This window comes from Pantoea sp. OVA07A, from assembly GCF_019969975.1.
Classification (GTDB): domain Bacteria; phylum Pseudomonadota; class Gammaproteobacteria; order Enterobacterales; family Enterobacteriaceae; genus Pantoea; species Pantoea agglomerans.
This window is the reverse complement of record NZ_JAHXYM010000003.1, coordinates 287952-403294: the sequence shown is the minus strand read 5'-3', so window position 1 is coordinate 403294 and position 115343 is coordinate 287952. Positions and strand designations below refer to the sequence as shown.

Sequence of the window (115343 nt, the reverse complement as noted above, 5' to 3'; positions counted from 1 at the left end):
AGGACTTTACCTGGCATCCTGTTACAGCCAAAGTCGGCAACATCCACAATCAGGGTGAAGCGCTTATTAAAGAGATCAAGCCTGACTGAACAGACTGATGAGGTGAGAGATTTACATAGTTTCCCGCACCGTTTCCCGTTATAAAAACAGGATCACTCGTTTCTTAATCTGAGAGCGTTTATTTTGCAGCCAAACACTATGCGGTTGTTTCTTCGGCCAGTCACCCCATCAGATGCCGATGATCTTTACAGGATCTACGGCGACCCTGCGACGAATACGTTTAATCCCGCGGGCCCTCATCCGGATATCCATCATTCACGGGAAGTGCTATCGCGCTCTATCCGTCACTGGGAATTGAATGGCTTCGGCAGTTGGGCTATCTCGCTTCAGGATAATCCAGAAAGAATCATCGGTTTTGGGGGATTGAGCATCAGAAGCTTTGCCGATATCACGATCAATAATCTGGGATATCGTTTCTCTCCGGAATCCTGGGGGAAAGGACTGGCGACGGAATTTGCGAACTATGCAGTTAGTTATGGGTTCGAAGAGATAAAACTGGCTGAAATTTCTGCAGTCGTAAGAGCGAATCATCTGGCTTCACAAAAGGTTCTGATTAAGGCCGGACTCCGTCATACCCGGGATATTTATGATTTGGAAAATGCGCCCGCAAGCATGCTGTTTACCCTGAGTCAGGATGAATGGAATCAAAAACGGGGGTGAGGAGGATATATCCTGTCCTGTCAGTACCTATCGTTTCAGGTCAATCAGTGCGAGCTGTAGATGATGCGCTATAAAGTTCGCTTTGAGCGCGCTGTAGCGTTGAGCATCGTTGTTACAGAGTGATGCTGCTTACACGTGCAGGCGTCGCTATTGTGGAAGGGATTGGCTCCCGGGTTGCGTCTGCTGAGTTAACCTGGCTGTTGATCATGGCATCCAGAAGAAACTTAGTCTCGTCGGAGAATGCAATGGCTCAGGGACGATGGCAAAGAGAACCAGGCTCTGCTGTTCATAATCAGGACATCGGCTTTCTGGGCTATGGGAAAATTGTTAAACGTCTTGCTTCATGTGCAGCCATTTTGGATGCAGGATCAGGCATGGGGAAGTTCACTTGCCAGGGAATAAGCGCGAGCTGGCGGATGGAAGGTTCCTGAGAGTCGCGAGCAATTCTTTAAAACGCGCAGTGTGTTAACGGTACATCAAAGGAAAAAATCGCCTTGCCGCGGCAGCATAAATAGACCGGAAATGGGTGTCAGGTAGCCGCTGCTGATGAGTGAAAAGCGTGCCACGGCGCCGTTATTTCTCTGCCAGTGATTTTCAGTGACGATGATTATCAATTGTCAGAGTGACGCGGTTTGCCCGGCAGAAGAGCTCTGAATAGTGCACCGGTTTATCGTTCTGATCGTAAGCGATCTTACTGATGCGAAACAGCGGTTCGCCCAGCTCGCACTGCAACCTGAGCGCTTCCGCTTTTGTGGCGGTAAAAATATCGATGGTTTTTTTGTCGCTGACGACGCGACTGTCATATTTTTGCTGGAAAAGTTTATAAGTTGAAGCACCTGCGTGATAAACCTGATCAAAGCCGGGATAACGTGAGAGAGGGATCCACGAACAGTCGATGAACAGCGGCTCGTTATCAAGATACATCACCCGCAGCAGGCGAAACATTTCGCCGTTGCCAGCAATATTAAGCCTTTCGCAGAAGGGATCACTACTGACTCGCTCCTGTTCAATCACTTCTTCACGCGTCGGCTTTCCCTGCGAAACACCAAAATCAGTAAAACCACTCACCGTTAGCAGCGCATTTTCAACCTTGTTGCTCTGCACAAAAGTTCCTTTTCCCTGCCAGCGGATCAACACGCCATCTTTAACCAGTTCCGTTATCGCCTTGCGAATCGTAATGCGGCTGACGTTATATAACGTGCATAAGTCGCTTTCGGTCGGGATCTGTTGGCCCGGCAGGTAAATGCCCTGTGCAATTTCATCCAGCAGGCGCTGACGTACTGTGGCATAGAGCAGTTGATGTGAATATCGCGCCGTCGCTGGCATGAGTCGACCCTGACAGTTGAAAATAGTGAAAGTGATTATAGGAGGCTTTATAGCGGAGTCATAGGGGCTGGCGCGCGGAGTGTCACGCCAACCCAGGTTTTACCAGGCGCCATGATAACTCAATGTCCAGGCGGCACAGTGCGATCCCTGCTTCATGGCCTGTGCGGTTGTCTCACCGGCAGCAACTGCGCAGAGAAAGCCTGCAATGTAAGAGTCGCCCGCCCCCATCGTATCTACCACATCCACTGGTTCAGGCGGCATACGCCAGAACTGTTTTCCATCCCAGGCCAGGCTGCCATTTTCGCCCAGCGTGGCAATTGCGACGCCCGCGCCGCACTCCACCACGGTTTGCAGCCGGTCACGCAGCCAGGCCGATTCGACTTGAGCCGACGCAAACAGGTAATCAAGATACGGCGGTAAGCTCTGCCACAGTGGGTTTTCCCATTTGTCGGCAAAGTCGAACGAGACGATCTTTCCCGACGCTTTTAGCACCGGCAGCGCCGCCTCAGCGTGTCCCCAGACCGCGGAATGGATCATATCAAAGCCGTTGAGCCATGCTATGTCTTCATGACTCAACGTAAAATCCGCCATAACACCTTCGGTGTAATCGCCCAAAATGCGATCGTTGTTGCGCAGATCAACCTGGGTTTGCGCGGTCATGCCAGCTTTCGTGTGCAGATGAGAAATATCCACCCCTTGTTGCAGCAGGTCACGCTTCAGTATTGCACCATACGCATCATCACCCACCCAACTCACGCAAGCAGACTGCATGGCATAACGCCTACTGTAGACTGCGACATTCACGGCATTGCCGCCGGAAAAGGCTTTGTTGAGTTGAGGATAGATATCCACGCAGTTATCGCCCACCGTCGCCAGCCGCATCATTCCGTCAGGTTGCGTTGCTTCACCTGCTGCTGCATCGTCCTTTTTCATTTCGCGTCTCCTTGTAGAAACGCCTGGTCTTCTTCAGACCAGGCAAAAGGATTAATACTCAACTAATCCGCCGTAATAACGGCGATCGTCTGGGTTGTGATCTTTATAAATAGAGAGGTAATAGCAGAGCCACTCCATTGGGACGAACATCAGGAAAGGTGCCAGCCACGGATGCAGTCCCTGAGAAATTTCTGCGTAATCAATAACAATCACGTTGTCGGTACGCTCACGCACGAAGCGGATAGCCCGTTCGGTGGTATGGCGACTTTCATCGCTGCCAAGCAAAAACAGGAAAGGCACGCCAGGCTCGACGACCTCCAGTGGCCCGTGACGAAACTCGCCACTCTCAATCACGGAACCGTGTGTCCAGGTAAATTCCATTAAGGTAACAATGCCCTCTTTGTAGCCCAGCGGACGCAGCGGACCGGCCGATACGGTATAGATCATTGGCCACTGACTCGCCTGTTCGCCCAGCTGACGGCCTTTATCTTCCCATGTGCGCACCAGATGCCCCAGCGCTTGCGGCAACTTGCGCAGATCGTTTTTGATTTTGCCGATCTCGGTATGCGGTGAGAGACGGGTAATCATCCCGATCACTACGCTGTAGCAGAGCAGCAGGTGAATCTCCCAGATGCAGTCCGCTTCATAGGCCAGTACATGGTCAGCGGCCTGGGTAATCGGGCTGTCGTGATATTTGGTGAAGGCAGCCGTCAGCGCGCCGCAGGCCGCACCCAGCTCCAGCGCTTTAATTACCTCCTCCGTTTTACCGTAATCAGAAACGCCAATGACCGCGCAACGCGCATCAAGACGATGCGGTGTGTTGTCACAAAATTCCCAGCCGGAAAGCGCATAAACCTGCAGGCTCGAGAAGCGATCGGCAAGGTGTTTTGCCGTTTGGGCCGCATTGAGCGGTGACCCGCAGGCGACGAAGTAGATGCGATCGATACCGCGTTGCACCATCTCATCAACGATGGCGTTAACGCGCGGTACATCCCGTTCCAGAATTTTTTCAACTTCCGGCACCATGTTTTCAGTGACCAGAAAATCCACACTGCGTTTATCAATATTCAACATGAAACAACTCTCCAGACAGGGTTAAGAAACGTGAGCCAGACGGCGATTGCGCTTTTCCCAGAAGGCGTAAGCGGGCAGACCGGTAGCGATGACAATCAGGGCACAAATAAGTCCAGGAACAGGCGCCCATACGAACGTGGACGCCACAAGAATCAGGCTGGAGGCGATAGCGGCGAAGGTCATCAGACCGAAGGCGGGCGTGCGCCACAGCGGTTTGTAATCTTCGCGTTTACGACACCAGATGATGGAACTGAAGGTGAGGGTGTTCTTAAAACACATCACCAGCGTGAAGTAGCCGAGCAGGCTGGTCAGATCGGAGACGAAGATAAAGAAAATGCCGAGCGCACACTGCAAAATGATTGAGACATCCGGCGTGTTGTACCGGGGATGAACGTGAGCAAAGCTTTTGAAAAAGAGCTTGTCTTTGGCCATCGCATATTCCAGCCGGGGTTGGTACATCACACAGCTGGAGAGCGATCCGAGGATGACAATAATGGCCGTCACCGCAACAAAAATACCCGCTACGCTGCCGAGCGCCGGAATATAGGTGAGGGCATCGGAGAGGGGCGTTTCGGATGCAGCCAGCCTGTCGAACGGCATCAGACCTGAAATCACCAGCGCTAACAGCGAGTAGAGCACCAGAACCAGCAGACAGGAGCCAATCAATGCGCGCGGCATCGTTTTGCCCGGATTTTTGATTTCGCCTGTCATATAACAGATCGACGCCATGCCGGTATAGGACCAGCTTGTGGCTGAAATCCCCGCCAGCAGCGCCATAAAGCCTGCTGCAGCACTGGTAGTCGCCGCACTCTCCACTACGACAAAGTTGTCACCTTTGAGCCAGAAGATGCCGATGCCGATCACGATGACAAAAGGAATGATTTTGGCGATGGTGATCAGTGTCTGAAAGGTGGCCCCGCCTTCTACCGAACGCAGATGCAGCAGCATAAAAGCCAGTATCAGCCCGGTCGCTACCAGCTTGCCGCTCAGCGGATCGAGGGGTATCAGAAAGCCCAGATTACTGACAATGGCGAGCGCCATGATTGAGAGTGAAGGGGCATCATTCGCCCAAAAGCTGGCCCAGCCGGAAAGAAAGGCCAGCGGACGGCTGCCGGCGTTTTTCAGGTAAATATAATCGGCACCGTTTTCAGGATAGGCTGTGGAGAGTTCTGCATAGACACACATCTGCGGAATGACGATAAGACCGCCAATGACAAATGCCAGCACAGTAAGCCACGGCGTACCTGCCGCTTTTGCTACTTCACCAACCGAAACGAAGATACCGGAACCGACGGTGGTGCCGATGGAAATTGCCAGCACGGCCCAGAAGCCGAGCTTGCGTTGCAGATCCTGGCTTTCCATATCGTTACCTTTTTTAATTTTCAGGGTTGTAGGGTTAAGAGCAGCTCGTCGAAATAACGCCAGCAGAAAGCCGCATCCCCCTCAACGGCCCGGGGGATGGAAAATCCGCCAAATGATGTAATAACGAGATGACTCATAACCAATATAACAACACATGATGAATATAGATGGCGAGGGAGATCACAAATTCATCACAAGAAGAAACAGCGAGCGTTGGTTATTGATCAGGTGATTGATTTATATGAATATAATTTTCAGGCGGGTTAAAAGGATGAGAGAGCGAAGCAGGTGTAAGCGCAGAGGCGCAGCTGACATGTGCGCCATAACATGGCAGACAGAGCAGCAAGAAAAAATGAGTAGGGGCAGGAGACCGCCCCTGTTGTTTTAATTCAAATTAACGTTAAGCGCTGGTGCACCGAAGCTTATAACTTCAGCATTCGAGGCGGCAAAATAACCCCGCCAGAACGCTTCCAGTTGCTGAAGCATTTTGCCCGATCGATAGTTATTCTTTGCCTCCGTATCGATGAGTCCCGCGCCGGCGACAAAGACTTTTGCTCCCCTGAAATCAGTCAACAGGTTTTGCTGCTTTACCAGTTGCAAAACCTTATCAGGGGAGATCAGCCGCATCGTATTATTGCGATAGAAACTGTCGAAGGCGCTGTTTTCCAGCATGTCGGAGATGAGAAAAATCGTACGCGATGCTGCTTTATCCTGTGCCAGATCGTCACTGATGCGTTTCAGGCTGTCCAGAATTTCACTCTTCGCGATGTTGTCCCCTTGCTCAGCAAAACTCTTTGCCATCAGGCCACCAATGGTTTTGCCAAAATAGACTTTTTGCTGACCGAGACACTGATCAAGGCTCTTCAGGCTCTCCATACCCAGGCTGTCGCGAATCTTTTTATCTGCCAGCAAGGGATCGAGCTGCCCATCGAATAGCCGCTGCATAAAATTATTCTGAAGCAGCGCAGAGAACTGATAGAGCACCACCCGATCGCCCGGCTGGGTAAAACGGAGGATCTGTTGCCAGCTGGCATTTTTGATTTCCCGCGGTACTTTTACCGTTTGATCAATAATAATTACCAGTTCGCGTCCGCTATCTGCCGGACGATAGTGACTTAACTTCGCGAAGTCATAACAGGCGGGAATATCATTACGGCTGGCAGCCTGAGCCAGGGCGGTCGCCCCGACTAACAGCAACAAACACCATTTGTTGATTTTCACTGCTTAGCCCCGTGCTTTATTGAGAAGCGACTGCACCTTGCGCCTGCTCAGCAGAGCAGAGAGCGGCAGTTCAAGATCGTCCGCGACCAGGCGTAACTCTTCGTCATCCAGCAGCGTAAGATCGCCCAGGGCCGCGACCCGCGCTTTATCGTCAGCATGGTGTGAGGCCAGCGTCGGCGCGTTCGCAGATTTCAGTGCGGCCATTGCTGGCGCTGTCGCGACGAAATCATGAACCATAACAGTTTCTGGCTGAGGCTGAGCATTGTCGGTCGCAGTGGCCCTGCTGGCGGAAAACTGTTGATGTTCATCATCCGCCAACGCCTTATCACGCTGCTTACCCCGCACGTAATCATCAAATGTGCGTACATCATTCTGAGCGTTACTGGCGCTGCTGGCACGCTGCATCGCCATGCGGTTCTGCAGGCTGGCGAGCTTATCCTGAGCATCTCGCTCAACGCGCTCACGCTGCATAGCGTACCAGGCCGCAAACTCATCTGAACTGCTGAAATTACCGATATACTTTGCTGCCAGTCGCGATTCAATTCCCACCAGCGAACGGGAATAACCAATCAGAATACCAATAATCTGCACGCCAATAAAAATCACCGACAGAATAATAAAGGTCAGTTTCGAAGCGAATACACGATTTTCACGGACTTCGCTGGCTGCCTTCTTATCCGCCTGCTGATTATCTTCTACAGCCTGTTGCGGCAGATCGAAGGGCGACGACGCATTAACAGATGCGTTCTGGCTGAATGGTGTTCCATTTACCGCTTCCGTCTCAGCGGCATTGATGGTCGCAGCACGAATAAAATAGGCTCCCACCGCGAAGGTCATAATCAGTAATAGTGTCACCACCGTCTGCACATACTGGGGTTTAGCCCCAATCCCGTGCTGCACGCGATTCAACATCTGCAGATAGCTGGGTGCATCATCATCAATGCGGCTATTTTCCAGCGAAACTTCCGTGTTTTTCACCAACGCCTGTGCATTACCTTCGAGTCTGGCCTCTTTATGCCAGTAACGAATTTTACTTAGCAGCGTATTTTTATGCAGTTGGGTCCCCATTAAATGCGTTGCAGGAACCAGGATTACACCAATTAGCACTGAGACCACGATTGCAGAAAGTTCAGCCTGGTTCGCCGAAATATTGTTGGCAATAAACGGGGAGAGGACTAACGCGAAAATGAATGCTTCCAGAATTACTAAGGCAATGCTGCAAAGCCATAGCACCACACTGGTCGGCTTGCGCCCGCGTTCATCCACTTTGTTCAGATAATTTACACAGCGCTTATAAAAATCGGCATCCCGGTTTGAGGTACTGTGATGTTGATAATATTTCCCACACAGTGCTTCTTCGGCCGGATGCCATATTAATCCCCCTGTGCTTTTACGTCGGGCTTCATGGCTGTGAGAAAGACGCGCGACATGTCCTATCAGCGGTAATGAACAAAAAAAGTTGAGGAAGAAATAACGCACTTCATCCCACCATTTTATGACTGCAAGCGTCAGTGCCAGCAAACCAAACAGTGGCCAGAAGATGTAGCGATAGGTCGCGATGGCCTGCATCAAACTATTGAAAATTTCCATTGATATTATCCGTTATCCGCGCTGAGGAGCATATTCGGCCAGCCATGGCTGACGGTGATGGGTGTAAAACAGTTGGCCTTGTTGCGCTTTAGATCCACTTTTAGGCAACAGCAGATCCACGCAGGAGAGAGGCTCATCGGCCGCGTTCTCAATGTATATCCGGTAAAGAATGCTCTCTTCGCCCTCCCAGCTATTGGCAATCCCCGCCATTGCTTTAACGGACGTGCGATTGCCTTGCGCATAGTTGGGGGTAATGATCACCTGTGGGTTGCGGGTGATTTCAGCGCCATTCTTCAGAACATAAACCGGCGTCAGCGTGACCAGATTGCCATTAACAAGGCCCGCCCACGCCCGGCCATTCATACCAGGCAGATAATCACTTGTGTCATGACTTTCAATCGGTTTTCCGCTGGCCAGGTTTTTCGCCATCCCACTAACGCGTGGCAGATCACTCATACAACTGCCTGTGACACTGCTGGCCTGCGCCTGATTAATCAGGCTAAAGCCTTGTGACACAGGTTTAAGATTGCTGGCGAGGCCCAGTGTATTGAGTGACGCGGGTTTGCCACCAAAATCGATAAAGTTTGATGGATTACTCTCCACTGATGACAGCGGTTTAGTGGGTTTTCGGGGATGCGCGCTGGCAGATTCCGTTATTGACGGCGCTGGGCGACTTTTCAGGCGACCAGAAGATGCTTTTTTACTCGCGTCAGTTCGTGATGATGATGCTTTAGCCAGACTGCTGTCAGCAGCGGAACTGTGGCGTAAATAGAGCGGATTATTATTTTCCTGCGCCAGACGCTGACGCAGTAACGCTTCGTTTGCTAAAGCAACGATCTCTACGCGACGATTCTGGGCACGGCCACCAACGGAGTCATTGTCTGCAAGCGGACGGGCAGAACCGACACCCTGAAAGTAGAGCTGGCTGGCTTTAATGCCGCTCTGCTTCAGGACCAACCCTACATTATGCGCTCGTGCTTCTGACAGCTGTTGATTGTATTCCGCGCTGCCTGTGGCATCGGTGTGACCGACAACCAGCAGTACGCCCGCATCATTCTGCTGGCCGCTGTTCATCGCCGCTGCAATCTTTTGTACCTGGCGGAAGCCGCTATCGGTCAATTCCGCGCTGCCCGTGCTGAACATCGTACTGTCTTCAACCTGAGCGACAATGCCCACCTGCGCCGCCTGACTTTTTTCCTGTGCGTTAAGCGCCTGCGTTGAAATCCGTATCTGCTCTTCCTGCGCGACTTTCGCCAGCGCTTGTTCACGGTTCTGCCAGACATTGCCGACCACGCAGCCCGCCATGCCGCCAGCTAATCCTCCCACTAATGCTTTTTTAGCGTCATGAGTGACAAGATAAGTAATGCCACCGCCTAAGGCCGCACCACCAATACAGCCAGCAGCGGTGCCATAGTCACGGGCAAAATCGTGCATTGTTGAGCAACTTGACGTAAGTGAAACAGCCACTGCTATGCAAGCAGCTTTCCTGAGAAAGGGTAAATTCACATCTGTTCCTTGATAAAATAATCTGTACGGCTAATGAATTTTTAGAATTGAAATGAGAATTAAAAAGCTCAGGGTTTTATCGGCAGGTAGAAGATTAACTTTAGTTTTTCTTTATCTGGTGATGATCTGCTATTGAAAAACAGGAATAAAAGATGTGAGCGGTTTTTTTACGCATTTATCGTATCCACATTAATGGCTAAGGATAACTGATGAGTGTAGATAAGAAGCCGGAGAGGATGTGAGGATTGCAGAGGACCCTGGAGAGAAGATGAGCGGATGACGAATATATTACCTGTCCCTGCCCCGGAAAAATCAGAAGCGAACCCGTCACGGGAAGAACCGAAGTTGAGAATAACTATCTGAGTAATCAACAGCGCTCAGGCCGGGTTAAAGAGTCTGATGCTTGTAAGAAATGGTTCTACGGAATCATCACTTCTTACCCCTTTCATTACTGTAATTTCTTTCCCCGCTGCCGATAACAGATCCAGTACCAGCGAGCCATAGAAGCGGAACGTCGGTGATAACCTATTAATTCAAACATCGGGGTCTCCTATGTATCGGAACAAAAAAATAAAATTAAGCGTCATGCTCACTGCAGCATTCCTCACAGTCATTTTAACGGGCGTTTTTGTGACAGGATTTGCCGGGTTTAAACTCAATACGGCCAGCGATCAGCAGGAATTGACGCGCGCGCGGCTGGGCGATCTCCAGGCCTTGCAGACGCTAAAAGATAATTTAACTCAGCAAACTGTCCTTTTACTGTCCGTGGCTTCAGACACTCAGCCTCAGGCAGAGGCCACTATAAAAACCCAGTTCTCTGCGTTGCAGACCAACAGTGATAATACCACTGCGCATTTCCGGGAACTGATCAACGGTGCCAAAAGCATTCCGGGGATCAATCTTGCTGAAGTAGAAGAGGCTTCCACGCAATTAAATAAAATTGAAGTGGCAGCGGGTCCGCTTCATCAGGCAGAGCAAAACCTGTTTAAGCAGAACGCCACTCCGTTCCCGGAAAAACTCCGTGGTGAACTGATCCCTGCGTTTTCGCACTACCGCAATGCAGTGGATGGGATGGTTGATTATCAGGCGAGGGTAACGAGTAAAACGGCCGAAACGTCCACGCAGGCGCTCTCCGGTGTTTATATGACGCTGGCAGGCCTGACCACCCTGTTTGTTGTGATGGGATTTGTGATGAGTGGGCTGATCACCCGCTGGATCAAGACTCAGCTGGGTGGAGAACCTTCGCATGCGCAGGGCCTGGCCGCTGCGATTGCGGCGGGCGATCTGACGACAAAAGTGACCCTGCGTCAGGGGGATACCGTCAGCATGATGGCTTCTCTGGATAGCATGCAGAGCAATCTGCGTGACCTGGTCTCGCAGATTAAAGATTCTTCCGCTTCGGTCGCCATGGCAGCTGATGAAATTTCCCAGGGCAATACTGAACTCTCTTCCCGTACAGAGCAGCAGGCCGCCGCTTTGCAGGAAACCGCCGCCAGTATTGAGCAGCTTACGGTCACGGTAAAAAGTAATGCAGCGGGCGCACAGCAGACCGCGGATTCAGCCCGTGAAACCGCTGCGCTGGCGCGTTCGGGTGAACACGATATGCAGCGCATGTCAGAGACGATGAATGATATTTCAAAAAGCGCGGTGAAAGTCCGGGATATCACGTCCGTTATCGAAGGAATTGCATTTCAGACCAACATTCTGGCGCTTAACGCGGCAGTCGAAGCCGCGCGAGCGGGCGAACAGGGTCGAGGTTTCGCCGTCGTCGCGGGTGAAGTCAGGACGCTGGCTCAGCGCAGTGCAACGGCAGCCAGAGATATTAAACATCTGATAGAAGAGGCTGTGGCACAGGTTGAAAGTGGTGTTGTCGTGGCAACCGGGACCGGCAAGAGCATTCTTGATATCAATGCGATGGTTGGAAAACTCGCCGTCGCGATGGATAACATCTCACTCGCCTCAGCTGAACAGATGCAGGGCATTTCACAGGTCAGCATCGCAGTGAACGAGATGGATGGCGTCACGCAGAATAACGCCGCGCTGGTTGAGGAGTCCTCTTCGGCATCACAGTCGCTTTCAGCCCAGGCACACGCTTTACGTGAAGCAGTGAATGCTTTTCGCATTTAAGTTCATGCGCATAACTCACGGCGAAAGACGTGGGTGGAGAGCATCTGAGCTGTCCGGGTCATAGGTTTTTACATTACTGAAATGTATGACCGGGAGCTATTTCTTGCCAGTAATGATGTCTGTCTGCTGTGCGTGAAAAGCAGACGTTGACGCAGTATGGACTCGTTATGATAAGCCCACCTCTGGTGGGCTTATTGCATATCGCCTCAGCCTGAACCCCCTCAGATTAAAAAAATTTAAATTTTTTTTGCATCCGTTTTCGCTGCTCATTCGTATTAACAGATAAGGGCGCTCTCGCCCTGTCCGTTAACTCAATGAGGGAAGTGAAAATGAAACCATTCCTGCCAACTCTGATTTTTTCTGCATTAGTCTTCAGCGGCGCCACTTATGCGGCGAGCATGGACAGCGACACGGTGATGGTCGGCGGTGCCGCCATGTACCCATCGAAAAATATTGTTGAGAATGCTGTTAACTCGAAAGACCACACCACGCTAGTGGCGGCTGTTAAAGCCGCCGGTCTGGTCCCGACACTTGAAGGGAAGGGGCCGTTTACCGTTTTCGCGCCCACCAATGCCGCATTTGAAAAACTGCCTAAGGGCACCGTCGACTCCCTGCTTAAGCCAGAAAATAAACAAAAACTCACCAGCATCCTGACCTATCACGTGGTTGCAGGAAAACTGGACATGAAAGCGCTGGAGAAAAAAATCAAAGCGGGTGGCGGTAAAGCCGAGCTGAAAACGGTGAATGGCGAATCACTGTGGGTGATGGCAAATGGCCCGCACAATATTCAGCTTAAGGATGCTCAGGGCAATATTGCCAGTATCACCACGTATGATGTGAATCAGAGTAACGGTGTGATTGACGTTATTGATACCGTGCTGATGCCGTAAAGCGTTACCTATACTGTGTGTAGCCACTTATCGCGTGGCTACACCTTTCACAGGGAAGCCGATGACAAAAAATGTGCCCCATATTCAGGCCGGTTTAATGAACCAGATAGCCGTCGGTGATAAAGCTGCTCTTGAGCAGCTTTACCGCGTTCTGTCGCCCCGACTCTATGGGATCATCCTGCGGATGGTGAGACGCCGGGACTGGGCAGAAGAGATCCTGCACGATACGTTTATTCAAATCTGGCAGTCGGCTAACTATTACGACGATAAGCGCAGTGAGCCGCATATCTGGCTCAGTCACATCGCCAGAAATCGGGCGATTGATTTCCTACGTAAACATGAAAACAGAAGCTGTTCCGTGGATGAGATCAGCGAAGCGGAAGCGGGTTTCCAGACGCCACTTCCTGCCGATGCGAGTCATGCGGAGGCGCGTCGCCTTCAGCACTGCATGGCGCACTTACCCTCTGAGCAGCGACAAAGCATTTCGCTCGCCTATTATCGTGGCCTGTCACAGAGTGAGATTGCGCTCTCTATGAGTCAGCCTGAAGGGACGGTGAAAAGCTGGATCCGTCGCGCGTTAACCCATCTTCGGGAGTGCATAGGCTTATGACTGGTCAGGAACAACATGATCTCACTGCGGCCGAATATGTGCTTGGCCTTACCGACGATGTGACACGTCATCGGCTGGATAAACGCCTCAATGACGATTCATTATTTGCTGCAGAGGTGCTGCACTGGCAGAAAGCGTTCAGCGGCATTGACCTGCTCACACACGCCGTTATCCCGTCTTCTGCGGTCTGGCAGCAGATTGAGCAGGATCTTGGCCGGAATGCAGGCGTCTCTGGCACGACATCAATCCGCAGGCATCCTGGCTTCTGGCTCGGCTGGGGCCTGGCGGCGGCAATGGCTGGCATCCTCATTTTCACCCATTTAAGCAAGCCTGATGCCCCACAATCCCTGCAGCCGATTGCGGTACTCAGCGGCGCACAGCCCGATGCACAGTTTGTGGTGAATCTGGATAAGTCAGCTTCACTCCTTCAGGTTTCGGCGCTGAACATCACGCTGCCAGAGAATAAAAACCTGCAGCTCTGGCTGATCAGGGGCAGTGCTGCGCCACAATCTCTGGGGCTGATCAATCACCGCGACAGTAATGTTTTCCGGTTACCGCCTGGCGAGTTAGATAATCAGACGGTACTGGCGGTAAGTCTGGAGCCGGTGGGAGGTTCCAGGCTCAGCGGGCCGTCCGGTCCGGTGATTTTCCAGGGCAAAGTCACGTTGCTTTAATCTTCAGGACGCGGGTTCTCGGGCCGGGATTCAGCGGAAAAGGGGAGTGGATGGCTTTTCGAATGGCAGGCCTCCATGCCCTTGCCTTAACCTAATCAGGGGGAATGACAAAAGAATGGAAATCAGAACGGCGTTGGAGTCTGATGCGGCAGGCATCAGTGAGCTGATACAGCTTGTGTCTGTGCAATGTAATTTTTCAGAGACAGAGCCCTGTCCGCAATGGTTCATCGACAGCACAAAGCCCGATGTGCTTCAGCCGTTGATTGTTTCAGATGACTATCTCTGGCTGATTGCCGTGGAAAGAGGTGAGGTGACAGGCGTACTCACCCTTTTCGAAGGCAATTTAGTTAAATACCTTTTTGTACATCCGAAATTTCAGCGAAAAGGGGTAGCGAGGGTACTCTGGCAGCGGGCGATTCCCGAACTGCGTTCAGAAATCAGCGTACGGTCTTCACTCCTTGCCGTCCCTTTTTATGAGAAAAGGGGATTTAAAAAAGTCGGGGAGGTCAAATTTTTTAACGGCGTATCATTCCAGACAATGATCGCTCAGCTCTGAATTAACAAAGAGATTTTTAAGTTCTCTGTTTCCGAAATAAAACGGCCCGGCCACGCATTTATCAAACCAGCTTTGAGGGTGAGCGGAACCGGGCCAACCCGCCTTATTTATACCCGCGTATATTCACTGTCTTCAACTCACTGACTTTTTGCGCCATCGCTGCCCGCTAATGCTATATCGGGCGCGTGATTTGCAGCGTTTTTACACTTCATCAGACTCTTTTTACGCCTTTTTTACAGGCCGTTCGGTTTAATTAACGGCACCGGGCATTTACGTGACAACGTTACACGATGGCGGTCACAACCCGATTTTGCAAAAAGCGTCTGCAGGCATTAAGTGGACAGGGTGCACATTCATGAGTGGTTTTCTCCAGTTTATTCTCCGACCTCCTATTAATAGCGGCTCGCTGCCAGGCACTGGTGCCTCTCCGCAGCGGGTTCTTAAGGAATACAGCATGTCAGGCCTTATTCTTGTTTCGCATAATCAATGTCAACGTTCGACGCTTACTGCAATTTATGACGGCATCCTTTCCCGTCAGGGAGGCGTCTGGATTAGCTGGGATGGTGAAAGCAGGGTGATGCCTCCGGATGCGCCAAGACCCTACGCCGTGCAGCAGATGGGTCAGTATGAAACCGTGACCTTCCCGTATACGCCTGGCGAGCTTAATGAGGGGTACCACAATTATATTCATAAAGGGCTCTGGCCTGTTTTTCATCAGCGTCCGGACATGGCTCGTTTTTCCGCCAGCGGCTATCAGGAATATAAAAACATCAATAAAGCCTATGCGCGCGCCATCTGCGAAAACGCCGCACCCGACGATGTTATCTGGATTCAGGATTACCATCTGCTAGGCTGTGCCACCTATATCCGTGAAGAAGGATTGACCAACTTAGTGGGTATTTTTCTGCATCAACCTTTCCCGGCTGGCAGAATGTTTGAAACCATACCCGAATGGCGCTGGTTCACTGACTCTCTGTTATGTTGTGATCTGATTGGCTTTCAGACCGTGCAGGATATGAATAACTTCCTGGTCTGGCTGGAGAGCGAATTCCGTATAGAACGGCTGGAAGCGCAAAGCTTTCGTGTTCATGGCCGGATTATCAGGGTGGGTGTGTTACCTGTCGGAATAGATCTTGACGATGTCCAGTCTCTGCGTGATAGCAACAGCTGTGCTTACATGGAAATGCAGTGCCGCGAAAGCCTGCCCGAAAATACCGTGCTAAGCGGCGGCCATCTTGATGAGAGTTCAGGTCTGCCTTACCGGATCAGCACTATGGAAGTGTTGCTGCGAAAACATGATTGCTACCAGAAAAATATCACGCTGTTGCAGCTGGCGCCTCCTGCAGCCGGACACGCACATGATGCGTCAGAACTCGGTCACGCTCTGGAAGCACTGTGTGGGGAGCTTAATGGCGTGCATGGCACAATGAACTGGTATCCGGTGAACTATCTGACTCATGGCTACAGCCGCGAAGAGCAGGCTGGCATCTATCGTGCCTCACGCGTTGCGCTGGTGACGCCGTTGATGGCAGGCATGAGCCTGATGGCCAAAATGTATATCGCCTTACAGGACCCGAAAAATCCCGGGGTGCTTATCCTCTCGCAGTTTGCCGGTGCAGCCGAGCAGATGGAGGGTGCCATCATCGTCAATCCTTATGATCCTGATGCAATGGCCAGTGCGGTACATCGTGCATTGCAGATGCCGTTACACGAACGGCGGTCTCTGCATGCCTGTCTGATAAAGGGACTGCATATGTACAACAGCCATCACTGGGCTGAGTCATTTTTGCGCATGCTGAACGCTGAGCCAACTGCTCCGGAAGCCTTGCCGTCGCCTGCATTTTTTCCGCACCTGAGCAGTAGCCGGGCGCGGTACTGAGTTTTATAGGTTAAAACGGCGATTTAAAAGGGATGGTGTGGACGTTAAACAGAATCACGCGGATAGAGAGCAGGGCAGGTAAAATTTTACCTGCTTATTCATGGGCTCTGTGAGTTTGCGCTCAATAACATGAGGTTAAGGTCCTCATCGAACAAGGTGTCACTACAGGTCTTAGCTTCACATGAGAGCAGCTATTCAGGTTCGTTCTGTCATCACGCTACGCAGTTCCTCCCTGAGCCAGCGCAGTGACAAATCGTTATCAAACCGTTTATGCCAGAGCAGTGACAGGGCTATTTCCGGTGTTTCAATGGGTACCGAGCTACAGCATAAGCCGTAATGCGTCACCCACTCATCCGACAGCCCGGCGGGAACGGTGGCTAACGCGGGTGCGCGCGCCAGCAGCGGAGGCAGAGAGGAAAAATGCGGCGTCACGTAGCTAATCGAACGTGCCTTTCCTGATGCCGCAAGCTGGTCATCGATGGCGCTCCAGTTCGCCCCGCGATAGGAAACCAGCAGATGGTCATGCGCCACATAATCCTCCAGCGTCAGCGGTGCACGTAACGAAAGCTGTTCCGGGTGCCACAACGTACAAAAGTTGTGTGACACAATCTTCTCGCGCTGGAGCGTGGCGGGCGTGCTCTCGCCAACCGAAATGGCAAGATCGATCTCTCCGCGCGCGACAAGCTCCGCATCCCGGAAGGGATCGCTGGCCGTAACCTGAAGCGTCACGCCGGGAGCGGTGCGCGTGATGTGCGCATACAGTCCCGGCATCAGCCAGCGTTCAACCCAGTCGCTCATCCCCAGCCGAAAAACATGTGTCGCCTCAGAAGGCGTGAAGGATGCTGGCTGAAACAATACGCTCTGCATCTGTGCCATTAACGGGCCCAGCTCAGCGATCAGCGCTTCAGCACGCGGGGTAGGCTCCATGCCTTTCGCCGTGCGCACAAACAGTGGATCGCTGAACATTACCCGCAACCGGGCCAGTGCATTACTGACTGCTGGCTGACCCAGATGCAGCTTTTCTGCCGCACGCGACACGCTGCCTTCCCGCTTCAGAACTAACAGCACCGTCAGTAAATTCAGGTCGATTCGATGAAAATCATTTTCTCTGATAGTGAGCATCAGTTTAATCAATTTGAGTGATACAGGTTGAGTAAGGATACTGCCCACCACGTTGTGATGAAACTTTCTGGAGAGATATTTATGAAAATTTTACTGATGCTGGTGGCTTCTCTTATCGCGTTCAGTCCGGTCTATGCTGCCGAACAGACCTCTGCGGGGGATCAGCAAGCTCCGGGTTATTACCGGATGACATTGGGGAAATTACGCATTACCGCGGTTTCCGACGGCACGGTAACCGTTCCCCTGAATAAATTACTGACTAACATTTCGCCTGAAAAACTAAACCATGCAATGGCCAGAGATTCGATGACGCCGCAGGCCGAAACATCAATCAATGCCTTCGTTATCGATGATGGTAAAAAGCGCATTTTAATCGACACCGGGGCCGGTGAGCTTTTTGGACACAATGGCGGACATCTGCTGACTAATCTGGCCGCCGCTGGCTATCCGGCAGAGTCGATCGATGCCGTACTCTTAACCCATATTCATGCCGATCATTCAGGCGGTGTATCACGCGCGGGCAAGCCTGCTTTTCCAAAGGCCGAAGTGTTCGTGGATAAACGGGATGTCGATTTCTGGCTTAATCCGGCTAACGTCAGCAGGGTAGAGACTAGTCAGGCCCATACCTTTGCAGAATCTGAACGGACTCTTCGCCCGGTCATCAATGCTGGCCTGCTTAAAACTTTTATGGCACCAGCCACATTACCGGGGGGAATCCGTGCAGAGTCGACAGCCGGCCACACGCCGGGTAGCGTACTTTATCGCGTAGAGAGTGAAGGCCAGACCCTGGTGTTGTGGGGAGATATTATCCATGCCAAAGCGGTGCAAATGCCCGATCCTGAAGTGGCCATCCATTTTGATGTCAATCAGAAGCAGGCTATCACTACACGTGAAAGGGTACTGAAACAGGCTGCAGATAATGGCTACTGGGTGGCTGCGGCGCATATCGCCTTCCCTGGCTTGGGCCATGTTCAGCATGAAGGTAACGCTTATCGCTGGGTGCCCGCTAATTACACCACGCAGCTCCGACAGTAGGTTTTAACTAAAAAATGTAATAATAGCAGGGAGAAATATTTTGCTGTGAGTTAACAGGCGACGCTGACTAATTTTGAGGATGCCAGAGGCCAGATGTACGGTCCGGGTGACCAAAGCGCTGCTGTATAAGAAGAAAGTTGAGACGCTTAACTGGGTGCCTTATAAGCTGATTACGCCTGAAGATTACCAAAGCTTCTCTGCTGAGAATGCAGGATAATTTCTGGTACAGAAGTTACGTTAATTTCTCCTGTTGTTCACATGAAAGTAAATGACCGCATCTGACAAAACGGACATGCGCGCGAGTTCAGGACCGCTTTAATTAAAAACGGAAAGCTGGCGTGCATATATTGTCAGTTTGCGGTTCTGATGTGTTCTCACTTTATTCCTTTCAGCTGTTGTCGCGATCGGCGCAAAATGGTTTTCCGCTCAGATTTGGCCATCTAAGAAAATTTCCCACAACGCTTCAACAGCCCGGGACATCCTCGCTGCGGGTCTGAACAGCCGGATCTCTATGGGTAACCAGAGTGCGCTTTCCTTATTAGCTGCTACGGCAATCGAGCCAGCATCAACATCCGGCGCTGCCAGTGTTTCCGGCAGCCATGCGATGCCGTCTCCGGCTTTGACCATGGCGAGTAAGGTGGCAGCAAGATCGGCCGTGAAGGCAATATCCATTCCGCGTCTGGCCCGGTTAACCTGTGAGGTATTAGACAGGATGCGGCCCAGGCCGGATTCAGCAGAATAGGAGAGGAAAGGAAACTTCTTACCGCCTGACGCATGGAATAGAGGCTCACGCGTTGTCGGATCGCATCGTGAATACGGCTGTAAAATTTCCTGTCCAAGCCGGACGCTGAGATATTTCGACTGATCGAGATGAATGTGCATATGAGGATGGTAATAAGAAAGCAGAAATTGCGCGTCACCTTTCTCAATCATGCGTTCGCAGGCACTTAATGAGTCTGATAACAGTCGAAAAGATCCGAAGCGGGCAATTTTTTCGTTGTTACGCATCAGTGCCGGAAAAAAAGAAAATGACAGCGCGTGCGTGGCGGAAAAAATAACATCCGGTCGGGCTTCTCCTGCGGCCTCGATAGATTCACTTCTCAGGGTATAAAGCGCACGAATAAGTTCCGGCACCTGCCTGACGAAAACCTCTCCGGCGCGGGTCAGGCTGACGCCCCGACGATTTCTTTCAAAAATTGGCGTGCCAAGCCACTCTTCTAGCGAGACGATTCTGCGGCTGAATGCAGGCTGTGTCACATATCGTGAAGCTGCCGCACGGGAAAAATTGAGTGATTGCGCCAGCGCAATACAGTCTTCAAGCCAGGTTAACTCCAGGTGATGCCGATTTTGCATTACAGGCTGCCTCTTTGGCATTAGAACGGAATCCTTCTACTGCTTAGGATAATAGCAGACAGGACAATCAGGTCCCTTACACTACGTCACTTCATTATGCTGATGAATGCCGATAAACAGATGGCATGACATAACTGATTGCGTAGGTATTTTAGTAAAACAGTCTTTGACTGAGAACTACCGGAGAGATCATGCGCATTCTTGATGTTGTAGAAATTACCAAACCCATTGCTTCCCCTATTCGTAACGCGTACATCGATTTCAGCAAGATGACGACAAGCCTGGTCGCCGTTGTGACAGATGTTGAAGTCGACGGGCGCCGTGTAGTGGGATACGGCTTTAACTCTAACGGCCGTTATGGCCAGGGTGGCCTGATCCGGGAACGCTTCCGCGATCGCATCCTGGAAGCCGATCCTGAAAGCCTGCTGAATGCCAAAGGTAACAACCTGGATCCGCATAAAGTCTGGGCCGTGATGATGAGTAACGAAAAGCCTGGCGGTCATGGCGAGCGTTCAGTTGCAGTGGGAACCCTGGACATGGCCATCTGGGATGCAACGGCAAAAATTGCAAACAAGCCGCTGTTCCGCCTGCTGGCCGAAATGAAGGGCGTTGAGGCTAATCCGCGCGTCTTCGTCTATGCGGCTGGGGGTTACTACTATCCGGGTAAAGACCTTGGCGCACTGCGACAGGAAATGCGCGGCTACCTGAACCGCGGCTATAACGTTGTGAAAATGAAAATCGGTGGTGCCTCTCTGGACGAAGACCGCCGCCGTATTGAGGCCGTACTGGAAGAAATCGGCAGCGAAGCGCGCCTCGCCGTTGATGCTAATGGTCGCTTTGATCTGGAAACCGGTATTGCCTACGCAAAAATGCTGCGTGAATATCCGCTCTTTTGGTACGAAGAGGTTGGCGATCCGCTCGATTATTCTCTGCAGGCAGCCCTGTCGGAGTTCTATCCAGGCGCAATGGCAACGGGCGAAAACCTCTTTTCTCATCAGGACGCGCGAAACCTGCTGCGATATGGCGGTATGCGTCCGGATCGCGACTATCTGCAATTTGACTGCGCGCTCTCCTATGGGCTGGTTGAGTATCTGCGCACACTGGATGTGCTGGAGCAGTTTGGCTGGTCACCGTCACGCTGCATACCTCATGGCGGCCATCAGATGTCCCTGAATATCGCCGCAGGCCTCGGTCTGGGTGGTAACGAAAGCTATCCTGATCTGTTCCAGCCTTACGGCGGTTTCCCGGACTCGGTAAAAGTTGAAGATGGCCATATTATTATGCCGGATCTGCCGGGTATTGGTTTCGAAGGCAAATCAGACCTCATTAAAGAAATGCGGGCGCTGGCTGAATAAGTTTCCGCTTACATTACGGCATGTTTAATGTCACTGCGCCCCTCGTTAAGTTGAGGGGCTGCGGGAAAATATCAATCTCTTAATTAACCTGACGCCTCAGCAAGAATAAGTTTATCTGAATCTGAGAGGAGAGGGCGTTATTGAACTGGCAAACGGTAGCATTGTTAATAATTTCTGGTTGAAGAGCTGACTTTGATTTAAGCATAAACTCTGCCTGGGGGTATATCAGTCATCCGTTGAATTATCGACATTCAGATAGTCTTGCCGGGTTAAATATGAACTGGAAGTTTTCTTATAAAAATCAGTAATTAAGATTCAATCATGAATTCTGGAGTTTTGCCTGTTTATCCGCGCCTTTTGCTCTAAGACTGCTTATTTCTCCGTAACATTCTTCGGGTAATGAATAAAAAATTTTGACTGATATTTAAAAGGATCTGAAATCAGCATTTCCTCCCCCTGCCACAGTGTTAAATGAGGAAGTTATTATGAGTGAGAAAACTCTTAAGGGTAATGCGCTTATCGGAAATAAACGCTGGACAATCATATTACCTGCCGTATTCATCATGTATACCATTTCATTTTTTGATCGGGTGAATATAGGCATGGCGCTGCCCCATATAACAGCTGAAATGGGCCTGAGTCCTGTTGAAGCCGGCTGGCTTGGCGGCGCATTTGCCTGGGGTTACGTCGCCACGCAATTTACTGCAGGATGGCTGGCTCTTCGTTTTGGATCACGGAAAATAATCGGTATCAGCCTGTTTCTGTTTGGCGCCTGCGCAATGCTAACCGGCCTGACGCGTAACTTCGGTGAACTGGTAGCAATCCGTTTCTTACTGGGCATCGCTGAAGGTCCAATTCAGGCCGCCACGGCCATGTTCCTGGCCCAGTGGTTTATGAAGCCTGAGCGGGGGCGGGCATTCGGAATCTGGAATCTTAGCCTGGGTGCGGGCGCGTTTCTGGCCGGTCCGATATCTGGCTGGATCCTTGCACATCATAACTGGCGCCTGATGATGGTAATTGAAGGTGCACCGGCCTGGCTGTTCTGCATCATCTGGTTTTATCTGGTTCCTAAAAGTATTCAGGCCGCTAGCTGGCTGAGTGCCGAAGATCGGGATTATATCCAGAAAGACCTAGCCGCTGAGCAGTCAAACTACAGGAATGAGAAATCCGATCCCTGGTGGACCATTCTCAAAATACCGGCCCTCTGGCTGATGCTGATCGGCTACTCCCTGCATAGCATGCTCGCTTACGGTTTTACGCTCTGGCTGCCGACAGCTCTCAAAGGATATGGCACGCTCAGTGAATTTATGGTCGGTCTCATCAGTGGGATGCCTTTCCTGATGACGATGCTGGGCATCTGGTATATCACCCGGCGTTCAGATAAGTACAACCAGGAGCGACGACTGCATGCCGCTATTCCCACCGTCCTCTGTGGTGTGGCATTACTGGCTGCCGCTTTTGTGCCGCTGGCATATTACTGGGCTCAGATAGGATTGTTCATGTTTGTCGGCCTGACAATGAAGATGCTGGTGCCACTGGTTTACGTCAGGCTGACTGAAATTCTCCCGACAAAGAAAGCAGTCCCTGCGGTGGCTTTTGTCGGCGCATGCAGTAACTTCATTGGACAGTTTGGCGGCCCCCTTGTTGCCGGATACCTCAAGCATCTGGGTGGCGGTAGTGATATGACGCTGGCATGGGGCGTTCTGGGGCTGTTCTCTATTGTGGGTGGCGTACTGTTTGCCCTTGCCGTGGGACGTGAGGAACGCATCCGGGACTTCAGCAAGGCATTCTCTGTTTCTTCACACAGAGCAGTATCAACACGTCAATAATAAAGCGGAATTTCACACGGGCATCGGACGCCCGATCGGGCAGGATGCGCGGATCAGCATTAAGCACTCTTGGGCACCTGTGGAATTATCATGCTCATCCCCGACGTGTATCTCTCTCAACACCTGACTGTTACAGCCCGTACTTCACGGGCTTCAGAATGCCTACAATCCCACCAGCGTGATATGTTTCTTTGTTGTCAGCGCTTTATACAACGCTTTTGCCAGCGTGCCTGGTTCCACACCTGATTGAGCGCCCTCGGAATCGGTCCAGAACGATTTGATGCGCAGTATGGTGTTGATACTCGTTACGCGTTCCATTTCCAGCACGGCCAGCACAGGATGGCGCATTTCGCCATGTTCCTCTGTCGCGTCCGCCTGGATCACTGCGGCGCGGGATGCCTGACTGTCAAAGATAACGTGGCAGCGTACGCCGTTCAGGTTGAGTATGCCGATAACTTCATACAGGCACTGAACAGCCTCTGCACTGTAGGATGCGGGCACAACAAACATAACAGATCCTTCTGAAGTGAAATTTAATGAGCAGCCAGCATAGGCGAACTGTAATCAGAGGAGAAGTTACTGTTTTTGAATGAAAAATGTAGAGTTCTAAGGTTACGATAACGCGCGTTATTTTTACTCCAGTTTTCGCTGGCACTATCAATGACTGACGTGTAACCCGATCATGGCGGTGGGGTGCGGATTTGACTTAAGGAAAGGCCAGCAGGTGGCAGGTTATTCGTTCCAGTGGGGAATGTATTTATCTATATGCGCAACGCGTAAGCTCTGTGCTTCAGCCACTTAACAGGATGAACATCAGATTAAGTTTAAGATTTTTCGCGCTCTTCAATCGCTCATCTCTCAATCCTGCCGTCACGTCTAACCGGAGGCCATCAGTATGACATCAGGGGCTGACTCACATACTGTTGTTATCCATGTAGCACCGCTGAAGTCTGTTCAGTACTGACGCCATCCAGCAGCCAGGTGCATCACCTTTGACCTGTACCATGAAAGGTAATTTTAAATTTTGATCATTCATTTCCGTTAAACATACAGACACCATCGCCAGAGCGATCGCCTCTACGGCAACGCGAACGATATTAAATTACTGACAGCCCAAAGTGATGGGGCGGAAATGACGCGGATTATATACGCGACAAATGAAAAAGGTTTTTTATTCACCCTGACGGTCTGAAAGCATTATTCACTTTTCTGACGAATTTAGCGAAGGGGTACTTTGACGCCGCAGGGCTATGTTTAAAAGCCTTCTGACAATCAATTCTCCATACCGCGACACTATCTGCATTGAATTAGTCTCACAACGGAAACCGGACAAAATCGCCGTTAGAAAAGCATCTGAATTGCATAACCTCCCTTCAAGCGTGTCCGGTCATTGTGCGCGCGTCAGGACCATTTATTTCTGGTTTTTATAGTAATTCTTCCTGAACATTCCTCACATTACAAAAATGAGGTAATTCTCAAATATTAAGATACTGACTTACAGAAGGGAATAACTGACATTTAGCCAGGTAAGTAAAATATAAGTTAAAAATCAGTTAGATAGGAAGATTTCAATTATAAATTTAAATTCTAAATTTTTGATGCTCATCAAAGTCAGCAAATAAAAGCCGCTGTTTAACTTAAACTGGTGAATTTTTAAGATCTTGCTAACGTTAAAACAAATGTTAGCAATTATTGCTATCTCGTAACAGTTGCTGCTGGCTTTTCATGCCGGACGCTGTAAGCACGTCTTTATTTCGGTTGCATCGGATGCAATTTTCATTTGTCTGAAATCCCGAGGAACTCATGAAATTAACACCTCTAGCCCGCAGTCTGGCCCTGGCCGGTTTACTCTCCACCGCTTCGCTTAGCGTATTTGCAGATGAGACCTAGAAAGACGCTGCGCCTGCTACCAAACAGGCTAATGATGCCCTCTATCAGCAATTACCCTTCGATAACAAAAGCGACTTTGAAGATGCCCATAAAGGGTTCATTGCTGCATTGCCTGATGCCGTCATTAAAGGCGAGTCCGGCAACGTTATCTGGGATCCGAAACAGTACGCCTTTATTAAAGAGGGTGAGAAAGCACCGGATACGGTCAATCCCAGCCTGTGGCGCCAGTCTCAGCTAATCAATATCAGTGGTCTGTTTGAAGTGACTGAGGGAATCTATCAGATTCGTAATCTCGACCTCTCCAATATGACGATTATTGAGGGTAAAGAGGGTGTCACCGTTGTTGATCCATTAGTTTCTGCGGAAACGGCTAAAGTGGGCATGGATCTCTATTTCAAAAACCGCGGTAAAAAACCTGTCGTTGCGGTCATCTATACCCATAGCCACGTTGACCACTACGGCGGCGTGCGTGGGGTTGTCGATGAAGCTGACGTCAAATCGGACAAAGTCAAAATCTATGCACCGGCCGGCTTTATGGAATCTGCCGTCTCTGAAAACATCATGGCAGGTTATGTCATGAGCCGTCGTGCCAGTTACATGTACGGCAACCTGCTGAAAGCCGATGCCAAAGGTCAGGTAGGGGCAGGGCTGGGCACCACCACTTCTGCTGGCACCGTCACCCTGATAGCGCCTACCGATTATGTGACCAAAACCGGTGAGAAACGCGTCATTGATGGTCTGACCTACGATTTTATGATGGCTCCCGGCTCGGAAGCCCCGGCAGAGATGCTGTGGTTTATCGAAGAGAAAAAGGTTATCCAGACAGCCGAAGACGTCACTCATACCCTGCATAACACCTACTCGCTGCGCGGGGCCAAAATCCGTGAACCGCTTCCCTGGTCCAAGTACATCAACGACGCCATTAGTCGCTGGGGCGACAAGGCAGACATCCTGATGGCGCACCACCACACCGCTCTGCGGACTCGCGCGCGCCAGCTGCACGCCCTCTTCCATATCACGCGCCAGCAGCGACTCACCGTTACGGCTGGTCTGCAGACCCGCAAACGCTGCGTCCTCGCTGCCCATCACCCGACCTTCGCCGCCTAGCCCCTTAAACTGCCCGTTTCCGGACGTCAGGGCGCTCAGCAATACGCCCGCCTGCCTGCCGTTGCGGTCGAAGGCCGGCAGCGCCACGCGCGGTTGCGGGTATTTGTGCCCCGGCGAGATAACGAGCTCTCTGGCGGGCGGCATTCACGACAGCACGGTCGCTGCGCGGCTCCAGAATATCATGTGCCGTACTTTTCGCCTGCGATTTTTCCATCGCAGCCACCCACTTCTCCCGGTTGTCAGTATAGAACTGAGCCGGCTGCTTCAGCCGACTCAGCGCAACATAGGCCGACTCGAAGCTCACCATCCGCTTACGTCCACCGTCCGTGCCCTGCAGGGAGATGGAGAAGGGTTAGCTCGCCCCCTGTGAACCTTCAACGGTGACGGAGTAAGGCAGGCCAATATGCTGCTCTGCCTGCTCCGCTGACGGAGTGATAATGATCTTATTATAATAATCAGCACGACAAAGCGTCATATTTTAAAAACTGGCGCTTAGACTAAGAAATTTCAAAAGGATATTTTTTAAGTTCGAAAATATAACCTCCAAGGAGTTTATATAACATTGTAATTAATTTTTTTCGTGAAAAATAACATAATTAAATCTTATAAAACTGAAAAACATGCCGTCGTAATTTGTAATAAATAGCTTAAATCAAATATTTTTTTGTGATACAGATCACGATTATAAGCTAAAAGAAGGAAAGAATCATTAGATAAATTTACTTGAGCAATAGTTTTATGGTAGTCTTTCTGTATATAATTTATCTTTAAAATCAATCTTTTGCATTGATTTTTATCATATAAATGGTAATGACATGGACGTTACGGTAACAGCTGCTTTAATAGTAAGAAATGAATATCGCTGTATTAGAAGATGCTTAGACAGCATATGTAATATATTTGATGAGGTAATTATAGTCGATACTGGCTCCAGTGATGGAACCTTGAGAATAATTAATGATTTTATTAACAAAAAAAACCTACTTTTCCAGATTGAATGGGCGGAAAATTTTTCCCATGCCAGGAACTTTGCAATCGACAAAGCAAGTTCTGATTATATTTTTTTTATTGATGCCGATGAGCACCTTAAGACTGATAAAGAGGAACTATTGGGAAAAATAAAAAAACACCATGCCAATAAAAAAAATTTGACAGCTTTCTGCCCAGAAATAATAAACCATGATAACAATTCCTCTAAGGGAATCGGGCGCATCTTCAGAAATGATGGTGACTTTTTTTATGCAGGATTTGTACATGAGGAACTTAGACACAAAAGTGATTCAGACATTTCTCTAATAGATATCGACATAGTTTTATTTCACGATGGATATGAGAGTAAGATAGTTAACCTCAAAAATAAAATAGAACGAAATAATATTTTAAATAATAAAAATATAAAAAAAGAGCCTTTCAATCTTAGGTGGCACTACTTTTATTTTCGTGATAATTTTTCAAGACTGGACCCTAACGCTGTCTGCGACAGAATAATTAGCACCCTAAAGATTAAACATGACAAAGATCTACAATGGGAAAATATCACCATTTGTAAATATACCTTTCCAATGCTTGATCTCTTAGCCAATGCATTATTGATTACCCTCAATGATGAAGTTAAATTCAAAGAAGTGATAAGATTGATGAGGAAAATCATACCATTCAACAGCAATGCATTATATTATGAGCTAATCTACGACATCGCTAAGTTTAAATCCCTCGCTAAGGAAAGAATACGTCAAATCATTGAATATAATTCAGGGCCTCCAAGAAATCATGATGGAATGATTCATTCTGAGGGACTACACCTTGATGCAGCATTGGCATTCTATCTTTTTGAAGTGGGACTCACTGAGCAGTCTGAAAAGTTGTTAAGGAGCATTTCAGACAACGGTTTTACGTCAGAGATGACCCGTTTCTACTTCAAATACATGAATTCATCAAGAAATGAGGCAGGTTATGAGCATTAAAAAGATATATATGGTTTCAAGCCCATCCCCGACGCTTGGTCGTTCTCAGTTACACGGGGCAGGGGGTGGTCTTTTTGGTCACTATAAAGAAGATGATTATATTAAAGAAGTTCAGAAGAAACTCGATTTGATTAATGATGGCTGGATTATTGTTAATGATGATACTGAAGCCAATATTGAAAAGATTATTGAAAATAACGCATTATTAATTGTGTGCGCGCCAGGGTTGCGATTTCAGTTTCACAGTAGTGGTTTTAATAAAAATCGAATAATTCATTTAAATACTTTTGATTATGCATCAAAAAATGTTACCCCTGTAATAAAGAAAGTAAAGGAGATAAGTCATGAGAAATGAGCATTTGAACGTTTTAAAAGAAATCACAGAGGAAGCAAAATTAATTTCAATCTCCGGAGGAGATGGTACAGGTCAATGGGAAACCGGGGCGTCTGGTGTTTGGGCTGGTGTTATGGGAAGCTTAGGTTACAGTTGCTCACTTCCTGGAAATTTTTATGGTGGCGGTGGTTCATTTTCTGATGGCGGCTATGGCGGTGCTTCAGGTCCGGGAGGATATGGTGGAAGCTCAAGTGCTAATAGTGGTTCCTGAGCATTTTTAACAAGAGACTTTTAGCTACTTATTAGCCACCTTTAAGAGCTATTAAATATAGGGGATAACAGTATAAATTACCCCCTATAATTACTATAATTACTATAATTACTATAATTACTATAATTACTATAATTACTATAATTACTATAATTACTATAATTACTATAATTCCTAATATTTCAATATTCTAACATGCGCCGGAGCCGCCATCAGAGATGTCCGCGGAACAGGTGATTTTCCAGAGCGCTGTATGGGTGCAACTTGTTTTAATTCACAAAATCAGCTGCAAGGTTTTTCATTGCCCCTCTTTTGCCATAGGTGGGGCAGTTAGCAGATGATGGCATCGATGGGAAATTTATTGTTGGTATACTCGGCTGGCATTTGCAATGCAAATTCTGCCAGCATCCCGGATAATTATGCCTATAATTAAGTTACCCGCGCCAGAATTTCAAATAGAAGCCAACTAAGCTTATTCGCCATTCTTTGCAACAGCACACTATCCACTAAAAGAGGCTGCTAATATTGGGAGCCTCTTTTAGTAATTAAACTTCCACTATGTTCTTGTACCAAAGCCGCTGGATTTTTTTGGTCGTCTTCATTGCGCAAGCTAGTTCTGAGACGGGAATCACATGCTCACCAAAAATGACCGGGATCAAGCTGACTTATTGATAATGCTTACACCATAGGAACAAATGGCTTGATGTCATACTATGCTGCTGAGACAAACCTGACTGTCATACTGGTCTCAAAACTATGCTGAAAATAGTCAGTTTGTCACTACATAATATAACGCCGGCACAGGATGCATACTGTCAGTTTAGAAACTACATTAAGATATATCCTATATCTGAGAGATATCGGTTATCTGAAGATTCAGAAGACTAATCTTAGGATCCTGTCAGCTACAACCGAAGGGCTTGGCTGAGCGGCCATTTCTGAAGCAACCCCTTCAGAAGCGATCCGCAGAGACGAGTCGTTGAGAAAAGCATCAACAACTTTTGTAGTCAAGCCCTCTTCCCCCGGAATGAATCCACAACCGCGCAGGGCGGTTAGCTTAGCATTGACGGGTCGATCGGCACCTTCCCCAAATATTATCTGAGGTATACCGCTGTTTAATGCTGTCAGCGTATTGCCCGCACCACCGTGGTGAATGAACCCGTCAGCACCGTTCAGGAAAACCCCTGTGGGAATCCACTCAACCAGCCGGACGTTATCCGGGAGTTCACCCAGTCCTGAGCGCGCATTTTTAGAAAGTTGGAGGATGATTTCAGCATCCAACTCGCCCGCTCTGGTTATTACCCAGGAAATCATATCCAGACCATCAACCATCGGCTTGACTGTACCTAAACTCACCAGCAGTCGTCGGTACCCTGGTTTTCTATCCCACCAACTTTCCTGTACGCCCCCCCCATTATAAGGTACATATCGCATGGGAAGGATGGGTTCGCCATTGTTCTGTAATACAGTCATACTCGGGGGAGCTATGTCGATCCATGCAGCGTCACGCTGGCCGCATCCGACCCGGTGGCGGACATAAGCGTTATGAAGCGAATGCTTTACCATTTCAATGTGAGTAGGTGTATGTGCAAAACCGACCGTGTGCATCACTGCTGGTATGCAGAATTTGGCGGCAAGCAGTGCACCAATGGCACCAAGAGGAGGGTAGACAATCAGATCGGGCTGCCAGTTGGCCGTAAATTCAACCAGATTGTCAGCCATTTCATCGCTAAAGAATGAAAAGTTGCCGACTTTATTATGCTTTTTGCGGAAATCTTCCCGCTCGCGATATTTCGCTTCTGAATCAAGGTCAGGAGCGGCGTCAAAAGCTACAAGTCCTGCCTGAGCCGTTTCTCTGGCGAACTGACCCGCACTTGCTACAACTACTTCGTGACCGTTTGCACGGAATGCCTGTGCAAGCGACATAAGCGGGAAGAGCAGCCCGTAAAGCGGTGGTCCTATAAAAAGGATGCGCATGAGAAATCCCTCTCTGCGATTGCTTAATCGATAAGCTTTAGATAATTGATGTCTTGTCAGATAACTGGCTTATGACCTTTTCAGAATAACATAAGGCCAGGTACTGACTAACACACCATCGCATTTCCTTCAGCAGTTCCGCCCACGATAGAACTTACAATCTGAGCAGCGCCAACAATTTCATCTCACCCCACTTGCAAGATGTATTACAGAAAGGGTTAATATAAGCGAAATCAAGCCCCTTTATTTCGGAAATTTTTCAATTATCTTATAGGAACCATTACAGAAATCAACATATTGATAATGGTTATCGTTCAAATTTTTTTAAAAAATCATTTAAATCAATTGGTTATGACAATTCTTTATATAAGGGTTGCAGGTTAACAAAAAACCTTGCGTGATGTTAAGCTCATCTTATGATGTTTGGGGCAGTTGTTTTTTTAAACTGTAGCTGTCACAACGTGCTTCTCACGCTGATTAACAGGACCAGTCGATAGCTTACCCACGAAGCTCAGCTTCAAAGGTAGTCAAGAAAGATCTTAAGCTCTGATTTTATGCCGCATATTTATAATGCCTATTCGCTCAGGAAAAATTCACCTATTCATCATTAGGTAAGGCAAAGCTACATAATCACTAATTATCTACAATTGACTTTATTTCACCGGCATGGCAGCCTTAGTTTAACGCACAGGATATTTTCGAATCAAATTGCATTGAAATGAGGGATTATAAATTCATGCTGACTTACAAAAGCAATACACGTTTCACTCTGAGGAGTATCTTCAGGAAATGCAAAGTGACTTTCCTTAATAGTCTTTAGGTATCAAGCCAAACATGGATATGGCAGACAATAAAGAACTATTCTTTGGTGAGCCTTTATCGAACATTAATGTCTCATCTATACCATATTCAATTCTAAACCATCTTCATTTTATGCGGTCCTGAAATGCTCATGGCCAAAACTTTATCACAATGACAGATTTTAAAACTGAAGATTTTCTGCGTCTTAGCACCCTGCGCGAGAACTTGGTGACATTTCACGCCAGCCGCACGAATACAAGCTTAATCTGGTGCTCAGATAGCGTTGCTGATCCCGAAAAATTAAGCCTTGAGTGCAGCTACATCATTGGCTCTTCATCGACAGCTGAAAAGAAAGTTTTTTATGCCGAACGCTATGGTGGGAGCGGGATTCAGCGAAATGGCGGCGGGGCGCGCTGTGGATTCGATGGGCGTTATCAAGTCAAGGGTATTGGAGCTAATCCGCTCGTCGGCGAGGGAACGGACGGGCGACACTCAAATGGCTCGCTGGGTGCAGTCCATGCGGTATATGAAATGCTTTGGAGTGAAGGACTAGCCAGGATTTTGCCCTACGGGGCAGTGCGTACGCTGGCAGTATTGCTGAGCAATGAATACACCGAACATGCCTATGAGCATAATTGTAATCTCTCACAGCGCGCGCTACTGGTACGTGAACCGGTTGTGAGGCCAGCTCATTTCGAAAGGGCTCCCTATTTTTGTCCCCAAACCCGTTACAGTTCCCAGCTTATCTCTGATGCCGAACGCATTGAACACGTGATAAAACGGCTGCCAGAAAATTTGCCTGTTCCCGCTGAGGGTTTCAGCCTGAAAGCCCGGAGTGACCTTTCGCTATTGTGCGTTGAAGGCATGTGCGAGCTGGCACGACGTCAGGCTCTTCAAACGGCCTTCTGCCGCACACGTTTCCTACGTCTGACGACTTCGCCGTCTAATATTGCAATGGATGGCAGGCTGATGGACTTTAATGGGCTGAACAGTCTGTTTCCCGACGATTATTGCGCCGGCTTTGACCATCAGCTAAGGCTGAGTGAGCTCATTAAAGAACCCCTGGCCCTATTGAAGGGGCTTTATGACTTAAGCATTTATCTAGGCAAGTATCTGTTTTCTCGTGAATTTTCTGTTCATCTTCAGCAGGAAATTAAGGCGGTCTTTGACGAGACTTTTTCGCAAGCATGCTATCGTGGCTACCTGAGCATGCTGGGCGTGATGCCCGAGATGTTGCCTTTCGAAGCCTTACCGCCAGTGCTTATAAAACTGGCCGATAACATTTCACAGCTGTGCATTGCCCCCTACGGTTATCAAAATCTGTCAGACAACCGGGCAAGCCGGTTGTCTGCAGTACAGTCGATTGTGACGCTGGTACGCGCTAGTCAGAAAATTAGAACTGAGCACCACAAGGGTGCAGAGCAGGATCCGCGATTCCTTGATATGCTTAACAATATGAGTGCCAGCCATCAATTTCTGTATCAGAAAGCTGACAGGCGATACATCCGGGTCCTTGATCGCATGGCTGACATTGCCTGTCTCCGCTTACAATCGAGAAAGAGGTTGAATAAAACAGAGATGTTTGGCCGCATTGCTTGCCTGCTCGATGAACAACGCGATGCTCCCGCTCAATTACGATTAACCCTCTCACAATTAAATCAGGATGTTCAACGTTACATGGTGAGTATACTTAGTGACTTTCAGCCAGATGCTTATCTTCAGATGGAAGGGAAGTAATTATGGCCCTGAAAATACAAGATCTGGTTGGAAAAAATAATGCCCCATCGCTGCATGAGCAAATGGGATATGCAGTACAGTGCATGCTTCTTAATAGAAACTATAGTCTTTACCCAGTATTAAGCTTACAAATCTGGACCGAACACGCAATATTGCACCGACAGATAAAATTCCTTTTTGATATGAACGGCAGCCCACTTGCTTATCTGACCTGGGCTTATCTGAGAAACGATACTGTGGAGCGTTTGCTTAATGACCCTCAGTTTCGCTTACATCCTTCTGAATGGGATGAGGGCGGTGAAATCTGGATCCTCGATTTTTGCTGCAAACCCGGCTATGGCCGAGAAGTCATCAAATATTTAAGAAATACCATAACACTTAGCCAGAGAAACGTAAAATGGTTAACGCGTAGAAAAAAAGTCAGACGTCTATTTATTAATAATGCGCCCTAGAATCAGCCGTCAATTATGAATTGATATATGCGAAATGACAATGATTTAGCATTAAATTAAGGAAAATACTTTGTATCGAAAGGATGCGGTTGAGAATAAAAAGAACAAATGGCAGGGGCACGCAATTTTGTTACCTGGGATCCCTGCATGGCTTATTGGCACAGGAGCGTTTCTATTTTTAGTGGCCTTTATTTCATTTATTACCTTAGGAAATTATTCACGAAGAGTCAGCGTGAATGGCGAGATCACAACATTACCTCGCCCTGCTAATATCTATTCAGGAGTGCAGGGAGTAATCGTGAAGCAATACGTGCATGAAGGCGAGATTGTTAAGAAAAATTCCCCTTTGTATCAAATAGATGTCAGCAAGAGTACCACAAGCGGTGTTGTCAGTGACAATAAACGCCACGACATACGAAAGCAGCTAGATCGCATCAACGATATCATTGATAGATTAAAAAAAAGCAAGGAAGCTTCTCTAAAATCTTTAATAGAACAAAAAAAACAGTACAACAACGCTTTTTTACTTTCTACAGATATAATAAAAAGAGCTGAAGAAGGGATTGCCATAATGAAAGCTAACATGGACAATTACAGACAATATCACCTTAAGGGCCTAATCACGAAAGATCAGCTGACTTATCAGCAGACGCAATATTATCAGCAGCAAAACAATCTACTAAACTTGAGTGGGCAAAAGGAACAAAATGCCTTGCAGTTGACAAGCCTTGCTGGCCAGATTGAAACTCAGTCGGCCGACTTTGATAATCGAATATTCCAGATGGAGCTTCAGCAGTACGATCTGCGCAAGGAGTTATTTGATGCCGATCAGAGTGGTAAAATTATCGTACGGGCATTGTCTGATGGAAAGATTGATTCAATGAGCGTTTCACTGGGGCAAATGGTTAATATTGGAGACAGCCTTCTTCAGATCATCCCGGAAAACGCCACTAATTATTACCTTGTCATCTGGGTACCTAACGATGCACTCCCCTACATATATACAGGTAATAAAATAAATATAAAATATGACGCATTTCCAGCAGAGAAATTTGGGATGTTTTCAGCAATTATAAAAACTATAAGTAGAACGCCGGCTTCGCGACAGGAAATGCTGACTTATCAGGGGGCACCTGAAAACCAGCTTAATAGCACAGGTCCATGGTACAAGGTTATTGTTTATCCAGAATTACAGGCAGTTTTTTATACTAATAAAAAATTGCCACTTGAAAATGGAATGAAAGCAAAAGCTACGTTATTTCTGGAAAAAAGAAAAATTTATCAGTGGATGATTTCTCCATTTTATGACATGAAAAATAGCGCATCAGGACAAATAAGTGAAGATTGAACCAATAAAAAAAATTTTTAACCAGTTCGACTTCAGATGGTCCCGAAGCGTCCCGGTTATTCATCAGACTGAATCATCTGAATGCGGGCTTGTATGCCTAGCTATGGTTTGCGGATTTTATGGTAAAAGTGTCGATTTAATAACGTTACGCAGGCAGTTTAACGTATCTTCCCGGGGGATAAACCTCGCTACCATGATTGGTATTGCCGAGCAGTTAGGCATGTCATCCAGAGCCGTATCGCTTGAAATGGAAGCCATTGAAAAACTTACTAAACCCTGTGTTCTCCACTGGGAATTCAATCATTTTGTTATTTTAGTGGCGATAAAAGGTCACCGGGCAGTAATCCATGATCCTGCTCAGGGCCGGAAAACCATAACACTTGATGAGCTCTCGCGTTACTTCACTGGGGTTGCGCTTGAACTATGGCCAGGCACGGATTTTTCAACTAAAACAGAAGAAACGCATGTTAACCTTAAGCGTATGGTCAGCAATGTCTTCGGTCTAAAGAGGGCTCTTTTTAAAATATTTTGCCTGTCAGTTGTCATCGAATCAATAAATTTAGTAATGCCGATTGGAACCCAATTGGTAATGGACCATGCTATCCCCTCTGGAGACCATGGATTACTGACATTGATTTGTGCAGGAATGATGTTTTTCATTCTCTTACGGGCGGCAACCGGCATTATGCGAGCCTGGTCGTCACTCATTATGGGTACGCTTATAAATGTCCAATGGCAGTCGGGGCTATTTAAACATCTGTTAAAGCTACCCCTTAATTATTTTGAACGACGAAAGCTAGGTGATATTCAGTCCCGCTTTGGTTCTCTTGACACCTTGCGTATGACTTTCACCACTAGTGTCATAGGCGCGATAATAGACAGCATCATGGTCGTGGGCGTCCTGGTAATGCTGATATTATATGGCGGATATCTGAGTGGTGTAGTGTTAGGCTTTACCGCTTTATATGTGATCATGCGTCTCCTTACGTACGATTACTACAGACAGATGTCGGAAGAGAATCTTATCAGAGGGGCTCGAGCCAGTTCATATTTCATGGAAACCTTATATGGTATCGGCACGGTGAAAATTCAGGGTATGGCCGAGCGCCGAGCTACGCATTGGCTAAACCTCAAAATTGAAGCCATTAACTCAGGGATTAAACTGACAAAAATGGATATGCTCTTTGGGGGGATCAATACTTTCATTTCAGCATGCGATCAGATTGCCATTCTCTGGTTAGGAACCACACTGGTAATGGGCAATCAGCTGACGATCGGCATGTTTGTGGCTTTCGGCGCGTTCCGCAGCCAATTCTCGGATCGTGTGGCCTCCCTAACAAATTTTCTCCTTCAGCTTCGCATTATGAGTTTACATAATGAACGTGTTGCAGACATTGCACTTCAGGAAAAAGAAGAGGTCAAACCTGAGTCAATGCTCTGTAAATCGATGGAGCCAGTTTCCCTTGAGGCTGTTAATATAAGTTACAGCTACGATAGTCAGTCGGCTCCGTTATTTCGGGATCTTTCGATTAACATTCCACCTGGAGAAAGTGTCGCTCTTGCAGGGGCATCTGGCTGCGGTAAAACTACTCTGATGAAAATTTTGTGTGGGTTGTTTAAACCTGATAGCGGTTCTGTATTAGTGAATGGTACAGACATCCGGAAAATGGGGATTAATAACTACCATGGAATTATCGCCTGCGTTATGCAGGATGACAGGCTTTTCTCGGGGACGATTCGTGAAAATATCAGTGGGTTTAGTGATGATCCGGATGATTCATGGATGATTGAATGTGCTCTTAAAAGTCATATTCACGATGTTATCGTTGCAATGCCTATGGGATATGACACCTTAATCGGCGAGCTTGGCGAAGGATTATCCGGGGGACAGAAGCAACGTCTGTTCATCGCCCGTGCACTTTATCAAAAACCAAGTATTTTGTTTATGGACGAAGCAACCAGTTCGCTTGATATAGAAAGTGAAAGGTTTGTAAATGGTCAAATTAAGAAGATGAACATAACCCGTATTATTATTGCCCACCGGGAAAAAACTTTACGCGCCGTTGACCGTATTATCTGCCTATCTCCTTCAGCCTGAGCCCAAATACATTTGCTGAAGGGGCCATTATCATCATCGAATTCTTTTTTAGAATGGATCAGGATTTTGGGGTTGTGTCAGCGATGATTTTACTGGTGATTTTGTGAAGGTAGTCGCGCCGAACATTAGTAATGTGTGAGTGAAGAATTTTGAGCGCGTTTTTTGAAGCGCGGGAATGCTGCGTGTTTCTGGAAGAAATTTTTGTAGCCGCGTTTCCGATCCTTCAGAGACGGCTGCAACGGCTGTGATAGCGCTTCTTTAAGCCATTCAGTTTCAGGTAAGGATACCGGCACCCGCCGCGCCAGACCCGGCGATCTCGACTCGATTTTCACCGACTGGTCAGTGGATCCCGATGACTGGGGCCGCTTTCTTATTACGGTGTTTGAAGAGTGGGTAAAAAACGATTTAGGCCGCGTTCAGGTCAACCTGTTTGAAACCGCGGTGGCACAGACCATGGGCATGCCGGCGCAGATTTGTATCACTTCAGAGTTCTGCGGCAAAGGGCTGGCGATTGAAAAGAACGGCGACATCTTCTCCTGCGATCACTACGTCTATCCCGAATACAAATTAGGTAATGTGCAAAGTACCAGGCTGGCGCACATGGCCTTTTCCGAACGACAAAAAGCCTTTGGTTTAGGTAAGCGCGATACGCTGCCCGCTGCCTGCAAACGCTGTCCCTATCTGAAGCTCTGTTACGGCGAATGCCCGAAAAACCGCATCGTCAGGAGCGAGGAGGGTGAACTGGGGATGAATTATCTCTGTCCCGGTATCAAGGCCTTCTTTAGCTATGCGCAACCGATTCTGGTTGGCATCGGGACACTGCTCAAACGTCAGACGGTGGAACCTGCATAATGAATAATCGTGAAAAGCTGCTGGCGCTGGAAGCCAGTATGAATCAGCAGGTGATTGGACAGCAGGAGCTGGTGCGGATGCTGATCGTCGCCTTGTTGTGTGACGGTCATGTGCTGCTGGAAGGCTTACCGTGTCTGGCGAAAACGCGTGCGGTGCATGAGCTGGCTCGCCATATCGAAGGGGAATTTGTCGTATTCAGTTCACGCCTGACCTGCTGCCGTCAGACATTACCGGCAGCGAAATCTATCAGCAAAATGCCACGCGCGAAGAAGATCAGTTCCGGTTCCGTCCCGGCCCGGTTTTCGGCAACATTATCCTTGCCGATGAGTTCAATCGCGCCTCAGCCCGTGTGCAGTCATCCGGTCGGTGCTTTCGGCAACAGCGACGGCGATGTGCCGATGCTTCAGTACACCTCCGCCAATCCGACCTATAAAACCTTTGGTTTACTGGTTCACCACACCGATGCGGTGCGTGAATATGCCTACGACAGGCATCCGCCCGCCAGTGGCAAGCTTATTAGCGGTCTCAGACTGGCACCCCAAAAGGGTTGGGTGATTGTTGATATGAAAAAAGAGTGGAAAACGGTTTTTGACCCTGCGCAATGTGCCGCGGTTGCAGGCGATAAGTAAGGGATTTATCCATGTGTGAAAATGGCCAGAATGGGCCGGGAGATAAGAATGAAATATCTGATACCGATCGTATTAATGTTGCTGTCACAAACGCCAGCACTGGCTAACTCCGCCTACGAAAATCTGGCCTTCGCGCTGAGGCAGCAGACGATTACCTATGACCTGCGACAAAAGTGTCAGATACCAGCGTCTGTATCTGATGAACAGTTACGGACCCGCTTCCTTAATAGTACGCATGATAACTCTGCCGTGCTGTCAGCCTTAAAAGCGCTGACCGAAAATAATCAGCAGCGTTATCAGACCTCCCTGCACCAGGTTAACTGTCCTGAATGACGAAATAGCCTGGGGCAACGGCATATCCCTTTCTTCCAGGTGCCAATTCACTCGCCTTCAAAGGGATCAGCGTGTTCTTCGGCCTGATGCTGACGCTGGGCTCGGCTGGCATCATGAACCATGCCATGAGCGGGCTGGTGCTGACCTACTCACGAGCACTGCGCAAAGGAGAAGTGATCAGGATTGCCGATCATGAGGGCGTGGTCAGTGAAGTGGGCATGCTGGCCACCAAAATTCTGACCCGTGAGAATTATGAAGTCACGGTTCCTAATGCGGTGGTCGTCAGTGGCAGGATCGTGAATTTAAGCGCCATGCTTAAAGGCGAAGGCATCAATATGACGACCAGCGTCACGATTGGTTATGACACGCCCTGGCGGCAGGTTGAGGCGATGCTGGAGCTGGCTGCCAGCCGCACGTCGGGCATTAACCACGACATCGCGCCGCTGGTGCGCCAGCTTGCGCTTCAGGACTGGTACGTGGCTTATGAGCTACAGGTCCGGCTCCGACCAGGAGAGTCGCTGGCCGGAGTAAGGAGCGTTCTCCACAGCCATATACAGGATGTATTCAATCAATTCGGTGTACAAATCATGTCGCCAGACTTTATCAGTCAGCCCGAACAGCCTGTTATTGTGACTAAGCCGAACTGGTTTGCCCCTCCGGCTGAAGAAAAACAGGAGTGATATCCCAGTGATTAGCGCTGAGAGAGTGGATTTATTTCTCCCACCGGTTACGTCCCTGTTGTTTTGCACGATAAAGCGCCTCATCCGCGCGGGCAATCACACATTCTGCGTTATCATGGGGGCCTGAAAGCGCGATGCCCATGCTGACAGTGACCGATTCGCTAACTGCTGATGCTGCATGTGGCAGTGCTGTTTCATGCAGGATTGCCTGAATACGTTCAGCAACCCGCGCAGCTTCATCCAGAGTGGCCGCGGGCAGCACAACCACAAACTCTTCGCCACCGTAACGCGCCACCAGATCCGCGGGTGTCCGGACTGATGATTTCAAAATATCGGCCACTTTCGCCAGGCATGTATCTCCTGCCTGATGGCCTTAGTGATCGTTGTAGCGTTTGAAATAGTCCACATCAAGCATGATCAGCGCAAACGGCAGTATCTGGCGAACAGCGTCAGCAAGAAACTTCTCCATCTGACGTCGGTTAGCGGTCCCGGTAAGTGCATCCTGATGCGCCAGCACATCGAGCCGGGCGATAAGCATCCGGTTCTCCTGATAACGCAACCAGGCTTCATCAAACCAGCGCTGCAGAATAACGCGACCATAAATAAGAATAGCGGTGAGCGGAAGCCAGACCAGTAAAAACCGGATATTCACCCCCTGGTTAAGCTGCACGCTGGCCAGCAGGGCAGTGAGCCATAAGGGTGTGATAAAGAGAATTAAGGCGGGAGGATGATAATAAAGTGCAGCCAGCGCGGTGAGCATAAGGATGACACTGAGAGGCCAGGCAAAAGGCAGCTGCCACCAGACAATAAAGCAGTAGCTACAATAGCTCCACATCACGCCGAGAATCAGCAACAGCTCCGTGCTTAGCGGTATCAAACGCGCTGGCAGGCGGTAAGCAAGAAGGAGTAACAGTAGTGACAGAGCGATAATAGCGCCCGCGGTGAGATCGATTAACGGCAGTATTTCAGTGTGAGCGCCTATCGACCGGTCAAAGTCACGAATAAGAACATGCCGGAACAGGATGATCAGAGCAAAACTGACATTCACAAATGCAAACCATGGAAGACTCGCTGATAGCGCCTGTCTGACCATATCCTTTTGATCCTGCCACACTTTTTCTTTATTTAAAGTGCGGCGTCTGTCCGGTTTCTGCACCATCCTAGAAGCCTCATAAACGAAGTATTACCTTCCAGTGTAATAGAGAGATCTATTTCAGGAGGAAATGTCCGGACTGGTGGGGTAAGTATTATTGAGGAATGCAAAATTTTTCCCTAAGCACAAATCAGGCGGACTTCTGCAATGATTAAAAAAACAGGGTTTACCGCATTGGGGCCACAACGCTGCATTCAAAATGAAGATCGTAAACATATCGCCTGCCCGGGTGTGATCCCCGTTTGCCTTTGAAACATGGCAATAAACAACGAATTCTGGCCTATCCATAACGGCATCTTTCATTACGCAGGCTTTTATGTACTGCCACCTTTTATGGCGTAGATGGCAGATAATATGTCGCAGGAAAACAGAGAAGCCTGTCTGGATCAGTGGGCTACACGGCTGCGGCACATTGAGCAGGAAGCGCCATTGTTCTTTCATCCGCGGGAAGATTACACCGATGAGTAACGGCTACGCCCAGGTATCGAGGCAAAGACAGGTTTCCAGTGGAATTCCCCGGCAGGCCAGACACGTGACGCTGCTGCCGGTGCACACACGAATAACCTGAAAAAATAAGGCAATCATGGTCGTTAACCGCTGGAAAGTGTTGAGCAGCTTCAGGCAATTCTGGCACCTCACCGCATGCTACTGAGGGACTTTCCGCTATGAGTGAGGAGCGGACTTCCATCCGCTCTCAGATCTCAGAAAGTGTGTCTTTGAAAAAAGACAATTAAGACACCCAGGGGGTTGAGCCTTAATAGAACTCGGTTTCATGACATCTGCTTTAAAATTCGGTTGATGTTGGCAGCCAGATATTTCTCATCCACAGGCTGCTGAGTAATCAAAATTCTGAACCAGACAGGTGCAATCAGCGTCTCAAGTATGATTCTGCGTTGTCCCTTATAGCCAGCTTCGCCACGAAGGACTGCCTGTTCAAACATCACCTCGGCCTGCTGAAACCTTTGTTCCCAGACATCCCGAATCGCAGTATCAACCATCTCGTCACCTGACGAGCTGGCGCTGATCGCGGCTTGTATCAATTTCCTTCCCTCTGATGAAGAAAGCATACTGGTTATCATCTTTAAAAATTCGTACAAATCAGAATGCAGGCTGCCACTATCTGGAATTGTAACCATGCTTTCAGCGGTAGTTCTGAATACCTCGGCAATTAGTCTTGCTCTGTCAGGCCACCGGCGATAGACCGTCGAAGCATTTACCCCGGCAATTTGCGCCACGTTGCGGTGCGTTAAGGCATTTGCTCCTTCTTCCAGCAGTACTTGTCTGGCAGCCTGCAGCACTGCCTCTCTGACTTTTGCACTACGCCCACCTGTTCTCTCTGTTACTGCGTCGAGTGATTCATTTTCTTTAGTTGTTGCTCTCATCGCGATCAAAGCCTAAGATTTAACGCAACACTTGTTGCTTTAAGAGGATGGCATGAAAATACACTGCCTGCAAACCGGAGATGTTCAGATTAAATACCGTCATCAACTCGCACGTTACGAGGCTCGTCCTGCCCGGGTTGTAGATATTCTGATAGACAAAGAGTGGAGTCCTCGTCTCCCGATTGGATGCTGGCTTATTGAACATCCGGAAGGGCTTATCTTAGTGGATACGGGTGAAAGCTCACATGCGAATGATCCTGGGTATCAACCCTGGTGGCACCCATTTATGCAGAGATGTGAGAGAAGGTGGGTCAAACCTGAAGAAGAAGTTAACGCGAGAATTCAGTCCCTGGGATTTAATCCCCGGGATGTGAGATGGGTAATAATGACGCATATGCACGGCGATCATGCTGGAGGAATCGGGCATTTTCCTGGTAGCGAGATAATCCTGAGCAAAAAAGAAGCGCATGACGCCCTTGCATGGAATGGGCCAGTGCAGGGTTTCCTTAACATGCATTACCCCAAATGGCTTAAACCGACCATCACTACCCATGATGACGGTCCGTTTGAAAGCTTTGACAGAAGCATGGCGGTAACGAAAGACGGCGCGGTGAGAATCGTTCCAACCCCGGGACATACTCTTGGGCACCAGTCCGTAGTGGTCGATGCAGGCACTCACTATATAATTATTGCCGGGGATGCTTCATACCGGGAAAGCTATATGCTGGAAGGCCGCATTGATGGTGTTGCAGTTGATGCAACGTTACATCATGACTCAACGCGCAGAATGCGCGAACTATGTAAACGTAAACCAACAATTACCCAGTTCGCCCACGATTTTGACAGTGCAAAACGCCTGGAAGAGAAAATATTCACTCTTGTCAGCGAATAGTAGATGTCTCATGTGGCTTAGTATAAAAAATGCAAATGTTATATGAGCACATCCGCTATGAGCGAAAAGCGGACATCCTGCTTATGCCCTTATCATTGCGCCAAATAAGGGAAGAATTTTTTATGTGGTTATTGAAGTCATGCCATTAAACAATCTTACGGCCATTGAACAGACATCATAACCTTCTATGTTTGATAATACTGCCAGAGTATAGGCTGCTTCCTGTGAGCGCACAAAATATGTTTCTCTTCCAAATGTAGAACCCTGATGACAATAAAATTTTCCTGATTTATCCTCGTCCAGTTCAATGCCAAAGCAGTATGAAATATGATCTTCAATCATAATGTTGGTGTCAGTAATCAGGGGGAGTGGGGTAAGCATTTTTCTTATTAACTCCTTTCCTCCGACCAGGCCCGAAGAAAAGTTCAGGCCCCATTTCATTAAATCATTAGCGGATGAGTGCACAAGGCCTGCTCCGGTAACGCCCCATGGGCTGCGAACAGGAAAAAATATATTGTTATCTTTTTCTTGATATCCGCTTACAGATTCCTTCTCCATAGAGACTCCATCAGAAACAAAGGAATCATGCATATCCAGGGGTAAAAATATTTCCCTTTTAACAAAATCCGGGTAGCTTAATCCTGAGGCCTTTTCAACTATTTGGGCAAGTAAAATATATCCAGTGTTACTATACTCGTGCCTGGTTCCGGGATAGAAATTTAAATTTTTCCTTTTGCTAATTCCTTTAATTATATCCTCATTTTTAAATGTTGAATAATAATCAATGCCATTATCTTCAGCGATATCAAAAAGACAAGGAAGTCCAGAGGTGTGATAAATTAAGTTCTCAAGTGTTATATTGTTTTGGGAGAGTTTAACTTCTGGAATAAAATCGAGGAGATAGTCATTTAAATGCAGTAATCCGTATTTCTCCAGGAGAAGAATGCTGAATGCTGTAAACTGCTTTGATACTGAAGCAAGATCGAATATGCTATTTTTATTGATAGCCACACCCGTCAGTATATCTTCAACACCCATTATGAACTCGATAGTTCTGCCATCATCAAATTGCATAAGTGCAATAGCACCGGGCCTGTTAAAAGATGAGTTAGTCATGATAATCCATCAAATCTGTTAATTTTATTAATTATTAATAGGTGCGAAAGAATAGTCAATGCGATTTCTTCAAAGAAATAATTACTCCTTCCTTGTAGTCTTCCTGAGTCGCGCTTGTCATACAAGCGTGGTTAATTGAGAATTAATAATCGCCTTAAAGACCATTAAGTGTAAAGCTTTTATAGCTCCAGAACCGCAAACTTCTGAGGCTCGTGCGCGGTTTTCTGGTTATGCAATGTTCTGATTTTTGCATCTGGGACGAAGCAGACACGCTAAAGGTTTAATATGTCCGCCAGAGCGAAAGGCGGACATAACTTTCAAGACAGGAACTCATAATTGCACTAACCCTGTCCGGGTCGAATTCGAATATCACTCAAGGAACAGTGCGAATTTTTTCATAACGGACAGCTCACATCACCTTCAGGACAGTTAAGCATCTCTTTCAGTTCTTTGGTCCGTTGTTCGGTTTTTGCCTTGAGGCATAACCCGAAATTCATTGAACTAATGGAACCGTCACGCGATGCAAAAGTCTGAGACTGACAATCAGCATCACGATATTCAATCCATTTTCTCTGGGCTTTCCGAAAAAGTGCTGTCTGTTCTCCAGCGGTGGATTTCAGTACCTGCTGGTAGGTAGAATTCAATTCCTTATCAGCTTTCTTGTAATCTGCACTTGCGCACTGGTTCATTTCAAGCTGGGTATCTACATTGTTACAGTCTGCTGCCCAGACCTGAGATACTGGCCAGAGGAGCAGTGAAGCAAGAATCAGTTTTTTCATAAATATTCCATTAATATGATTAATTAACGTTTAATTTGACACACCAGATGCAGGTTAATGGCAATGGAGGTTGCTGGTTTTCTGGATATTTTATTTCGATTTTATCTGGTAATGATCGGCTTTTCATCTATTTTTACACGCATAAGTGCATAGGGTTTCTGGCGCATATCTTTATTCATATGAAACACCGGCTGGCGATGCAGCTGATTTACAATAAAGTACAGATAGCCATCATGGCCGACAGAAAGTGTGTCTGGCCATAAAATATCAGGCCCATGAACAATAGTTGACCATACTCCATTTTTATCCATTTTTCTGACTGAGTTTCGCTCATAATCACCAGCGTAGATATTGCCTGCGGCATCGGATTCAAGACCATCGGAGGCACCTTTTTCGCCCAAATCCCTGACAGAAGCAGACAGCTCCTTCTCACTGATATCCGGATCCCTAAGTTTCGCTGTGTCCACCGAATACAGGTGACGCCCTGCCAGAGGGCTGTAATAAAGTGTTTTACCGTCTGAAGACAATGCAATACCGTCAGATGCAACGCTAAAAGGAGTGGTTGAACCGTCAGGATGACGTTGTAAAAGGGTTTCACCTTCAACAACAGGCACAAAACCTTTCTCAGGAGAAGTGGTTAGATCGCCGGTCAGACGACGTACCGCGCTTCCTGAGTAAAGATCAACTACTATGATGCCACCCGTTCCGGAAAGCGATGAGTCGGTGATGTAGGCTATACCGGATTTACCAGCGCGATAATCAATGCGAACGTCGTTAACATAGGTTGCTGGTAACACAACGTTTTCAGACAAAACGATGGTTTTAACGACTTTTTTTGTGTTCAGGTCAATTGCAACAAGTTTAGCTCCGCCAGCAATGGGTTTTGAGAACCCTGGCGATGCTGTGTCTAACACCCAGAGTTTTCCTCTGCCATCAGCAACAACGCTTTGAACGCTCAGAAAGCTTTTACCAGGGTTATTTATATCCGCGATATTGATAACCGAATTCGGATAAGGAACAACGGCCCCTCTGTTAATCTCTGCGACAGTAAAAGGGACATCATCTCCCCATCGCGGAAAACTTACAAAAATACGGCCGGTTTCGGTCACCGTCACGCCTGTAGGCATAGCATGCCAAAACGTTGCGACTACTTCTGCTTTGCCTGTAGATTTATCTCTCGTAAGCTGAATGTTTTTTTTTGCCAGATCCGACTGTCCGGCCGAAGTGGCCGCGCAGAAGCAGCTGAGTAAAATAACGCTAGTGAGTACTATTTTTTTATTCAGTAGCAAACCATAACTCCCGTAACATATATACTGTAGATTTAAATAATGAATTGAATGCCCCTCACAGAGGGGCTTTTTGATCAAGAAACAGGATCGTAATAGGCTACACTTGCTTCATCAAGATACTCCATAATTGCAGCAGGCAGTCGTTCAGTTGGCTTAGCTGCTCCAAAAATCTTGTACAGAGTTTCGAAGTGAGCATGTAAGTCTTCCACGCTTTTCCACTGTTCATTCAGGAAGAACAATCTGGGGTCGTGAACGTTTTTATGCCACTGATAGACAACGGGTTTATCCTGCTGAAGCGTCGCATCCTGGCTGACTTTCGCTACTTTTTCATAAAACTCAGTAACTTTATTCTCTTTAATTTTTCCACTAAAGACCAGATATAACATTTTTTACCTTTATGGTTTGCCTGGTACGGTTAACTAAATTTTTCTGCCCGGCAGAAAATCTCAGTCAGTTTTATTAACCTTAAATAGTTAAGGTTAAATTCTTTTTTTAATCTCTAATTCAGTTAGAATCCTTCCAGAACAATTTTCCCTTTTGCTGTTCCAGCCTCAATAACTGCATGAGCCCTGCGTAAATTTTCAGCGTTGATAGTTCCATAATGTTCGCCCAGCGTTGAGCTGATAATGCCTTTATCCAGAAGATTACTTACATCCGACAGTATTTCATTCTGACGCTGCATATCGGCTGTATTGAACATGGAGCGGGTAAACATCAGCTCCCAGTGGAGGGAGATTGATTTGTTTTTAAGTGGCATGGCATCAAGCATATCAGGATCATCAATGACAGCGAGTCTGCCCTGAGGAGCCATTACGTCGATTATCTGTTCATAATGCGTATCGGTGTGCGTCAGGCTGGCTACATAACGCACGTCCGAAATACCCAAAGCTTTCAGCTGCGGACCAAACGGTTTGTTATGGTCGATAATATGATGGGCGCCAAGTGACTTAATCCATTCAGCTGTTTCGCTGCGAGAGCTGGTGCCTACTACCGTAAGCTGGGTCAGACTACTGGCAAGCTGAGTAAGGATTGAGCCGACGCCGCCCCCGGCTCCGATAATAAGCAATACGTCGTTTATGCCTGTTTTTACTTCAAGACGATCAAACAGCAATTCCCAGGCTGTGAGTGAGGTCAGGGGTAACGCTGCCGCAGCGGCCATTGAAAGAGAGGCAGCTTTAGGGCCAGCAATCTTTTCATCAACCAGCCCATACTCAGCATATGATCCGGCTCGCAGGATGGAACCCGCATAGTAAACTTCGTCACCCGGTTTGAACATGGTCACATCTTCACCAACAGCCTCCACGATACCAGCAGCATCCCAGCCAAGGACCCGCGGTTCTGTCACGGAGACGTTACGGCGAACTTTCGTATCTACAGGGTTTACAGCGATTGCCTGAATTCTGACAAGAAGATCAGACCTGCCCGGCTCGGGTTTTGGAAGAATGGTTTCGTAAAGTGAGTCAGTGTTACTGATAGGTAATTGATTATCTTTATATACAATTGCTTTCATATCGCCTTTCCGGGTATTTAGTTGTATTGATTGCTTATCTGACAGGCAAATCTTAAATGAACCTTTCCTACACAAAAAGAGACTTAATAGAGTAAGATTTACACTCCAGGAGTGTAAATCCGCTCGTGGTTTTTCGTTATACGTGGTTAAAGGTTGAAGAAGGTATGCGCAATGTTAAGGATTGAGGATGTCAGAATGTTTGTGCGAGCCACGCAACTGGAAAGCTTCTCCAGTGTAGCCAGAGAGGCCGGTTTACTACCTGCACAGGTCAGTGCGGCTATATCGAGACTGGAAAAAGAGCTCGGCGTCAGCCTTTTTGTGCGCACTACCCGAACGATAAGATTAACAAAGGAAGGAAACACGTATCTTCCCTATGCCAATGAAATGCTTGAGGTGATTAAGGCGGGTAGAGAAAGCCTTGATAGTCATTCAGGTGTTCTGAAGGGGCTAATAAAGATTTCGATGCCGTCCGATATCGGCAGAAGTACACTTCTACCGATAATTTCATCGTTTTGTAAAAAGCATACCGGTATTTCTGTACAGCTTATATTCACCGACGCTGTGAGTGATATACACCGGGACCCTGTTGATGTTGCTGTGCGCTACGGTATTCTTCCGGACAAGAGTTATGTCGCCTTGCCACTGGCTGATTACAACAGACGTATCCTGGTCGCATCCCCCGATTATCTTGAACGTCATGGAGAACCGCATTCGCTCGAGGAGGTCCCCAGCAGGGACTGCATTCTGTTTACCCTGAATGGTCATCCTTATGGGACATGGTCTTTTTATGATAAGGGTAAAAAACATTCCATATCAGTAAAAAGCCGTTTTGTCTGTAATGACTCCGAAACCACACGCAGGCTTGCTCTTGAGGGAGTGGGGATTGGGTACAAGTCCTGGCTGGACGTTCATGCAGACATTGATCGAAAAGCCCTCGTTCCGGTTCTTCCGCATTTTAAAGGAGAAAGTAATCCTCTGAGCTTTATCTGCCCACACCGTAGTCAGCTAAATCCGGCCACCAGGTCATTATATTCAGAATTCAAATCTCACTTCGACAAACTCGCGCGCCACTTTACTCTAACTGACTAAATTTTGTATTTGCCTTAAAATAACAGCAGTTTTATCTGTCTGGCTTTACCCGATACATAACTGAAAATCTATATGCGTAATGTCCGCTTCTGGCACCAGGCGGACTTATCCCCATCTTCAGCTAACAACCTGAAACTGAAGCCTGCACCGTTAAGGTTATTTTAGCGACAGGGAAGTATCATTTGATGTCGTAAACTGGCACTAAGGCTGAACAAGGTTGTTCTGACGGTCAATGTTAAAGCCAAACACACAAAACCCCAGTAAATCTTTTGCCTCATCCTCCACCCGCGTAATCATAACCAAATCGGTGCTACCGCCGGGCAGCTTTACCTCAAACGGAGGGTAAGGAAGACCTTTTGTCCTGAAATCCTGCAACCAAAGCAGCTTCTCAGCTTGAGACGGTATCACTTCAAAAATATGGCGATGGGTAATGTCCTGCATTGGCCAGCCAACCCGCGCTGCAAAGGTATCACTTGCGTCAACAATCATCAGTTCAGGGCTGAGAAAACAGATAGAGGTGTCAGGCGCAGCATACATCGATGAAATCTGATGCGCGCGCTGCTCAAGAGACATTCGTGCCACACGACTATGAAATTTGCGGCCAGAGCCAGCGGTGAGAAAATTATGTGTTTCTTCAGCCGGGATCGGCCTGCTGAATAAGTAGCCTTGTGCATAAGCGCAGCCGATACCCCGCAACATCTCAGCTTGTTCCTCTGTTTCAACACCCTCAGCAATGACGTCCATATCCAGGCTGCGGCCCAAACCGACTACGCTGGAGATAATTTTCCGGCTATCCTTTTTCTGAAGCATTGAACGAATAAAACTGCCATCAATCTTAATCGTGCTGGCGGGAAGCTGGATAAGCCAGGCAAGGCTTGAACAGCCGGTGCCAAAGTCATCCATAGCAATCATACAACCCATTTCAGACAATGCTTCGAGTTCTGCATGAGCCGTCTCTATATCATCGATCAATGCTGTCTCGGTGATTTCTATCCTGAGCCGTGAAAGGCTGAACTGATAACGTTCAGCCAGTTTTCTTAAAATTTCGGGAAGGTGCTTACCGTTCAGTTGTGAAGGAGAAACGTTTATAGACAGAAACTGGTGTTCTGGCCAGGTTCTCGCTGTCATGAATCCCTGAGCGGCCAGACTTGTCATCAGCTCATTGAGTAACCCATGATGTTCCATAGCCGGAATGAACTCAGCCGGAGATACGATAATCCCTTCGGGCAAAATACGCCGTGCCAGCAATTCAAAACCCACTACACGCTGATCCTCAAGTGAGACTATCGGCTGAAAAAAAGGTTTAAACTCGCCCGACTTAATTAGCTGCTGATAAGCTGCACGAGCATCAGCATCTTTCAATTTTTCATTCATTTAAATATCCTGAAACGTATTTCTGTAAGGCATTGATGACCTGAGCGGGAGTCGAATAGAAAACCTTTTTTAAAACCCTGTTTTGTTTGCGGCGGAAAATTAATCTTTTGCAAACGTCATTTTGCGGAGGCCTTAAATTGTCTATGGTTTTTAAGTGCGAGATACATAGCTATGATGTCAGTGAGCGGGGAAAGTTCATGAACATAAAATGCCATATTTATTTAACTCACGGGTCTGCATGAGGCTCATGGTATCTGGTATGGTAAGTCAGAAACAAAGTGAAACCAATCTCATAAAAATATCGCTTAAGTTAAATAATAAACCCTGTTAATACATCCAATAAGATCAGCAGCCAGTTTCTCTTATGAATTGCTGAAGTATACCTATGGATATCAATAAGTAATGTGCGGGTTTTCGCCTATCAGCAGAAGTGACATGCCACAGCTAAACCACTCATTTAATATCCGCGATAGCCAGCTAGTATCAATCCACAACCGCGTATCAAAACTAAGAGTAACATTTCAACGTAAATTTCGTTGGGAGTCAGAGCGTCGGATTTATAAGGCCTGAAATTTTCCAGATATCATAGACCAAAGATAATTTTGTGCCACAGGATTTCAAAAAAATAAATTTAGCCCGCTGGCGATGAGGCTCATCCATCACCTCAGCTCCGGTAGTTGTCGCTGGCGAGCTATCTATAGCATCTTGTTACAGTATTAATTCAAACGAGCGACCTTTAACTGAATATCCAGAAAGTTCTGCCGATAACCCTTTCAGGCATATTTTTATGCCTGTATATGCTCACCAGGAGAAATAATGCTGAATTTATTCCGGAAACAGTCCGCCAAAGAGCCGACAACGATGGATATCGCTGAGAAATTTATCGATGAAACGATGGATGTGGATCATAGTGATGCCACGCTGCTGAAATGTATTATGAACCTCAGCCAGAAAGGCTACTGGTATGTTGAGACGACCGATCTTAAAAGTGACGCGCCTGCATTTGTTTCACCTGAAGCACGCCAGCTTATGGGATTGCCTCTGCAGAAGGAGGTCGGGCTCTCTTCGCTGATCCAGATGATCCATGCGGATTTCCGGGAAGCGTTCAAAGGTTTGATAAGTCATACACTCAAACATAGCGGTGATGAAAAGCTGTTACGCTGTCTGATCAAAACTGGCGCAAATACCTTTCAGTGGTTTTGCATCCGTGCATCATACAGTCGTGAATTTACGCCGCCGCGCCTGGTTGCCGTTATAGAGAATACAGAAGAAGAAACGTCACAGTCCCGCAAGTTTGATATTGTCTCCACCCGTTTTGACCTTTCGCGCGAAATGCTTAATGACGGCCTCTGGGATCTGGATATTATTGGCGGAAATCCCCTGAATCCCGACAACGTATTCTGGTGGTCACCGCAGTTCAGGAAGCTGCTGGGTTTTGAAACCATTGAAGAGTTTCCTGATGTGATGGACAGCTGGGCATCACGCCTTCACCCGGATGACAAACAGAACGCACTCGATGCTTTCGTCAACCACCTGATGGACTTCAGTGGTAAAACCGGTTTTGATATTGAATATCGTCTTAAACTGCGAAGTGGTGAATACCGGTGGTTTCAGGCCCGCGGGCAGACTAAACGTGCACCTGATGGTACCCCTTTGCGTGCCGTCGGCGCGCTTATTGATATTCAGGGCCGTAAAGACCGTGGCCGACATGAGGAAAGCGAAGTCAGGCGAAACATTCAGACCGCCGAAACCGCAAAAGAAATTGCCGAACTCGTCTCTGAAAACGGGATTATTGCTGCGCAGATCAAACTCATTTCACTGAACGCCAGTATCGAAGCCGCGAGAGCAGGTGTACATGGCCGTGGGTTTTCTGTCATCGCCAGTGCTATCCGGGGATTAGCAGAAAGAACGGCAGATATCACCGGACACATTTCTCGTCTTCAGATGCGAATAAGTAATTCGGCTAGCGGCATAGAAAAATCGCCTGAATAATAAACATCACACATTGATGAACACTTACCACAGGTAAATACAGGGATGATCTGGTGAAGAGATACCACAGCCTATCTTTGATTTACTGTAACCAGAACATCAGTTCAGTTCGCAGTTTCACCCTATGAAAATTCTCCCGGAGTGGGTTCACATTTCATTATGCGAACTTGCTCTGGGAGTTACTCAGCACCTCAGAGCAAATATCTGGATAGTAAGTAGCCCGCAAGCTTTCTCATCTGTGGTTCACATCCGGAAGTGCATAATGATAGCAATAGGGTGATGAATAAAAATCATTTTTCTGCCAATGTCAGATCCTGGCACTGAGGAGACAGCGTTGTGCACAAGGCAACGTACACTCTACGTTCACCACCTCATCAACCGGCGCCCTAACGGCGGAAAAATCAATCTGTTAGCAGTCCGTTTTTACCGCAAATATCATTTTCCTGTCATTTATTGCCTTTACGCTGTCAGCTTTCCCTCATGGATTTTAATATTATGAAAATAAAAACGATTTCTTTGATTATCAGTTGTGTGCTCTCTTTTTCTGGTCTTGCGGCGCAACCTCAGGCTGAGCACTATATCGTCAGTTTTCCGGAAGGTGCGCGCGTCAGCTACAGCGGCGCGTTCGCCAGTGCGTTTCCGGATGGTTTGCCGGTGGGAATCGGCTCCGGTTTGCTTTTTACCGGTAAGCAGGGGGATGCGCTCACCTTCGCGACCGTCACCGATCGTGGGCCGAATGCCGACTCACCCGATGTGGGCAAACATGAGTCAAAAATTTTCGTCACGCCAGACTTCGCTCCGCTGCTGATGAATATTCGGGTGCAGAACGGCAAAGCAGAAGCCACGGATGCCCGACCGCTGCATGACGACAAGGGCAATATTAACGGATTGCCGCTACAGGATGATGTCATCGGCTCAACCAATGAAGTCGCGTTAAGCGACACACTGAAAGTGCTGAAGGGCGATAACCGTGGTCTGGATACGGAAGGCATTACGCCGGACGGGAAGGGCGGGTACTGGTTGTGCGACGAATATGGCCCGTTTCTGATTAACGTTGATCAGCACGGCAAGATTCTGGCGATTCACGGGCCGCAGGCCATGGCAGGGGAAAAATCCATTGCGGGCGGACTGCCTAATATTCTTAAGTGGCGTCAGCCTAATCGTGGTTTTGAAGGGCTTACCCGTATGCCGGACGGGCGCATCATCGCCGCGGTGCAGAGTACGCTGGATATCGACGGTAAAAGTAAAAAGCAGGCGCGCTTTACCCGGCTGGTGAGCTTCGATCCGGCGACCGGTAAAACCGCGATGTATGGATACCCTATCGACAGCGAGGCTTATAGTAAAAACAGCGACGCCAAAATTGGCGATATCGTGGCGCTCGATAATCAGCATATTCTCTTGATTGAACAAGGCAGCGATAAAAACGACGCGATGCGCAACCTTATCTATAAGGTGGATCTCAGTGCGGCTACCGATCTTGCCGCATTCGATAAGCCTGGTGAGTATCCGGAGTCGGACGACGAGAAAGCGCTGGCGCAGCGAGGCATTAAGCTCGCAGCTAAAACGCTGGTGGTCGATTTACGTCAACTCGGCTGGCAGCAGGAGAAGGCCGAAGGACTGGCGCTGATCGACAGTAAAACCCTGGCGGTCGCAAATGACAATGACTTCGGCGTGAAAACGGTCATGCAAAATCCGGTGGAAGGTAAGAAGCGCAAGGATTATCGGCTGAACGAAAAGGGGGAACTTACTGTAGAGGGTGAGCCGGTTGCAACGACGATCGGCGTGAAGCCGCTGAAGAAACCGGAGTCGGACAGCGAGTTGTGGATCGTAACGCTGCCGGAACCGCTGAAATAAACGTTCCCCTTGCCCTGGGCTGTCTGCGCTTAGTGCCTGATTTTCTGTAAAAGAGCAGGATTCAGCCCGGATTTGCCAGCGAAAGATCGGTCTGCGCCGTTTTGTTATAGCGGCCGGCAGCAGACCGATATTCGTTTAAGCAGTTAAACAGCTTTCCACCGCGTTGCGGCATTAAGCGTCACTGGCGAACTTTAAACGTCAGCCTGGCGTTTATTTTTTATTTTCAATGCGATAACCGCTTCCTTCTGCATCCGAGCGCTTTCGATATCGGGCAACCCGGTCAACTACGGCTCAAGTCGCCAGGTTACAGGGCGTGATTATAACATTGTGTAATAATGTGTTATCTGCCTCTTCAACAGATACTCACCACCGTGTAAGTTCTGGGGTCTTATACGCTTGTTGTCCCCATAATCCGCTGAGGAGAAAGAGAGTGAAAGCAACCGCAATGGCCGCTACAAGTCTGTTAATGCTGATGAGCAGTGTTCACGCTGAAGGTCTGACGACGTCGGCAGATGGTAAAAACCTCACCGTCAGCTTCGGCCAGCCCACCATCAAACAGGTGCTGCACTACCGAAAAATGTATGACAAAAAGCCGTTTCCGGATGCGGAGATTTATTATTACGACAACGGTACCTATAAAATCATTTCTCAGGGCGAAAACCACTACGGCGTTTACGTTATGCAGGGCAAGTTTGATGATGAAACTTTCACCGTGCGTTTTATCTCTCTGCCTTCTGCTGACTGGGGCAATAAAACCGCTTTTCATCAGTTAACCTTTGTCAGGGGGGACGGGCAGAACGTCTTTATTCAGAATGCCATTGTGGACACGGGTGAAGCCATTGCGCAGCAGAACGGCACCTATACTCAGGAAAAAAACACCGTAACCAACCCGGTTTCAACCAGCTGGGAAAACAAATAATTGTCGGGTGGCAGCGGGTCTGCCACTCTGATCCAAACCCGGTACCTGCCACGTTCCTCGCGCAGGATCGTATTAAGTTTTGGCTGGCGCACACCTTCACACATTTATTTTTTACTCAGAAAATGCATAGCCGCAATTAAATGCCTTATATTTCATAGTCTGATGTACATTTGCCGCGCCCACGACAGCAGTGCGATCGCGCTGCAACATGCAGTACCGGTAATCTGACTGTGAAGGGTAACTCCTGCTTTTTTTGATACTGACAACACTCAATTTGTCAGGTCCTGAGGCGTAAATATGGACAGAGTTTCACTCCTGCTGGATGTGCAGGACGTCGCTTTTTCAGTCGGGGATCGTCAGCTACTGAAACCGGTCTCCCTGCAGTTATATCAGGGTGATTGCGTCTTGCTGACCGGCCCATCCGGAAGCGGAAAAAGTACCTTCCTCAAAATCCTTGCTTCGCTGATTACCCCCACCTCCGGGCAACTTTTCTTCAGGAACAGTGATATCACCACGCTGAGAGCAGAGGCCTATCGCCAGCAGGTCTCGTACTGTTTTCAGACGCCGCAACTGTTTGGTCAGACGGTATATGACAACCTGGCGCTGCCATGGCAGATTCGCCGTCAGAAACCTCAGCGGGACAAACTTGTTGCTGCGCTGGAAAGCGTAAATCTCTCAGGGGATGTGCTGAATAAACCTGTTGAACAACTTTCAGGCGGAGAAAAACAGCGTGTCGGACTACTGCGCAATCTGCAGTTTATGCCTGAGGTGCTGTTGCTGGATGAAGTCACCAGCGCCCTTGATGAAGAGAAAAGACTATCAGTACTTTCACTGATTAACCGGATCGCAGCTGAAGAAAAGGTAGCCGTGGTGCGGATTAGCCATGACGTTAACGATATCCAGCAGGCTGAGCAGGTGCTTCGGCTTGAGCCGCCAGAAAAGGAGAATAAGCGTGAATCAGCATAATATCAGTGACACCTCGCTGTTACTGTCACTGACGCTGGTGGCTATAGCGCTGCTTATCAGCCAGAAAGAAAAGCTCGGCATGAGCAAAGATATTCTCTGGAGTGTATCCCGGGCGATAATTCAGCTGGTCATTGTCGGCTTTGTATTAAAGTCGATCTTCGATGTTAATAACAGCTGGCTCACGGTATTGATGGTGCTGTTTATCTGCGTTAATGCCGCGATCAACGCCCGTAAACGCGGACGAAATATTGATAACGCCTTTACGATATCGTTTGTCGCTATTTTTAGTGGCACCGTTATCACGCTAACGATTCTGGTGCTGAGCGGGGCGATAGCGTTTGTTCCGATGCAGGTCATCCCCATCACGGGCATGATCGCCGGTAATGCCATGGTCGCAGTAGGGCTCTGTTACAGCAACCTGAACCAGCGCTTCAGCGACAACCAGCAGAAAATTATGGAGATGCTGAGCCTTGGCGCATCGGTGAAGCTGGCATCGGGCCGCATCATTGCCGACAGCATTCGTACAGCTATGATGCCGACGGTGGACGCTGCCAAAACCGTCGGACTGGTCAGCCTGCCAGGGATGATGTCCGGACTGATTTTCGCCGGAATAGATCCGCTCAAGGCGATTAAGTATCAGATTATGGTTACGTTTATGCTGATAGGAACTGCCAGTCTGTCAACGATCATTGCTGTCTATTTATCCTATCGTCGTTTTTATAATGCCAGGGCGCAGCTAAAAATATCGGATAGATCGCTGGATTAGCGAAACTGATTGGCGGATCTGAAGGTTATAGCTGGTGAGGAAAGTAAGTCTGCTATCACACGGCGCTCTGTTGCTTGCGAGCGCTTAACTGACAGCAGAGTGCTCAGGGGATGCTGCAAAAAACTCCCCGCTGATCTGAAATATCCCTGCAGGGTTCGTGCTTTGATTGTTCATCTGAATGCCTGATACACAACTGGCTTTGGTGTTTAATTCTGCCTGTTCTGATAAAGGTCCCAGCGGTTGCCGTACAGATCTTCAAAAACCACCACGGTTCCGTACTCCTCTTCACGAGGCTCCTGGGAGAATGTAACGCCTTTCGATTTCATGGCTTTGTAGTCTCGCCAGAAGTCATCCGTCTGCAGAAAAAGGAATACTCTTCCGCCGCACTGATTGCCGATAAAACCTTCCTGTCTGTCATTTGAAGCGCGAGCCAGAAGAAGATTGCAGTCGCTTTCAGGGTCAGGTGTAACTACAACCCAGCGTTTACCTGGCTGCGGTGTATCCTCAACAAGGGTAAAACCCAGCTTTTCGGTGTAATACTCAATTGCCCGATCATAGTCATCAACCACGATGGCCACATATCCCATACATCGCTTCTGCGCTCTCATTTCTGCTCCGTCATGTTTCAGGCCTGGTCGCCTTGAAACATTGTTTTAACACCAACGAGTATCCCGGAGTTGGGTGAATTGATTCAGTCTTCACAGTATTAAGCCGTTGTAATAAAGATACATCAGCTGACTTCAGCCTAAAATTTTTATAAATCCATGGCGCGGGTATAAAAAAATGTTTGAGGGATTTACTCATACACACTCGATATTCTGCAATCCGTTCCGGTGCTAGGCTAAATCTCTTTTACCTTGACGTTCTTTATTGCGCTGTTTCCTGGACAGGTACTGGGCGTAGAGCTGGCGGCGATCTTCGCATTGTTCACCAGCCAGGCATGGAACATGACCTTTAGCTTCTATCAATCGTTACGCACCGTACCTGTGGATTTGGTGGAGGTTTCCCGCAGTTTCCATCTGACAGCATGGCAATGTTTCTGGAAACTGGACGTGCCTTTTGCCGTTCCGGGGCTGATCTGGAACATGATGATGTCAATGTCTGGTGGCTGGTTCTTTTTCGTGGCCTCCGAAGCGATCACCGTGGGCAATAACGCCTATACGCTGCCCGGCGTAGGCGGCTATCTGGCTCAGGCTATCCTGCATAAAGATATTCACGCCATAGGCTGGGTGTTGCTCACGATGGTGATTGTGATTCTGGCATAATTTTTTCTACAATGATCAGACTGAAATCTTCAGCCTGGAAGATGTCGAGTTCTGAATTTTAACAAAAGAATGACGGCTGTTGTATAAAGAAATCATGCTGTTTATGTGTGGGCCTGAAGGTACTCAGGCCCCGAGCTGCGTAATGACGTTTACTCTTTGATTCTAGCGTTAACAATGCTCATGCCTGCCGCATTGCTTCGTTTAGTCACGCGAACCGTTCCGCCGGCAAAATAATTGCCCACGGGTTCACAGACCTTTATCCGTCTTTGCAGGTCCGGGTCGTTAACCTCAACACCCGAACAGTCGTGACGCCCGCCGCCCGAAAACTCGCTATAAGCGGTATACTTGCTGAGGGTGCCCGGAAGAAGCCAGATAACCGTGGTCAGCAGCATATAGCTAAAAAAGGCCATCAGCAGAACGGACCCTGCGAAAAGTTTGATGTTATTCATTATGCCGTTGACAGCCTCACCTTTACCCCATTTTTTAATAATAAAAAAAAGAGCCAGTCCCAGCGGCAGGACGGCACACCATAATGCGTCGAGCACAGGTTGAGTCAGAAAGGTATTACGGTCAATTTCATTGCGCCACACAAAAAAAGTAAATAAGCAGCCAAGCACTCCGGTAATTAACAGCGCGAAACGGCGGGTTGAATAGGTATTCATTGGCAGTTCTCTCCCTGAGTCTTAAGTATTTGGCGCTGATAAGCGGCAGTTCCCTGAACCGGTTAGTTCTCATGGTAAACCAAACGTCAGACGAAATTATCGTATGTTCGAAGGTTATCACGTCGGTCTTTCTTAAGACAAAAAGCATGAGCTTTATGATGGTCAAAATGGGCGATTGTTTGTATGCCCGACGCTCTGTTTATGGTCAACTAGCCGGTAAGTAATTTATTAATATTCCATCTTACACCCCCAGAGAACGAATCCGTGTTCCTGCATTGTCATGTTATGGTTAAACTCTTCAACAACATGAGGATAGCAACATGATTGTCAGAACATGGCACGGATGCGTACCGGTCAGGCACGCCGAAGGTTTTGCAACTCACTTGCAGGAGACTGGTGTTGAACATTCAGAAGCGACACCAGGGAATCTGGGAGCCTATGTACGCAGAGAAACGCAGGGCGAATGGGAGCATTTCTTCCTTGCGACGTACTGGGAAGATTTAGAAGCCATCAAAGCCTTTGCAGGCGAACAGTATCAGATTGCCGTTACCTATCCGGACGATGAAGAATATGAGTTGCTATCAGATCCCTACGTTTTTCAGCATCAGGTCCAGACTGTAATCCCATTATAAGTATTTGCCTGCCGCCGCCAGAAGGCGGCCAATGACTCACCTGTGCCAGTCCACTGACTCAGCATTAAATTTTACCAGGCAAAAAGCATGACTTTTAACACAAGGTTTAGATAAAGCCTTTTAATTGTAGATTGATCGATCTACAATCAATCTTCAAAACAGGAGAACCTCATGAAAGCATCAGCAGGCAGACCCAGAGAATTCGATCCAGAGACGTTCCTCAACACCGCACTTGAATGCTTCTGGCAGAAGGGATATCAGGCAACATCTATGGCTGATCTTATGAAAGCATCAGGTCTTGCAAGTGCCAGCATCTATAAACTTTATCCCGATAAGCGTGCTATTTACCTGGCTGCTTTGCAGCGATATATGGATGAAGGCATTTCAAGGACAGTGAAACGAAATGCAGAAATGTCGCCAGAAGCTGCATTGCGAGAAACGCTCGAATTTGTGGCTCAGTTATCATCTGCTCCTGCCGGAGAGAAAGGGTGCTTTACTATTGCGGCAGCCAGTGAGCTTTTACCCGGAGACGAAGAGGTTAAAGGGAAAGTTTCCTTTAAATTTAACCATTTAATTAACGAGATAGAGAACATCTTAAAAAGAGGCCAGGATCAGCGGGTATTTCGCCAGGATGAAGATGCGCGAGTCATGGCTCAAAGCATTTTCATGATGCTGGAAGGTATGCGGATATATGGAAAACTCCAGCCAGCGATTGGAGATCTGAGAAAAAGTAATGACTTCATTGTCAGAACAATACTTTCAGATACCCATGACGTAACCGGCAATAGTGCGGTTAAGGCATCCGCATGATTGAAGTGGGCACCATTGTTCGGCGAAGAAAAAGAAGAAGAATAATGGTGGTAATTGAATATGAAGATGGCATGGCATTGTGCGGCTGGGTCGATAAAGGACGTTTTTTCAAAAGACGTTTTCCACTGTCTGAATTAAAAATATGCGTACCTTATTCAAATTTCTGGTCACTCATCTAAATCACTGCACCTTTAAACACATCGAGTTCAAATAAACATAATTACCATAACCGGCCGCCCTTAATGCGCCATACTTTAGCGATGCAACAGAGTCAGAATAGTTATCACTCAGCGATCACCGGACATTATCATTGCCCGGTAATCGGCTGATTTACATCGATGCTACAAACTCAGCTTATTTTTGAGACTGCTGATTTTGCTCAGCCTCTTTCTGTTTTTTCTTCGCCATATGATGACCGACTGCGCAGCCCGCTGCGGCACCGGCCACACCATGATGAGCAACATGACCTGCGACGCCGCCTACTGCGGCTCCCTTAAGACAGCCCTGGGCATTAGCCTGTAAATTCACCGACAAAAACAGTCCGGTAGCAATAACGATAACTGATAATTTTTTCATCACTTAATATCCTGATAGTTAGTTATAGTTGCAGGTTGAACCCGACAGAGCATAGCCGCACTCTGGGGTGTTTCGCTGGCCGGGATACAGGAATCACGACATTAGTTACCTGTCGTTACGCTTTCCAGACGGAATGTGAGTATTTAATGCCATACCCGTGAGCCAGATACTTCCCAGCTCGTTAAGCGGCAGCCAGAGATTAGCACTGAGAAGATAAATCGGGGGGAGTGTAAACAGGAGGTTTTTCGACGAAGACGAAAAAACAGCGCTTCCACCGGGAAGCGCTACTGCAGATCAGAAGGACATTGTCAGCCCGGCATAATAAGCGCGTCCCGGTTCGTTATAGGTTGATGCACCATCAGCTTCGCGATATAGCTGCTTATCCAGCAGGTTATTAATCCCGGCATTGGCACGCAGATTTTTGGTGATGTCATAATTAAAATTGACCCCAAATACTGAATAAGCGCCGACTTCGCGATTCGACATTGAATTGCTTTCTGTGCGGGATTCCGCATACTGGCGTGGTTTCTGACGGCCATACATCGTCCAGTTCAGATTAGTGGAGAAATCCTGCGTCACCTGCCAGTCCAGCATCGTATTGATCGTGTATTCAGGAATAATCGACAGCGGATTGCCGGTCTTTTTATCCTTCGACTCGATCATATAAGTTGCGTTAGTCCGCCACTCCAGCTCGTCACTGACCAGCGGGATAGTGAAATTGCCTTCCAGACCTTCCACTACCGCTTTGCCGCCGTTACTCCATTGCAGGATATTGTTACCATTAGAGGCGTAACCCAGCACCTCCGTCCCGGAGACGATTTTGTTTTTATAGTCATTGCGGAACCAGGTGATACCCGCAATATAGCCATCCTGACTGAACTCGATACCCAGCTCTTTATTTACGCTGACTTCAGGATCGAGATTTTCATTACCCAGCAGATAGCAACTGCCACGGGTAACGTTGATTGGACAGCCATTCCCCCGCGTCGCCAGTAAATAGCCTTCGCTGGACTGATAAAGGTTAGGGGCTTTAAACGCACGGGCGATACCCGCTTTCAGGGTAAAACTTTCTCCCAGAGCCTGAGAAATATTGAGCGACGGACTCCAGTTCGCACCAAAGGTGTCGTGATAATCAAAACGCAGACCGGGGATGACTTCAGTGCTATCGGTCGCAGCAATATTATCTTCAAAATAGAGTGAGCTCAGCGTTGCGCTGTTTTTACTGTTGCGGCTGCCCGCATCACCACTGACACCGTCGATGGATACGCCAGGCGCACTGGTGCCGTTCATTGAATTTGGATCGTTCAGCTCATCACGGTTCCACTCGGCTCCCAGCGTAACGGTCTGCTCACGCAGCAGTTCCAGCGGGAAGCTGACTTCACCTCCGGCCCGGTAACTTTCAAAGCGACTGGTTGAGAACGTGTTGCTGTTGATCCGGCCTTCACCCGCACCCGCCGTGCCTTCATTCAGGCGGGTGTTATTGGTTTTTTCATAGTTAAAGGTGAGCTTAGATTGTCCCCAGTCCCAGATGCCATTATGCGCAAGGCCCCAGGTCTGACGATACAGACGGTTGGTTTCTGAACCATCGAGAGATTCGATCAAGGCATTACCGGCACCGTTGCTGTACTGGGTATCACCGGTATAAATGTTGCCCTGACGGCTGTATCCGTAGCTGAAATCCAGCACCTGTAATGGCGTAATCTTCCACGACAGCACGCTATTGATGTCTTTATTGCGAACGCCTTCGCGACCGGCGGCGCCGGAGCCATTGTGCGACTGGTTAATGTCGAAAGCATCGCTGTCGGTTTTGTTGATGTTGCCATAGAGCCGCATGGTCAGAGCATCGCCCGCCAGCGGACCACTCAGGTTAAAGTTAGCGCGGCGGGTTGCGCCTTCTTTATCATCTTCCGGCTGGTTAGTGTAGAGCGACAGCGATCCGCTCCAGTCATTGGTCGGGCGTTTGGTAATGATATTAACTACGCCACCGGCCGCGCCGGAACCGTAACGGGCTGCCGCCGGTCCACGAATCACTTCAATCCGCTCAACCATTTCTGGTGGTACCCAGTTTGAGTCACCGCGGGAATCGCGCTCGCCACGCCAGCTATAACGAACCGAATTGCGCGAGGTGGTCGGCACACCATCAATCAGAATCAGCGTATTTTCCGGCCCCATGCCGCGAATATCGATCTGACGATTGTTACCGCGTACACCGTTGGCGCTATTGCCGGTAAGGTTAACGCCTGGCATTTTACGGATAATGTCGGAAAGGTCGTTGACCGGTGGGTTTTTCTCAATGTCCTGCGAGGTGATCACCGAAACGCCAGGCTGCTGTTTCAGCTCCTGTTCAGCAGTGACCAGCATCGTCTCATCATCAGCCAGCTTTTCTGTCTCTTCCTGATTAGCGCCGTTAGCAGAGGTACTCAATAAACCGGCCAGCAGTAGCGCAACAGGGCGCTTATGGACACGCATGGTTACATTCACTTAGAAAATCTCCCTGAAGTATTAAGGCATGTAAGCAAATGCGTATGATAATGATAATAGTTATCATTGTATATCGCGGTAAGCCACCTTTACATTCCATAACAATGGGCTATTTATTCGCCATAACCGTGACCAGAAGGGAGAAGTGACGTTAGTTTTACTTGTTGGTCATCACCCGAAAACTTCCTCAGATTTCATCAGAACGCGTCTTTGTGACTCCAGACTTATTAGGTCTGGAGTCATAGATAAACAATGGATAGAATGGCCCGCTCTGCAGTGACAAACAGGTATAAATGTGACCCCAGATCTGACACAGATCCCTGCGCGTTCAGCCCACGTAGGCCGCCATGTACTGATCTGGCTGGAGCAGGTTAAAAAGGCTTCACTCAGCGAGCTGGATAATTTTGGCGATGAAGGCTCGGTAGAGCAGGTGATGAAGGTCTGGGTAAAACTCTCGCTGCTGATCAGTCGGCGGCGTCCTGAGATCGCCATCTCCTCATTGCTGAAACATGTCCTGCCGAACATCGGTTCGCAGCCACTCAAAACGCTGAACCGCTTACGCCTTAACCGGCTCTATAACATTCTGATCGCCGACGGTAAAAAAGAGGAGGCGCGGCGGGTGTTCGCGCTGACCAAACAATTTCTCGCCTGGGCAGAGATGCAGGGCTATCTCGATCATTCACCCATCGCTTCAATGAAAAAGCGTGATGTCGCGGGTCGCGCTACGCCGCCGCGCAGTCGGCAACTTACCGATGCAGAAATCTGGGTGTTCTGGCACGGGCTGGATAACTGGGCACTCTCGGAACAGGCGCGCTGGGCGCTGCGTTTATGCCTGGTCAGCGCCCGGCGGCCGGATGAAATTGTGCAGGCGCAGAAAGCGGAGTTCGATCTGCAATTAGGATTGTGGATGCAGGGTACGCGCAATAAATCGCAGCGGGAGCATGTGCTGCCCATTTCACCGCTGATGCGTCAGTGCATCGAAGCACTGCTGCGCGCCGCCGATCCGGCCTCACCCTGGCTGGTGCCCGCGCCACGCGATCCGCAACAGCCGCTGTCAAAAGGCGCGCTGAATCAGGCACTTCGCCGGATGATCCGCGCTCCCCGTGGGCTGGGACTGGAGGCGTTTACCCCGCGCGATCTGCGCAGGACTGCACGTTCAAAACTCTCAGCGCTCGACACGCCTAATGACGTCGCCCGAAAAATCATGAACCATGCGCTGGAAGGAATCGATCGGGTCTATGACACCCATGACTATCTGAGCCAGATGCGCAGCGCCATGACTATCTTTTCGGACGCGGTTGAGCAGATTATTGAATGCGAAAGCTACCATCTGCTGCGTCATCGCTATGATGGCGAAACCCTCACGCTGGACGATCTCTCGCTCATGGCGATGTCACGCTAACGCTTATATCGGCAACTGTCAGAAGTGGTAGCGCAGCCAGGCAAAATAGACGTTACCGTTGTTATGGGTGCCGGGAATATAGGTCATCTGGAAATCGAGATCGCCATAGCCGACAGAGGCCAGCGGCAGTAGCGCAGGCACCGGAATATAATCCCAGTTGTGCCGTGCGGTAAAGCCCGCCGTGTAACCCGCACCCCAGTGAAAATTCTGGTCGGCCAGCGGACGCCAGGTTGCCACCCAGCCATAGCCACCAAAGGGTTCCCATTTATTAAAGGAGTCCTTAAACGCCATTAAGTAGATGCCGTTCCAGTTCCCTTTTTCATCGTAGCGGGAGATACCTCCGCCCGCGCCCCAGGGTCTTTCATTATATTTATTGATGTGTTCACGATCGTAAGTGGCACGGTTGTGCCAGGTAATCGCGGGCAGATAAAAGTCGTAACCTTCAGGCTGCTGCCAGGTTGTGGCGACTTTATCACTGAAATTATCCCAGCCCGCACTCACGCTCTCTACAAGTGTGGCGGAGTGGACTGAAAAAACACTGAAAACGGTGGTCGTTATCAGCGCTTTAAGAGTTGAAATTTTGCGCACGTACGAATTCCTGCAATATCTGGTGTTAAATAAGGTGATAAAAGATTTAAGGCAGATATTGTGGCATCAGGAGTAACAACTACAGTTCAATGAACGGCCATTACAGGATTTTATCTTTAACAAATAATGATGCAGCAGCCCTGTTGCTCTGACAAGTCAGCAGGCGTGCTGACCCTATAAACGCCTCCCTGTCTTTATCATCTTCCAGCCGTCTTTCACACGCAGACAATTCCCTGAAAAAATTCGTATTGTTTGCTAACAAAATCTTGCAATGATAATCGCAATGCGTATATTTCTCATTTGTTTTAGAAGTTCATCACACCCGCGCGCAGGCGCTCAGGGAAAGGTTTCTGGTTCCTCAAACCATAAGCAGGGCAGCGATGTCCGCAGGAAGCATGGTCGTGACAGTGGCAGCATAAAAACATAAAGATAATTGAGGAATTAATGAACGCTTTCGATCTTCAACACCCCAGGGCAACGGACACTTCTGCTCTGCAACGTCCATTCCGCTTCTCCTTGCTGGCTGTCATCGTCGCCTCGTCGCTGGCGCATAACGCTGCTCATGCCGCAGAGACCGGCGCACCCGCTGCCAGCGATAACCAGACTATGACGGTCAGCGCGTCAGCCGATGATGCCGTAGCCGCTTCGCCCGCCACTGATTACAGCGTACCGGTTACCCGTGCGGGCACTAAAATGCTGGGCACCGTACGTGATGTCCCGCAGTCAGTCAGCATCGTCAGTAAGCAGCGTATGGCCGATCAGCAACTCCAGTCGCTGAATGATGTGCTCGCAAATACCACCGGTATTCGCGGTATCAGTGGTGATATGGATCGCACCAACTACTATGCGCGCGGCTTTATGATCGACAACTACATGGTCGATGGTATTCCTACTGCCTTTGCCGTTCGCTGGAACCTGGGCGATGCGCAGACCGATATGGCAATGTATGAGCGCGTTGAAGTGGTGCGCGGAGCGACCGGTCTGTTAACCGGACCGGGCAATCCATCAGCTGCCATCAATATGGTGCGCAAACACGCCGACAGCAAAGAGTTCGGCGGCACTGTCTCCGCCAGTTACGGCAGCTGGAATAAGCAGCGTTACGTGGCCGATCTCTCGGCTCCGCTCAGTGACTCCGGCAATGTTCGTGGCCGGCTGATCGCGGGCTGGCAGGATAACAACAGCTTCATAGAGCGCTACGGCGCCAAAAAACAGTTTATCTATGGCGTGGTTGACGCTGACCTGACCGACTCTGCCACGCTTTCGGTCGGCTATGAATTCAGCCAGGTCAATACGGATTCCACTATGTGGGGTGGCGCACCGCGCTGGTACACAGACGGCACGCAGATACATACCCGACGCGGCTACAACACCGCACCTGACTGGGCCTACAACGATAAAGAGAACCGTAAAGTCTTTGTGAACCTGAAACAGGACTTCGACAACGGCTGGAACATCACACTGAACGGCGCGCACAACGAGATGCGCCTCGACAGTAAGCAGATCTATCTTGATGGCTATTTCGATCGTAACACCGGGGCGGGCGTCTCTTCCTATGCCAACTATCCGGTGGTAGGCGGGACTGGTTACAACACCGGTAAACGCAAAGTGGATGCCGTTGATGCCTTCGCCAGCGGTCCTTATGAACTGCTGGGTCGTCAGCATGAGCTGATGGTCGGCGTCAATTACACCCGCCAGGATAACAAGTACTTCAGTACCTTTGAGAATATCTCATCGGAGTCGCTGGGCAACTACAACGAGTTTAACGGTCAGTATCCGGAATCAGCCTGGACGCCGCGTCTGCCAGCCAGCGATACCCAACTGGTTCGCCAGAAATCGACTTATATGGCGACCCGTCTGTCGCTCGCCGATCCGCTGCACCTGATTATCGGTGCCCGTTACACTAACTGGAACCGTGAAACGCCTGGTGGTGAAATGGAAGAAAATAACACCACCCCTTACGGCGGATTGATTTATGACTTCGCTGAAAACTGGTCGGCTTACGCCAGCTATACCTCGGTGTTCCAGCCACAGGACTATCGCGACCGAAACAGCGATTACCTGTCGCCGATCATCGGTAAAAACTACGAGGCAGGCCTGAAATCTGACTGGATGGACAGTCGCTTCACCACCTCGATTTCGGTGTTCCGCACCGAGCTGGATAATGTCGGTGAAGCAACCACTCAGACGGTTCAGGGGTCAGGTGATGTCGCGTACATTGGCCGTAAAGGCGTGGTGAGTCGTGGCGTGGAGTTTGAAGTCAACGGCGCATTGACCGACAACTGGCAGATGACCCTGGGCGGCACGCGCTACATTGCGGAAAACCGCGATGGCAGCACCTTTAACCCGCAACTGCCGCAGACCAGCTTTAACCTGTTCAGCAGTTATCGCCTGCCGACATTGCAGCAGCTGACGCTGGGTGGCGGTGTGAACTGGCAGACACATATCTGGAATGACGTCGGTGGCCCGGAAGGCAATGGCACCTGGCGTGCCCGCCAGGGCAGCTATGCGCGGGTTGATCTCTTCGCCCGTTATCAGGTGAACAAAAATCTGTCGCTGCAGGGCAACCTCAATAACCTGTTCGACAAAGAGTATGACACCAACGTGGCCAGCTCCGTAGTCTACGGCGAACCGCGTAATTTCTCAGTGACTGCCAGCTACACCTTCTGATTTGTGTCGTTGTAAAGCCTGTGAAAAACGCCTCAGTTGAGGCGTTTTTTTATTTCAAATCAGAGTGCAATTATTTATATCACCTCAGTTGGCGAAACTTGTGGTGAATAAGTCTTCATTGCATAGGCAGTGTTGTTAGCAGACATCAGATCACAATATTGCTCTTACCTTTTGGTTATTACCAGAGATAACCGGTCACCCAAACCACGTGCCGATTATGCCTTAATCACCGTTTTACATTAGTTTTTGCCGTATTTTCTCTACTGAGTACGCAAATTTAACACGTTTCCATCTTGTCAACATGGCTGGATTGTGACAGGATGGTTTCCATAATGGAAACAGTCAGGAGCCAATGGAATGCATGTTATTTCACGTGTGCCGTTTGATGAGGCGGCCAGAAAATATCCTAATGCAGCGGCCGCACTTAATCTGCTTTATCGCCATCTCAGGCAAGGCGATTTCAGTGGTCCTGACGATCTTAAAGCGCTTTATGCAAGCCTTGATCGTATGAAATATCGTGCTAAATGGTGGGTCATCGACGTGAGTGGCAACCAGTTGCGCGTGATGTTCTTCGCGGATTTTGAGCGAAGTAAAATCTTTATTAAGCATATCTGCACGCACGCTGAGTACGACAAGCTTGTTAAAAATATCGGGAGGTTACCGAATGAATACTGAAGCTATCAGGCTGTCAAATGAGCTCGCTGAAGCGGTACCGCTGCTGGCTGGCAGCAGCCAGCGCGAGGATTATGAAGAAGCACTGAAACTGGTCGAATATCTGATTGAACATGAGCCGGATAATCCGCTGGTTGACCTGCTTTGCGCGCGCATTGCTCACTATGAAGATAAAGATCCGGAGCTGGCCGAATTTAATGCACGTCAAAATGAAATCAGCACAGGCCCCGGCATTCTGCGCGTGCTTATTGAGCAACACAATCTTAGCCTGAGCGACTTCGAAAATGAGATCGGTAAAAAATCGCTGGTTAGCCGAATCCTCAGCGGCGAACGTCAGTTGACTGTGTCGCATATCCGGGCATTATGCGCCCGGTTTGGCCTGTCGCCATCTCTGTTTTTCTGATTTAAGCGTGCTGCGATGGACTATTAAGATTCGATAAGTCTTTATATTTTATCGGTCCGTGCTCTGAAGAAACGCCTCACTTGAGGCGTTTTTCATCCCCTCCTGAATCTGTACTCAGGTAAACCGCAGTGCCAGGTTAAAACCTTCTGAAGACTCCACCACAATCGCCTCGGGCTGCTCATGAAAGGCAATTTCACCCGTCACCAGCGCGCGTTTAACCAGGCCGAGATCCTCCGTCTCAAAACCCAGCGCGACCATCCGGGCGCTGCCATCATAGTCTTCCGGCAGCGGGCCAAATCGCTGCTGCGCATAGTCTGCCGAAGCAAAACGAACCGTGGCAGCACCCGCGCGCAGGACAAAGGCGCCTTCGGGACAGGCGAGCACTTTAGCGGCCCCAAACAGGCGGCTATAGACCAGCGCTGAAAGCGCCGGATCCTGCGCGACAATCACAAACTCACTGATATTACGCACGCCATTGGGGTGACGCTGCCATGCCGGCTGCCATACCGCTTCGGGCGTCAGATGCTGGCAAAAAAAGCTGCGGCCATTGGGTACCAGCGAAGGGCGAATCCGTACGGTCCTAAAGTGCGCTTCACTCACCGAACCGTCGGGCAGGGTAACCGGACGATGAAAAGCCGCTGGCGGATCGCCATCCAGATCCTGCCGTTGCAGATGCTGAAACTCACTCTCTGCATCGCTGCTTTTCCACACCAGACCGCTCAATCCCAGCGGCGATTGCCAGAGATCGGCGCGCTGGCTCCCTTTGCCCGTCTCATAGCCCAGCAGTTCCAGGTAGTTCTCACCAAAAATAGCCAGGTGATTACTCGATCCCAGAGAGTGATGACCCCGTTCAGTGAGCTGAAAGCCGAGCCTTCGGAAGCGCGCGCTGGCGCTGTCGAGCTGGTCGGCCACGTTAATCACAGCATGATCAAGAATCGGTTGTGGAACCTGAACTGACATAGCAGCACTCCTTTTTTTCGTCATTGCGCCGCCACAATCTGCAACGCGCGCGGCACCAGCTGCGTGAAGTAGTCCACCGCCGGGCCAATTAACGCTTCATCAGGATCGAAGGCGGCGTGATGCAGACCAAACTCGCTGGCACTGCCGATGCTGACAAACGCCCCCGGCACCTGCTGCAGATAGAAGGCAAAATCTTCTCCGCCCATCTGCGGCGACTCAGCGTGCTCCGCGAGATAGCCACTCTGTTGGGCAACGTCCAGAGCAACATCCACCCAGCCTGGCGTGTTAATCAGGGCCGGCGGTCCTTCAGTCCACTCCAGTTCGGCGGTCGCACCAAACCCGGCGGCAATACCCTGAATCAGGGATCGCATGCGGTGCGGGATCTGCGCCCGGATTTCGCCGTTGTGGGTGCGCACGGTGCCCTCCAGCTCAACGCTTTGTGGCAGCACGTTCCAGGTATTACCGGCGGTAAAGCGCGTCACGCTCAGCACCACCGTTTCCAGCGAGCTGAACACCCGGCTCGGCAGGGTCTGCAGAGCCGTTACGATATGGCTGGCAATCACAATCGAATCGATGCCCTCCTGCGGTCGTGCGGCATGGGCGCCTTTGCCCTCAATGCGGATAACAAAGCGGTCTACGTTGGCATAAAACGCACCCGCCCGACTACGCAGCGTGCCCAGCGGCAGGTCGGGCGCGTTGTGCAGGCCGAATATCGCCTGAACGCCTTCCAGCGCACCGGCATCAATCAGCTGACGTGCGCCATTAAAGGTCTCTTCAGCGGGCTGAAACAGAATCCGTACCCGGCCTTGCAGCGTGTCTTCCTGCTGTTTCAGCTGCAACGCCACGCCGAGCATCACGGCGCTGTGAACGTCGTGACCACAGGCGTGCATCACGCCCGGCTGCTGTGATCGCCATGGGCGCTCGGTGGTTTCTTCAATCGGTAATGCATCGATATCCGCGCGCAGGGCGATCAGGGGTTCGCCATGACCGATTTCAGCCACGACGCCGGTTTTCAGCCCCAGCGGCAACAGCCGGATTCCGGCCTGCTCCAGCCAGCGGGTAATACGTTCCGTGGTGGCAAATTCATGATTCGAAAGTTCCGGATGCTGATGCAGTTCGCGACGCCACTGCACCAGTTGGTCGGTTAAAGGCAAAGTCATGATTATCCCTGTTGTTCCGGCAGAAAAGGTTCGCCCAGCGTCAGCATCAGGCGATTAGCCCAGGCAAAAAAGGCGGTTGATTGAATCAGATCGAGCAGGGCGAGCGTATCCAGACCCTGTTCACGCAGTGCAGAGAGCTGCGACTGTGTCGGCTGGGCAGGGGTCAGCGACAGCGCTGCTGAGAATTCGATGATCGCCTGCCAGCGCGCGGTGTGTCCGTGAGATAACACCGCGCCGGGTGCAACATTCAGCAGCTTCTGTACCGCTTCATCCTGCTTTGAGAGTTGGCTGGCTTTACGCGCATGGACTGAGGCGCAGTAAATGCAGCCGTTGACCTTACTCACCACGGTGGCAGCCAGTTCGCGCTCGGCGCGTGGCAGCCCTCCTGCGGTATAAAAAATGCCTTTATCGGTCAGGGTACGCTGCTCCAGCAACGGCAGATTGCGCGCCAGCAGGCGAAAATAGTCGGAGTCGGTATGACCGAATTTTGCCAGAGTCGCCTGCTCTTCCTCGCTGAATTCCGACAGCGGTTTTGCCGGCAGCCAGGGCTCCCAGCCGAGTTCCTGTTGCGTAAACGCGGTCAGGGCAGTTTTGCCGCTGGCGGTATGTAAGGCCTCGTGCCAGTGACCGGCGACTACCGGGGCAACCTCACCCGACGCCTCATCGCCCTGTAAGCTGCGCAGACCCGCCAGCAACCGGCTCTGAAAACTGACAAATGCCACCAGCTGTGCCAGTGTGACAATGCCGCGCAGGCTCCAGCCCGTCTGTTTCAAAGCCTCCAGATGTGCGGGAGCAGCAGTAACCGGCTCAAAGGTCAGGCGATGGGCAAAAGCCTGTGCCGCGTTGATCCGATCACTCCCGGCCAGACTCTCCTGTGGCTGGTAGTGCGCCTGCAGGCCGGGTTGTGCATGCCAGCCGGCAACCTGTGCGGCCAGCAGACGGCGCTCCGCCAGCGGAAAATCTTCATCACCCTGGCTAAACAACAGGGTGTAGCTACCCTGAGCATGTTGTGTGGCGGCGTGACGTGTCTGGCGCGCATGGGCCAGTTCGGAATCGGGATCGATATCTGCCAGTGTGGCGATCAAATCGTCAGGTTGATTCATGAAATTCTCCTGTGAGGTTTGCCAGCGGCACGAAGCGCGGGCGCAAGATGTTGGGCAATCAGTTCAATCGAGCGCAGCGTGTCGGCATGCGAAGGCTCAACCGAATGCACCTGGAATGAGATGTCGGTGACGCGCGCCAGTGCGCTGTCCTGCGCCAGCGAGTGCTGCACCTGATCGATGCCGCCAACATGGGCATCAAACTGCGCCAGCAGGTCATCAAAGCGTTCACCGCGTAATTCGCCACGATACTGCGCAGCCTGCTGACGAATTCCCGGTTCAGCTACCTGACGGGCATAGCGGTCAGAATCGGCCACGAATGCGGTACGGGAGGCGAGGATGCGCGGAGTGGTTCCCGCAGGAAGTGCCGCAAGATAGGCATCGATCAGCGGATTCTGCAATGCATCCAGCGGCAGCTCAGGCTGGCCCGCCGGGCGCGGCTGGGTGCGGGACAACATCAGGCCATGGCCGCCCTGAGCGGCACGGATTGCGCCCTCAACCGAGAAGGTGGCGATCCACACCCGTCCGGCAAGCTGCGGCGCGGCGGGATAGAGATGATTATCAGGATGCCCCAGTGAATCCCCGCGCCAGGCGCTGAGCAGCGTATGCAGATGGTCGGCAAAAGCGGCACCGCGCTCGGCAAAGGTCAGACCAAACGGCAAAAACGAATCCGGCGTGCCACCGGAGCCCAGCCCGATCTCCAGCCGCCCATCTGCCAGCAGATCCAGTACTGCGGCATCTTCAGCCACCCGCAGCGCATTTTCCATTGGCAGGGTGATGATGGCGGTGCCGAGCCGGATGGTGCGGGTCTGCGCGGCGACATGCGCCAGGAAGAGCAGCGGCGACGGCAGACCCCCCTCATCCTGATGAAAATGGTGCTGGGCAATCCACGCATTATCAAATCCGCAGCGTTCGGCATGCTGAATCTGTTCGGTGGCCAGCTGATAGCGCTGTTTCGCCGGCACCTTATCCAGCAGCCGGGTAAAAAATCCGAGACGTCGGCTCATGCTGACTCCTTGTGGGTTAAGGGAATAAGCGGAGGAATGGCAGCCATTAATTCCCGGGTATAAGGATGCTGTGGCGCACTGAAAATCGTGACAACGTCACCTTGCTCTGCGACTTCGCCCGCTTTTAACACCGTGACGCTGTCGGCAATCTGCCGCACCGTCGCCAGGTCGTGCGTGATAAACAGATAGGTCAGACCCAGTTCGGCCTGGAGCTGCTGTAACAGGTCGAGGATTTGCGCCTGCACCGTGACATCCAGCGCCGAGGTTGCCTCATCCAGTACCAGAATCTCCGGCTTGCAGATCAGTGCCCGGGCAAGAGCCACACGCTGCCGCTGACCGCCGGAAAGTTCGTGAGGATGACGTGACAGAAGAGAGAGCGGCAGCGCCACCCGCGTGGTCATCGCTTCTACGCGCTCACGGCGCTGACTGCGGCTCAGCCGCTCAAAATTACGCAGTGGCTCTTCAATAATTGCATATAGCGTCTGACGCGGATCGAGAGAGGCAAAAGGGTTCTGATAGACAAACTGGATCTTCCGCCGCAGCTGACGCAGCGCCTCGCCGCGTAATCCGTTGACCACGATGCCATCCAGCGTCGCCTCGCCGCTGTCTGCGGTTTCAAAACCCATAACGATGCGCGCCAGCGTGGTTTTGCCTGAGCCGGATTCGCCTACCAGTGCATGCGTAGTGCCGCGCGCCACCTGAAAGCTGACCTGGTTCAGCGCCTGCAAACGCTGCTGTTTGCCCAGCGAAAAGCTTTTCATCACGCCGGTTGCCCGGATGGCGGGGGCAGAAAAACGGGCGGTTGCAGATTTAACTCTGGCGGGTCGCTGTGGTGCCGCATCATTCAGTAACTGACGGGTATAAGGATGAGCAGGCGCGCTGATAACCTGTTCAGTGCGGCCCGATTCCTGAATCTCGCCGTGACGAAACACGATAATACGATCTGCGCGTTGCGCCGCCAGCGCCAGGTCGTGGGTGACAAACAGCACGGCGGTGCGGGATTCCTGCCGCAGGTTGTCCAGCAGATCGAGAATGCGCTTTTGCACCGTGACATCCAGCGCGCTGGTCGGCTCATCCGCAATAATGATCTCCGGCTGCAGGGCGAGAGCAATGGCGATCAATACCCGCTGCTTCATGCCGCCCGACAGCTGATGCGGATACTGCTTAACCCGTTGTTCCGGATGACTGAGGCCGACGCGAGTCAGCAGGTCAACCACCCGCTGCTGGCGCTGCGCTGACGGTAATTTCAGGTGCAGTCGCAGGATCTCTTCCACCTGTTCGCCGACCGTTTTCACCGGGTTCAGTGAATTACCGGGATCCTGCGGCACCAGACTGATGCGCGCCCCGCGCAGGGTATCGAAGCGCTTTTGCGACCACTGACTGATATCCACGCCGTTGAGCAGGATTTCGCCCCCTTCTCGGCGGCCATTTTCCGCCATCAGACCCATTATCGCCTGTGCGGTGGTGGTTTTACCGGAGCCGGACTCCCCGACCAGCGCCACCATCTCACCGGGCTGCAGCTCGAAGCTGACGTTATGTACCACCGGCTGCCAACGGTTGCCGCTGCGATAGCTTAGCGTCAGATTGTTGACCGCGAGTAACGGCTGAGCGCTCATCGGCGTCCTCCTGAAAGTTGCTGGCTGATACGGTTGGCTGCAAGCACCACAGCGACTACCACCACACCAGGAAAAGTGGTCAGCCACCAGGCGGTAGCCAGATAATTACGCCCTTCAGCGATTAACAGACCCCATTCCGGCACCGGCGGTGGGGTGCCGTAGCCGAGGAAGCTCAGAGTCGACAGCGCCAGAATCGCCTGACCAAATTGCAGGGCGGCATAGGCGATCACCGGCGTCAGCGCATTGGGAAGAATGTGACGCCACAACACGCTGAAAAAGCGGCCGCCGCTGCCGTAAGCCGCTTCGACATACTCACTGTGACGGATGCGCACCACTTCGGCGCGTGCCAGTCGGGCGAAGCTGGCGATGGAGGCAATGCCCACTGCTAATGCGGCATTCAGGGTGCCGAAACCGAGTAAAATCAGCACGCTCAGAGAGAGCAGCAGCGCCGGAATCGCCAGCAGGACATCCACTGCGCGCATCACAATTGATTCAGTTTTGCCACCGATAGCCCCTGCCACCAGACCCAGCGCGGTACCTGCCAGCAGTCCGATCGCCACCGCCATGACGGCGGCGGAGAGCGAATGGGACGCGCCGTAAACGATGCGGGCAAAAAGATCGCGGCCGAGCTGATCGGTGCCGAGCCAGTGTCCGGCCTGCGGAGCGAGTCGCTGTGCACCCGCAATTCCTTCAATCGGGCTGGCCTGGGTAAAGAGGGCCGGGAACAGGGCTGCCAGTACGGCCAGCAGCATGACTGAAACGGCGAGCCACAGGCCCGGCGAGAACTGTAAAGTGCGCCTCTTTGCCGCCACGGGTTGCCGCGCAGCAGCGTAATCAACCAGACTCATGTTGCACCTCGTAACAGCTGTAAGCGCGGGTCAAAGAGCGGCATCAGCAGATCCACCAGCAGGTTGATCACCACAAAACCCAGCGCGGAGATCATCACCACCGCCTGCAATACCGCCACATCCTGATTGTTCACCGCCTGCTGCGTCAGCTGTCCCAGACCGCCCAGGCCAAACACCGTTTCGGTAATCAGCGCACCGGCAATCAGTTCTCCCAGCAGCAGTCCCGCCACGGTGAGCACCGGCAGCATGGCGTTGCGCAGGATGTGCCGCCACAGCACATAGTGCTCGCTGGCTCCTTTGGCGCGCGCCACCGCCACAAAAGGCCGGGTTGAAACCTCATCGATGCTGCGCAACAGAATCTGAGCCAGCGGCGCTGAGATCGGAACGGCGACCGTAATAATGGGCAGAATCAGTCCCTGCCACGGTGAGGGATTGATTACCGGGATCCAGCGCAGCTGGAATGAGAAGAGCTGAATCAGGGCTATGCCGAGCCAGAAGGTCGGCACTGAGATAAACAGCGCGGGCAGTGACTGCAGCAGATTACGCAGGCCGCGCAGGGCAGGCAGCCGCGACAGTGTCGCCAGCACGAATGCCAGCAGTGTCGCCAGCAAAAAGCCGCACAGGGCCAGTCGCAGCGTGCCAGGCAGATTGCTGGTCAGCAGTTCACTGACCGGCACGCCCGCCTGCACCGAATAGCCGAAGTCGCCGTGCAGTATCGCCACCAGCGTGTGCAGATATTGCTGCCACAGCGGGCTGTCCGCGCCATAGGCCTGACGCATCTCAGCAATCTGCTGCGGACTCAGGCCGAGATCCGGATTCTGAAATTTGATCAGGACCGCATCGCCTGGCAGCACCTGCAGCAGCACAAACGACAGGGTAAACGCGGCCCACAGGACCAATACACCCAGGCCAGCGCGTTGCAGCAGATAATGACGCATCCTCACCTCCGGTTACTGTTTTTCCAGCCAGGCGCCATAGAGTGCCGGACGGCCCACCGCTTCAAAACTGACCCCTTTCAGCCAGGGCGCACCGGCATAGACCTGCGGCTCTTCGAAAATCGGAATCACATAGGCCTGGTCCAGCAGATACCGCTGAACGTCACCGGTCAGCTGTAATCGTTTTGCCGGGTCAACTTCAGCGGAGATGGCGACCAGCAGCTGGTTCAGCTTGTCATCACGGAAGTTTTTCACTTTGTCGCTGGAGCCGCCTTTCTGCAGGAGGTTATCGCGGTTAGCCGGGTAGAAACTGCTTTTGATCACGTCGGGATCGGCGCGGCCGACTTCGGTGACGTTCAGCGGGGTCTTAAGGGGGTCGAGATTATCCAGCGTTTTGCTGCCGGCATCGCCCGCTTTAACGCTGAGGGCGACGCCCGCCTGGCGCCACTGCTGCGCCACCAGTTGCAGCACCTCTTTGTTTTGCGGTTGCGGCAGTGATTCATAAACGGTTAACGCCAGCCGCTGGCCTGCTTTTTCACGGATGCCATCGGCACCCGGTTGCCAGCCCGCCTGGTCCAGCAGTGCCTTCGCTTTTGTCAGATCAAAAGTGAGTTTGTCCGCCAGATTGACGTAGCCGGCGGCGGTGGTGGCCACGACCGAGGTTGCCTGCGGATAGTTCGGCGAGAAGAGCGTCTCAACCACCTGTTTGGCATTGGTGGCGTGCAGCAGCGCCTGACGCACCCGGATATCGCTGACCAGCGGATTATCCGGACGGAAGCTGAGGCTGTCGTTTACTCCACGGGTCGGCGCGGCATAAACCGTGAAGTTCTGATCTTTAGCCTGCTTCTCGTCGTAGGCCTGCACCTGACGGATCAGGCCTGCCTGGCCCGCCAGCAGTGCACCGATACGCACGCTGTCTTCCGGCGTCACGATCACTTTTATCGCATCCAGATTGGCCGGACCTTGCTGCTGAATGTTTTTCGGTCCCCACTGATAATCTTTACGCGCTACCAGATCCACCTCCCGACCGAGCTTCTCATCACTGACCACAAACGGGCCGGAGCCGACAATGTGACGCGCATCGCCCAGCTGATCGAAACTGCGCGCCAGGGTACTCAGCGAGACCAGGCCAGAGCCAATGGTGGCGGTGCCCTGTAAAAATCCGGGCGAGGGTTTTTTAAAATAGAATTTCACCGTCAGCGGGTCGATCACTTCGCTGCGTTCATAGTTATTAATCACTTCCGATACCGGCAGGCGCAGCGCTTTATTTCCCAGCCCGTAGGTATCAAAGTTTTTCGCCACCGCGTTCGCATCTAATGGTGTGCCATCGGAAAAAGTCACGCCAGGCCGTAATTTAAATGTGTATTCGGTTTTGTCGGCGTTGGTAGTCCAGCTTTCCGCAATCCAGGGTTCAACCTGCAGCGTTTCGGGATTCTGCCAGGTTAATTTATCGGTGATCTGATTGAGAATGCCGCCATTAGGGTAAAAGCCACCGGCAGGCGGATAGAGGTTGGTATGTGCCTGCTGTTCAAGATAAATCAGCGTACCGCCTTTGACCGGTGCAGCCACCGCGTTAAAGGTCAGAGTCCCGGCAAGTAAAGTAAAAACCAGCGTTTGTGCGCGTGGTTTAAGGGGAAATAACGTCTTCATGGTGAATTCCTTTGTTATCAATTGCCTCAGCAGGCGGAATCATCATCGAATGACGCAACACACAGATAAAGTAACGATTTGGTCAAAGCTTATCTGAAAAAAATAAATGCGGGATTGGGTGGGATGTAATCTCTTTATTTCAGTTGCAGGATGGCAAATAAATTTCTGCCATCCTGCCGGGTTATATTTTATCAACGGCACACAGCGGATTCATAAGGGTCCGCTATTCCGCGCACAATTTCCGCTGGCCTGCACGCAGAAAAGCGCTGACCAGAACCAGCCACAGCAGACCGCAGATCAGGTTCACCACACTGAAGCCGCCGGTGCCGTAACTAAAATACGCGGTTTTGGCTGCTTCAATGCCCAGCGCGATGATCAGAATACTCACCATGCCGAGCATCGCTGCCACGCTGCCTTTTCCGGCGCTGCTGGAAAAAAGCGTCATGCGATAAAGTCCGGCACTGACCAGCCCGGCACCGAAGCCGTAGAGGCTAATTCCGGCAGTCAGCCACAGATAGCTTTGCGGATTTAGCACGGTAGCGGTTACTGCGATTGCCAGCCCGCAGACCACCGACCAGGCACCGAGCCGTAACGGCTGTTCAATGGGCAGACGGCTGGATAAGCGTCCCAGCGTCAGGTTGCCCGCAATCATGGCGGCGAAGACCGGCAGCTGTAATAACGCATAGCCGATGCGGCTGAGTCCCGCATCATGAATTAAAATCACCGGCGACAACGCGACCCAGGCGATGCAGGGCACGGTGACCAGCCCGATGGCCAGCGAGCCGCGCATCACCTGACGATCCTTCAGCAATGCCGCGTAACCGCTGATAATCGATCGAAGCGACAGCGGTTTCTGCCGGTCGCCTGCGGTTTCGGGCATCGCATACCACAGACCTGCCAGCGCCAGCGCCGCGACAGCGCCAATCAGCCAGAACAGGGTGCGCCATTCACCCACGGTAAGAAAAGCCGCGCCCGCCAGCGGACCGGCCAGCGGAGCCAGCAGGGCGACGTTGGCCATCAGCGCCATCATTTTGATGCTGAGCGATTCCGTAAACGCCTCCTGCACCGCCGCGTAGCCTACCGCGCCAATAAAACAGAGGCTGACGCCCTGCAGAAAACGCAGCAGGACGAACTGCTCAATGCTTTGCACCCAGTGCGTCGCCACACACGAGAGCATAAAAAAGGCCACGCCGCTGAGCAGCACCGGACGCCGCCCGATACGGTCAGAGAGGGGGCCAAGCAGCCATTGCAGCATAATGCCACCGGCCAGATAGGCGGTGAGCGAAGTAGAGACCCACTCCGGCCCGACCTTAAATTCCTGAGTCACCAGCAGCATGCCGGGCTGGATCATGTCGTGAGCGATATAGGTAGCGAACTCAAACAACACCAGCGACAGCGGAAAAATCAGATGTCGTCGGGTCAGTTGCGCGACCGGTTCGAAAGAAACCATTACAAATACCTGCGATAAAGCCATTAAATAAGCGGCCACCAGGGTGACCGCATAATTTCAGCGTGACGGTGTAACGCTTATCGCCAGCGGGCAATCGGGTTGTTCAGCGTTCCGGCGAACTTGAGGTTCTCAGCGGGATCGGCGAGGTTTATCATCTGCTGGTTATTCGCCAGCTGCAGGCGGTTCAGACAGGAGCGGGTAAACTCCGGCGCGAACATGTCATAGCGCGCGAACTTAGTGGCATGCTCCGGGTGCGCCTGCTGGTAATCCTTCACGCACTGCGCCACCGCCTGCCAGAACTCTTCCTCCGGCAGCGTTCCTGACTGATGCAGAATCGCGCTGATAAAGCGGAAGATGCAGTCAAACACATCGGTGAAGATTGAGAGCAGCTTCAGGTTCTCCGGCACATCCACGGCCAGACGCTGCACGCCTTCCGGCAGCACCGCATCCGGATTCATCACGGCGATCTCTTCGCCGATATCCTTCATGTATGCACTGACCGGCACGTTGTTCTCCAGCAGCATGATGAGGTTTTCACCGTGCGGCATAAACACCAGGTCATGCTGATAGAAGCAGTGCAGCAGCGGGCTGAGATAGCAGGTCAGGTAGCGTTCTATCCACTGCTTCGCGGGCAAACCAGAATCCGCTATCAGCGCTGGCAGCAGTGCCTGCTGATGGTGATCGACGTGCAGGAAAGAGGCCATGGTCATCAGACGCTGGCCGGGCTGCAGGCTGGCCGCAGGATTATCCCGCCACAGCGCAGCGAACATCTTTTTATAGGCGGAGTCGCCTTTGATCGCCTGCTCATAGTAGCGGTTGTGATAGCCGACCGCCGCGACTTCGCGCAGGATGCGGAAATCACAGCGATTCAGCCACGCATCGCCAGCAACCAGTTGTTCCAGCCAGCCGTTTATCGCAGGCGTTGTCGCCATATAGTAGGGGGACAGTCCGCGCATAAAGCCCATGTTCAGCACCGACAGGGCGGTTTTCACGTAGCGCTTCGCGGGCTGGCTGCGGTTAAAGAAGGTGCGGATCGACTGCTGCGCCTGGTAAGCATCGTCTCCGGTGCCGAGATAAACAATATCGTGACTGGCGATGTCTGCCGCAAACACGGTCAGCAGCTTGTTCTGCCACTGCCACGGATGCACCGGCATCAGGATATACTCCTCAACCGCCAGCCCTTTATTCACCAGCTGCGCAGTAAACTGCTCCAGGGTGGTGTCGCCCAGTTCATCACGCATCAACTGCTCATAGCTCAGCTCGCTGAGGCTGGAGAAATGGGCGTTGCGGCGATGAACCGCGACCCAGATGAGGTGAACGGGCGCGGCGGCCTCGGGCGCATACGCCAGATAATCATGGGCATCAAAGCCAATACGCCCGTTGTTGGCAACAAAGCAGGGATGGCCTTCGGTCATCGCCGCTTCCACCGTCTGGAAATCGGCTGAGACCAGCGCCTGGCTGTCAGGATTATTCTTCTGCAGCTTATAAACGCTGCTGCACAGCGTGCTGCTGATCTCTTCCATGTAGGTCGCCAGCAGTGCCTGTGTAATACCGATCTCCCCGTTAAACTCCACGATAAACTTCAACGCATCCAGCGGCAGATCACGACCGTTCTCCTGCTTGCGCAGTGAGCCGGCATCGATTTCCCAGTGATCCAGCGCCAGCCGCGACGCCCGGAAATGGTAGCTCGCTTCACCGCCTGGCACCGCAAGCTGATAGCTGCCGTTGCCCGACTCCTGTGGCGTAATGATTTTCTCATGCGCGAACTCGGCAATCGCTTTCCGGATCAGCATGCGGTTTGCCTGCGCCCAGTGGTCGCCCGTGAGATGTGTACCGTTCATCAGCGAAGAGGGGGTGTTCATAGTCTGCGACTCCTGCAGTAACGCGTGTTGATAATCTTCCCGCTGGCAAAAGGCCAGCCAGGCGGTTTTATGACCCATGTCGATGGTGTGCTGATAGCGGAACCCGGCACGCTTATTCAACACGTGAATCTTCTCATTGCGCACATCTGGCTCTACCACCACGCGGCGCACCTCGGGGCGGCTGAACATGTAGTCCATCACCAGCGTGAAGACCTGCCAGCTGAAGGCTCTGATCGGCTGGCTGGCGGGGGCAATCAGAATATGCATGCCGTAATCATCGGGTGCGGCAGGATAAAATTTGCCGACCTCATCGTCGCAGGCGCGATAGCACTCAATCAGGCAGACCGGCTGGTCGTTGCAGCAACCAATCAGCGCAGCATGGGGATCGGCTGCAGTCAGCGTCTGATAGAACTCAGCGACCTGATTCAGGCTCTGCTGCTGCATGCCCCAGAAGCGGGCGTAATCGCGGGTGACCCAGCTATGAACCAGCGGCGCATCGCTGGCGAGCATGGGCCTCAGGGTGAACTGGCCTGCGGGGCGGGCGGCGCTGAACAGTGTTTGTGAACTCATCTCAGTGCTCCGATTTAGCCGGGAAGGTCTGGAAGGCAATCTGACGCTCGATCGGGTAGACCTCGCGTCCTGTCAGTTCGCGCAGCAGCACCGAGTTGCGGTAGCAGGCCATGCCGAGATCCGGCGTAACAAAACCGTGGGTGTGCAGTTCGGCGTTCTGCACGAAGATCTGATTGTGATAATCGATGCTGTAGTTGCGCTGCACGTCGTAGCGGCCTTTGTCATCCCAGCGCAGGCGGGCGTTGATGCCCTCTAAAAACATCGGTGGCTGGTAGTGATAGCCGGTCGCCATCACCAGTCCTTCGGTGCGACGAGTGAAGGTGCAATCCTGCTCCTCCTGATGCAGCGTCAGCTCGAACTCTCCCTGTGGCAGCCAGCGCATAGCGGTCAGCGCCGAGTGAGTAAACAGGTTAACGTTCAGATCGCCGTCGAGCTGTTTGACATACATCAGGTCATAAATGTCGTTAATCAGGCTGCTGTTGATGCCTTTGTAGAGATTCTTGTGGCGCGCATTCAGTTCGTCGCGGGTGCTGGCGGGCAGCGCGTGGAAATAGTCGACCCACTCCGGCGAAGTCATCTCCAGCGTGAGCTTAGTGTACTCCAGCGGATAGAAGCGCGGCGCGCGGGTGATCCAGTTGAGCTGATAGCCAAAGCGGTCGATATCGGTCAGCAGGTCGTAGTAGATTTCTGCCGCGCTCTGGCCGCTGCCCAGCACGGTGATGGAACGCTTCTGCTGCAGTTCCGCTTTGTTGACCAGATAGTGGCTTGAGTGCGTCAGGCGCTGGCGGTGCGGCTGGCTGCACTCCGGCATCCAGGCTTTAGGCCCGGTGCCGAGGATCAGATGTCGTGCCAGATAGTTCTGTTTCTGACCATTCCGGGTGTCGGTCACCTGAAGGTGATAGACGCCAGCCGCCTCATCGTAGCTGACATACTCAACGTGGCTGTTCCAGCGCAGATTAGAGAGCCGCGAACTGGCCCACTGGCAGTACTGATTATACTCTTTGCGCATCAGGAAGAAGTCTTCACGGATATAAAAAGAGTATAATTTCCCCTTTTCCTTCATGTAGTTAAGCAGGCTGTAAGGGCTGGTCGGATCGGCGAGCGTCACCAGATCGGCCATAAACGGCGTCTGCAGATGGGCATTTTCCAGCATCATGCCGGTGTGCCAGTCAAAGCCCGGGTTCTCATCCAGGAAAAGACCGTTCAGTCCCTCAACCGGCTCACTCAGACAGGCCAGACTCAGGTTGAAAGGGCCGATACCGATACCAATAAAATCGTAAACGGAATTATTCATTTCAGAGCTCTCACTGTTTCGCCGCGTTCAGCGCAGACGCACGTACCTGCTCGCGGCCATAGTGCGCGATCAGGCTCAGCACATCTTCGATGTCGGCGATGGTCGTGGTGGGATTTAACAGGGTGAATTTCAGGTACTGACGCCCATCGACTTTGGTTCCGGCAATCACTGCGTTGCCGGAGCGGAAGAGCGCTTTACGGATAGCGGCGTTGATTTCGTCGATCTGTGCGTCGCTGGCGTTTTTGCCGGGCACGTAGCGGAAAATCTGGGTGGTCAGCTCAGGCGCGTGCAGCACTTCGATAGCAGAATGCGCAGTTAACCGCTCATGAGCCGCCTGTGTCAGCTCTATCAGCGTATCGAAAGCGTCACCCAGCGCCGCCGGACCCATCACGCGCAGGGTCAGCCACATTTTTAGCGCATCAAATCGGCGGGTGGTCTGAATGCTTTTGTTGACCAGGTTCGGCGTGCCTTCCTGCTGGGCGCTGAGCGGATTCAGGTAATCTGCATGGTGCGTGACATGCTTCAGGTTGTGGCTGTCCCGCACAAAGAACGCACCGCAGCTGACGGTCTGGAAGAAAGATTTGTGATAATCGACGGTGACGGAATCAGCCCGTTCAATGCCATTCAGGCGTGAGCGATGATTCTCTGAGACCAGCAGCCCACAGCCGTAAGCGGCGTCAACGTGCATCCACAAACCATAATTGTCACAGAGACGGGCAATCTCCGGCAGCGGATCGATGCTGCCAAAGTCCGTGGTGCCGCTGGTGGCAACCACAGCAATCGGGATCAGCCCTTCACTGCGACATTTTTCGATCTCCTGCGCCAGGCACGCTGCGTCCATACGGTAGTGGGCGTCGTGATCAACGGCGATAACTGCGTCATAGCCCAGCCCTAAAATCGCCATCGATTTCTGGATGCTGAAGTGGCTGAGTTTGGAGGTAAACACTCGCCATTTCGACGCGGTCTCAGGCAGGCCGCGATGTTTAATCAGATGCCCCGGATGATGTGCCGCGCACCAGCTATCACGCGCCAGCAGCATTGCCATCAGGTTGGACTGGGTGCCGCCGCTGGTGAAGATCCCATCAGATCCGGCAGGCAGGCCGATGCGGCCAAGCGTCCAGTCGATCACCTTCTGCTCAATCAGCGTACCGCCTGCGCTCTGATCCCAGGTGTCGACCGAGCTATTCACTGCCGCCATAATCTGCTCAGCCATCAGAGAGGGCAGCACGACCGGGCAGTTCAGGTGCGCCAGATATTTAGGGTGGTGAAACCAGACGGCGTCACGCAGATAGAGCTGACTCAGCTCTGTCAGGGCGTCATCGTTGTTACCCAGCGGACGATCGAGATCGACCTCACTGAATTCCGCCGCCAGTTCATGGGGCAGGATACCGCTGAAAGGCTTCTCAACGCCGGTAACGGTACGGGTCATCAGCGCCAGCACCTCCTGAGTCTGCTGCGACCAGGCCGCCAGTTGCTGATCGTTAAAAATAGCCGTTTCGGCACCGCTGGCATTGGATGCTGGCGCGAGATCCTGTGCCGCCTGAGTGGATGAGCGTAAAAGCATGTTCAGTTCCTGTGCGTTAATACCAGTGACCCTGCCGACGTAAGGTCAGCAGCGTTGGATGTCCGCTCAACAACTCCAGTAAACATAAAACTAACTAACCAGATAAAAACCCTGACCATTAGATGGATTAGTGTTTTCACCTTAAAAAGAGTAAATACCGCATATCATTTGTGGATTTGGCAGCGTTAAACGCTTTGTTATATGCGGATGAGAGTGTAAATGTTAATCATTATCATTCAAATGTTTTGTTGTTAAATTTTATTTATTAGTATGTCTAATGTTGAAAATGTGATGTTGATCACTTTTCTGAATCGGAATAATCCTTTTTTTACGCGGTTTAGCGCCATCAGATGTCAGGTAATTGGGATTGCGATTAGTGGCTATTGGTCAGGGGTGGGCGAAAACGAGTGGTAATAATAATTTTAGTTGGCGCTAAATGAGGCTCATTCTGATTGGTATTCAGGCGGGGCATAAGCGGAGCTGTAAAGCAGGTTACACACAAACAACCAGAAAGCGCTCATTGCCCTTTCTGGTTGCCATTAAGCGTTCTGATTACCCTGCATTTGTTTCTACAGGTGTCTTCTTTTTAGCCGTAAAGTTATAAATCACTAACAAGCCAAAAATGCCGGTGATAATCATGGTGATGGTTCCCTTATCCATAAAGTGAGCCATATTACCCAGCAGGATGCCGGTGACGCCGAAGTCGGTATCCGAGAAGGTGGTGTTGGTCAGCCCTATCTGTCCGAGTACCGGCAGCAGGGCGACAGGCAGGAAGGTAATTAACAGGCCATGAGCAAAGGCACCGCAAATCGCCCCACGCTTGCCGCCGGTCGCATTACCAAACACGCCAGCCGTAGCGCCACAGAAGAAGTGAGGAACCACACCCGGCAGAATCAATACCCAATGCAGCTGACCGAGAACAAACAGCCCCACCAGGCCACCGACAAAGCTGGAGATAAAGCCAACCAGCACCGCATTCGGGGCGTAGGGGAAAACAATCGGGCAATCCAGCGCCGGTCTGGCTTCCGGCACCAGTTTTTCTGAAAAGCCGGTAAAGGCAGGGACAATTTCAGCCAGGATTAAGCGCACACCCTGCAGAATGATAAAGACACCCGCCGCGAAGGTAATGGCCTGGATAAAGGAGTAAACCAGGTAGTTCTGACCATTGCTGAAGTTAGCCTCTACATAGTCTTTACCGGCAGACACCGACAGGATTAAGTAGATAATCATCATCGTCAGAGAGATAGAGATGGTACTGTCGCGCAAAAAACTGAGGTTTTTTGGCATGTTCATCTCTTCGGTGGATTTAGATCCTTTACCTACCAAAGAGCCGATCCAGCCTGATAAGACATAGCCAATTGTCCCGGTATGCGCCAGCGCGACATGGTCGCCACCAATGATCTTACGCATATAGGGCTGGGCGATTGCCGGGAAGGTGGCCATCAGAATGCCCAACAGCAGTGAACCGGTGTAAATAAGCTGAATACCTTCAAAACCAGCAACCGATAAAATAATCGCGATCATACAGGCCATATAAAACGTCACATGCCCTGACAGATAGATATATTTCAGTCGGGTAAAGCGGGCGACTACGATGTTGGCGACCATGCCGAAGGCCATGATCATCGTGGTAGGCGCACCATATTTTGCCAGAGCGATAGAGACCATCGCTTCGTTATTAGGAATGATGCCCTGAACATCAAACGCATGTTTGAAAATGTCGCCCAGTGGCGTCAGTGAACCGACCAGAACGGTCGCACCGCCTGCCAGCACCAGGAAGCCCAGAATAGTTTTTACCGTGCCCTTGATAACATCAGGAAACGGCTTCTTCTGCGCAATCAGTCCGAAAAATGCCACCAGTCCGACTAATATAGAGGGCACTTTCAGCACGTCGACGACGAACTGCAAAAGATTTTGAGTAAACATATTAACCTCGAGGGTAAGGTGTTTATCTAATTATTAGCGTCACTTTTTCTCAAAATACTCACGTATTTTCTGCTCCACTTCTTTCAGGTCAATGATGTTATTAACGATGATGACCTTCTGTTCAGGAAGGTTTGCGCTATAAGCAATGTCTTTGGCCATAACAAAAACATCCGCCACATCGGGGGTGACAGAGCCGAGATCCGAATGTTCCACTTCAGCTTCAACACCGATCGTTTTAAGCACTTTCTTGATGTTCATTTCCATCATGAAGCTGCTGCCTAAACCTGAACCACACACCGCCATAATTTTCATATCAAACCTCATTAACTAATGATTAAAAGTCGCGTTTCAACGGGCAGACTAAACGCCTGATAAAATCGTCATGAGCGCTTCTTTGCTGCTCGCATTGAATATCTGCGCCATGATCTCTTCATCGGACAGCACTTCCGCCAGCTGGGAGATCATTTCGATATGGCTATTACTGTCCGGTGCGGCAAACATGAAAATAGCCTTCACCGGATCGTTTTCTTCGGAGTCAAATTTCACTGCTGTACCCAGCAGCACAATCGACAACCCCAGTTTGTGTGCGCCTTGTTCCGGGCGTGCGTGGGGCATGGCAATCTGCGGCGCGATGACAAAAAAGGGGCCGATCTCCTCTTTTTGCTGAATAATCGCATCAATATAATCCTGCGATATTGCGCCCTCACTCAGCAGAGGACGTCCCGCAATAACTAACGCTTCCTGCCAGTCAGTCACGCTTTCGACGTACTGGATTTTCTCGTTATTTAACCACTTAGCCAGGTGTGACATCGTCTTACTCCTCCTGTTTAAATGCGCAATAAAATTTAACTAAACGCATAAACCGTGTGGCGTTTGCCTGCTCCCGGTTGCGCATAACCCATCTCATATAAAATTTTCTCAACCGGAACAGGGCCTGTTATGCATTCCGATTTTTCATAAATTCCTGAGTATGTACAGTCAGTTTCCCTCAAAACCCCCGTTATCACTTTTTTAGATAAACTTTCTGTCAGCAGAGCGAGACAAAAATCGAATGTAGTAAAAGGTGGTAACATCCTTAAAAGTCATGATTTTCATGGGCTTATTAAAAAAATATTTTCTCATTGTTCAGATGGGGTTATATTTCACAACGGTCATCACATCTGTACATGTTAAAGGTGTCTAGTCATCCTGATGATGTCCTTCGACGTGTACGGACACAACATGTAAAGTTAAAATATTGCTTATCAGGCTTAACATCAGTGCCAATTTGATAAGTTGATCACATATTCAGCTAGCGGAAGTGGTACTCATCCGGCAATGTCAGGCAGAACTGTACTGACACGGATTAGAGGGAGTCTGTCCTTCACTCAAACGGGAAGAAAGCCAATGGTTGATGGCATTACTGAAAAACAAAAAGAGGTTGTTGATTACATCCTCAATAAAATTAAGGATGATGGCCTTCGACCCGGAGAGAAACTGGATACCGAAATATCAATTGCCAAAAGCATCGGCATTACTCGCGCAACGGTGCGTGAAGCCACACGCATTCTGGTGGAGCAGCAGAGAATTTACCGGGTTAAAGGGTCGGGTATTTTTGTCGGTTCTACGGAGATGAGTAGCCAGGCGAACCGATATCATGTGCTTTCACCTTTTGATTACCAGGCGCAAAGAAATGGCCATAAAGGTGTAAGAAAAATCATATCGGTCAGCATAATCAAGGTTCCTTCTGCTGATATCGCTCAGGCGCTGCGTATTAAAAACAGCGATCAGATCTATAAAATTTTACGCCTGATGTGTTTCGATGACATCCCGGTAGCTCTGGAACATATTCACCTGCCGGTTAATATGTTTAGCAGCATGGAGTTCAGCAAGCTGGAACTGTCAAAATATGCCTACATTGAAGAAGTTACCGGTAAGAAAGTGCAGCTAAGGGACCAGCATTTAACGGCCGTCAATCTTACGGATACACAGTCGCTTACACTGCTTAATTTAGCGGAAGGGGATGCTGTCATTCAGCTTAATGAAACTGTTTATCTCGACGACGGCGTTCCATGTGAAGTCAATGTGGCGCTTATCAACACCCGATTTTTCCCGTTGAAACAAAATTCGCAACGGCCTTAGAAAAATAATCTTGTTTCTGGGCTCAATGCTTTGCTGTGCCCGGATATGACCCTATCAGACAGATTCATGCCCGGTTTACACCTCTCATTACAGTAGAGGATCTTAATTCCGGATAATGTATAAGGTCCTGTAAATCATCTGGCAGTTGCAATGAGTTATCTCTGACTCAATTGCATTCTTCATATGCTTATTTATCTATCTGGCGACCCGTGCTTCAACATCCTGTGAAGAATGTATTTCAATGCCATGAATTCAGGCTGTCTGAATTTCTGCAGTCGCGGCTAACAACAGCTGTCATCTCTCCATACGTAAGACGATTTTCTGCAAACCTTTGCCAGTTCGCCGATTTTACTCACCTGAATATCAGGCAACAAATAGCGTTATACGCAAAATATCTGCCTGATTACCTGTTTCAGAGCCCGTTTTCCCTCTTTCACTTCTCACTGTTCTCCATTATGACGAAATCAATAATACATAAAACAATATGATGTTTTACCAATGATCGACTGCGCAGCACACTGGTCTGCAACCGGAATAAACAAGGACCAGGTGAATGGCATATCGATTAAGTCTGTTAGATAAAGCGCCCGTGCTGCAGGGTGAATCACCCACCGCGGCGCTGCAGCGCACGCTGCAGATGGCGCAGCGGGCAGAGGAGTGGGGTTATCACCGCTTCTGGCTGGCGGAACATCACAACACCGCGCAGCTGGCCAGTCCTTCACCTGAGGTATTGATTGCCTGGATCATTGCCCAGACACGACATATTCGCGTCGGATCGGGCGGCGTGATGTTGCAGCACTACAGCCCTTATAAAGTGGCAGAGAATTTTAACCTGCTCGCTTCGCTGGCACCGGGCCGTATTGACCTCGGCGTGGGCAAAGCGCCGGGCGGACTTCCACTCTCCACCCATGCGCTGCAACAGGGTGTTGATGCCGCTAAAAAAGGGAGCTTTGCCGAACAGCTTCAGCTGCTTGATAGCTGGCTGAAGCCCGGTCAGGCTGATCCTGATGACGAGGGTTTAGCCGCCACGCCACTGCCGTCACGTCCGGCGAACCGTTTTCTGCTGGGTGCCAGTGAAGAGAGCGCCCGTCTGGCCGCCAGTCTGGGCTGGCAGTTTGTCTTTGCCGCTCACCTTAATGGCGACCGCCAGTTGCTGGAGCATGCGCTGAGTACCTACTCCCGCCTGAGCCAGGGTCAGCGCGCCCTGGTGGCCGTGCAGGTGGTGGTGGCCGACTCACCCGCCGGGGCTGACCTGCTGGTAGCCAATCTTCGTCACTATCATGTAGCGGTGAAAGATGGCCCGAGCGTCAACGTTGCCAGTCTGGAACAGGCGGAGCGCTATGTGCGTCAGGGTGGATACCGCGATTATCAGATTGAGCCGCGCACGCCGTCACTTCTGAAAGGCACGGCGGCGCAGGTTCATGCCCAGCTGGACGCGCTGCATCATAATTTTGACATTGATGAGTTTGTTATCGACACGCCGATTACCGAGCCGGTTGCACGTCTGCAGTCACTTGAACTGTTGGCCACGCATCATCTGGTCGCAGCCTGAACCCCCGTCAGTGGAGAGTCATCATGAACCCTGAGTCACAACTGATTGAATGGCGACGCGAACTGCACACCTGGCCGGAGCTGTCGGGTCAGGAATTTGCCACCACCGCGCGACTGCGGGGCTGGTTGCAGGCGGCGGGCATCCGGCTGCTGGACTATCCACTGGAAACCGGCCTGGTGGCAGAAATTGGCAGCGGAGAGACGGTGATCGCGCTGCGCGCCGACATCGATGCGCTGCCGATCCATGAGGCGAGCGGGGTGCGTTTTCACTCCCGCCATCCTGGCGTGATGCACGCCTGCGGTCATGACCTGCACAGCGCGGTGATGCTGGGTGCGGCCTTAAAGCTCAATTCACAAGCCGATCGGTTAGCTGGCCGGGTGCGCATCCTGTTCCAGCCCGCTGAAGAGATAGCGCGCGGTGCGCATCAGTTCATTGAGGCGGGGGTACTGGATGAGGTGCAGGCTATCTTCGGAATGCACAACGAGCCTTCGCTGCCCGTAGGCACCTTTGCCACCCGCAGCGGGGCGTTCTACGCGAATGCTGACAAATTTATTATCCGCGTCACCGGCAAAGGCGCACATGCCGCGTATCCGGAGCAGGGTGTCGACAGCATTGTGACGGCCAGCCAGATTATCCAGGCGTTACAGGGACTCACCAGCCGCAGCTTCAGTGCCCTGGACAGTCTGGTACTGAGCATTACCCGCATCGACGGCGGCAAAAGCTGGAATGTATTACCCGGCGGCGTTGAGTTTGGCGGCACGGCCCGAACCCACGATTTACAGGTGCGCGCCGAACTGGAACAGCGGGTGCGCACGCTGGTTGAGCACTTCGCCGACGCCAATGGCGCGCAGGCAACCCTGAGCTGGCATCCTGGCCCGCCAGTGCTGATTAACGATGCGCACTGGGCGACCTTCAGCAGCGAAGTGGCGCAGCAGGCGGGCTATCGGGTGCAGACCGCCGATCTCCATCTGCTGGGTGAGGATTTTGCCTTCTATCTGCAACAGGTGCCGGGGGCGTTTGTCAGCATCGGCAGCGCCAGTGACTTTGGTCTGCACCATGCCAGCTTTACCCCGGATGAGGCGCTGATTGCGCCCGCCGCCGACTACTTCGCCCGACTGGCCCGCCAGGCGCTGCAACATCTTAACGCGCGATGTCGGGAAGCCATTCTGAACTGAATTCATCTGCAACCCGCTAAAGCACGACGGTTCTGACCACCGTCGTCGGGCATCGCTACGACTAAAAAAGAGAGAGCATCATGACCACAAGACAACTTCGGCTGGGTACCATTCTGCATGGCGCATCGGGAAACATGTCTGCCTGGCGCCATCCGGCGGCGCAGGCCGATGCCAGTATTAATCTGGATTACGCCAAAAAAATCGCCCGCAAGGCGGAGCAGGGCAAACTCGATTTTCTGTTTGTCGCCGACGGGTTGTTTATTAACGAAAAGTCGATCCCGCACTTTCTGAATCGCTTTGAGCCGCTGACGCTGCTCTCGGCGCTGGCGGGCGTCACTGAACATCTGGGGCTGGTTGGCACGGTATCGACCTCTTACAGCGAGCCCTTCACCGTGGCGCGTCAGTTTGCCAGCCTTGATCATCTCAGCGGCGGGCGTGCAGGCTGGAACGTGGTGACGTCACCGCTGGAAGGCTCGGCCAAAAACTTCTCACGCCAGCAGCACCCGGAGCACGCATTGCGTTACCGCATTGCCGATGAGTATCTGCAGGTGGTGAAAGGATTGTGGGATTCGTGGGAGCAGGATGCTTTTGTGCGTGATAAGGCGAGCGGACAATTTTTCGATCCGGCGAAGCTGCACACGCTCGATCATCACGGTGATTTCTTCCAGGTACAGGGGCCGCTGAACATCGCCCGCACGCCGCAGGGTCGTCCGATTATCTTCCAGGCGGGCGCATCCGACGACGGTAAAAAACTGGCGGCGCGTCATGCTGACGCCATCTTCACCCATCAGCCGTCGCGTGAAGAGGCGCAGGCATTTTACCAGGATGTGAAACAGCAACTGGTGGCGAATGGCCGTCAGCCAGACGATTTGCACATCTTCCAGGGTGTCAGCGTGATTGTTGGCGATGATGCAGAGGACGTGGAGCGCCAGTATCAGATCACGGCGGCGCTGGTGTCGATTACCGATGCGCTTAACTACCTCGGGCGTTTCTTCGACCATCACGACTTCTCACAGTATCCGCTGGATCAGCCGTTCCCGGATATCGGTGACATCGGTCATAACAGCTTCCGCAGCACCACCGACGAGATCAAACGCAAAGCACAGCAGCATGGGCATACCCTGCGCCAGGCCGCGCTGGAAGCGGCAACACCACGCCCGCTGTTTCACGGCACGCCGGAAGAGGTGGCGGATGGCCTGCAGCTCTGGTTTGAAACCCAGGCTACTGACGGCTTCATCATTAATGGCGGCACTCCCGATACCTTTGAACGTTTTGTCGACCGCGTGGTGCCGATTTTGCAGGCTCGCGGCCTGACGCGCCGCGACTATCCGGGCAGCACGCTTCGTGACAGCTTCGCCCTGAAACAACCCGTTAATCAGTTCACCTCACAATAAGAGCACAAGCCATGAACAAAACATCGCGTCTTATCGCCCTGCTTATTCTGGCGGCCAGTAGCCATGCGCTGGCTGAAGATACCAGCGTCTCCTATAACGGCCAGCGCGTCAGCCTTGAAGCTAACAAAGCGCCGATCAATACCGTGAAGAATCCGGAGGCGATCGCGCAACTGCCTGCGGGTCATCGTTTTGTGGTGCCGGGTTCCTTTACCGTGGCAGTCGCAGCGCTGAACTCCCCGCCGTTAACGGTGTTTTCCGATGACAACAAAACCCTGCTTGGCAGCGAAGTGGATATTGCCCGGCTGGTGGCTGACAGCCTGGGATTAAAACTCAACGTGGTGCCAGCGTCCTGGGAAGACTGGCCGCTGGGCGTGGCCTCGGGCAAGTATGACGCGGCGATCTCCAACATTACCGTGACCAAAGATCGTAAAGAGAAGTTCGACTTCGCCACCTACCGCAAAGATTCACTGGGCTTTTATGTCAAAACCAGCAGCCCGATAAAGTCACTGACCAAAGCAGAAGATATTGCCGGGCTGAGGATCATTGTGGGATCCGGCACAAATCAGGAGGCGATTCTGCTGGCGTGGGATAAAGAGAATCAGGCAAAGGGACTGAAAGCCTTTACGCCGGTATATACCAAAGATGATGCCGCACAGACGCTGGCGCTGCAGGCTGGCCGGGCTGATGCCTACTTTGGTCCCAATGTGATTGGTGCCTGGAAAGCGGTACTGACCGGTAAAACCCGTCTGGTCGGCAGCGTCGATGGCGGCTGGCCCAAAGCGGCGCACATTGCCGTTACCGTGAAGAAAGGCAGCGGCCTGGCGGAACCGATCAGCACCGCGCTGAACGGCGTGATCGGCAACGGTGACTATCAGAAGGTGCTGAACCGCTGGGGTGAAGGTGTTGAGAAGATCGATCGTTCTGAAATCAATCCCGCCGGGCTGGGCGACTAAGGAGCTGACCATGAGTGAATCCACTTTTCGCGAAGTTTCACCCGACGCGCCGGAATTGCAACCGATCCTGGGCGGCCTGTTTGGCGAATATTCCGCACGCTATGGCGACTATTTTTCCCGTCGTAACGAGCTGGAACAGGAGCTGACCGAATGGTATCTGCCGCCGCAGGGGCTGTTTATCGTGCTGGAGCGTGACGGCGAGATCATCGCGATGGGCGCTTATAAACCCTATGACCCGCAGACCGCCGAGCTGAAGCGCATCTGGACCCGCAGCGATCTGCGGCGTCAGGGGCTGGCGCTGGTGGTGTTACAGGAGCTGGAGCGTCGCGCCTTACAGGCGGGCTATCAGCGGCTGTTTCTCACCACCGGCTTCCGTCAGCCGGAGGCGGTGCGGCTCTATACCGGTCACGGTTATCAGCCACAGTTCGATCTCAGCGGGGATCTGGAGCGTTATGGCCAGCCGCCGCACGACGGACGACTGCGTTTTATCAAAGTGATCGGCGTCTATAACGTCGCCGCGGCAAGTTAAGAGGTGACCATGAGCAAACATCAACATCTGCAGGTGGTGCCGGCACGCTACCCGGCACGCACGGCAGGGGCTATCGTTGCGCTGTTTATTCTGGCAGGCGTGGTGCAGTCAGTGGCCTTTAATCCGCGCTGGGAATGGAGCGTGTTTGCCCGCTGGTTCTTTGATCCGGTGATCCTCCACGGTCTGGGCCAGACGCTGCTGCTGACGCTGCTGGGTACGATATTCAGTCTGTTTCTGGGCGGTCTGCTGGCGCTGGCACGTCTCTCCTCATCGTGGCTGCTGAGTACACTGGCGTGGGGTTATATCTGGCTGTTCAGATCACTGCCGCTGATTGTGGTACTGATCATTCTTTATAACTTCTCCTATCTCTACGACACCCTGTCTGTCGGCATTCCGTTTACCGGCCTCTCCTGGGGGGCGTATCAGACGATTAACGTGCTGGGGCAGTTTCAGGCAGCCGTTATCGGTCTGACGCTGGTGCAGGCGGCCTACAGCGCGGAAATTATTCGCGGCGGGATCCTCGGCGTCGATCACGGTCAGGTGGAAGCCGCGTCCGCGCTGGGTCTCTCCGCCACACGCCGCACCTTCCGCATCATTCTGCCGCAGGCGCTGCGCGCCATTATTCCCACCGCGTTCAACGAGATCATCAGTCTGGCGAAAGGCACATCCGTGGTTTATGTGCTGGCGATGCCGGAGCTGTTCTACACCATCCAGATGATCTACAACCGCAATCAGGAAGTGATCCCACTGCTGATGGTCGGTGCCGCCTGGTATCTGATTATCACCACCGTGTTGTCCGTGATTCAGTACAACGCCGAACGCTGGATGGCCCGCAGCGTCACCCGTGAACCGCAACCGTCGCGCTGGCGACAATGGCGCAACCGCGTCACGCCACTTCATCCGACCGAGGAGATCAGCCATGTCCGAAGCCATTGATTACCGCACCTCACACACAACCGGTGCCATCAGCATCACTGGTGTCAGTAAACGATTTGGTAAACATAAAGCGCTGGATGATGTATCGCTGTCACTGGCACCGGGGTCCGTCACGGTGATCCTCGGGCCGTCCGGCTCCGGTAAATCCACGCTGCTGCGCACCATCAATCATCTGGAACGGGTCGACGAAGGATTTATTCAGATTGATGGCGACTACATCGGCTATCAGCAGCGCGGCAATAAGCTGTATGAACTGAAAGAGAAGGCGATTCTGCGCCAGCGCATCAACGTCGGCTACGTGTTCCAGAACTTCAATCTGTTCCCACACCTCAGCGTGCTGGATAACCTGATTGAAGCGCCGATTGCCCATCGTCAGTTAACGAAACCGGAAGCGATACAGCGTGCAGGCGAACTGCTGGATATTGTGGGCCTGCGGCATAAAGCCGATGCGTGGCCGCGTCACCTGTCGGGCGGGCAGCAACAGCGCATCGCGATTGCGCGTGCGCTGATGCTCAATCCACGGGTCATGTTGTTCGATGAGCCAACCTCTGCGCTGGATCCTGAACTGGTGGGCGAAGTGCTGGATGTAATTAAAAAGCTGGCGCGTTCCGGCACCACGCTGGTGATTGTGACGCATGAGATCGGCTTTGCCCGTGAAGTGGCGGACAACGTGGTCTTTATGGTGGATGGCCGGATTGTGGAGCAGGGCAGCACCACCCAGGTGCTCAATAATCCGCGTCATGAGCGCACCCGACGCTTTCTGGCGCGCGTGTTATGAGGGCATTAACGTTAACGGTTCTGACGCTGCTTCCGGCGCTGGCCTGTTCTGCGGCTGAGAAGCTCGATGTCCTGCAAAACGAGACGCCGATTCATGCCCCGGCCAATCCGCAGGCTATTGGTAAAATTCCGGCCAATTACCGTTTTATCGAACCGGGCACCCTGACGGTCGCTACCTCAGCGACCAACTCGCCGCCGCTGTCGCTGCTGGCGTCTGATAACGTCACGCGGATCGGCAGCGATCCCGATATCGCCCGACTCCTTGCTGATAGCCTGGGGCTGAAACTCAGGCTGGTTCCGGCTTCCTGGGAGGACTGGCCGCTGGGTCTCAGCGCCGGACGCTATGATGTCGCGATGTTCAATATTGCCGTGACCGAAGAGCGCAAGAAGAAGTTCGATTTTGCGACGTATCGCGCCGACAACCACGCTTTTGCGGTGAAAAGCGACAGTCATATCAGCAAGATTAATAGTCCGGCGGATATTGCCGGTAAACGGATTATCGTCGCCTCGGGCACCAATCAGGAGCGTATTTTACTGAGCTGGGATGAGCAGAACCGGGCTAAAGGTTTGCCTGCGGTAACGCCGATTTACCTGACTGATGATGCCTCCGCGACGCTGACGTTGCTGTCGGGACGGGCAGATGCGATGTTTGGCCCTCACTCTATGGCGGCCTGGAAAGTGGCGTCACGCGGACAGACAAAGCTGGTTGGCAGCGGACCGTTTCGCGCTTGGGTCGCCGTGACCACCAAAAAGGGCAATGGCCTGGCACCTGCGCTGCAGGCTGCGCTGGATGGCACCATCGCAGGCGGGCAGTATCAGCAGGTGCTGGCACGCTGGGGCGAACAGGATGAAGCCATCACTCAGTCCACGGTGAATCCACCCGGCATTGTTTACTGAGTCTGCAGAACCGGCTCGCCTGCTGCGGCCGGTTCTGCGCACTTCAACCTGATGAGCACAGAATTGAACTACACTCTCCAGCGTTAGTGATTTATCCTGCCCGCCTGTTTCCGTAAAATCCTCACTGCGTGGCGGAGTAATTGACCTGGAAGCCCCATGAAAATCAGATTCCTTTCTGCCAATGAGCAAAAGCTGGCGGAGGTGCGCAAAATACTCGAACCTGTCGGGGTCGAAGTTCTGCCCATCGCCCGTCGCATCGAAGAAATTCAGACTGAAAACGAACTCGACCTGGTACGCGACAAACTGACCAAAGCCTTTTCGCTGATTGGGCGACCGCTATTTGTAGAGCATACCGGCCTCTATCTGGATGGCCTCAATGGCCTGCCCGCCGGTCTGACCCGCATCTTCTGGAACCGCCTGGACGCTGAGCGCTTTACCGCGCTGGTGCAGGGGCTCGACAGCCAGGCCGTGACGGCCAAAACGGTGCTTGGCTACTGCGATGGCCGCAAAATGTACCAGTTTTCGGGTGAACTGCGCGGCACCATCGCCGCGAAACCTGCCGGAACGCGTGGCTTCCAGTGGGACTGCGTCTTTATTCCCGAAGGCTATGAGCAGACGTTTGCTGAAATGGGCGAACTCAAGAATGAGATCTCGATGCGGCGCATCGCGCTGGATCGCTTCGCCACCTTTTTAAAAACCTCGCGGGGCATGGCATGAAACCTGAACTCAAACGCGCCTATGATTCCGGCAAACTGATTCTGTTTGCCGGTGCCGGTATTTCGCGCAATTTTGGCCTGCCCGAGTGGCATGAACTGATTGCGCATCTTGCTAATGAGCTGGGTTACGATCCAAAAATCTTTAATACCTATGGCACGCACCTGTCGCTGGCGGAGTATTACAAACAGAAAAAAGGTTCGCTTGGCCCGCTGCGCAGCTGGATGGATCGCGAATGGCATCGCCCCGATATTGATGTCCGCTCTTCTGAAATTCATACCATGATTACCCAGGGTAACTTCTCGCGTATCTACACCACCAATTACGATCGCTGGCTGGAAGCGGCGCATGAAGCGCACGGCGTACCCTATTATAAAGTGGCAAACGCCGCGGACCTGGTTTCTCTCACCGAAGATAAGCGTCACATCATCAAGCTGCACGGTGATTTTGATGATGACACCTCAATCGTGCTCGATGAGAGCAGCTATTTTGAACGCCTCTATTTTGATTCGCCGCTCGACATCAAACTGACTCACGATGTGATGGGCAACTCAGTGCTGTTTGTCGGCTACAGCATCAGTGATTTCAATATTCGCCTGCTGTTTTACCGTCTGACCAAGATGTGGGGCCGCACCGGGCTGGCAACCGCCCGGCCAAAATCGTACCTGTTCACTAACCGGAACAACCCGGTGGCCAAAGAGGTGCTGGGGCAGTGGGGGATTGAGGTGATCGTCTCGGAAGAGGACGATCCCCGTAAGGCATTGGCGATGTTTCTTGAAGAGCTGCTGGTGTAACCGCCGGCCCTCGCGGCGGAGAATGCGTCAGGAAAAATGAAAAAAGCCTGTGCCAGGTTAAGGTTAGCCCGTGCACAACCGATAAACTCTATTCTCTGCTGGCAAAGCAGGATCGGCATGATATACTGTATGCATACACAGTACCTGAGGGCGAGAAGATGGCTGTTGAAACAAAATTTGTAGTAGTCAGAAAGGGTGAAGAGAAGATGACGTTTGCCAATAAGAAAGAGGCCGATGCCTACGACAAAATGCTCGATATGGCCGAAGCCTTCACCGACTGGCTGTTACAGCATCAACCTGCACTGGAAGAATCTCAGGCTGAAACGCTGGGCCTGCTGATTGCAGAGCAAAAAGATGCGGTTCAGCATATTCTGCGCACCAGCAAACTGCCGGAAGCGGCAGCAGCACCCGTCTCTCAGCCAGAAGCTGTCTCAGACGATAGCGCGGATGAGCCGCAGGAAGAGCCTGCTGCAAAGAAAGTACGCGCCGTTAAAGCCGCGTAATCTCAACAGCGCCGGAAGCGAACCTTCCGGCGTTGCTGTTTCTGAATGGCGGTTTGAGCTGTTCTCCTGCTAACTTTTTTACAGATAATCTTCCTCCACTCTTTTACCCTGCATAACGGGGTCTGACGCTCAACAGAACGATTTCACACATTAAGGGCTTTTCGTCAGATAAATCAAAACATTGTGATCAATGACAAAAGCGTTCAAAGCGTTGTGTTTTTAATCGCTAAATGGCAGTTAATGAACACTGCAGTCCATTAGTCGATTTTTCAGACGACCTTCCTCACATGACTATCTTCCTCCCATAACGTGAGTTTTCATTCCACTGAGCGTCATACCCCTTTTGCTGCCCGGAACCGCACCCTGGGCTTTAATACTGGTCTCGTCCGGCGGGTATCGCCACACGCAGGATGCCTGGGTGACTGAACTCAACACGGTAGTCACTTTTTAAGTTAATAAGAGGATTTCGATCGCTGTCACGCTTTTTGCCCTGACAGATTGAGGTCACGACTAAAACTGATAGAGTTCCCGAACTGGATTGTTACTGCTTAGGCAGGCAAAACCTGACTTCTGGCCTCTGTCGGATGTCAGGTTTTTTTGTTTCTGGGGTTCCGATGAAAATCGCCAAAATTCTTAATAACAACGTGGTGATGGTTCAGGATGAGCAGGGACGCGAACAGGTCGTGATGGGGCGTGGACTGGCTTTCCAGAAGCGCATCGGTGACAGTCTCAACGCTGCGCACATTGAGAAGGTATTTGCGCTGCAAAGTGATCTGCTGGTACGTCGTCTGGAGGAGTTGTTACACCAGATCCCTCCTGAAGTGATGACCACCTGCGACCGCATTATTGATCTGGCAACACAACGTCTGGGGACATTGCAGGAGAGCCTGTATATCACGTTGACCGACCACTGCTACTTTGCCATTGAAAGGCAGAAAAAAGGTCTGGCAATTAAAAATGTTTTGCTATGGGATATCAAACGCCTCTACCCCAAGGAGTTCGAACTGGGTCAGGAGGCCAGGGCTATCATTTCACGTCGTCTGAATGTCGAACTGGCGGAGGATGAAGCCGGATTTATCGCGCTACATCTGGTGACGGCGCAGCTCAATAATGAAATGCCGGAAGTGATGCATGTCACCCGGGTTATACAGGAGATTCTGCAACTGGTGAAGTATCAACTGCAGCTGGAGTACATCGAATCGTCGCTGAGTTACCAGCGTTTTGTCACTCATCTGAAGTTTTTTGCTCAGCGGATGCTGACGCGTACCGTGGTGGACGATGACGATGTATCGCTGCATACAGCAGTAAAAGATAACTATCCCAAAGCCTGGAAATGTGCGGTGAAAATCGCGCAGCATCTGCAACAAAGCTATCAGCGTGATCTGACCGCAGAAGAGATCATGTTTCTCGCCATTAACATCGAACGGGTGAGAAAAGAGGGGCAATAAGCTCCATAAACCGGATTGTTACTGCTTTACGCAGGCAAAACCTGAGCGCGGCCTCTGAAAGGAGGACGTTCTCAGGTTTTTTTCATTTTTGGCTCAGTTAACTGATGTCCGCAGGCATCGGTTGTAAGGAAATCGAGATGGAATATCACACGCTGGCGCAGGATATCCTCAGCCATATTGGTGGCCGGGAGAACATCGTAACTCTGGTTCATTGTGCCACCCGGTTACGCTTCAAACTGAAAGACAACCATAAAGCCGACGCTGAAGGGCTAAAGAAAAATCCGGGCGTTATTATGGTCGTTGAAAGCGGCGGGCAGTTTCAGGTGGTGATTGGCAACCACGTTCATGATGTCTGGCAGGCTGTGCGTAGTGAAGCGGGCCTGGCTGATGAGCTTTCTGCAGCAACAGAAGGGGAAAAGACCGGGGGTAATGTTTTCAATCATCTGATCGACATTGTATCAGGCATTTTTACCCCGTTTATCGGCATTCTCGCCGCCTCCGGGATCCTAAAAGGTTTACTGGCGCTGGCCGTGGTCTGTGGCTGGCTTTCTGTTGAAAGTGGAACGTATAAAATCTGGTTTGCAGCCAGTGATGCCCTGTTTTTCTTCTTTCCTCTGGTGCTGGGCTACACCGCCGGGAAGAAATTTGGCGGCAATCCATTTATTACCATGGTGATTGGCGGGGCGCTGACCCACCCGACGATGATTGCAGCTTTTAATGCCAGCCAGCAGTCCGGTGAAATGACGGACGCGTTTCTCGGCATCCCTGTAACCTGGTTTAATTACAGTGCGTCGGTTATCCCGATTATTCTCGCTGCCTGGGTAAGTTGCTGGCTGGAAAAACAGAGCAGCCGGCGACTTCCCGCCTCCATGAAAAACTTCTTTGCGCCATTAATCTGCCTGAGCGTCACCGTGCCGCTGACCTTCCTGGTGATTGGCCCACTGGCCACAGGCTTAAGTCAGATACTGGCAAACGGTTACCAGTGGATTTATGCGCTGGCACCCTGGCTGGCTGGTGCCGCCCTGGGCGCGTTGTGGCAGGTCTGTGTGATTTTTGGTTTGCACTGGGGACTGGTGCCGCTGATGATCAACAATCTTGCCGTACTGGGGCATGACTCAATGCTGCCCATGCTATTGCCTGCTGTCATGGGCCAGGTTGGCGCGGCGCTGGGGGTGTTTCTGCGCAGTCGGGATGCACGACAGAAGATGCTGGCGGGTTCATCCGTGACCGCAGGGATCTTTGGTATCACTGAACCGGCTGTCTATGGCGTTAATCTGCCGCTGCGCCGTCCCTTTATCTTTGGCTGCGTGGCGGGCGCTATTGGCGGTGCCATTGTCGGCCTCAGCAGCACCCACGTTTATTCATTTGGTTTTGCCAACATCTTTACCATCGCACAGATGATCCCACCTGGCGGTGTGGATTCCACGTTATGGGGCGGTATTGCCGGGACGCTACTCGCGCTGACACTGGGTTGCGGCATGACGCTGGTAGCGGGCATGCCCCGAAACACGGCGCCAGACGCAGCGCTCCCGATTACCCCTGGCGAAGATGACATTCTGTCACCGATGACGGGCACCGTTCTGGGGCTTGGTCAGACTCCCGATCCAACCTTCGCCAGTGGCCTGCTGGGACAGGGTTTGGCCATCATCCCTTCCGACAACAAAGTGATTGCGCCTTTTGCGGGTGAGGTGGCCTCCCTGTTTCAGACCCGACACGCCATAGGGCTGCTGAGTCACAGCGGGATTGAGCTGTTGATCCATGTGGGTATCGATACCGTCAGGCTCGACGGCAAACCTTTCACGGCACATGTAAAAGTGGGCGACACATTCAGGGCCGGCGATCTGCTGCTGGAGTTCGATCGTCAGGCCATTCTTGATGCCGGATATGACCTGGCAACACCGATCATTATCACTAACAGCGATGAGTATCCTGAGGTGATGACTGTGGCAGGGACCGCGGTCACTGCAGGTACGCCTTTACTCAGCGTCACTCGTCAATAAAAGGAGAACAGGATGAAAACTTTCCCGGATTCATTTTTATGGGGCGGTGCTGTTGCCGCTAATCAGGTTGAAGGCGCATGGCGGGAAGAGGGCAAAGGCCTCTCAACCTCTGACGTTCAGCCACAGGGAATCTTTGGCCCGGTATCGGAGCGCGTTGAGGGCAGCCAAAGCCTCAAAGACATCGCGATCGACTTTTACCACCGCTACCCGGACGATATCAGGCTGTTTGCAGAGATGGGGTTCAGCTGTCTGCGGGTTTCAATCGCATGGACGCGCATCTTTCCGAACGGTGACGAGCAACAACCTAACGAGGCCGGTCTGGCCTTTTATGACCGGTTATTCGATGAGCTTGCCGCACATCACATTACTCCACTTGTTACGTTGTCACATTATGAGATGCCCTGGCACCTGGTGAAGCAGTATGGTGGCTGGGGTAACCGCCAGGTGATTGGCTTCTTTGAGCATTATGCCCGTACGGTGTTTGCCCGCTACCGGCAGAAAGTCAGACTCTGGTTGACCTTTAACGAAATTAACATGTCGCTTCACGCGCCGATGACCGGTGTGGGTCTGCCGGAAACCAGCAGCAAAGCTGAGGTGTATCAGGCAATTCATCATCAACTGGTCGCCAGTGCGCTGGCGGTGAAAGCCTGCCGCGAGATTAACCCGGACGCCAGCATTGGCAATATGCTGCTGGGAGGGCTGGTCTATCCACTCAGTTGTAAGCCTGATGATGTGCTGGAAGCGCTGCAGGAGAACCGGAAATGGCAATTTTTTGGCGATGTTCAGTGCCGTGGTGTTTATCCGGGCTATATGTTGCGGTTCTTTCGTGAAAATAATATTCAGCTGGATGTCACGGATGCCGATCGCCAGATACTCCAGTCGACCGTCGATTTTATCTCGTTCAGCTATTACATGTCCGGCTGCGTGACCGCCGATGAGACACTGAATCAGCAGATGCGGGGTAACATTCTGAGCATGGTGCCCAATCCTCACCTGCAGAGTTCTGAATGGGGCTGGCAGATTGACCCGGTGGGCTTGCGGACCTTACTGAATCTGCTGTGGGATCGTTATCAGAAGCCGCTGTTTATTGTTGAGAACGGACTGGGCGCCAAAGACATACCGGATGCAACGGGCGTCGTGCAGGATGACTATCGCATCAGCTACCTCAACGATCATCTGGTTCAGGTGCGTGAGGCCATTGACGATGGCGTGGAGGTCATGGGTTATACCAGCTGGGGACCTATCGATCTTGTCAGCGCATCAAAAGCCGAATTGTCTAAGCGTTACGGTTTTATTTATGTTGACCGCGATGATACCGGGGAAGGTTCGCTGGCCCGCAGCCGGAAGAAAAGCTTTTACTGGTATAAAGAGGTCATTGCGACCAACGGGGCTTCACTTAAAGAGTAATTCCCGCACTCAGGAGTAGATCACAACGATCGCATGTACTCCCGGTTAGCAGTCAAAACAGCCCGGCTCAGGGCGTCTCGTGGGTGTTAACCTGATAGCGGGTACTCCTGCCTCCGCCTTCGAGCCGGTAAAGGCAGCCTTTTTCAACCAGATCGGCCAGATGACGGGTCGCGGTGGCTTTACTCACTTTGGCGACCTTCTGGTACTGACTGGCGCTGATCCCCAGTTCGAAACCCTGCTCGCCGCCATCCAGCAGCCGGTTCAGCACTTTCACCTGTTCCGGACTCAATCCCATTCCCTGATGCCGCAGCCAGAAACGCGCTTTCATCTGAGTGCGATCGATGACGTTCATCGCCTGTTGCAGACTCTCATCCAGGATATCAAGAAACCACACCAGCCAGTGAGTGATATCCAGGCCGCCTTTCTGCGTCTGCTCAAGGATGCGGTAATAACCGGCACGCTGCGTCAGAATGGCGGGTGACATGGCATACAGCCGGATGCTCTGACTGTCGGCCTGCGCCAGCGCCAGATCGGTTAACGCGCGCGTGATACGACCATTACCATCATCAAAAGGGTGCAGGGTGACAAACCAGAGGTGGCAGATGGCGGCGCGCAGCAACGGGTCCAGCATCACATCATGCTGACTGCTGTTGAACCACTCAATAAACTGCGCCAGCTGCGGCTCCAGTCCCTGTCGCGGCGGCGCTTCAAAATGCACCGTGGGACGATCGATGCGACCTGAGATGACCTGCATCGGCTCACTGCCGCGCAGCGTGCCGACGCTCAGGCGCTGCACCGTCCACTCATCGGCCGGGAAAAGCCAGCGATGCCACTGACAGAGACGCTCAGGCGTCAGCGGCTGGCTGCGGTTGTTGATGGCATCGAGCATCATGGCAGCCAGGCCTTCTGAACGATCGGAGACCGGATAGGGCTGCTCTTCCGTCACGCCTAACCGACGCGCCAGCGATGAGCGGACCGATTGCACGTTGACCCGCTCCTCTTCAATCGCGGAAGAGGAGAGGATATTGCTGAGCAGGGTATCCAGCGTCTGGGTTTCACTGTCTGAATGCAGGCTGGCACGGCCCAGCAGCAATCCGCGCTGCTGCTGCAGATGGCGCAGGCGCGGTAACAGCACGGCGTCCTGCCACTGAAAACGGGGCCAGTCCGGCTGTTGCCAGATCCAGGTAACGCTCATAATCGGCTCACGCTAAGGGTGGATGAGCCGAATAAAGAAGGTTATTCGGCTCACAGAATGAGTCGATAATAGCGAATATTTGGCTCACAGGCCAACCCGGCTGAAGTGAGGGCAAAAAAAAGGACCCGAAGGTCCTGTTTGCTTAGCGGGAGAACTGCATAAAGGTGTCTGAATAGTAGTGAACGATCCAGGCGACATACGCCAGCCAGACAACCATCCCGATAGCTAATCCTGATTTACCGATCATTGTTCTATCTCCACTGCGATAAGGGGGCTACAGCAACTGTTGACATAAACTGACAGTAATGGCGGGCACCAGTATTGTTGCAGATCAAAAAAAGGCCGTTCATTCGCAGCGCCATAATCCCTTTGCGATCAACTTCCCGTAATCACGCGCTGTGAGACCCCCATCACGGCTGGGAAATGGCCATTAAAGTTCAAAAAAACGCCGCCGATAGATGATCTCAGGAGCACCATAACTACAAGGAGGTATTGAGCCAGGTAAATTTCAGGGGAAGCACTATGGTCAGTCAGTTAACACATAAGAAAAGAATGAGTACCCGTGCCCAGATGCTGATCATGGGTGGTTTAACGATAGTGCTGGGATTTACCGTGACGATTGGGGTTCTCAGCTGGCAATCCGGTAAAGAGCAGAAGGCGCTGGCCGAACAATATCTGCAGCAGATTGCGCAGAGCCGTGCCTTACAGGTACAGCAGGAATTGAGCCATGCACGTGATGTCGCGAGTCACCTTGGACAAAGTCTGATTGCCTTGCCCCACGTTGGTATTACCGATCGCAAAGCGGCCGATAAGGTGATGGAGTATGCGCTGCGTGCTAACCCTGACTATCTGTCGATGTCAGTGATATTTGAACAGAATGCGTTTGATGGCCGTGATGCCGAGTTCGCTTCACAGCCGGGTCAGGCACCGCAGGGCCGTTATGCCTTTTTTGTCGATCGTGACGCATCAGGTACTTACTCGATGCATCCGCTGCTCTCCTATCTGACACCGGGTCAGGGTGATTACTATCTGATCCCGCAAAAAACACAAAAAGATACGCTCACCGAACCCTATAGCTATGCCTATAACGGCGTGCCAACATTGCTCACCTCCGTCGCCGCCGCGATTATCGATCAGGGCACCTTAAAGGCGATCGTTACCTCTGACATTTCACTAGCATCACTGCAACAGAAAGTGAATCAGATCAAACCCTGGCAGGGAAGCGGTTATGTGCTGCTGCTTTCTAACGGCGGGAATGTGGTCTCTTCGCCGGTGAAAGATGAAGCCGGGAAGCCCTGGAAAGGCGAAAAAGAGGGTTTTACGTCAAAAGTCGTCCAGCGATTTGATGCCGTGCTGGGTGAAGACGCTTTAGTCACCTGGCAGCCGGTGATGATAGGTAACAGCGACAAACCCTGGTATCTGGGCGTCGTGGCACCGGTCAGTCAGGTGATGGCCGCCTCAAACCGGCAGCTGATGTGGGCGGTGATCCTGATGGTCGTGAGCGTTCTGCTGGTCGGGACGGTGCTGGGCATGCTGTTCAGCCGTAAAGTACTGCGTCCGATTGGCGGTGAGCCGGCTGAAGCGGCGCATATTGCGCTGGCCGTCGCCGATGGCAAGCTGGATAACGCGATTGTGGTGAAAAACGGCGATCGCAGCAGCCTCTTTTTCGCCCTGGATACCATGCAAAGCCAGCTCCGGCAGATTGTCGGGCAGATTAAAGATTCCAGTGAATCAGTACGCCAGGGAGCGGGTGAAATTGCCAGCGGAAACCTCAATCTGGCGTCACGCACCGAACAACAGGCCGCCGCGCTGGAGCAGACCGCAGCCAGCATGGAGCAGATCAGCGCCACGATTCGCCTGAATGCCGATAACGCGCAGCAGGCAACCAGCCTGACTGAAAACGCTACCCACATCGCCAGTCGTGGTGCCTCGCTGGTGGGTGAGGTGGTGCAGACCATGGCGCAGATCGACGACAGTTCGAAAAAGATCGGCGACATTACAACCATGATCAACAGCATTGCCTTCCAGACCAATATTCTGGCGCTGAACGCGGCTGTAGAAGCTGCACGTGCCGGTGAGCAGGGACGCGGTTTTGCGGTGGTGGCTTCTGAAGTGCGTAATCTGGCCCAGCGCAGCGCGAACGCGGTGAAAGAGATCGGCGCACTGATTGAAGAGTCGAGCGTGCGGGTCGAGAGCGGCGTCCGGCTGGTAAACGATGCCGGTAAAACCATGCAGGAGATGATGCAGGCGGTGAATTCGGTGCAGGGGATTATCGGTGAGATTGTTACAGCATCAAGCGAACAGGCGCGTGGCATCAGCCAGGTAACGATTGCCGTCAATGAAATGGATGGCGTCACCCAGCAGAATGCCGCGCTGGTGCAGCAGATGTCGGCTGCCGCCAGTTCGCTGGAAGATCAGGCGCAGCAGCTGTCACAGACGGTAGAGCAGTTTCATCTGGCGTAAGCAGGCGTATGTTTCCTGATCCAGACTCTGCTTCACAAAATAAAAAACTCGCCGCTGGCGTAATGCTGATCAGTTAAGATTAGATTTGTAAAGGCTGTCACGGTTAAACGTGACAGCCTTTTTTTCCGGGCGAGCGAGCCGCAGTGCGGGCCAGCGCACCTCTGCTGCTGCCGGGCCGTCCTCGCGCCGCTCACGCGGTACCTTCGGCTTTGACGTCGTACCGACGAACCGTTCGGGGATCGGCCCTCCCTGGCCGGCCCCGACCTGTCCACGCTTCCCGGCGTGGACTTCTGGCCCACCGTCACGCCTCAGCGCTGCGGATAACCCTCTCAGCAGCAGAGGCGCTCAGGCCTTCACTCTCGTGCCCTTTTTAACAATACACGCTGAAGTTTCAGAGCAGGCTGGTGCCGGGCAGGAGCAGGCAATCCGCAGCGCTGAACAGAATGAGTCTGCCAGGAGAGCCCGCAGGACGCGGGCGAAAGGCGGGGCGGCACAGGATGTGCCATCCCCGGCGATCCGTCAGGCAGAGGAATGAAGTGAAGGGACCGCGCAGCGGCGCGAGGACCGCCAGCCCCTGCCCGGCACCAGACTGCGTTATCACCTGTCGCTTAACTGACTGACATTACCGCTGGCGGGTTTATTTTTATCACTGCTCCGTCAGCCGCACACCGCTGCTGGCATCAAACAAGTGCATTTTATCCGGATTAACGGTCACCGGCAGCGTGCCGCCAGGCACGGCATCGCTGCGGCCGGTCAGTTGCATATGCAGCGGGAAACCCTGCCAGTTCAGATGTAACAGGGTCGATTCGCCGGTGATCTCAACAATATTGACCGCCGCCGGTTGCCCGCTGGCATCAAAAATCAGATCGTGGGGTCGTACGCCAAGCGTGACCGGCTGATCGGCCTGCTGCTGTGCCGCACTGTGCCAGCGACGCGGCAACGGCAGCCACTGCTCGCCACAGCAGACGCCAGGCAGCCCATCGCGTGTCTGGAAACGGGCATCCAGCAGATTCATCGGCGGTGACCCGATAAACCGCGCCACGAAGGTGTTTACCGGGCGGTCATAAATCGCCAGCGGCGCACCCTGTTGCACAATGACCCCTTCTTTCATCACTACAATCTGATCCGCCAGCGTCATCGCCTCGACCTGATCGTGGGTAACATAGACCATGGTGGTTTTGAAACGCTGATGCAGCGACTTAATCTCGGCCCGCAGCTCCATGCGTAACTGCGCATCAAGATTAGAAAGCGGCTCATCAAACAGAAACACCTGCGGATTGCGCACCATGGCGCGGCCCATCGCCACGCGCTGCCGCTGTCCACCCGACAACGCACTTGGATAACGCTGCAACAGCTGATCGATGCCGAGAATGCCGGCAATGCGGGCGATTTTGCTTTTTTGCTCCTCGCGCTTCACCTTTTTCACCTGCATGTGAAACGCCAGATTCTCCGCGACGGTGAGATGCGGATAGAGCGCATAGCTCTGAAACACCATGGCGATATCCCGGTCAGCAGGATCGAGATCGTTAATGCGTTTTTTATCCAGCATGATCGCCCCGTCAGAGACGGTATCCAGACCGGCAAGCAGCCGCAGCAGGGTTGATTTGCCGCAGCCGGAGGGGCCAACCAGCACAGTGAAACTGCCATCAGGGATGGTTAAATCCAGCGGGTGCAGCACGCTCTGTTTACCGTAGCGCTTCGCCACCTGTACAAGTTCAACACTGGCCATGGTCAGCGCACCTCATTTGATAGTTGGAGTTGTTGCCAGCTGGGATAGCGGCGCGGAGAGCTGCTTATCGCCTGTGATGCCACTTCAATGCCCCAGCGCAGCGCCGTGTGCGATGGCTGGTGATAGAGCAGTGCAGTAAGAAAACCGGCATTAAAACTGTCACCGGCACCAATGGTATCTACCACCGTCACCGGCTGGGCAGCAGCATACTGCACAGAGGCGGCAGACCAGAGACGTGCGCCCTCTGCGCCACACTTAATCACACAGCCGCCGCGACCACTGAGCCGGGCCGCCAGCTGTTTACCGCTTTGATCCAGCAGTTCTGCGCCCGATAAGCCCAGCGCTTCCACCTCATTCAGCAGTAGCCAGTCACAGTCCGCTAACCAGTTGCCAATCTGTAAGCGAAGCCCATCGCTCCAGCCCGCAGGCGGCCAGCCGGTATCCACGGCGACACAGAAGCCACGCTGTTGCAGCGCGGCCAGCAGCGCCGGGTAGTGATCATAGAGTTCCAGACAGAGAAAGGTGCCGCACAGCAGGACGATGTCGCCCGGCGTCGCCTGCGACGGCAACTGGGCCAGCACATCGTCCGCGGTCAGCACGGTAATATGGCCGTGATTGCTGAGAAACGAGCGTTCGTTATCGGGATGGGTCACGCCTACCGTCAGCGAGGTTTCACAGGCATAGCGCGGCCAGTATGCAGCGCTATGAGGAAAGTGACTGGCGAGCCAGTGACTGAAGCCATCGTCGCCCTGATTGGCAATGGCCCGATGCGGCACCTGCATCGCCTCCAGCGCCAGCGCACAGTTACCTGCGGACCCGCCGGGACGTAACTCGCTGTGCTGCAGCATCACTTCCGTGCCGCGCTGCGGCCAGTCGCTGAGCGTACTCATGATTAAATCAACATTTATATTGCCCACCACATAGAGGGTGGGCGTGAGGGTAGTGACCATAATTATCCCTTACTTCCGCCGCTGGTGAGACCGCTGACCAGCGTCTTCTGCAACCAGATGGCAATAAACAGTGGCGGCACCGAAGCCAGAATGCCGATAGCCGCGATCAGCCCGTCATCGGTCGCGCGTCCTGCGGTAAAACCGGCAATGGCGACCGGCAGGGTCTGTGCCGAAATATTGCTGGTAAACAGCAGCGCGTAGAAAAACTCATCCCAGGCGAGCAGCCAGCCGAACAGCGCGGCAGCGCCCAGCACCGGCTTTGCCAGCGGCAGCGTAATGCGCAGCAGAACCTGCCAGAAGCGCAGGCCATCAAGCCGTGCTGCCTGTTCGATATCACGTGGCAGTGAGTCGAACTGGTTCTTCAGCATCCAGGTCAGAAACGGCAGGATCAGCGAACAGTAGACCATCACCAGGCCGGGACGGGTGTTGAGCAGCCCCAGTTGTTGCAGCAGAAAGTAGAGCGGCAGCACAAACGCCACAGGCGGCACCATATAGATTGCCAGAGCGCCGGAAAGCCAGGCATCACGACCACTGTAGCGTGAGAAGCTGAACGCCGCGGGTATCGCCAGCAGCAGCGAGATCGCTGTGGCCACCGTCGCCACCAGCAAACTGTTGCCCAGCGCGTGCAGAAAAACGTTGCCGGGCTGATTCGGTGCCAGCGAAACCAGCCCCTGATAGCGACTGAAATCCCACTGACGCGGCAGCCACTCCAGCGGCACGCGGGAGAGATCGCTGGCAGAACTGACACTCATCAGAAACAGCCAGCCCATCGGGGCCAGAATGCTGACGGCGACCAGCAGCGCAGCCCCGTAACGCAGGACCCGTCGCAGTTTAGTTTTCATAAGCGGTACTCCGGCGGCGCTGATGCCATAACATCAGCAGATAGAGCGTGATCAGAAGGGCGCACATCAGGGTCATCAGTATCGCGTAGGCGGCACCGCTGCCGGCACGCAGATAGCTGAACGACTCCTGATAAACGAAAAAGCTCAGGGTCTTGGTGCTGTCCACCGGGCCGCCGCGCGTCATCACGTAGATGATGTCGAAGATTTTGAAGGCATCGATGGTGCGTAACACCAGCGCGACACCGAGCGGTGCAACAATCGCCGGGAAGGTAATCGCCCGGAAACGCCGCCAGGCGGAGGCACCGTCCAGTCGTGCCGCTTCAAACAGATCCTCGGGGATCGACTGCAGCGCCGCCAGCACCAGCAGGGTGACCAGCGGATAGTTTTTCCAGATATCCGCAAACATCACTGCATTGAGCGCCGCCTCCGGCGATCCCAGCCAGCTGCGATAACCGTCAATGATACCGAGCTGGCTGAGCAGGGCATTGATACTGCCGTAATCAGGGTTAAAGTTGAGCCGCCACATCATGGCGTTGACGATGGTCGGCAGCGCCCACGGCAGAATCACCAGCACCCGCAAAACGTTGCGCCCGATGAATTTCTGATTCAGCAGCAGCGCCACCAGCACGCCGATAATCCCTTCAACGGTGACAGACACAAGGGTGAAATAGAGTGTGCGCCAGATCGACGCCCGAAAGTCGGGATCGCTAAGCGCATAGAGATAGTTTTCCAGCCCAATCCAGGCAGGCGTTTCACCACTGCCAATCAGCGCAGCATCGGTAAAGCTGAGCCAGATGGTACGCAGCAGAGGCCAGGCGGTTAACAGCAGCATCACCAGCAACATGGGTGCCAGCAGCACCCATGCCTGACGCTGTTCGCGTTGACGCAAACTCAGCATCGTGACTCCTTAACGCAGCCGGGCGGCGCTTTTATCAACCGTCGCCATCGCGTCCTGCGCCGGGGCTTTACCCAGCAACACCTGCTGTAACTGCTGTTGCAGCTGGTTCGACAGACGGGAATAGTCAGCGGTCTCCGGACGTGACAGCATCACGTTTAGTGATTTGTCCGCCGCGGCGATCAGGCTCTCCTGATCCTTTTTCACCGCCTCATCCTGATAAGAGGATTTCCAGATCGGCAGGCTGAGCTTCGCATACTGGTTTTGTACCGGCTGTGAGGTCATGTACTGAATGTACTGCCAGGCCTCGTTGGCATGGGTGCTGCCTTTGGTGATCCCCAGCCCCATTGAGCCGTTTACCGCCCCCACTTTTCCTGGCGCATCGCCGGGCGCAGGCATGATCCCAACGTCGCCCGCCACTTTGCTCTGCTTCGGATCGTTGGCCATGTTGTACATGTAGGTCCAGTTCAGCGCGAAAGCCGCATCGCCATTAGAAAACGATTTACGCACATCCTCTTCCAGATATTCACGCGACGCCGGGTTACTCAGGCCCTCATCAAGCGAGCTTTTCATCAGGTTAAGCGCCTTGAGTGAAGCCGGGCTGGAGAAGTTAAGTTTGCCGTTCTGATAGAACTGACCACCAAAGCCTGAAACAAGTGTGGTGTAGTCACACACCAGTGCCTCAGCCTGGGACCAGCTCCAGACCAGCGGCCAGGTGACAATCTTTTTATCCTTGATGATCTTCGCGTCATCCAGCACCTGCTGCCAGGTCTGTGGCGGCGTGGTGATGCCCGCTTTAGCCAGCATCGCTTTGTTGTAGTAAAGGTATTTGGTGTCGAGGATCCACGGCATACCCAGCGTTTTACCTTTGTAAACCACGGTGTTCATCGCGCCCGGGAAGACCTTCTCTTTATCCTCTGGCGTAATGCGTGCGCTGACATCCTGCAGCAAATCGAAACGGGCGAATTCCGCTGGCCAGATGGCATCGAACAGCACCACATCATAGCCATTGCCGCCCGCGCCACGCGCTGCCACAATCTTGTCGTGCAGCGCCTCATAAGGAACAAACTCCAGATTGATGCTGACATCCGGGTGCTGCTTCTGAAAATTTTGCGTCATCGCGCGGATATCATTTTCGCTGTAAGCCGCCTGGGTCATAAACAGGGCATTGATCTGGCTGGCCGCCGCCGCGCTGCCTGCGCTTAACATCAGTAAGGCGGCAAAACCGGCTTTTAGTTGGGGTGTGTAACGCTGTGACATGGTCTTCTCCACTGTGCAGCAACAGGCTGTCGGTTAATTAAATCAATTTGATTGATTTAATCGGGGGCGTAATTTTGGTCAGTGGGTGAACTGACCTGTCTGAATCTAAGCAAACGGCGTGCCACAGTGCCGGAGGGCATAGCAACAAAGCCGTAACAACGCTGAAACTCAGACTGCGCTTTTATGGCAAAATTGCCTATCCTGATGCGCGAGAATTGCGTGCAGCATCAAAGATATTGTTTGCCCGAATGCATTCGGAGACCAATACTGTCGGGTCCCGCTGAAATGGAAAACAACATGAAAACCTCGGGTACCAACCTTGAACATGCGCGGGCGCACAACCGGCGTGTGGTGATTGAAGCTATTCGTCTGCACGGTGAACTGACCCGTGCCGAACTGGCCCGCATGACGGCGCTGACGCCGCAGACCGTCTCGAATATCGTGGCGGAACTGGAGCAGGCCGAACTGCTGACCAGCCGCCAGCCGCGCCGCAGCGGGCGTGGTCAGCCCTCAATTCCGGTTACGCTCAATCCCACCAGTGCCTGGTCGATCGGCATCCATCTTGATCACCAGACGCTGCTGCTGGTTCTGGTCGATCTCAGCGGCGAAGTGCGTTTCCGCCGCCTCGTTCTGGTGCAAAAGCCCCAGCCTGCTGCCACCCTGGCGTGCATTGCCAGCGTGCTGGAGGAGATGCGCGCCTTCCTGGGTACTCAGTGGCAGAAAGTGCTGGGGATTGGCGTGGTGATGCCAGGGCCTTTTGGTGTGGAGGGCATTTCATCAGTGGGGCCGACCACGCTGAACGGCTGGGAGCAGGTCGATATCGAGGCTGAACTCGCCACCATCAGTGGTCTGCCGGTGACGCTGGAAAATGATGCTACGGTCGCCGCCATCGGCGAACGCTTTCACGGCACGGCGCGCCACCTGAACTCCTTTATCTATCTCTATATCGGCACCGGCCTGGGCGCGGGGATCTTCACCGATGGTCATATCTATACCGGCCACGCTCATAATGCGGGCGAAATCGGACACATTGTGGTCGAGCCGGGCGGTCGCGACTGCTACTGCGGAAATCAGGGCTGCCTCGAGCGTTACGTCTCGCTGCAGGCCGCTTATGAATTCTGCGGTCTCGATCCAATGCGGGCGCTGCCCGAAGATCTGTTACAGATTGAACCCGCGCGTTTTACCGCATGGATTGAGAATGTGACGACGCCGTTGCGACAGGCGATCAATATTCTGGAGTCGGTGTTTGATGCTGAGGCGGTGATTATTGGCGGGATGATGCCTGCGCCGTTGCTGGAGCAGATGGTGCAGCGCTTGCCGCCGCTTTATCAGTCGGTGCGCGGACGCTATCTTAACGATATGCGACTAAAAATTGGCATGACCGGCAGCGATACAGCCGCTCTCGGCGCCGCCGCTTTACCGATTTTCGATGAATTTAATCCGAAGTTTCAGGTGCTGATGAAGTAGTCAGGGAAAAGGGCGCTGCTGCAGGCAACAGCGCCACAGGCATTAACCCGGGTAGATACCGCGATCTTTACGCGCCATCAGAATACGCTCACAGGCCACGATATAGGCCGCGGTACGCAGCGAGCAATCTTTCTCCTTCGACTTTTCCCAGACGTGTACCATCGCTTCCGTCATGATCTTGTCTGAGCGACGATTGATCTCATCTTCGCTCCAGAAGAAGCTGGCCATGTCCTGAACCCACTCGAAGTAGCTGACGGTCACGCCACCGGCATTACAGACCACGTCCGGCACCACGATAATGCCGCGGGTGGCCAGCATGTCATCGGCATCCGGATAGGTCGGGCCGTTTGCGCCTTCCAGCACGATTTTGCAACTCAGGACTTCAGCACGCTCACGGGTAATCTGACCTTCCAGTGCCGCCGGGATCAGAATATCCATCCCTGTGGTCCAGAACGCCTCTTTATCAATGCTCTGCGCACCAGGGAAACCGGCAATCTGCTTATTGGCGATCTGCCATTCGGTCAGG

Annotated in this window: 96 protein-coding genes and 9 pseudogenes (2 of these 105 cut by a window edge); 57 read left to right on the top strand and 48 right to left on the bottom strand. The window is 51.6% G+C overall.

Going from position 1 to position 115343, the window contains the following annotated elements; translation table 11 throughout:
• From LC417_RS13010 to LC417_RS22540, 3 genes are all read left to right on the top strand, one after another.
• A protein-coding gene (locus LC417_RS13010; protein WP_223565970.1) for an SOS response-associated peptidase family protein crosses the window boundary here: on the top strand, positions 1-89 show its final stretch. It extends 586 nt beyond the left edge of the window; the window shows 89 of its 675 coding nt (coding positions 587-675); its start codon lies beyond the left edge, outside the window; it ends in the stop codon at positions 87-89.
• 109 nt (positions 90-198) lie between these two features.
• Positions 199-720 carry a GNAT family N-acetyltransferase gene (locus tag LC417_RS13005; RefSeq protein ID WP_033760635.1) on the top strand — a complete coding sequence of 174 codons (522 nt, stop codon included), beginning with the start codon at positions 199-201 and terminating at the stop codon, positions 718-720.
• A gap of 122 nt (positions 721-842) precedes the next feature.
• The gene (locus tag LC417_RS22540; protein WP_223565969.1) at positions 843-1151 is read left to right on the top strand and encodes an NAD(P)-dependent oxidoreductase; all 309 of its coding nucleotides are present in this window, start codon (positions 843-845) and stop codon (positions 1149-1151) included.
• Between the two features lie 163 nt (positions 1152-1314).
• On the opposite strand, the gene LC417_RS12995 is transcribed toward LC417_RS22540, so the two are convergent.
• The 7 genes from LC417_RS12995 to LC417_RS12965 all read right to left on the bottom strand — a co-directional run bounded on the left by LC417_RS12995 (position 1315) and on the right by LC417_RS12965 (position 9660).
• Positions 1315-2046 carry a GntR family transcriptional regulator gene (locus LC417_RS12995; protein ID WP_033760632.1) on the bottom strand — a complete coding sequence of 244 codons (732 nt, stop codon included), beginning with the start codon at positions 2044-2046 and terminating at the stop codon, positions 1315-1317.
• Between the two features lie 99 nt (positions 2047-2145).
• Positions 2146-2931: a fructoselysine 6-kinase gene (gene frlD, locus LC417_RS12990; protein WP_033761093.1), complete on the bottom strand. Its 786-nt coding sequence runs from the start codon at positions 2929-2931 to the stop codon at positions 2146-2148.
• 99 nt (positions 2932-3030) lie between these two features.
• Entirely contained in the window at positions 3031-4053 is a 1023-nt protein-coding gene (frlB, locus tag LC417_RS12985) for a fructoselysine 6-phosphate deglycase (protein WP_033760629.1), read from the bottom strand.
• Between the two features lie 21 nt (positions 4054-4074).
• On the bottom strand, positions 4075-5415 hold the full coding sequence (frlA, locus tag LC417_RS12980) for a fructoselysine/psicoselysine transporter FrlA (protein ID WP_022624401.1): 1341 nt from the start codon (positions 5413-5415) through the stop codon (positions 4075-4077).
• A gap of 384 nt (positions 5416-5799) precedes the next feature.
• On the bottom strand, positions 5800-6636 hold the full coding sequence (locus LC417_RS12975; protein ID WP_163658716.1) for a hypothetical protein: 837 nt from the start codon (positions 6634-6636) through the stop codon (positions 5800-5802).
• 3 nt (positions 6637-6639) lie between these two features.
• Positions 6640-8226, bottom strand: a complete 1587-nt coding sequence (locus LC417_RS12970) for a hypothetical protein (protein ID WP_022624399.1) — start codon at positions 8224-8226, stop codon at positions 6640-6642.
• Positions 8227-8238: 12 nt separating this feature from the next.
• Complete coding sequence (locus LC417_RS12965; protein ID WP_222939347.1) at positions 8239-9660, bottom strand: OmpA family protein; 1422 nt, start codon at positions 9658-9660, stop codon at positions 8239-8241.
• Between the two features lie 624 nt (positions 9661-10284).
• Here LC417_RS12965 and LC417_RS12960 point away from each other — a divergent pair.
• The 6 genes from LC417_RS12960 (at position 10285) to LC417_RS12935 (ending at position 16468) form a co-directional block, all read left to right on the top strand.
• Positions 10285-11859, top strand: coding sequence for a methyl-accepting chemotaxis protein (locus tag LC417_RS12960; protein WP_223565968.1), 1575 nt, complete (start codon positions 10285-10287; stop codon positions 11857-11859).
• A gap of 329 nt (positions 11860-12188) precedes the next feature.
• On the top strand, positions 12189-12749 hold the full coding sequence (locus tag LC417_RS12955; protein WP_033773464.1) for a fasciclin domain-containing protein: 561 nt from the start codon (positions 12189-12191) through the stop codon (positions 12747-12749).
• A gap of 61 nt (positions 12750-12810) precedes the next feature.
• Positions 12811-13359, top strand: a complete 549-nt coding sequence (locus LC417_RS12950) for a sigma-70 family RNA polymerase sigma factor (RefSeq protein ID WP_033768880.1) — start codon at positions 12811-12813, stop codon at positions 13357-13359.
• On the top strand, positions 13356-14033 hold the full coding sequence (locus LC417_RS12945) for an anti-sigma factor domain-containing protein (protein ID WP_223565967.1): 678 nt from the start codon (positions 13356-13358) through the stop codon (positions 14031-14033). The genes LC417_RS12950 and LC417_RS12945 overlap by 4 nt, the downstream gene beginning before the upstream one ends.
• Before the next feature lie 115 nt (positions 14034-14148).
• A complete protein-coding gene (locus LC417_RS12940; RefSeq protein ID WP_223565966.1) occupies positions 14149-14589 on the top strand; it encodes a GNAT family N-acetyltransferase in 441 nt (146 codons plus the stop codon).
• 454 nt (positions 14590-15043) lie between these two features.
• Positions 15044-16468: a trehalose-6-phosphate synthase gene (locus LC417_RS12935; protein WP_223565965.1), complete on the top strand. Its 1425-nt coding sequence runs from the start codon at positions 15044-15046 to the stop codon at positions 16466-16468.
• A gap of 195 nt (positions 16469-16663) precedes the next feature.
• Here LC417_RS12935 and LC417_RS12930 read toward each other — a convergent pair whose 3' ends face one another.
• The gene (locus LC417_RS12930; RefSeq protein ID WP_223565964.1) at positions 16664-17590 is read right to left on the bottom strand and encodes a LysR family transcriptional regulator; all 927 of its coding nucleotides are present in this window, start codon (positions 17588-17590) and stop codon (positions 16664-16666) included.
• Between the two features lie 81 nt (positions 17591-17671).
• Here LC417_RS12930 and LC417_RS12925 point away from each other — a divergent pair, with 81 nt between their 5' ends.
• Positions 17672-18625: an MBL fold metallo-hydrolase gene (locus LC417_RS12925; protein ID WP_223565963.1), complete on the top strand. Its 954-nt coding sequence runs from the start codon at positions 17672-17674 to the stop codon at positions 18623-18625.
• A gap of 426 nt (positions 18626-19051) precedes the next feature.
• Here the strand turns inward: LC417_RS12925 and LC417_RS12920 are convergent, their stop codons facing one another.
• Complete coding sequence (locus tag LC417_RS12920; RefSeq protein ID WP_223565962.1) at positions 19052-19978, bottom strand: LysR family transcriptional regulator; 927 nt, start codon at positions 19976-19978, stop codon at positions 19052-19054.
• A gap of 191 nt (positions 19979-20169) precedes the next feature.
• Here LC417_RS12920 and LC417_RS12915 point away from each other — a divergent pair, with 191 nt between their 5' ends.
• Together LC417_RS12915 and LC417_RS12910 are read left to right on the top strand one after the other, a co-directional pair.
• Positions 20170-21333 (top strand): mandelate racemase/muconate lactonizing enzyme family protein, encoded by a 1164-nt coding sequence (locus LC417_RS12915; RefSeq protein ID WP_223565961.1) that lies wholly within the window; start codon positions 20170-20172, stop codon positions 21331-21333.
• A 485-nt stretch (positions 21334-21818) separates the two neighbouring features.
• Positions 21819-23162: an MFS transporter gene (locus LC417_RS12910; protein WP_223565960.1), complete on the top strand. Its 1344-nt coding sequence runs from the start codon at positions 21819-21821 to the stop codon at positions 23160-23162.
• A gap of 162 nt (positions 23163-23324) precedes the next feature.
• Here LC417_RS12910 and LC417_RS12905 read toward each other — a convergent pair whose 3' ends face one another.
• A complete protein-coding gene (locus tag LC417_RS12905; RefSeq protein WP_022624381.1) occupies positions 23325-23672 on the bottom strand; it encodes a hypothetical protein in 348 nt (115 codons plus the stop codon).
• Positions 23673-24965: 1293 nt separating this feature from the next.
• Between LC417_RS12905 and LC417_RS12900 the strand changes: the two are divergent.
• Positions 24966-26021, top strand: a pseudogene (locus LC417_RS12900) (alkyl/aryl-sulfatase); the annotation flags it as partial.
• Here the strand turns inward: LC417_RS12900 and LC417_RS12895 are convergent.
• Positions 26010-26598 (bottom strand): annotated as a pseudogene (locus LC417_RS12895) (conjugative transfer relaxase/helicase TraI domain-containing protein); the annotation flags it as partial. The pseudogenes LC417_RS12900 and LC417_RS12895 sit on opposite strands and share 12 nt — an antisense overlap.
• Positions 26599-26974: 376 nt before the next feature.
• On the opposite strand from LC417_RS12895, the gene LC417_RS12890 reads away from it, so the two are divergent.
• Genes LC417_RS12890 through LC417_RS12880 form a run of 3 tightly spaced genes read left to right on the top strand, consistent with a single transcriptional unit; the run spans position 26975 to position 28728 of the window.
• Positions 26975-28123: a glycosyltransferase family 2 protein gene (locus LC417_RS12890; protein ID WP_223565959.1), complete on the top strand. Its 1149-nt coding sequence runs from the start codon at positions 26975-26977 to the stop codon at positions 28121-28123.
• Entirely contained in the window at positions 28113-28478 is a 366-nt protein-coding gene (locus tag LC417_RS12885) for a nitrogen fixation protein NifS (protein ID WP_223565958.1), read from the top strand. The genes LC417_RS12890 and LC417_RS12885 overlap by 11 nt, the downstream gene beginning before the upstream one ends.
• Positions 28468-28728, top strand: coding sequence for a hypothetical protein (locus tag LC417_RS12880; RefSeq protein ID WP_191938788.1), 261 nt, complete (start codon positions 28468-28470; stop codon positions 28726-28728). Before LC417_RS12885 ends, LC417_RS12880 begins: the two co-directional genes overlap by 11 nt.
• Before the next feature lie 876 nt (positions 28729-29604).
• On the opposite strand, the gene LC417_RS12875 is transcribed toward LC417_RS12880, so the two are convergent.
• Positions 29605-30705 carry a nucleotide disphospho-sugar-binding domain-containing protein gene (locus LC417_RS12875; protein ID WP_191938787.1) on the bottom strand — a complete coding sequence of 367 codons (1101 nt, stop codon included), beginning with the start codon at positions 30703-30705 and terminating at the stop codon, positions 29605-29607.
• A gap of 972 nt (positions 30706-31677) precedes the next feature.
• Here LC417_RS12875 and LC417_RS12870 point away from each other — a divergent pair.
• From LC417_RS12870 to LC417_RS12855, 4 genes are all read left to right on the top strand, one after another.
• A complete protein-coding gene (locus LC417_RS12870; RefSeq protein ID WP_223565957.1) occupies positions 31678-33243 on the top strand; it encodes an MchC protein in 1566 nt (521 codons plus the stop codon).
• A gap of 2 nt (positions 33244-33245) precedes the next feature.
• Complete coding sequence (locus LC417_RS12865) at positions 33246-33695, top strand: toxin-activating lysine-acyltransferase (RefSeq protein ID WP_191938785.1); 450 nt, start codon at positions 33246-33248, stop codon at positions 33693-33695.
• A 70-nt stretch (positions 33696-33765) separates the two neighbouring features.
• The gene (locus tag LC417_RS12860; RefSeq protein WP_223565956.1) at positions 33766-35043 is read left to right on the top strand and encodes an HlyD family secretion protein; all 1278 of its coding nucleotides are present in this window, start codon (positions 33766-33768) and stop codon (positions 35041-35043) included.
• Positions 35033-37141, top strand: coding sequence for a peptidase domain-containing ABC transporter (locus LC417_RS12855; RefSeq protein WP_223565955.1), 2109 nt, complete (start codon positions 35033-35035; stop codon positions 37139-37141). Before LC417_RS12860 ends, LC417_RS12855 begins: the two co-directional genes overlap by 11 nt.
• A gap of 131 nt (positions 37142-37272) precedes the next feature.
• On the opposite strand, the pseudogene LC417_RS12850 reads toward LC417_RS12855, so the two are convergent.
• A pseudogene (locus LC417_RS12850) lies at positions 37273-37416 on the bottom strand (RNA-guided endonuclease TnpB family protein); the annotation flags it as partial.
• Positions 37417-37426: 10 nt separating this feature from the next.
• Here LC417_RS12850 and LC417_RS12845 point away from each other — a divergent pair.
• From LC417_RS12845 to LC417_RS12825, 5 genes and pseudogenes are all read left to right on the top strand, one after another.
• Positions 37427-37993 (top strand): annotated as a pseudogene (locus LC417_RS12845) (SPASM domain-containing protein); the annotation flags it as partial.
• A pseudogene (locus LC417_RS12840) lies at positions 37993-38354 on the top strand (AAA family ATPase); the annotation flags it as partial. The pseudogenes LC417_RS12845 and LC417_RS12840, both read left to right, overlap by 1 nt.
• Positions 38329-38622 (top strand): annotated as a pseudogene (locus LC417_RS12835) (haloacid dehalogenase-like hydrolase); the annotation flags it as partial. The pseudogenes LC417_RS12840 and LC417_RS12835, both read left to right, overlap by 26 nt.
• 48 nt (positions 38623-38670) lie before the next feature.
• Positions 38671-38955, top strand: a complete 285-nt coding sequence (locus tag LC417_RS12830; RefSeq protein ID WP_223565954.1) for a YicS family protein — start codon at positions 38671-38673, stop codon at positions 38953-38955.
• Positions 38956-38969: 14 nt separating this feature from the next.
• Positions 38970-39635, top strand: a pseudogene (locus LC417_RS12825) (mechanosensitive ion channel family protein); the annotation flags it as partial.
• A gap of 31 nt (positions 39636-39666) precedes the next feature.
• Here LC417_RS12825 and LC417_RS12820 read toward each other — a convergent pair.
• Positions 39667-40728 (bottom strand): annotated as a pseudogene (locus LC417_RS12820) (membrane-associated sensor domain-containing protein).
• A gap of 830 nt (positions 40729-41558) precedes the next feature.
• Positions 41559-42170, bottom strand: coding sequence for a TetR/AcrR family transcriptional regulator (locus LC417_RS12815; RefSeq protein WP_033773439.1), 612 nt, complete (start codon positions 42168-42170; stop codon positions 41559-41561).
• A 52-nt stretch (positions 42171-42222) separates the two neighbouring features.
• Here LC417_RS12815 and LC417_RS12810 point away from each other — a divergent pair, with 52 nt between their 5' ends.
• The gene (locus LC417_RS12810; RefSeq protein WP_223565953.1) at positions 42223-43062 is read left to right on the top strand and encodes an N-acyl homoserine lactonase family protein; all 840 of its coding nucleotides are present in this window, start codon (positions 42223-42225) and stop codon (positions 43060-43062) included.
• Positions 43063-43182: 120 nt separating this feature from the next.
• Here LC417_RS12810 and LC417_RS12805 read toward each other — a convergent pair whose 3' ends face one another.
• From LC417_RS12805 to LC417_RS12785, 5 genes are all read right to left on the bottom strand, one after another.
• Entirely contained in the window at positions 43183-44178 is a 996-nt protein-coding gene (locus tag LC417_RS12805; protein ID WP_223565952.1) for a serine hydrolase, read from the bottom strand.
• Positions 44179-44573: 395 nt separating this feature from the next.
• On the bottom strand, positions 44574-44957 hold the full coding sequence (locus LC417_RS12800) for a lysozyme inhibitor LprI family protein (protein WP_223565951.1): 384 nt from the start codon (positions 44955-44957) through the stop codon (positions 44574-44576).
• Positions 44958-45058: 101 nt separating this feature from the next.
• A complete protein-coding gene (locus LC417_RS12795) occupies positions 45059-46246 on the bottom strand; it encodes a major royal jelly family protein (RefSeq protein ID WP_223565950.1) in 1188 nt (395 codons plus the stop codon).
• 74 nt (positions 46247-46320) lie between these two features.
• Positions 46321-46632 carry a putative quinol monooxygenase gene (locus LC417_RS12790; protein ID WP_033773430.1) on the bottom strand — a complete coding sequence of 104 codons (312 nt, stop codon included), beginning with the start codon at positions 46630-46632 and terminating at the stop codon, positions 46321-46323.
• A 122-nt stretch (positions 46633-46754) separates the two neighbouring features.
• Entirely contained in the window at positions 46755-47756 is a 1002-nt protein-coding gene (locus tag LC417_RS12785) for a zinc-binding alcohol dehydrogenase family protein (protein ID WP_223565949.1), read from the bottom strand.
• Positions 47757-47927: 171 nt separating this feature from the next.
• Between LC417_RS12785 and LC417_RS12780 the strand changes: the two genes are divergently transcribed.
• Entirely contained in the window at positions 47928-48845 is a 918-nt protein-coding gene (locus tag LC417_RS12780) for a LysR family transcriptional regulator (protein WP_033773426.1), read from the top strand.
• Positions 48846-49046: 201 nt separating this feature from the next.
• Here the strand turns inward: LC417_RS12780 and LC417_RS12775 are convergent, their stop codons facing one another.
• Complete coding sequence (locus LC417_RS12775) at positions 49047-50219, bottom strand: EAL domain-containing protein (protein WP_223565948.1); 1173 nt, start codon at positions 50217-50219, stop codon at positions 49047-49049.
• Between the two features lie 816 nt (positions 50220-51035).
• Between LC417_RS12775 and LC417_RS22485 the strand changes: the two genes are divergently transcribed.
• The 5 genes from LC417_RS22485 (at position 51036) to fetB (ending at position 56716) form a co-directional block, all read left to right on the top strand.
• Positions 51036-52211, top strand: coding sequence for a PAS domain-containing protein (locus tag LC417_RS22485; protein ID WP_010670406.1), 1176 nt, complete (start codon positions 51036-51038; stop codon positions 52209-52211).
• A gap of 495 nt (positions 52212-52706) precedes the next feature.
• The gene (locus LC417_RS12760) at positions 52707-54065 is read left to right on the top strand and encodes an esterase-like activity of phytase family protein (protein ID WP_223565947.1); all 1359 of its coding nucleotides are present in this window, start codon (positions 52707-52709) and stop codon (positions 54063-54065) included.
• 430 nt (positions 54066-54495) lie between these two features.
• Positions 54496-54984, top strand: a complete 489-nt coding sequence (locus tag LC417_RS12755; protein WP_167430088.1) for a hypothetical protein — start codon at positions 54496-54498, stop codon at positions 54982-54984.
• 297 nt (positions 54985-55281) lie between these two features.
• Entirely contained in the window at positions 55282-55950 is a 669-nt protein-coding gene (fetA, locus tag LC417_RS12750) for an iron ABC transporter ATP-binding protein FetA (RefSeq protein WP_223565946.1), read from the top strand.
• The gene (gene fetB, locus LC417_RS12745; RefSeq protein WP_010247036.1) at positions 55937-56716 is read left to right on the top strand and encodes an iron export ABC transporter permease subunit FetB; all 780 of its coding nucleotides are present in this window, start codon (positions 55937-55939) and stop codon (positions 56714-56716) included. The genes fetA and fetB overlap by 14 nt, the downstream gene beginning before the upstream one ends.
• Positions 56717-56922: 206 nt before the next feature.
• Here the strand turns inward: fetB and LC417_RS12740 are convergent, their stop codons facing one another.
• Positions 56923-57324: a VOC family protein gene (locus LC417_RS12740; RefSeq protein ID WP_223565945.1), complete on the bottom strand. Its 402-nt coding sequence runs from the start codon at positions 57322-57324 to the stop codon at positions 56923-56925.
• Positions 57325-57525: 201 nt separating this feature from the next.
• Here LC417_RS12740 and LC417_RS12735 point away from each other — a divergent pair.
• Positions 57526-57978, top strand: a pseudogene (locus LC417_RS12735) (ABC transporter permease subunit); the annotation flags it as partial.
• A gap of 152 nt (positions 57979-58130) precedes the next feature.
• Here LC417_RS12735 and LC417_RS12730 read toward each other — a convergent pair.
• Complete coding sequence (locus LC417_RS12730) at positions 58131-58643, bottom strand: hypothetical protein (RefSeq protein WP_158149868.1); 513 nt, start codon at positions 58641-58643, stop codon at positions 58131-58133.
• Positions 58644-58963: 320 nt separating this feature from the next.
• On the opposite strand from LC417_RS12730, the gene LC417_RS12725 reads away from it, so the two are divergent.
• From LC417_RS12725 to LC417_RS12715, 3 genes are all read left to right on the top strand, one after another.
• Positions 58964-59275, top strand: coding sequence for an antibiotic biosynthesis monooxygenase (locus LC417_RS12725; protein WP_154210132.1), 312 nt, complete (start codon positions 58964-58966; stop codon positions 59273-59275).
• A 171-nt stretch (positions 59276-59446) separates the two neighbouring features.
• Positions 59447-60085, top strand: a complete 639-nt coding sequence (locus tag LC417_RS12720; protein ID WP_223565944.1) for a TetR/AcrR family transcriptional regulator — start codon at positions 59447-59449, stop codon at positions 60083-60085.
• Positions 60082-60264 (top strand): hypothetical protein, encoded by a 183-nt coding sequence (locus tag LC417_RS12715; RefSeq protein ID WP_223565943.1) that lies wholly within the window; start codon positions 60082-60084, stop codon positions 60262-60264. The genes LC417_RS12720 and LC417_RS12715 overlap by 4 nt, the downstream gene beginning before the upstream one ends.
• A 175-nt stretch (positions 60265-60439) precedes the next feature.
• Here the strand turns inward: LC417_RS12715 and LC417_RS12710 are convergent, their stop codons facing one another.
• Positions 60440-60661, bottom strand: coding sequence for a hypothetical protein (locus LC417_RS12710; protein WP_010247042.1), 222 nt, complete (start codon positions 60659-60661; stop codon positions 60440-60442).
• A gap of 294 nt (positions 60662-60955) precedes the next feature.
• Positions 60956-63130, bottom strand: coding sequence for a TonB-dependent siderophore receptor (locus LC417_RS12705; RefSeq protein ID WP_022624368.1), 2175 nt, complete (start codon positions 63128-63130; stop codon positions 60956-60958).
• Between the two features lie 307 nt (positions 63131-63437).
• On the opposite strand from LC417_RS12705, the gene LC417_RS12700 reads away from it, so the two are divergent.
• Positions 63438-64544, top strand: a complete 1107-nt coding sequence (locus LC417_RS12700; protein WP_033773401.1) for a site-specific integrase — start codon at positions 63438-63440, stop codon at positions 64542-64544.
• Positions 64545-64562: 18 nt separating this feature from the next.
• On the opposite strand, the gene pagP is transcribed toward LC417_RS12700, so the two are convergent.
• Positions 64563-65132: a lipid IV(A) palmitoyltransferase PagP gene (pagP, locus tag LC417_RS12695; protein WP_033780278.1), complete on the bottom strand. Its 570-nt coding sequence runs from the start codon at positions 65130-65132 to the stop codon at positions 64563-64565.
• A 444-nt stretch (positions 65133-65576) separates the two neighbouring features.
• On the opposite strand from pagP, the gene fhuE reads away from it, so the two are divergent.
• From fhuE to LC417_RS12680, 3 genes are all read left to right on the top strand, one after another.
• Positions 65577-67799 (top strand): ferric-rhodotorulic acid/ferric-coprogen receptor FhuE, encoded by a 2223-nt coding sequence (fhuE, locus tag LC417_RS12690; protein ID WP_223565942.1) that lies wholly within the window; start codon positions 65577-65579, stop codon positions 67797-67799.
• Positions 67800-68156: 357 nt separating this feature from the next.
• Positions 68157-68474: a type II toxin-antitoxin system HigB family toxin gene (locus LC417_RS12685; protein ID WP_223565941.1), complete on the top strand. Its 318-nt coding sequence runs from the start codon at positions 68157-68159 to the stop codon at positions 68472-68474.
• Positions 68464-68874, top strand: coding sequence for a type II toxin-antitoxin system HigA family antitoxin (locus LC417_RS12680; RefSeq protein WP_010247048.1), 411 nt, complete (start codon positions 68464-68466; stop codon positions 68872-68874). The genes LC417_RS12685 and LC417_RS12680 overlap by 11 nt, the downstream gene beginning before the upstream one ends.
• Positions 68875-68988: 114 nt before the next feature.
• Here LC417_RS12680 and LC417_RS12675 read toward each other — a convergent pair whose 3' ends face one another.
• The 15 genes from LC417_RS12675 to LC417_RS12605 all read right to left on the bottom strand — a co-directional run bounded on the left by LC417_RS12675 (position 68989) and on the right by LC417_RS12605 (position 87626).
• The gene (locus LC417_RS12675) at positions 68989-69834 is read right to left on the bottom strand and encodes a VOC family protein (RefSeq protein WP_052270712.1); all 846 of its coding nucleotides are present in this window, start codon (positions 69832-69834) and stop codon (positions 68989-68991) included.
• 20 nt (positions 69835-69854) lie between these two features.
• Positions 69855-70994, bottom strand: coding sequence for an amidohydrolase (locus LC417_RS12670; RefSeq protein WP_022624362.1), 1140 nt, complete (start codon positions 70992-70994; stop codon positions 69855-69857).
• A 2-nt stretch (positions 70995-70996) separates the two neighbouring features.
• Entirely contained in the window at positions 70997-72097 is a 1101-nt protein-coding gene (locus LC417_RS12665; protein ID WP_223565940.1) for an alkylhydroperoxidase domain protein, read from the bottom strand.
• Positions 72094-73101: a putative FMN-dependent luciferase-like monooxygenase gene (locus LC417_RS12660; RefSeq protein WP_223565939.1), complete on the bottom strand. Its 1008-nt coding sequence runs from the start codon at positions 73099-73101 to the stop codon at positions 72094-72096. Before LC417_RS12660 ends, LC417_RS12665 begins: the two co-directional genes overlap by 4 nt.
• The gene (locus LC417_RS12655; RefSeq protein WP_223565938.1) at positions 73098-74717 is read right to left on the bottom strand and encodes an ABC transporter ATP-binding protein; all 1620 of its coding nucleotides are present in this window, start codon (positions 74715-74717) and stop codon (positions 73098-73100) included. Before LC417_RS12655 ends, LC417_RS12660 begins: the two co-directional genes overlap by 4 nt.
• Positions 74714-75565 carry an ABC transporter permease gene (locus LC417_RS12650; protein WP_033768940.1) on the bottom strand — a complete coding sequence of 284 codons (852 nt, stop codon included), beginning with the start codon at positions 75563-75565 and terminating at the stop codon, positions 74714-74716. The genes LC417_RS12655 and LC417_RS12650 overlap by 4 nt, the downstream gene beginning before the upstream one ends.
• Positions 75562-76503: an ABC transporter permease gene (locus LC417_RS12645; protein ID WP_223565937.1), complete on the bottom strand. Its 942-nt coding sequence runs from the start codon at positions 76501-76503 to the stop codon at positions 75562-75564. The genes LC417_RS12650 and LC417_RS12645 overlap by 4 nt, the downstream gene beginning before the upstream one ends.
• Before the next feature lie 12 nt (positions 76504-76515).
• Positions 76516-78150, bottom strand: a complete 1635-nt coding sequence (locus tag LC417_RS12640; protein WP_223565936.1) for a TIGR04028 family ABC transporter substrate-binding protein — start codon at positions 78148-78150, stop codon at positions 76516-76518.
• A 223-nt stretch (positions 78151-78373) separates the two neighbouring features.
• Entirely contained in the window at positions 78374-79600 is a 1227-nt protein-coding gene (locus LC417_RS12635) for an MFS transporter (protein WP_223565935.1), read from the bottom strand.
• A gap of 77 nt (positions 79601-79677) precedes the next feature.
• The gene (locus LC417_RS12630) at positions 79678-82032 is read right to left on the bottom strand and encodes a GNAT family N-acetyltransferase (protein ID WP_223565934.1); all 2355 of its coding nucleotides are present in this window, start codon (positions 82030-82032) and stop codon (positions 79678-79680) included.
• A 1-nt stretch (position 82033) separates the two neighbouring features.
• Positions 82034-83326 (bottom strand): lysine N(6)-hydroxylase/L-ornithine N(5)-oxygenase family protein, encoded by a 1293-nt coding sequence (locus LC417_RS12625; protein WP_154210120.1) that lies wholly within the window; start codon positions 83324-83326, stop codon positions 82034-82036.
• 10 nt (positions 83327-83336) lie between these two features.
• A complete protein-coding gene (locus tag LC417_RS12620) occupies positions 83337-84890 on the bottom strand; it encodes an aspartate aminotransferase family protein (protein WP_187492241.1) in 1554 nt (517 codons plus the stop codon).
• Positions 84891-85442: 552 nt separating this feature from the next.
• Entirely contained in the window at positions 85443-86816 is a 1374-nt protein-coding gene (locus LC417_RS12615) for a PTS ascorbate transporter subunit IIC (RefSeq protein ID WP_022624351.1), read from the bottom strand.
• 39 nt (positions 86817-86855) lie between these two features.
• On the bottom strand, positions 86856-87128 hold the full coding sequence (locus LC417_RS12610; protein WP_223565933.1) for a PTS sugar transporter subunit IIB: 273 nt from the start codon (positions 87126-87128) through the stop codon (positions 86856-86858).
• Positions 87129-87176: 48 nt separating this feature from the next.
• Positions 87177-87626, bottom strand: a complete 450-nt coding sequence (locus LC417_RS12605) for a PTS sugar transporter subunit IIA (RefSeq protein ID WP_010247067.1) — start codon at positions 87624-87626, stop codon at positions 87177-87179.
• Positions 87627-88202: 576 nt separating this feature from the next.
• On the opposite strand from LC417_RS12605, the gene LC417_RS12600 reads away from it, so the two are divergent.
• The 15 genes from LC417_RS12600 to LC417_RS12530 all read left to right on the top strand — a co-directional run bounded on the left by LC417_RS12600 (position 88203) and on the right by LC417_RS12530 (position 104016).
• Positions 88203-88937 (top strand): GntR family transcriptional regulator, encoded by a 735-nt coding sequence (locus LC417_RS12600; RefSeq protein ID WP_010247068.1) that lies wholly within the window; start codon positions 88203-88205, stop codon positions 88935-88937.
• A 553-nt stretch (positions 88938-89490) separates the two neighbouring features.
• On the top strand, positions 89491-90489 hold the full coding sequence (locus LC417_RS12595) for an MsnO8 family LLM class oxidoreductase (RefSeq protein WP_033780263.1): 999 nt from the start codon (positions 89491-89493) through the stop codon (positions 90487-90489).
• A gap of 23 nt (positions 90490-90512) precedes the next feature.
• Positions 90513-91664, top strand: a complete 1152-nt coding sequence (locus LC417_RS12590; protein WP_167423164.1) for an amidohydrolase — start codon at positions 90513-90515, stop codon at positions 91662-91664.
• Between the two features lie 80 nt (positions 91665-91744).
• Positions 91745-93058 (top strand): LLM class flavin-dependent oxidoreductase, encoded by a 1314-nt coding sequence (locus LC417_RS12585; RefSeq protein WP_223565932.1) that lies wholly within the window; start codon positions 91745-91747, stop codon positions 93056-93058.
• Positions 93059-93069: 11 nt separating this feature from the next.
• Positions 93070-94011 (top strand): ABC transporter substrate-binding protein, encoded by a 942-nt coding sequence (locus tag LC417_RS12580; protein ID WP_223565931.1) that lies wholly within the window; start codon positions 93070-93072, stop codon positions 94009-94011.
• A 10-nt stretch (positions 94012-94021) separates the two neighbouring features.
• Entirely contained in the window at positions 94022-94540 is a 519-nt protein-coding gene (locus LC417_RS12575; RefSeq protein WP_010247073.1) for a GNAT family N-acetyltransferase, read from the top strand.
• Between the two features lie 9 nt (positions 94541-94549).
• A complete protein-coding gene (locus tag LC417_RS12570; RefSeq protein ID WP_010247074.1) occupies positions 94550-95476 on the top strand; it encodes an amino acid ABC transporter permease in 927 nt (308 codons plus the stop codon).
• On the top strand, positions 95460-96254 hold the full coding sequence (locus LC417_RS12565) for an amino acid ABC transporter ATP-binding protein (protein WP_010247075.1): 795 nt from the start codon (positions 95460-95462) through the stop codon (positions 96252-96254). The genes LC417_RS12570 and LC417_RS12565 overlap by 17 nt, the downstream gene beginning before the upstream one ends.
• Positions 96251-97150: an ABC transporter substrate-binding protein gene (locus LC417_RS12560; protein WP_223565930.1), complete on the top strand. Its 900-nt coding sequence runs from the start codon at positions 96251-96253 to the stop codon at positions 97148-97150. Before LC417_RS12565 ends, LC417_RS12560 begins: the two co-directional genes overlap by 4 nt.
• Positions 97151-97306: 156 nt before the next feature.
• A complete protein-coding gene (locus tag LC417_RS12555; RefSeq protein ID WP_010247077.1) occupies positions 97307-97867 on the top strand; it encodes a non-canonical purine NTP pyrophosphatase in 561 nt (186 codons plus the stop codon).
• Entirely contained in the window at positions 97864-98658 is a 795-nt protein-coding gene (locus LC417_RS12550) for an SIR2 family protein (protein ID WP_010247078.1), read from the top strand. The genes LC417_RS12555 and LC417_RS12550 overlap by 4 nt, the downstream gene beginning before the upstream one ends.
• Positions 98659-98816: 158 nt before the next feature.
• Complete coding sequence (locus LC417_RS12545; protein WP_111534203.1) at positions 98817-99161, top strand: YebG family protein; 345 nt, start codon at positions 98817-98819, stop codon at positions 99159-99161.
• 614 nt (positions 99162-99775) lie between these two features.
• Positions 99776-100609, top strand: a complete 834-nt coding sequence (licT, locus tag LC417_RS12540) for a BglG family transcription antiterminator LicT (RefSeq protein ID WP_223565929.1) — start codon at positions 99776-99778, stop codon at positions 100607-100609.
• Positions 100610-100746: 137 nt separating this feature from the next.
• Entirely contained in the window at positions 100747-102609 is a 1863-nt protein-coding gene (gene bglF, locus LC417_RS12535; RefSeq protein WP_223565928.1) for a PTS beta-glucoside transporter subunit IIABC, read from the top strand.
• 12 nt (positions 102610-102621) lie between these two features.
• Positions 102622-104016, top strand: a complete 1395-nt coding sequence (locus LC417_RS12530) for a glycoside hydrolase family 1 protein (RefSeq protein WP_223565927.1) — start codon at positions 102622-102624, stop codon at positions 104014-104016.
• A 67-nt stretch (positions 104017-104083) separates the two neighbouring features.
• On the opposite strand, the gene LC417_RS12525 is transcribed toward LC417_RS12530, so the two are convergent.
• Positions 104084-105211, bottom strand: a complete 1128-nt coding sequence (locus LC417_RS12525; RefSeq protein WP_163641349.1) for a Fic family protein — start codon at positions 105209-105211, stop codon at positions 104084-104086.
• Positions 105212-105733: 522 nt separating this feature from the next.
• Between LC417_RS12525 and LC417_RS12520 the strand changes: the two genes are divergently transcribed.
• Positions 105734-107674 carry a methyl-accepting chemotaxis protein gene (locus tag LC417_RS12520; protein WP_223565926.1) on the top strand — a complete coding sequence of 647 codons (1941 nt, stop codon included), beginning with the start codon at positions 105734-105736 and terminating at the stop codon, positions 107672-107674.
• Positions 107675-108320: 646 nt separating this feature from the next.
• Here the strand turns inward: LC417_RS12520 and LC417_RS12515 are convergent.
• Genes LC417_RS12515 through LC417_RS12495 form a run of 5 tightly spaced genes read right to left on the bottom strand, consistent with a single transcriptional unit; the run spans position 108321 to position 113350 of the window.
• Entirely contained in the window at positions 108321-109403 is a 1083-nt protein-coding gene (locus LC417_RS12515) for an ABC transporter ATP-binding protein (protein WP_223565925.1), read from the bottom strand.
• Positions 109404-109405: 2 nt separating this feature from the next.
• On the bottom strand, positions 109406-110353 hold the full coding sequence (locus LC417_RS12510; protein ID WP_010247086.1) for a carbohydrate kinase family protein: 948 nt from the start codon (positions 110351-110353) through the stop codon (positions 109406-109408).
• Between the two features lie 2 nt (positions 110354-110355).
• Positions 110356-111195 carry a carbohydrate ABC transporter permease gene (locus LC417_RS12505; RefSeq protein ID WP_033760458.1) on the bottom strand — a complete coding sequence of 280 codons (840 nt, stop codon included), beginning with the start codon at positions 111193-111195 and terminating at the stop codon, positions 110356-110358.
• The gene (locus tag LC417_RS12500) at positions 111185-112093 is read right to left on the bottom strand and encodes a carbohydrate ABC transporter permease (RefSeq protein WP_022624334.1); all 909 of its coding nucleotides are present in this window, start codon (positions 112091-112093) and stop codon (positions 111185-111187) included. The genes LC417_RS12505 and LC417_RS12500 overlap by 11 nt, the downstream gene beginning before the upstream one ends.
• Positions 112094-112102: 9 nt before the next feature.
• On the bottom strand, positions 112103-113350 hold the full coding sequence (locus tag LC417_RS12495) for an extracellular solute-binding protein (RefSeq protein ID WP_223565924.1): 1248 nt from the start codon (positions 113348-113350) through the stop codon (positions 112103-112105).
• A gap of 297 nt (positions 113351-113647) precedes the next feature.
• Here LC417_RS12495 and LC417_RS12490 point away from each other — a divergent pair, with 297 nt between their 5' ends.
• Positions 113648-114817 (top strand): ROK family transcriptional regulator, encoded by a 1170-nt coding sequence (locus tag LC417_RS12490; protein WP_010247093.1) that lies wholly within the window; start codon positions 113648-113650, stop codon positions 114815-114817.
• Positions 114818-114859: 42 nt separating this feature from the next.
• Here LC417_RS12490 and LC417_RS12485 read toward each other — a convergent pair whose 3' ends face one another.
• A protein-coding gene (locus tag LC417_RS12485; protein ID WP_010247095.1) for a Glu/Leu/Phe/Val dehydrogenase crosses the window boundary here: on the bottom strand, positions 114860-115343 show its final stretch. It continues 791 nt past the right edge of the window; 484 of the gene's 1275 nt are visible here — the last part of the coding sequence; its start codon lies off the right edge, out of view — the gene reads right to left on this strand; it ends in the stop codon at positions 114860-114862.

Bases quoted from the DNA above. Each gene is read 5' to 3' on its own strand.
- LC417_RS13005 (WP_033760635.1), top strand. From the start codon at position 199: ATGCGGTTGTTTCTTCGGCCAGTCACCCCATCAGATGCCGATGATCTT.
- LC417_RS22540 (WP_223565969.1), top strand. From the start codon at position 843: ATGCTGCTTACACGTGCAGGCGTCGCTATTGTGGAAGGGATTGGCTCC.
- LC417_RS12995 (WP_033760632.1), bottom strand. From the start codon at position 2,046: ATGCCAGCGACGGCGCGATATTCACATCAACTGCTCTATGCCACAGTA.
- frlD (WP_033761093.1), bottom strand. From the start codon at position 2,931: ATGATGCGGCTGGCGACGGTGGGCGATAACTGCGTGGATATCTATCCT.
- frlB (WP_033760629.1), bottom strand. From the start codon at position 4,053: ATGTTGAATATTGATAAACGCAGTGTGGATTTTCTGGTCACTGAAAAC.
- frlA (WP_022624401.1), bottom strand. From the start codon at position 5,415: ATGGAAAGCCAGGATCTGCAACGCAAGCTCGGCTTCTGGGCCGTGCTG.
- LC417_RS12970 (WP_022624399.1), bottom strand. From the start codon at position 8,226: ATGGAAATTTTCAATAGTTTGATGCAGGCCATCGCGACCTATCGCTAC.
- LC417_RS12965 (WP_222939347.1), bottom strand. From the start codon at position 9,660: ATGCACGATTTTGCCCGTGACTATGGCACCGCTGCTGGCTGTATTGGT.
- LC417_RS12960 (WP_223565968.1), top strand. From the start codon at position 10,285: ATGTATCGGAACAAAAAAATAAAATTAAGCGTCATGCTCACTGCAGCA.
- LC417_RS12955 (WP_033773464.1), top strand. From the start codon at position 12,189: ATGAAACCATTCCTGCCAACTCTGATTTTTTCTGCATTAGTCTTCAGC.
- LC417_RS12950 (WP_033768880.1), top strand. From the start codon at position 12,811: ATGACAAAAAATGTGCCCCATATTCAGGCCGGTTTAATGAACCAGATA.
- LC417_RS12945 (WP_223565967.1), top strand. From the start codon at position 13,356: ATGACTGGTCAGGAACAACATGATCTCACTGCGGCCGAATATGTGCTT.
- LC417_RS12940 (WP_223565966.1), top strand. From the start codon at position 14,149: ATGGAAATCAGAACGGCGTTGGAGTCTGATGCGGCAGGCATCAGTGAG.
- LC417_RS12935 (WP_223565965.1), top strand. From the start codon at position 15,044: ATGTCAGGCCTTATTCTTGTTTCGCATAATCAATGTCAACGTTCGACG.
- LC417_RS12930 (WP_223565964.1), bottom strand. From the start codon at position 17,590: ATGCTCACTATCAGAGAAAATGATTTTCATCGAATCGACCTGAATTTA.
- LC417_RS12925 (WP_223565963.1), top strand. From the start codon at position 17,672: ATGAAAATTTTACTGATGCTGGTGGCTTCTCTTATCGCGTTCAGTCCG.
- LC417_RS12920 (WP_223565962.1), bottom strand. From the start codon at position 19,978: ATGCAAAATCGGCATCACCTGGAGTTAACCTGGCTTGAAGACTGTATT.
- LC417_RS12915 (WP_223565961.1), top strand. From the start codon at position 20,170: ATGCGCATTCTTGATGTTGTAGAAATTACCAAACCCATTGCTTCCCCT.
- LC417_RS12910 (WP_223565960.1), top strand. From the start codon at position 21,819: ATGAGTGAGAAAACTCTTAAGGGTAATGCGCTTATCGGAAATAAACGC.
- LC417_RS12905 (WP_022624381.1), bottom strand. From the start codon at position 23,672: ATGTTTGTTGTGCCCGCATCCTACAGTGCAGAGGCTGTTCAGTGCCTG.
- LC417_RS12890 (WP_223565959.1), top strand. From the start codon at position 26,975: ATGGACGTTACGGTAACAGCTGCTTTAATAGTAAGAAATGAATATCGC.
- LC417_RS12885 (WP_223565958.1), top strand. From the start codon at position 28,113: ATGAGCATTAAAAAGATATATATGGTTTCAAGCCCATCCCCGACGCTT.
- LC417_RS12880 (WP_191938788.1), top strand. From the start codon at position 28,468: ATGAGAAATGAGCATTTGAACGTTTTAAAAGAAATCACAGAGGAAGCA.
- LC417_RS12875 (WP_191938787.1), bottom strand. From the start codon at position 30,705: ATGCGCATCCTTTTTATAGGACCACCGCTTTACGGGCTGCTCTTCCCG.
- LC417_RS12870 (WP_223565957.1), top strand. From the start codon at position 31,678: ATGACAGATTTTAAAACTGAAGATTTTCTGCGTCTTAGCACCCTGCGC.
- LC417_RS12865 (WP_191938785.1), top strand. From the start codon at position 33,246: ATGGCCCTGAAAATACAAGATCTGGTTGGAAAAAATAATGCCCCATCG.
- LC417_RS12830 (WP_223565954.1), top strand. From the start codon at position 38,671: ATGAAATATCTGATACCGATCGTATTAATGTTGCTGTCACAAACGCCA.
- LC417_RS12815 (WP_033773439.1), bottom strand. From the start codon at position 42,170: ATGAGAGCAACAACTAAAGAAAATGAATCACTCGACGCAGTAACAGAG.
- LC417_RS12810 (WP_223565953.1), top strand. From the start codon at position 42,223: ATGAAAATACACTGCCTGCAAACCGGAGATGTTCAGATTAAATACCGT.
- LC417_RS12805 (WP_223565952.1), bottom strand. From the start codon at position 44,178: ATGACTAACTCATCTTTTAACAGGCCCGGTGCTATTGCACTTATGCAA.
- LC417_RS12800 (WP_223565951.1), bottom strand. From the start codon at position 44,957: ATGAAAAAACTGATTCTTGCTTCACTGCTCCTCTGGCCAGTATCTCAG.
- LC417_RS12790 (WP_033773430.1), bottom strand. From the start codon at position 46,632: ATGTTATATCTGGTCTTTAGTGGAAAAATTAAAGAGAATAAAGTTACT.
- LC417_RS12785 (WP_223565949.1), bottom strand. From the start codon at position 47,756: ATGAAAGCAATTGTATATAAAGATAATCAATTACCTATCAGTAACACT.
- LC417_RS12780 (WP_033773426.1), top strand. From the start codon at position 47,928: ATGTTAAGGATTGAGGATGTCAGAATGTTTGTGCGAGCCACGCAACTG.
- LC417_RS12775 (WP_223565948.1), bottom strand. From the start codon at position 50,219: ATGAATGAAAAATTGAAAGATGCTGATGCTCGTGCAGCTTATCAGCAG.
- LC417_RS22485 (WP_010670406.1), top strand. From the start codon at position 51,036: ATGCTGAATTTATTCCGGAAACAGTCCGCCAAAGAGCCGACAACGATG.
- LC417_RS12760 (WP_223565947.1), top strand. From the start codon at position 52,707: ATGAAAATAAAAACGATTTCTTTGATTATCAGTTGTGTGCTCTCTTTT.
- fetA (WP_223565946.1), top strand. From the start codon at position 55,282: ATGGACAGAGTTTCACTCCTGCTGGATGTGCAGGACGTCGCTTTTTCA.
- LC417_RS12740 (WP_223565945.1), bottom strand. From the start codon at position 57,324: ATGAGAGCGCAGAAGCGATGTATGGGATATGTGGCCATCGTGGTTGAT.
- LC417_RS12730 (WP_158149868.1), bottom strand. From the start codon at position 58,643: ATGAATACCTATTCAACCCGCCGTTTCGCGCTGTTAATTACCGGAGTG.
- LC417_RS12725 (WP_154210132.1), top strand. From the start codon at position 58,964: ATGATTGTCAGAACATGGCACGGATGCGTACCGGTCAGGCACGCCGAA.
- LC417_RS12720 (WP_223565944.1), top strand. From the start codon at position 59,447: ATGAAAGCATCAGCAGGCAGACCCAGAGAATTCGATCCAGAGACGTTC.
- LC417_RS12715 (WP_223565943.1), top strand. From the start codon at position 60,082: ATGATTGAAGTGGGCACCATTGTTCGGCGAAGAAAAAGAAGAAGAATA.
- LC417_RS12710 (WP_010247042.1), bottom strand. From the start codon at position 60,661: ATGAAAAAATTATCAGTTATCGTTATTGCTACCGGACTGTTTTTGTCG.
- LC417_RS12705 (WP_022624368.1), bottom strand. From the start codon at position 63,130: ATGCGTGTCCATAAGCGCCCTGTTGCGCTACTGCTGGCCGGTTTATTG.
- fhuE (WP_223565942.1), top strand. From the start codon at position 65,577: ATGAACGCTTTCGATCTTCAACACCCCAGGGCAACGGACACTTCTGCT.
- LC417_RS12685 (WP_223565941.1), top strand. From the start codon at position 68,157: ATGCATGTTATTTCACGTGTGCCGTTTGATGAGGCGGCCAGAAAATAT.
- LC417_RS12680 (WP_010247048.1), top strand. From the start codon at position 68,464: ATGAATACTGAAGCTATCAGGCTGTCAAATGAGCTCGCTGAAGCGGTA.
- LC417_RS12675 (WP_052270712.1), bottom strand. From the start codon at position 69,834: ATGTCAGTTCAGGTTCCACAACCGATTCTTGATCATGCTGTGATTAAC.
- LC417_RS12670 (WP_022624362.1), bottom strand. From the start codon at position 70,994: ATGACTTTGCCTTTAACCGACCAACTGGTGCAGTGGCGTCGCGAACTG.
- LC417_RS12665 (WP_223565940.1), bottom strand. From the start codon at position 72,097: ATGAATCAACCTGACGATTTGATCGCCACACTGGCAGATATCGATCCC.
- LC417_RS12660 (WP_223565939.1), bottom strand. From the start codon at position 73,101: ATGAGCCGACGTCTCGGATTTTTTACCCGGCTGCTGGATAAGGTGCCG.
- LC417_RS12655 (WP_223565938.1), bottom strand. From the start codon at position 74,717: ATGAGCGCTCAGCCGTTACTCGCGGTCAACAATCTGACGCTAAGCTAT.
- LC417_RS12650 (WP_033768940.1), bottom strand. From the start codon at position 75,565: ATGAGTCTGGTTGATTACGCTGCTGCGCGGCAACCCGTGGCGGCAAAG.
- LC417_RS12645 (WP_223565937.1), bottom strand. From the start codon at position 76,503: ATGCGTCATTATCTGCTGCAACGCGCTGGCCTGGGTGTATTGGTCCTG.
- LC417_RS12640 (WP_223565936.1), bottom strand. From the start codon at position 78,150: ATGAAGACGTTATTTCCCCTTAAACCACGCGCACAAACGCTGGTTTTT.
- LC417_RS12635 (WP_223565935.1), bottom strand. From the start codon at position 79,600: ATGGTTTCTTTCGAACCGGTCGCGCAACTGACCCGACGACATCTGATT.
- LC417_RS12630 (WP_223565934.1), bottom strand. From the start codon at position 82,032: ATGAGTTCACAAACACTGTTCAGCGCCGCCCGCCCCGCAGGCCAGTTC.
- LC417_RS12625 (WP_154210120.1), bottom strand. From the start codon at position 83,326: ATGAATAATTCCGTTTACGATTTTATTGGTATCGGTATCGGCCCTTTC.
- LC417_RS12620 (WP_187492241.1), bottom strand. From the start codon at position 84,890: ATGCTTTTACGCTCATCCACTCAGGCGGCACAGGATCTCGCGCCAGCA.
- LC417_RS12615 (WP_022624351.1), bottom strand. From the start codon at position 86,816: ATGTTTACTCAAAATCTTTTGCAGTTCGTCGTCGACGTGCTGAAAGTG.
- LC417_RS12610 (WP_223565933.1), bottom strand. From the start codon at position 87,128: ATGAAAATTATGGCGGTGTGTGGTTCAGGTTTAGGCAGCAGCTTCATG.
- LC417_RS12605 (WP_010247067.1), bottom strand. From the start codon at position 87,626: ATGTCACACCTGGCTAAGTGGTTAAATAACGAGAAAATCCAGTACGTC.
- LC417_RS12600 (WP_010247068.1), top strand. From the start codon at position 88,203: ATGGTTGATGGCATTACTGAAAAACAAAAAGAGGTTGTTGATTACATC.
- LC417_RS12595 (WP_033780263.1), top strand. From the start codon at position 89,491: ATGGCATATCGATTAAGTCTGTTAGATAAAGCGCCCGTGCTGCAGGGT.
- LC417_RS12590 (WP_167423164.1), top strand. From the start codon at position 90,513: ATGAACCCTGAGTCACAACTGATTGAATGGCGACGCGAACTGCACACC.
- LC417_RS12585 (WP_223565932.1), top strand. From the start codon at position 91,745: ATGACCACAAGACAACTTCGGCTGGGTACCATTCTGCATGGCGCATCG.
- LC417_RS12580 (WP_223565931.1), top strand. From the start codon at position 93,070: ATGAACAAAACATCGCGTCTTATCGCCCTGCTTATTCTGGCGGCCAGT.
- LC417_RS12575 (WP_010247073.1), top strand. From the start codon at position 94,022: ATGAGTGAATCCACTTTTCGCGAAGTTTCACCCGACGCGCCGGAATTG.
- LC417_RS12570 (WP_010247074.1), top strand. From the start codon at position 94,550: ATGAGCAAACATCAACATCTGCAGGTGGTGCCGGCACGCTACCCGGCA.
- LC417_RS12565 (WP_010247075.1), top strand. From the start codon at position 95,460: ATGTCCGAAGCCATTGATTACCGCACCTCACACACAACCGGTGCCATC.
- LC417_RS12560 (WP_223565930.1), top strand. From the start codon at position 96,251: ATGAGGGCATTAACGTTAACGGTTCTGACGCTGCTTCCGGCGCTGGCC.
- LC417_RS12555 (WP_010247077.1), top strand. From the start codon at position 97,307: ATGAAAATCAGATTCCTTTCTGCCAATGAGCAAAAGCTGGCGGAGGTG.
- LC417_RS12550 (WP_010247078.1), top strand. From the start codon at position 97,864: ATGAAACCTGAACTCAAACGCGCCTATGATTCCGGCAAACTGATTCTG.
- LC417_RS12545 (WP_111534203.1), top strand. From the start codon at position 98,817: ATGGCTGTTGAAACAAAATTTGTAGTAGTCAGAAAGGGTGAAGAGAAG.
- licT (WP_223565929.1), top strand. From the start codon at position 99,776: ATGAAAATCGCCAAAATTCTTAATAACAACGTGGTGATGGTTCAGGAT.
- bglF (WP_223565928.1), top strand. From the start codon at position 100,747: ATGGAATATCACACGCTGGCGCAGGATATCCTCAGCCATATTGGTGGC.
- LC417_RS12530 (WP_223565927.1), top strand. From the start codon at position 102,622: ATGAAAACTTTCCCGGATTCATTTTTATGGGGCGGTGCTGTTGCCGCT.
- LC417_RS12525 (WP_163641349.1), bottom strand. From the start codon at position 105,211: ATGAGCGTTACCTGGATCTGGCAACAGCCGGACTGGCCCCGTTTTCAG.
- LC417_RS12520 (WP_223565926.1), top strand. From the start codon at position 105,734: ATGGTCAGTCAGTTAACACATAAGAAAAGAATGAGTACCCGTGCCCAG.
- LC417_RS12515 (WP_223565925.1), bottom strand. From the start codon at position 109,403: ATGGCCAGTGTTGAACTTGTACAGGTGGCGAAGCGCTACGGTAAACAG.
- LC417_RS12510 (WP_010247086.1), bottom strand. From the start codon at position 110,353: ATGGTCACTACCCTCACGCCCACCCTCTATGTGGTGGGCAATATAAAT.
- LC417_RS12505 (WP_033760458.1), bottom strand. From the start codon at position 111,195: ATGAAAACTAAACTGCGACGGGTCCTGCGTTACGGGGCTGCGCTGCTG.
- LC417_RS12500 (WP_022624334.1), bottom strand. From the start codon at position 112,093: ATGCTGAGTTTGCGTCAACGCGAACAGCGTCAGGCATGGGTGCTGCTG.
- LC417_RS12495 (WP_223565924.1), bottom strand. From the start codon at position 113,350: ATGTCACAGCGTTACACACCCCAACTAAAAGCCGGTTTTGCCGCCTTA.
- LC417_RS12490 (WP_010247093.1), top strand. From the start codon at position 113,648: ATGAAAACCTCGGGTACCAACCTTGAACATGCGCGGGCGCACAACCGG.